This window comes from Paenibacillus sp. MER 180 (assembly GCF_023713665.1).
Lineage (GTDB): Bacteria > Bacillota > Bacilli > Paenibacillales > Paenibacillaceae > Paenibacillus_B > Paenibacillus_B suaedae.
Window position 1 is genome coordinate 230,687 of sequence record NZ_JAMAVT010000005.1, and the last position, 115,343, is coordinate 346,029.

Genomic DNA, 115,343 nt, shown 5'->3' on the forward strand with positions numbered 1-115,343 from the left:
AATATACGATCATCATATCCCTGTAGTCATTCAGCATCTAGTCTCTAGATCAGAGTTCTATACAGCCTATACACCCTATCAACCTGAAATCAGTCAGGGTGAATTGCAAGCAATCTTTGAATTTCAATCCTATATATGCGAGTTGACTGGTATGGCTGTTGCCAATGCCAGCATGTATGATGGCGCTACTGCACTTGCAGAAGCTGGAGCACTGGCGGTTGGCGCAACGAAGCGCAAGCAGCTTGTCATCTCGAGCACTGTCCATCCAGAAGCGAGACAGATTGTTCGCACAATGGCTCGAGGACTTAATGTTGAAGTAGTCGAGATTGGATATCAAGACGGCGTGACTGACCTTGCTCAGCTGGAGCGTGCTGTCACGGACGAGACTGCTGCCGTACTGATTCAGTCCCCGAACTTCTTCGGATGCATTGAAGATGTGCGCGCCATTGAACCGATTGCACATGCAAATAAAGGCCTGCTCATCATGAGTACGAATCCACTGAGTCTTGCTATGTTGGAGAGCCCTGGCAAACTAGGTGTCGACGTATGTGTTGGAGATGCCCAGCCGCTTGGCATTGCAGCATCTTACGGCGGTCCTACATGCGGTTTCTTTGCCGTTGCAGAGCCCTATATGCGCCGCATCCCAGGCAGAATTGTCGGCTTGACCAAGGATCTGGATGGCAAGCGTGGATTTGTTCTTACACTCCAAGCGAGAGAACAGCATATTCGTCGCGAGAAGGCGACATCCAACATCTGCTCGAACCAAGCACTTCTTGCTCTTGCTGCTTCCGTCTATATGTCCGTCATGGGCAAGATGGGAATGCAAGAGGTATCGAAGCTCAATATACAGAAGTCTCATTATGCAGCTGCTTACATCAACAACAAGCCCAATCTTGGATTAGCGTTCCAAGCGCCTTATTTCAATGAATTCGTACTTCGTCTCCCGCAAGATACTGACATGGATCGATTGCAGTCTCTGCTCCTGGACAACGGATTCATTGGCGGCTTGGATCTTGGCCGCTTCTATCCTGAACTGGAAGGACATATGCTCATTGCGGTCACGGAGAAAAAATCCAAATCAGACATCGAACAATTTATTGACCTGCTGGAGGTGAGCTGCGTATGAAACCGGAACAAGCACTAATATTTGAATTGAGTCATCCTGGGCGTATTGCCTATTCCTTACCTGAATGTGATGTTCCAGAAATCGAGATTCAAGAGCTTATCCCAACTTCGATGCTGCGCAGTCAAGAGGCCGAGCTGCCTGAAGTGTATGAGGTTGATGTGATTCGACATTATACCGCCTTATCACGCCGCAACTTCGGCGTAGATAATGGTTTCTACCCACTCGGCTCTTGTACGATGAAATATAATCCGAAAATTAACGAGGATGCAGCAAGGCTGACAGGTCTCGCAGCAATCCATCCTTATCAACCTACAAGCACGGTGCAAGGGGCTCTAGAGCTGCTGTACACGCTGCAAGAGGATCTCGCTACCTTAACTGGTATGGATAAGGTCACGCTTCAGCCTGCGGCAGGCGCGCATGGAGAATGGACGGGGTTGATGATGATCCGTGCTTACCATGAGAGCCGCGGCGAGCAGCGGACGAAAGTAATCGTTCCTGATTCCTCTCATGGTACGAACCCCGCTAGTGCAACTGTAGCTGGCTTAGATACGATTACAATACCGTCTAACGAACAAGGATTCGTTGATCTGGAAGCACTCAGAGCCGCTGTTGGATCTGATACGGCAGCATTGATGCTCACGAACCCGAGCACGCTCGGATTGTTCGAAGAGCATATTGTCGAGATCGCGAGCATTGTTCATGAAGCTGGCGGATTGCTCTATTATGATGGCGCTAACTCCAATGCCATTATGGGCATTACGCGTCCTGGGGATATGGGCTTTGATGTTGTCCATTTGAATTTGCACAAGACGATGAGCACGCCTCATGGCGGCGGCGGCCCTGGTGCTGGCCCTGTTGGCGTGAAGAGCAAGCTGATTCCATTCCTCCCTTCCCCTACGGTGATGAAGCTTGAGGATGGTTCATATGAATTCGATCAAGGCTCTCCGCTGTCCATGGGACGAGTCAAGGCCTATAACGGTAACTTCGGTATCCTCTTGCGCGCCTATGTATATATTCGCACTTACGGTCCAGAAGGGCTGCGCCGTGTATCTGAATGCGCGGTACTGAATGCCAACTACATGATGCACCGTCTGGCGCCTTATTACGATATTCCATATCCAGGCGTGTGCAAGCATGAGTTTGTGATGTCAGGCAAAGGGTTGAAGCAGTACGGTGTGCGGACGCTGGATGTTGCCAAACGCCTTCTTGACTTCGGCTTCCATCCGCCAACCATCTACTTCCCGCTCAATGTCGAGGAATGTATGATGATCGAGCCTACGGAAACAGAGAGCAAGCAGACGCTGGATCGCTTCATCGATGTAATGATCCAGATCGCACAGGAAGCGAAGGAACAACCTGAACTGCTGCTGAATGCACCGCATTATACGGATGTGAAGCGACTAGATGAAACCCAAGCCGCGCGGAAGCCTGTATTGAACTGTGCTTGTAATTAATTAGTAATAAGCAGCAACATGCAAAATGCCCCGAGCGCCTACCGACAATTCGGTTACGGCACTCGGGGCATTTCATTATTGGACGAAATGTAACTTACCTTCAGTCCTTCAGTATTACAACTTTAGATTGCTTTAATTATTTCTTCGCTCGGCTAACATAGAATTTAATCTTGTCACCCTTCTTCGCAGCTCCACCAGCAGGAACCTCTTGCTTAAATACTTTCCCTGCTTCCTGTTCATCCGAGTTCTCGAGAACATACTCATATTTCAAGCCGCTTGCAAGAACCTGCTTCTCCGCTTCTTCCTTCGACAAGCCCACTAAGTTAGGAACAGCAATCTCACCAGAATTCGGCGGTTCCGTCGTTGTATTCGTGTTCGGATCCGGCTGCTGGCCATCAGGCTGCTGACCGTCTGGTGGCGTTGTCGTGTCTGACGTTGTCCCTGTCTGACCATCATGAGCGCCGTTATTCGTCGTTCCAGAATCTGTTGTATGATCGTCAGGTTTCTTCTCTGGCGTCGTAGGCGGAGTTACACTCGTATTGTTCGAGTTGGAATCCCTATTACGGTCACGGTCACGCTCAGTCGACTTCCGATCCGAATCATCCGATTTCTTCTCCGTCTCGCGTTCTTGAGAGGAATTATCATTGGATGAATTATTATTGTTATCCGTCGCTGGCGGCTCTGTTACGTTTGTAGAAGAGCCGGAGTCCTGTTGGCTTGCATCTGAATCCGTTCCCGGCTCTGTTGCTGGATTCTCAGTTGCAACCTGATCGGTAGACTCTGGAGCATCAGTAGATATCGCTGCATCATTTGCCTTCGACAAGGAGTTTGCCAACATGACTGCTCCGCCCAATACGCAAATAAATACAGCAGCACATGCAAGAATGAGTATCATTTTCTTGCGGCCCACATTCTCCGCGTTATCCGCTTCATAAGGTGCGGCTTCTTCTTCCTCCGCCTCTTCCTCAGCAGTGATGAGCAGCTCTGGATCCACTTTCGGAACGGGCGGCGTATAAATGCCCCCAATTGTCTTCACAGGGATGTTCGGCGAATCCATAATCTCGCGGAGCGTCAGCATGAAGGAAAACTGCGAGATTTCTCCTAAATAGACACTCTGTACGAGAGACAACAGCGCTTCCTTCTGACCTGGAGACAGTTCCTTCAATGCACCGGCCAAGCGCGACTCATACATTTCATAGTATTGAGGCACATTCAAATGCAGTGTGCTCAGCTGATACAGCAAGTAGCACAGTCCCAATGTACCGCAGCGCTCGGTCGGTGCCTCTGACCAATAGTTCATCACAAGAACTTGATGATCCTCCGTAATCCACAAGTTGTCGACAGATACGGAGAAGTTCGTAATATTCGATTCCAGCGCATCTTGAATCGCCTTACCAACTTCATATAACAAGGACAGCGTCTTGTTGGCACTCAGCGCGTGATGCTGTATGTACTTCGCCAGCGGCATTCCGTTATAGGAGGTGAACACCACGAAGAAATCACTGCCGGACGTCCCTGCATTCAGCATATGGAAGAATCGATTATTTGAAAAATGCGAGATTTGACCAAACGCTTTCTTGCATTGCTCAGCCTTATCCAGTCCCTTATTCTCTACCAAATATATAAATACATCTCTCTTAAGTGACAAATCTATGGCTTCATATAAAACTCCATCTGCCAAATGCAAAATTACCTTGCATAATTGATAACGTTCCCCAATGTAAGCACTCATATGTCTTGCTCCTCCGCGATTCATGCTTGGAAGCCCAACGCTGAACGTCGAGCTCTCCTAAGACATTATGAAGCAAATTATGATTTTTTGCAAAACTTGCATTAACGAAACATTGTGCAGCTATTTGCCAATTCCTTAAACTATCGCCTACATAGCTTAATCTGGCTCATTTTCGCAAATTTTTCAGATTATTTTCTTCCATCATTTTCATTAACGATTCATCAACATTTCGTCATCAATTTATCGTGATTTATTCGTTGTCTAGTCGTTGCTGAATCATTGATTTGACATCGTTTCATCATCGTTCGTCATTGTTCGTCATTGTTTAATCATCATTGTATCACCATCGGTCGCTCTCAATTTTACATTTGCAACGTCTTCACTACATCTCTCCATTGCTTGATCAACTGCTCCATCTTGTCATGTGCCCCTTGAACTTCCCCCATTCGTGCTGCTTGCCCTGCCCATAATGACATATATTGAGGATTATTGGTTCGAGCAGCCGACTGTCTAACGCCTCTCGTAAGTTCATTCATAATTGGATAAGCAGGTATGGAATCGTGATAAGTCTCTAGCCTGCGAATGAGATCATTCCGTATTCCTCTTGCAGGCTTGCCTGAGATTGTCCTCGTAATGACCGTACTGCATTCGTCAGATGCGCGAATGGCCGCTTGATAAGCGGGATGTGCCCCACTCTCCTTGCACAGCAGGAAAGCACTCCCTAACTGTGCTGCTTGTGCTCCAAGGGCCATGACCGCCGCTATCCCGCGTCCATCCATTATACCGCCGGCAGCAATGACGGGAACCGATACCTGATCAGCAATAAGAGGAACTAACGCCAATGTGCCGATTAGAGCTGAATAGGGGTCTCCTGCAAATGTTCCGCGATGCCCGCCTGCCTCACTGCCTTGAGCCACGATCATATCGATACCTGCAGCTTCAAGCTGTTTCGCCTCGGCAACATGTGTTGCTGTTCCTATTAAGAGGATGCCAGCTTCTCTCAATTGACGAATATAGTTCTCATCGAGAATTCCGAATGTAAAGCTGAGAATCGGAACGTTCTCTTCAAGAATGACTTGAATCTGGTTATGAAAAGTTAGCCGATAAGCTGACTCATCAAAGCAGTATGTCACTTTGCTTCTATCTTTGCTTCTACCCTCGCTGATTTCTTGACCTTGCTGATTCAGATGTCTATCGATATTCTGCAAATCTTCCATCACTGCATCCGATATATGCTGATCAATCCCGGCTGGTTCTGGTATGAATAGATTTACTGCAAAGGGCTTGCTCGTAAGCTGTTTGATTGCCCGAATTGCTTTTCGCATCTGTTCAGGCTGCATGTATCCCGCTCCCAGCGTCCCGAGCCCTCCAGCGCTCGATACAGCCGCTACAAGTTCAGGTGTGGTTGCTCCCCCTGCCATCCCTGCTTGAATAATTGGGTATTGGATGCCTAATCGATGGATTATCGTATTAGTCTTATTCAATCTATCACTCACGATTCAATCTTCCCTTCTGCACCAAGGATTTGAACATCGATCATGCTATTTTCGTACATGTACGAGATCGCCTCGTTCCACACTCCTACCCTTCGACGAAAGAGATGGAATTTCCTGTATAATGACCACTTTCACTTGTTCTGACTCCGTGCATAATTGATGCATTGACATAATGTGTTTCCCATCAGTGTCATCGTGCGTACAATGTCTATGAATCATAGCAGGGTTTAGAATTGCTGGTCGGATAAGCGTAAACCGTGTACCATCATCACTGTCGAGAAGCGCACTCACGATATTCAGAACGCGATAATGATCAATCCAACTAGAATGATAATTTCACGGAAAAGATGGCAACGTTTCCACCCTTCGCGCATATGATAAATATAAATATTTTTGCATCGGGGAAAGTTTTTGTTGCCCAACAAACATAGTTGACCTATACTAATGAAGTAGCACGAATGGAACAATTCCGCTTTTTTTTGGGGCAAATCTTGCATTGGGCAAACTTTTTAGGACATGGTGAAATCAGGAGAGTGAATGTAATGCATTCAAATGTCGTAACGCTATACAGCGCTGGCACAGGCCAGCATGTACGGTTGAATCGAATCGAGGTTCAAGGAGTACTACGGAGAAGATTACTTGATCTCGGCTTTGTTCCAGGCAATGTGATCGAAGTGCTGCAGCGCAGTCCGCTCGGCGATCCGATCGCATTCCGAGTCAATAATACAACGATAGCGCTTCGCAAGGAAGAAAGCACACTCATGTATGGTGAATTAGTTGGGAGTGATGATCAATGACAAAACAATATACGGTTGCCTTAGCCGGCAATCCAAATACCGGTAAAAGTACCTTGTTCAATTCCCTTACAGGAATGCGGCAGCATACGGGAAACTGGGCGGGAAAAACCGTCCTAACAGCAGAAGGCCACTTCAATCATGAAGGTACTTCCTATAAAATGGTCGACTTGCCGGGTACGTATTCGCTCTATTCCAATTCAGCCGACGAGGAAGCCGCTCGGGATTATATTATTTTTGAGAAACCCGATGTGACACTCGTCGTACTGGACGCGACATCACTGGAGCGTAATTTGAACTTGGCACTGCAAGTGATGGAAATGACCAACCGCGTTGTTGTCTGCATTAACTTGATGGACGAGGCGAAGCGGCTCGGTGTTAAGATCGACATTAATGCGATCGAGAAGAAGCTTGGCGTTCCTGCAGTTGCGATCTCTGCACGACACCGTACTGGGATTGATCAAATGATGGAGAAAATTAGGGGCGTAGCTTCCGGCAAGATTGTACCTGCCCCGCTGCTCGTGCAATATAACGAGGATATAGAAGAGAAAATCGCAGCACTAGAACCGATCATTCGGGAGAAGCTTGGCACATCATTTCCAACAAGATGGATTGCACTTCGTCTGCTTGACGGTGATGAGAGCTTGATCAATTCGATGAGATCCAGATGGAACTCGCCGGTCGCAGATACCGTGAAGGGAGTTGTTTCGTATGGCCACACCGCTTGCCACTAATTCAGAATCATTGGACTCCTTATTGTCCAGAGCACGCACTCTTGCAAGCGGAGAAGCAATTCGGGACGGAATTGTAACGGATATTTATCGTACGACGCGTGATATATGCAGTACAGCCGTTGTCTATGAAGACAAGAAGAAATTAAAAAGCACATACCGGTTAGACAAGATTCTAACCTCTCCGATCTGGGGCTTTCCGATCATGCTCGCCATCTTGGGTGTTGTATTTTGGTTGACGATTGCTGGAGCAAATGTTCCGTCGGAAATGATATTTTCCTTCTTCGAAGTGATTGAAGGGTACTTAAACACTGCATTTGAAGCGATGAATGCTCCTGCATGGCTGCATGGCATTCTTGTACTCGGCTTATATCGAGGAACATCATGGGTAATTAGTGTCATGCTGCCGCCTATGGCTATTTTCTTCCCTATTTTCGCGTTACTTGAGAATTTCGGGTATTTGCCACGGGTAGCTTTCAACATGGATCGTCTATTCAAAAAATCAGGCGGCCACGGAAAGCAAGCCTTGACGATGTCGATGGGTTTCGGATGCAATGCAGCAGCGATCTTGTCCACACGGATTATCGAATCTCCACGAGAACGTATGCTTGCAATATTAACGAATAATTTCGTACCATGCAACGGCAGATGGCCGACCCTGATTCTGTTGTCATCTCTGTTCATGGCAGCAGGTGTAGCAAGCGGAATGCAGACGATCGTAACCGCAGCTATCGTGATGGGCATGGTTATGATTGGGATTGTTGTCACCTTGACCGTGTCTTGGGTCATGTCCAAAACAGCACTGCGCGGTGTGCCCACACATTATACACTAGAACTTCCACCGTACCGCAGACCGCAAGTCTGGAAGACGATTTTATTGTCATCGCGTGACAAATCCCTTAACGTATTGACTCGTGCTGTCGTTATTGCGGCACCAGCCGGCGTTCTGACTTGGATTCTTGGCAACGTATTTGTAGGCGGCGACAGCGTCTTGAATCATATGGCTTCATTCTTCGATCCATTCGCCCAAGCCATTGGCCTAGATGGATTCATCGTTATGGCATTCCTGCTCGGCTTGCCTGCGAACGAAGTTGTCCTTCCCATCTTGCTTATGGGCTACTTGTCCTCTGGGGCAATGGTTGATGCAGATGGAATGGAGAACATCAAGGATATCTTCCTGCAGCATGGATGGACATGGTTGACTGCATTAAACATGATGCTGTTCTCCTTGCTCCACTACCCTTGCGGAACGACATTATTCAACATTTATAAAGAAACGAAAAGTACAAAATGGACAGTATTGTCTGCCGTTATTCCGCTCGGAATCGCTATAGCTGTCACCTTCGCCACGGCTCAGCTCGCTAGAGCCTTCGGTTGGGTATAAAGTTATCTCTCCCCCCTAAACGATTATGTTCAGGGGGTTTCTTATTCATTCCCTCCTTAATTGCTAACTATACCGTATTGCTAGAAACCATGATTTCGTTCGTTTCTACCATTCGTCTACATATACATTTCTTTCCTATCATGTTAAAATGATCATCTCATTCTTTTTATGATTATTCATTAGCGAATACAAATACCTAAACATCTTTAATGGGGGGATTCATTTCATGGACAAGCAGCAGCTGCGCTCAATTATGGATCATCAATATGAGCTACCAACAGAAATCGAACAATATGAAGCCGTACAACAAGTAGTCAGCCTACTTGGCTCTACAGATCCTGAATTGAGGGATGATCTTGCATACGGGATATTGTATGAATGGCTTATTACACAAAAAATCCTGACCGCTGGACAACTAACAGAGCTTCTTCATCAGACGTTATCAGACCAAATGCTTTTCAAAGGAATTGGGACTGCTGAGAACGATTCGGTCTTCCAACGTACATTCTCCGCCCTCTTACTCGCACTGCTTCTGAAGCGTGATGAACAACAGCCTTATATAAGCAAGCCTTTATATGAACACATTGCGAAGCGAGTTGTTGATTATTGCATGCAGGAGAACGATTATCGCGATTATGTAGAAGTTAAGGGATGGGCTCATGCTCCAGCTCACATCGCAGATGTCATGGCTGCTTGTGTACGCAGTCCACACATTGGCCCAGAGGAATGCAAGAAGCTTCTCAGTGCCATTGAGCACATGCTTCTTCATGCGAATCATATCTTGCGAACAGAGGAAGATGAACGCATGGCGACAGCCGTCGTGTCAATGCTTGAGCTTAATAAGTTGTCGTTCACGTCCTATTGCGCGTGGCTTATGCAGGTTGAGCTGCCCAATGAAGACAAAGTGATTCATCGCTGTAGACGCATAAATGTTAAAAATTTTGCTCGATCTGTATGGATGCGTGCAGCAATGAGAGAATTCATCGATCCAACAACAGAATGGCACAATTGGTATAACATTGAAAAGAAACTGAATCCGGTCTTTAACAGAGACATATAAGATCAGCTTCATTTCTGTTAATTTCCTCGTTATTCTCTTGTAGAGCGCCTGATTAAATACAAAAAAAAGAACCTGCACTTACCTGCAGGTTCTTGATGTGATATCTACATACTTAACTCGTTAGCCTGTGAATGATTGTACCCACACGCCATTGTAGTATGCAACACCGATGGAAGTGAAGCTGGAGTTCAGGATGTTCTTACGGTGTCCATCGCTGTTCATCCATGCGTTCATTACTTCTTGCGGATTACGTTGGCCTTTGGCAATGTTCTCGCCAGCAGTATTGAAATTGACACCTTGTGCTCTCATCAGATCGAATGGGGAGCCAAGTGTTGGAGATTGATGGTCAAAGTAGTTGTTATCATTCATATCTTTCGCCTTGATCATCGCAACTTTGTTCAATTGTGCATCGGATTTCAATGGCTGCAAACCAGCATTCGCACGTTCTTGGTTCACCAAATCGATAACTTGGCTAGCGAAGTCACTGTTCGCATTGTTGTTGTCTTGTGGCGCAGTTGGTTTATTTTCACCAGGTGTTACTGGTTTTTCAGCTTCTGGTTTGTTTACTTCTGGTTTGTTTACTTCTGGTTTGTTTACTTCTGGTTTGTTAACCTCAGGCTTTTCAACTTCAGGTTTCTCGATTTCTGGCTTCTCTACCTCAGGTTTCTCAACTTCAGGTTTGTTTGCTTCTGGCTTTTCAACCTCAGGTTTATTTACTACCGGCTTGTCCACCTCTGGTTTTTGAACTGGAGGCGGAACGATTGGCTTGTTCCCAATTTCTTTTTGAATGGCTTCCATCCATTTGGACAAGATTTGCTTCAATTCCGAGTTATCTTGGAAGATACTATTGAGATCCATATTCATACCCAGGTTTGAACAATTCGAGTTCATCATCGGATTCGGCTGTTGCACTGGGCTAACGGGTGCTGCCATAGCAGAGTTTACCGCCATAACCGGTGCCAATGCAATCGCACTTGTAATTACAACTTTCTTAAATGTCTTCTTCATCCTGTACATCTCTCCCTTTGCAGCCTGCGAGGTTAGCTGTCGGGTTCGGGTTAAAGTGGACTCCCCTGTCGCTACACGACTTCACCCCAATGAATCGGTTCCCCCGCGCTCTGATGAGCTTCGGCTTGTTTTGTGGTACGTTTCCGATCCTAACACGGATAATACAGGAGATCATTTCAAATATATTGTAATTAATTATAATATCTTCCAAACAAAAAGAACCGGAGTATGCTAGACTGCACTCCGGTTCTACTTTTCTAGTATTCCATTTGGTCGGAAATTGATCTATTCCTAATCCGCTCGCTTCTTACTTGATCACTTGGGACAACGCTGTGAAAATCACACCAAGCGCATAGGCACCAGCATCAGGATAGCCAAGACTCCGTTCGCCAACCGTCCCCGCTCTTCCCATACGAGCTACAATTGTCTCTGTATACTTTGCACCTTGAACAGCAGCCTCTGCCGCTTTCACAGAAGCAGTCTTCACGTCATCGCCCTCAGCCGCACTTTGCACCCACGCATCTGCAAATGGTGCCAGTGCATCGACAAGTGTCTTATCCCCAACTACAGCTCCTCTTCCGAAGGAGCGCTCGCCCGTGTCTTGAATGCCTTTAACAACGGCTTGCATCATTTGTGCAAATTCAGAAACGGACAATTCTACGCGTTCGCCCGCGAACTTGCTGGCTGCACGGAATGCTGAACCCCAGATTGGGCCGGAAGCGCCGCCGCAATGCTCCATAATAACTAATGAGCAAGCATGGAGGAAGTTGCCCAAGTTGTCTGAATGATGTGCAATGATGTCATGCCATTCTCTTTTCAATTGCTTAAAGCCCTTCGCCACACTCATACCGAAGTCGCCATCACCTGCATGTGAATCCAAATCGCAGAATGGAACCTCATTTTCAATGATGATTTCACTCATCTTGTCTGTTAGATAGATCAGGTTATTAACCGTGAACACATTATGTTCGACCTTCGAGAAGGACTCGTCCGTCTCTACTGTGAAAGATACCTCTTGGCTCGCAGTTCCTGCTTCGGACATCTCCTCAGGATGGATTGGTTCAAATGAACCACTCACCTGCAACGCCGGTGTATTGCAGCTTGCTTCGAGGTAATGCTTAAGCTGTTCATCCAAGCGGATAACCGACACCGACGCGCCAGCCATATCGATACTTGTCATGTAGTTGCCTACGAATACTTTGACAAGAGTAATTTGTTGTGCATGAATCTCCCGAACTACGGCGTTCGCCAGCAAGTACAATTCTTGCAGCGGGGATCCGCCAAATCCGTTAATCAGCACGGCTAGCTCCTGCTCCGAGCCTGCTGTAATCTTCATGTCACGGAACAAATCCGCAACCATTTTCTTCGCCAGTTCGTTAGCAGAAGCGATCTTCTCTCGGCGAATACCAGGCTCCCCATGAATTCCTACGCCATATTCGATCTCATCGTCATTCAACTGGAACGTTGGTGTTCCTTTCGCTGGAACTGTGCATGAGGTAAGCGCGAATCCAATACTTCTTGTGTTGTCGATCGCGTGCTGGGCAATCGCCTTCACTTCTGCAAGCTCCAAGCCCTCTTCAGCGGCCGCACCTGCAATCTTATGAACGAGCACTGTCCCTGCAACACCTCTGCGGCCAACCGTGTATAGACTGTCCTCTACAGCTATATCGTCGTCCACTTTGACATAATCGACCTGAATTCCGTCTTCTGTGGCTAGATGCGACGCATTTTTGAAGTTCATAATGTCGCCACTGTAGTTCTTAATTATGAGCAGCGTTCCCTTCTTGCTTGCAGAGGCCTTTAATGCTTGATAAATTTGAATTTGTGATGGGGATGCAAATACATCACCGCATACAGCTACATCGAGCATGCCTTGTCCAACAAATCCAGCGTGAGCTGGTTCATGACCGCTTCCTCCGCCACTGATCAACGTAACCTTGTTCTCATTCACGATTTTTTTCTTGACAATCTTGTATTTGCTGATGAACTCCAGTTCCGGATGTGCAAGCACCATACCGTTGCACATTTCCCGAACCAAAGTTTCCGGTTGATTCAGTATTTTTTTCATTCCTTACACGTCCTTCTGGTCTTTGAATTGTTGACCCATCATATCAGCCACTCGAATCGCCGATACGACCATCTCTTCTGTGACTGGGAACGGCATGGAGTGGATAGATTCTTCAGGGATGCACGCCTTCTGTGCAACTGCCTGTAATTCTTCGTTCGTAACACTTGTTACACCGAGATCAGCCAAGCATACCGGAAGACCAATGCTTACACAGAATTCCAATACCTCGTTCATTTCTGCTGCGCTTGCATTCTCAAGGACAAGCTGCACCAATGTTGTAAAGGCTACCTTCTCGCCATGCATATAAGAGTGAGTGCCTTCAAGTGAAGTTAATCCATTGTGGATGGCATGAGCTGCGGCCAATCCGCCGCTCTCGAACCCTAATCCAGACAACAGAATATTCGTTTCCACAATGTTCTCCAGTGCAGGCGTTACCAAGTTCGCATCACAAGCCATCTTCGCCTTCGCACCGTCTTCAAGCAAGGTTTCGTAGCACAACTTCGCAAGTGCGAGTGCAGCTTTCGTACCTCTGGCAGGTGCTACTCCTCCCATTGCACCACAAGGCAGTCCTGCATTTACATTCGAATAAGAGCTTGCTGTTGCACGTGCTTCGAAGTAAGTGGAGAGCGCATCTCCCATGCCTGCTACGAGGAAGCGCGTTGGCGCATTCGCAATGACAGTCGTATCAATCATGACCACACTAGGACTTTGCTTGAAATAAGCATAATCGTCAAATTCCCCTTCAGGCGTGTACATCACCGCGGAATGGCTAGTTGGCGCATCAGTTGCTGCAATAGTTGGAACGATAATGAGCGCTTCCCCTTCTGCCACACATTTGGCCGTATCAATCGCTTTGCCACCGCCAAGTCCAATTGTACATGAGCAATTATGCTCAATAGCAAGCTGTTGTAATCGTTTTACTTCTTGACGAGAGCATTCTCCAGTGAAACCGCTCTCAACTAACGTAACTTTGTATTTATTCATTGTATGTTCAAGCTTATGCTTTACACGCTGCACATCATCTGGATGAGCGATCAGAAGAGCAGAATCTCCGAATGTTCGAATGAAATAACCCAAGTTATAAAGTTCATCTTCACCTTGTACATATTTGGCTGGGCTGATAAACGCTTTTCTCATGATTAAATGCCTCCTCTGTGCTATTTATATGTTTATTATAGAACCGTCAATGAACTAGATCATTGAACTATTATTACGAAATAAAGCGCTATCTTATCGGATTTTCTTATCATTTGTGCGCCGAATGGTATTATCTTGTCATTCAACCCGAAAAATATGCTATAATTTAGCCATGCAAACAAAAGGAGAATGAGTCATCGTGAGTTCCCGTTTTAGCTTAGAGAGCATCATCGATATGGAAAAATGGCAGCAGCTGCAAGACTCGCTATCCTTAGTGACGAAGATGGCCGTGATTACGACTGACTATAAGGGCATCCCAGTAACAGCGCATAGTCATTGCCAAAGCTTCTGCCAGGCCATACGGCAAGATGAATCGTTGTCGCAATACTGCCAGAAGTGCGATGCACGCGGCGGTCTGGAGGCTGTTCGGCTGAATAAGCCGTATATCTATTTGTGCCACTTCAATATTGTCGATATTGCTATTCCGATTATCGTGAATAATCAATACATGGGAGCAGTGATGGCCGGACAAGTCAAGCTGCGTGACAATCCGATGGAGCTCGAACAAATTGTTACCCGCCCAGCTAATGCGGATGCGAATCGGAAGTTCAAGAATCTAGAGCCGGAATACAGCTCCTTGCCGGAACTGTCTTATGATGAGGTTGTCACCATTTCTGAAATGCTCTATCATCTATGTAATTATATTGTAGAGGAAGCCATTTCCAAAAATACAACCATTGAAATGTATCGGCAGGCGCTTCATAGTGAGAAGACTGCCTCCGAGTTTTTAGCAGACCATAGCTATCGCAGCATTCAAACATTCAAGGCAGAACTGGATAACACGCTGATCGACAATCAAATTAGCAAGATGAAAAATCAGCAAATGCTTGCCTCCAACTCGATGCTTCAACCTGCATTCGATTATATTTATACACACAAGAGCGAGAACGTAAAGCTGACGGATATGGCTGCACTCTGCCATGTCAGTCCCAGCTACTTCAGTCGTATTTTTACGAAAGAAACAGGAGAAAACTTCTCGGTGTTCATTCCGCATCTCAAAATCGAGTGGGCCAAACAAATCTTGGAGACTACCGATCTGTCTATTTCGGAAATTAGCAATGAGCTTGGCTTCAGTGAACCGAGCTACTTCATTAAGTCATTTAAGAAATTTGAGCAACTTACACCTGCTCGCTATCGCCAAATCTATAAACGATAAACCATAACAAAAAGCCGTCACTCCACGTTCTCCTTCGAACTTGGGGACGGCTTTTCAACTCTTCCTATCTTCCAATTACTCATCGAATCCACTGCTGCAAATCATCCATCGTTACATATGAGATGGATGGTGATCGTTCATTCTTTTCATATCCTTCTGTACAGGCTGCTGCTTTATAACCATGTTCCAGCTCGAACGTATAGAAGCGTACCGATTCCTTATCCGGCTTCAATTCGAATGTCCCTGCCCCATTGTCAACGATGGAGAAGGAATCCAGCGGAATAGATAAGCCCTTCCCGGCTGCCTTGATATAGCTTTCCTTCAATGTCCATAATGTATAGAAGTAGTCTATCTTCTCCCCGTCATCTTTTTGCATAAGAGCATCCGTTTCTTCCATCGAGAAAAAACGACGCGCAATCGACAAGTCGATTGGCTTTATTTGCTCCACATCAATGCCAAGTACTCCTTGCCCCCATATCATCATCACCCAGCAGCCTGAATGAGAAATGTTGAAGGAAAAGTCGCTGTCTCCTGCGACACGTGGCTTGCCGTACTCATTGTGTTCAAAATGTATGTCTGCATTTGTATATCCGTAATCCTTACACAACACTGCTCTGACCAAAGCTTCTCCAAACAGAGAGCGATACGCATCTGCAACAAACTTAAATTTGCTAATTCGATCTCTTCGCTGCGGTGCAACCTTGCTCATGAAATCATCATACTCCGCAGACGAAATGTGTTCCGGTAAGTGAAATGCTGCGATTTTCGTTATGTTCATCACCTTTTGTCCGACTTATTGAACGACATTTAGAAGCCCATTTTCAGTAACTAAAGCCAGATGCTCTTCCCGTGCTTTTATGTCATCCTTGTCTCTATTATATTTGCCTAGCTGGTATTCGCCAATAAGATTACCGTCGAGCATGAGTCGAGCATGAGTCGAGCATGAATAGCATGCTCCAAGCAAAAGATGCTCATCAGTCAACGTGCTGTAAATACCCTCATGTTGGAAGACGAATGAGCATCCTTGATATCTGGAAACGATGAATAGACCGTTATGCTTGAATGAATTGTGGAGACATTTGCAATTCATAGTTGTTCTTTTCTTTCTGCTTGTTATAGATGAAGTGCATAATGATCGCAGCGATTAAGAAGAAGCTGACTTGCAAAATCTGTACTTGCGCGTTGAAGTAATAGAACTGAAGTCGGCTTCCCGTTGCTGTCAGCCAGAACGTGAAGAGATAGAATAGCAGAGTGCCTCTTGTTGCATTGAACACGTAGCTTTGGAACCATATGAAGAACATGAGCTGAATAACGTAGAGAAAATAGGAGGTGCTAGTTTCATAGGAAGAGATCACGTAGCCTGGCAGCACCCATAGTCCGAAAATGAGTCCAGTGAGCAGCGAACTAGTAACATTGTTTTTGAATTTGCCCTGAAGAAAAGGAAGCAAAAAGCCAATCCAGCCAAAGATTCCACCGATAAGCCCTGTCTCCTCAATCAGATTCCACAGTCCAATTAGGAACATGTCTGAAATGCTGTATGTCATTTGCGGAAGAGGAATGCCGAAGAGCTTTGAGCCATAGTGCATTGTCGCTACGAACAAAATGACAACTACTAACAATACAGGGAACCAGAACAAGTCTTGTTTTCTAGGAATAAGTTTGGAGAACACGCCCTTCACTGCCTTTGAACCGCCCATTGCATAATACGCAATCAATCCAGCGAACGATGGTGAGTAAAGCGCAATGATGGTCAGCGGATGCATAAGCGTGAGAGGTCCTGTAATCGGAACCAGAATGTCCCCGAACAGCATATAGGCAAGCCCAATCCCCCAACAAGCGCCAAACGAGATGGCCAAATACAAATACAGATATTTGTTATGATTGCTCATCTTTTCAACCTCCCTATCATATTGGTTTGGTGCTGGATCTTACTTACACATTCACTTTCTTATGGATCAAAGCCAGTAGGTTATTGACCGTGCTGAAATTTTTCAAATCCATATCCTCATTTTCGACTTCGATTCCGAACTTCTGCTCGACAAAATTCACAAGCTTCATCGCAAACAGCGAGTTGACGAAACCCAATTTGAAGAAATTGTCGTCATCCGAGAATTCAATGTTGTCTTCGCTAATGGACAAATTTTGATGAATGAAGTTTCTGATTTCATTTTGATAGTTCATAGTATCCTCCTTCAACATTTGGCAATTGGACTTCAATATAAGGTGGGAAGTCTTGAATATTGGCTAAATCATGTTCCAACACATAGTTGCCCTGCCCATCCGATGATTTCTCACGAAATCCTGCAAAGCGATAACTGACATACATCATCCTGTTGCGTCCTGTTTCGCGAAAATCAGCCAGCAGCGGGGTGTTCTGTTTGCGAGCCTCTTGTAAAATGTAACTGAGCAGCACCGTCCCTACGCCTCGCGATACGACTCGACAGGACATGAGCAGCATCTCTAGCTTCCAATGAGTTTCTTGGGTATGGATTAAGGCTAGCCCAATCTTACCGTAGTCTCCATACTTGTCTTCTAATTGACAGACTAGCAGCCGATGGTGCGGAGATTGCCGCAACTCATCCAATTCTTCGTAGCTGAACGTTCTTCCCGTAGCATTCAATTGATTCGTTCGAACCGTCAGCTCCTCAGCTCGCTTCAAATCCTCTTCCTGCGCAGGATAGATCGTAAACTTCATAGACAACGTTGCGAGAAACGCCTCTGAGGGCCCTTGATATTCACTTTCTGCCAGCTTCCGCTGATAATCAGCCTGATACAATTTGCGTCTTCGTGCAGAATCAACCGTTATGAATCGAGGGTTCAGTGATGGATGAGATAACAGGGTGAGATATTGATCCGCATTGATGCAGTGAACACTCTCATGGACGTTCTGTACTTCTTCCAATTCGAAGGGCTGATCGTCAACAAACAGGATCGTGTCCATACCGATATTGATATTTTTCTGAATTTCTGCGAGTGAATATGATTTGGCGTTCCAATGAATTTCAGGATACAGGAAGTAATCATCCAATCCGAACTCTTTCAGCTTGGACATGGCCAAGTCATAGTCGTTCTTGCTGGCAATCGATTGAAGAATTCCGCGGCTATCAAGTGTCTCGATAATCTCCCGAATGCCCTCCTTAAGTTGGACGCTGGATGACTCTACCAGCACCCCATCCCATAGTGTATTGTCCAAATCCCACACGACGCATTTATACTCTTTTTTTTCGCTCATACGTATCCTCCATCGGAATAGTCATAGAACCCTCTTCCACTTTTGCGTCCCCACAGGCCTGCATCAACCATCTTCTTCAACAATGGGCAGCATCTATACTTGGGATCTTGATAGCTGTCATACAGAACCTCAAGCGAATGAACAACCGTATCCAAGCCTATTAAATCAGCCGTTTCCAGCGGCCCCATCTTATGATGGAAGCCTTGCTTCATAATTTGATCCACTTGCTTCGCCGTCGCTATTCCATCCTGTACGAGATAGGCCGCTTCATTCATGAACAGATGGGATAAGCGATTCGAGACGAATCCAGGCAAGTCGTCAATAATTCGTTGATAGATTGTGTTGAGTTCAAAGGACAAATATTCGTTGCGAATCATGCCGGCAGCTCGATACTCTTGTTTGATTACATGCTTCGCCCGGTACAGTGCATCAGATGAAATATCCTTTAAGAGTATCCCATCCCTCCTCTATCATGCTATGCAGACACTTCATGTGCTCACTAATACCGCGCTTACAATCTGCTAGCCGGAGCTAGACTGATACAAGAAGAGCAAATGATTAGTAGATTTCTTCGTATGTTTCCTTCGTTTCCGCTAAAGCCTTGCCTACCTTGGCTCGGAACCATTCCACATCCTCTGCTGTCAGGGATATGTTCGGATACAGTCTCGACATCGTCGAAACGAGTATGCCATTCTTCGAAAGATTATGGTTCAAAATAATGTCCAGCGACATAATCTCAAAATCATAATCCGAAGGACTGGTCAGTACCGAAGCGCAGCAATGATAGGCTGAACATGCTGGCGGACCTTGAATGACGAGTGGAAGCCCTATAGCATCCGCTTCCTGCTGGATAATCTGCTGCATCTCACACATCTTTTCATTCATTTCCGTCATTGCCAGTCCTTGATTGCGACTCAATATTTCCAGTGTTGTTTTGACAGCTGCCGTTCCAAGCGGGTACCCGTTGAAAGTTCCAGCATGAATTACTTTTTTGTCGACCAGAAGCTGCATAATCTCCTTCTTGCCAACTAGTGCAGATACAGGTACGCCGCCTCCCGCAATTGCCTTGCCAAGTGTTGTCAGATCAGGACGTACATCGAATTGCTCTTGAGCGCCGCCTAATCCCATACGAAGTCCGGTTATTATCTCATCGAAAATAAGTACAACCTCATATTCATCACATAACGCCCGCATTTTCTTCAGATAACCCGGTGCGGGCATGACGCTTCCCCCATTCACGCATACCGGCTCCGTGATGACAGCAGCAATTTCATGGCCTTTCTTCCGCAGCAGTTCTTCTAGTGCCGCTTCATCATTCCATGGCAGCAAGTAGGATTGGCTCTCAAGCGAATCCACTGCGCGGCCTGCTGTTCCTTTGAGGTCTCCTCTGAAATCGGATGGGATTGGCTCCCCGCTGCGCGGCGCTCTCCCACCCATAATGTTGTCTGCATTGCCATGATAATGGCCTTCAAATCGGACGAAGCGGTTTTTACCTGTCCATGCCCTAGCTACCCGTAATGCATTCTGTACGATTTCCGTACCTGACAAGCCAAAACGGATCATCTCAGCCGAAGGGATATACTTCGCAATCAACTCAAGCGCTTCTGCATCCATATCACAGTGGCTAACCGAGAGAACCCGATCGATTGTCTCCTTCAGGCTCTCATTGTATTCTAAATTCCCATGGCCAACGATCAGCGCACCGAATCTAGCATATAGATCAAGATACTCGTTGCCGTTCATATCCCATACCCGACTGCCTTCGGCTTTGACGAAGTGAATTGGGGTTTCCTCCCACGGAAGATGGAAATTATAATGCACGCCTCCGGGCAGAAGCTCTTTCACTCTCCGGTTGTAAAGCTCCATTGTGTTCTGTCGCGTAATCAATTGCGCTATCCCTCCTTTATTGACTCTTCTATCCAACGAAGCTACCAACACCCATCATCCAGTAGATTCCTTCTTGGCATCTTGTATCAGATAGGATCGCTGCAATACGATATCAATATCCGGTCAAGCGTGAATAAGTAGTTGAGACAGTTGTTCCCGATCCGCCTGATCATCAAATGATAAAGATTGAGGAAGCCTCGTATTTTCCCGAATCAAATTACGGGTGATTTGATTCGGGCCAATATCCACAAATAAGTCAGCTCCTGCTTCATGTATCGCTTCGAGCACTTGATTCCAATACACCGGTGTAACCAACTGATGGGCAAGAATCGCTGCTAAGTTGTCTGCGGGCTCGATAATTTTACCTGTCACTGTCGACCATACATCGAATTTGGTAGGGCTGAATGTCACGTGCTGCAAGCAAGCTTCGAACTCAGGCTTCAAATAGTCCATTAATGCACTATGGTAAGGCGCATCTGCCTTCATAGGCATCATGCGGAATGGAATAAATTCTCCCCCCGCCTCGACCACATCATCCTCTACCTTCAGAAGTGCCGTCTGATGCCCCGCAATGATGAACTGACTGGGAGAATTGTAACCGGAAATTGTGACATAATCATGTGAACGAACGCTCTCGATGATATCTGTAAGCGTGTCTACATCTATATCTACAACGATTCCCGCTCTCCCCTTCTTCTCTTGCAGCGCGCGATGCATCAGTCTTCCCCTTTCTCTTGCCAAACGGACACCATCCGAGAAGGGCAATGCTCCTGCCGCAATGAGCGCCGAAAGCTCGCCAAGACTATGCCCTACAGCTCCGAATGGTACAAGTCCGATCTGTTTCTCCCACACTCTATACAGTGCATAACTTGCGGTCACGACTGTGGGCTGAGCAACTTCGGAAAGTGACAGTTCTTCCAAGCTTCCATTCAACAGAAGGTCTTGTAAATCCAAGTTCAATACATCACTCGCCTCTTCAAATACCTCCTGCACGATCGGGAACTCCTCCATCAATGAGCGGCACATTCCGCTGTATTGACTGCCTTGTCCAGGAAATGCTGCGGCAAGCTTCATATCGAGTAACCTCGCTTGAAATAATGCCGTAGACCGTAATACGAAATCATTTCTTGCTGCATCTGGGAGGATCCCTCGATAATCTCCAACACCTTCGCTTCCCGGTACAACCTCTCTACCGGATATTGATTACTGAAGCCATTGGCCCCATGTACTTGCAGAGCATCGCTTGCGACCTCCACCGCTACCTTGGATGCAAAATACTTTGCAATTGTCGTTTCAATCGTAGCCTCGTCTTCCTTCGAAAGCCGCATTTCTCCTGCTCGCAAACATAATGCTCTTGCAGCGTGTACCTTCGTTACCGCATCTGCGATCATCCCGCGAATTAGTTGGAAGCTGCTCAGCTTCTGATCGAACTGCGAGCGGGTTCGGGAATAGGACACCATTGCATCCACGCCTTCTTGCGCAATGCCAACACCAGCCCACGCGATACTGTATCGGCCGTTATCCAGTGCCGTCGAGACCACATATTCGAAGCCGAAGTTAAGCTTCCCTATTACATGTGATTTCGGCACCTTAACATCTCGCAGATGAATCTCAGCCAGATGGGTTGAACGTGATGCCATTAGTCCTTCAATTGCTTTTGTTTCAACACCCTCATAAGCTCTCTCCACGAGAAAAACGGAACACTTCCCCTGATTCGCTGCAACAATAAAGAATACATCCGCGATATCTCCAAACGTAATCCACTTTTTCACACCATTAATCACGTAATAATCGTCTTCCTCATGCCATGATGTCTTGATATTCTTGGCATCTGACCCAACGTCCGGTTCGGTTAATCCGAAGCATGCAATCTGTTCTCCTCGTGCCAGCCGTGGCAGCCAGGTTTCTTTCTGCTCCTTCGTCCCGAAGCGAAGCAATGTCTCTGACACTAGTGAGGTATGAACGGTTATCAAGCTGCGCGCTGCTACAGAAGCCTTACCGAACGCTTCTGTAAATAAGCCATAATGGATCGGATCGAGGCCAAGCCCGCCATAGGAGACAGGTAAAGATGCCGCCAGATAGCCTTTCTGCGCCATTTTGCCAATCAGCTCACGCGGCATTGTACCCTCATCTTCCATTTTTCGCACAAGTGGACGCACTTCTTTATCAACAAATGTACGAGCCTCTTCCACAATCGCTGCCTGTGAATTCGCCTGTGTTGGTTCCATTTCTTGAATGTTCTTCATAGCGACACCTTTTCTTCTACGCATTCACTCAAATGCCCAGCGAATTCCGAAATTGTCTTGAATTCAAACAATGCCACCGGATTAATATTGATTTCCAGTTTTCTGCGGAGTCTGTTCACAATTTTGAGAGCTTGAACGGAGGACACGCCGATCTTCATGAAGTTCATATCCTCATCAATCTCTTCTGGTTCCTCATTAAGAATCGTTGCAATTTCTGCTTTCATAAAGCCCACGATTTCTTCCTTGTTCATCTTCACTTCTCCTCTCTACTATTCTCGAATCCAATGGGAAGTCTGCTCGAACGGATATGCTGGCAAAGGAACGAGCATGCCAGATCCGTCGGGATGCAGTGACGACCAGTCTATATCAGCACCTGATACGTACAGCTGCCCAACAGTATGAAGCACTGTATCTTCAAGCGAATCAGAGGCGCTCGACTCGATCAGAATGTGCTCAGCTTTGCTGTTCTGCTTATGCGACAGCACCTTGTCTGCTTCTTCCTTAGTCATGCACACGCCGAGTAGGACATCCGCTCTCGATTGCAGCAGAGCCTCATCCTCGTGAGCTGGGATCTTGTCCCCACCTTCTACACGAGTGTTCTTCAATTCGGTCATGAATGCGTCTAAGGCTGTTTTGATATCCATTCTCTCTTGCAGCAGGTCAGCAAGAATTTGGCCAGAACCAAGTCCTCTTACTTCGGTTATTGAAACTCCGCTTTGCAGAATTCGCTGTACAAGCGAGTACCAATAAAAGAAAACCGATAACTGTACGCGCTCCTTCATTTCCAGCTGCTCTGAAACTCCATATTGGCTTGCACCGCATTCGAGTACATCCAGATGGTCGATCGTGAATTGTTCAAAGGCAGCATCTTGAGTAAGGAGATTATCCGCTAGCGGTTGGCTCGCAATATCACCGATAACTAACGCTACTTTTGCGGCGCGGTTTTTCAAGAATCGACCTCTATTTGCCGTCGGTAATACCTCTGCCTTCAATGAATCAGAATTGGAAAGAATGCAGGCAGCTCGATAGCTGTAATGCTTGCGATAACGATTCCGTGTAAAGCATAAATGATTGATATCTATGGAAGGGTTGAGTTCCAGCAATTCCTGTGTCTGACGAATAACCCGCTCCAGCGCATGCTCAGATTTAGCTGACAGGGTGAGCACATGTTTACGTGGACGAACTGCGGATCTTGTGGTTGCTGCGGATGCTGCAGTCACCTCAGATGCTTCGGACGTTTCGGATGTCTTGGATGTCACGAATGCCTTGGTAGCTTCGCTCGTAGTGGAGGATGCCTCTGCCCCATTCCATTCTTCGAGCACCACATGCACATTCGTTCCCCCTAATCCGAACGAGCTTATCCCTGCCTTACGGGTGTTATTCTCATCAACTGACCATTCTTCAACATCCTGTACAATGAAGAACGGTGATTTCTCCATTTCAAGAGCTGGATTGCGTGTGCCCATATGCAAACTTGGAACCAGCTTCTTGTGATAGAGGGACAGCAGCACTTTCACAAGTCCGGCACCACCTGCAGCAGGCAGTAAATGTCCGATATTGGTCTTGACAGAGCCCAATCCGATCTTGCCATCAGTGCGTCTCTTTCCTTCAGTAAAGAGCTTGGTCAGCGCGTTCACTTCAATCGGATCGCCGATTCTCGTGCCTGAACCGTGTGCTTCCACATAGCCAACTTCACCCGGTGACAGATTCGCATCAATATACGCCTCAGACAGAACTTGATATTGCCCGCCCGGATTTGGCGCCATGATGCCAAGCGAATATCCATCGTTATTGACGGCGCTCCCGCGGATAATGCCATATATCTGCTTGTTGTTCTGAACTGCTTGGGTAAGAGGCTCCAAGTACACAACTACTACCCCTTCACCTAACACGGAACCATCAGCTTCAATATCGAACGTCTTCGTACAACGAGTTGAGGAGACGATTCCCGCCTTTCGCGACAATTGATGAACGATTGGCGTAGCCAGTAGATTAGCCGCACCAACGATCGCTCCTGATATGCTGTTCTGTCTAATCGCTGCAACTGCTTGATGTAGCGCCACCAGGAAGGATGAACATGCCGTATCGATTACAAGCGCCGGCCCTGTAAAGTTGAGCTTATGTGCAATCAGAGCCGATACCATATTGTGCATATTCCCTACCATCGTATTTGGATGGATACGATCAACGCCATGCTTGTCCATATAATTCATAACAAGCTGGTAGTACGTATTGATGTTAATGCCGGTATATACACCGATGTTGCGTTTCTCATCCAGCCCCGGCAGCGCACCGGCATCTTCAAGTGCCTCATAGGCAATCTCCAGCATCAGCCGCTGCTGCGGATCCATAAATGCAGCTTCCTCATCGGAAATCTCGAAAAAGTCATTGTCAAAACAGTCGATATTCGCAATTTCACCAAGCCAGTCATCCCACTCTGGTTTTCCCGCCAATTGCATGCGCTTCTCACTTACCTTGGCAATGCTGTCTTTCTTCGTGCATAGATTATCCCAGTATTGCTGAGGCGTACTTGCGCCCGGCACACGCAGCGCAATTCCAGTAATGGCAACAGCATTATGCAAGTCTAATTTGTTATCAGCATCCCATGCCGATGCAGGAATCTCACGTGCTTGAGGCATCGATTGCAAATAATCTGCCATTTGCTTAATGGTCTTACAGATGACAAATAGCTCAAATCCAATTTCTCTGCCAAAATGCTTCTCAATGCGGTCTAAGAACTGAAAACGTTGAATCGAGCTTCCGCCCAATGCCAGGAAAGAATCATCTGTAGATATACGTGTTTCCGAGATGTCCAGTACTTCTGCCCAGCTCCGGCGAAGAAAGGATTCAAGTTCATTTTGAGGAGAGTGAATAACCCGCTCCTGAATACGACGCTGTTCTACTCCCGCATGAATTTCTTGAAGCGTCTCGTCATACTCCCCATCTTCATAGTTCTTGCGCAGCTCGAAGCGTTGGAGTTTGCCGCTCGTTGTCTTCGGAATCGTACGAACCGGAATGACGTGAGTAACCTCAATGCCGAGAGATTCTCGCATATGAGTGATGATTTGGTGGCGAAGATCGAGCAGCTTCTCTACGCCCGATTTGTGCTTCACAAAGGCAAGCAGTTCTTCCTGCTGCGTAGCGCCGTTAAACAAACCAACGAACACGATGTTGCCGCGCGGAATCGCACCTTGCTCATACAACACTTCCTCCAAATCATGAGCGAAGTAATTTTGGCCGCGGATAAAAATAATGTCCTTCATTCTCCCGCTTACCACAAGCGAGCCTTCCGCTATGAAGCCTAAATCACCGGTATGCAGCCATCCGTCAACGAACAAACTCTCGGTTAAGTCGTCACGATTGTAATAACCGGAGGTGACAGAACCACCTTGAATCTGAATTTCACCTACAACATACTCGTCCACTGTATTCCCGTGCTCATCCGCAATTCGGATACTGATCTCAGGAACCGGAGTGCCCTCATGAACGAACGGAAGGCGATCTCGTTCATCGGTTTCGTGAACAGGAACAGCAAGCTGTGCATGTATCAATTTAGATCGGGATATGTATTCTACCTTCGGAACTTCATCCATCCGCCAAGTGCTGACGCCAACTGTTGCTTCTGCCATGCCGTAAGCAGGCAGCATCATTTCAGGCTTGTACCCACATGGTTCAAATTTCTTAGCAAAGCTGTTTACCACATGGATTGATATGGGCTCAGCTCCATTCAGTGCAAACCGTAAAGAAGACAAATCAAGTGATGCAAGCTTCTCGTCCGCGACCTTCTGTACCATCCAATCAAATCCGAAGTTCGTTGAACCGAACCAGGTAGCCTGATGCTCAGACATTTTGCGCAAGAACAGGTAGGGTGATCGGACAAACGTATACGGTGAGAAAATGACAATATTGCTTCCGCTCACAATAGGAGTAATATGCTGAACGAACAGACCCATATCATGCGTATGTGGCAGCCACGTAAATACGGTATCGGACTCTTTCGTCTCGAACCGTTCTGCCATGGCAAGCGCATTAATCAAAATGTTGCGGCTGCTCAGCTTCACTCCCTTCGGAATGCCTGTACTGCCCGAAGAAAATTGGAGAAACGCTAGCTCATCCGGCTGTGCATCATATGGCTCCCCTACGCCTTCGGTTTCCAGTTCCTGCGTGGAGATAAAGCGGATTCCCTCATAGTGGGAACTCTGTTGAAGCGATTCATAATACTTGCGATTATGCTCCTCCATAATAATGATTGGCTTTTGGAGCACTTCCCAAATTCTCGTCAGCTTAAGCAATCCTGCAGACAGCGGCTTCCACGAAGTAGGCTGACTGACCGGGGCTGCAACAATACCGCCCAATATACATGCCCAGAATGTACAGTAGAAATCTTTAGACTGATCAATTTCCAAAATGATTACTTCGCCTGGCCGTATCCCTTTTCGGTACAGCATGCTCAAGTATTGCCGGGCATTCTTCACGAGTTCCGGATAACGGAGAAATTCCTCATTTCCAGAAGCGTCTACGAAGGTGAGGCCCTTCTGCGGATATTGATTTGCGACATACTGAATCATTTCGGCTAAAGTGTGATACTCTGCTGGAAGTGTAAGAGATTTGCCATGTTGAATCGCCTTCTTAGACATGTTGAACCTCCTTATATGGATGGCGAAAGAAGTAGTGGCTTGCTGAACCGGATGTATGATGTACAGCATTCAGCAAGCCGTCACCAAGAAGAGTTGCCGTTGATTGAATTCAGAAGCCAAGTTAGTGCACGAGGGTGTATTGACCATGGAGATATGAACGAATAAATGCTTGGATAATGTCTGCGTTGAGACCTAGCGGGCTTTCCAAATGAATACGCAGTTGTTCTTTATCGTAGTTGACGGAAATGGATAGCTGAGCTGGAGCACTGGCTTCCAGTTCACCAGATGAGTTCCGGAAAGCATCAATCTCCTCTTGTGATGCATAGCCTTGGAAATTATAGAGTACAAGAGCTTGTGGCTGCCCGCCTCTGCGATAAGATGCATCCAGCAGACTCGCAAGTTCGACATATTTCCCTGCTAGCTGCTTATGGTACAGCAGTGACAAGAAGTTAATCGAATGTCGTCTGCAATGCTGCATCACATCTTGTAAACTAGCTGCCGGTTGTCCTTCGCGCAATAACACAGGGATAATATCTAGAAATTCTCCTACGCTGTTGTAGAAATCCTGATTCTGATAACTTCTTCCGTAATGGATCATCGCGAGCGGAATGTCGGTTATTCCTGTATAGGAACGCAGTAAGGCACCAACCAAGTCAAACGAATACCGCCATGGGTCTGCTATGTTCGTCAATGCAATCGGGATGGACAGCTCAAGCTCCGCAACATCTCGGTTCGGAACGTGGAGCAGACTGTCTATGATGGAGCTGTTCTGCTCTTTCCATACTCGCAGCTCATGGTATTCGATGATTTCCTGTTCCGTGATACCTACTGGCCCCTTGGACAGCAGTGTTACATAATCTGCATACGGCTGAATAGGCTCGTCGTCCCTGCCTGCTATCCCCTGTTCAAATTGACGACGCACAACTTCTGCACTCATCCCATCAAAGGCAATATGGTCGAATCCCCATAGAATCTGATGGGTATCATCTGATACGCGCAGACAGCACAATCTCCAAGGCAAATGGCCCGCTATATAGGGTTCTGACAAAATAACGCCAGTCAAGCCGTCCACAAGACGTTGTTTTGTCGTCTCGTGATACGTCCGCAGATCGATATACGGAATGTGCTGAGCGATGAATGCAGAGAGAGCGGTACTATCATACTCACTCCAAGCAGGCTTATCCTCCCCTTCCATTACGCTATGAAGCAGCTGATTGCGCTGAATAATTGTGACTAGCAAGTTGCGAAGGAACTTCTCGTCCACATCGTGAATAGAAGTAACAAATCCGCTGACTTGAGCCCCGAATGCTCCGTGTGCGAGTTGGACAGGCGACAATGGGAAACGGCCAACTCGATCCGCTGAAGCCATCATTGTGGAAATGAGAGAGCATGAGGCACGTACATGCTGCACAAGCAACAGGATCTGCTGCTCAGAAAGCTCGGCCGCTGCTCCCTCTCTCCATGGGTCGTCGTGCTTTTGGAGAAATGAGGACGAACGAGAGCTGCTCAATCCAGGAAGCGCAGCCAACTGCTCGACTGTCGGATACATGAAGATCTCATTCACCTTCAATTGAAGCCCAGCTTGCAGCAGAGCCTGAACAAGTGCGATAGCCTTAATGGAATGCCCCCCATGCTCGAAGAAATCGTCTGTAATGCCGAGTCTCTCCTGATCCAGCACTTCTTGCATGCATCGCAGAATCGTCCGTTCGACCTCGGTTCTCGGAGCCGCATATGTCGACTGACCCTGCTCATTCTCACTAATGTTCTTCAGGGCCTGACGATCGATCTTTCCATTTATATTGAGAGGCATTCGTTCAAGCTTGATCAGACGAGCAGGAATCATATAGGCTGGAAGCTGTTCGCGCAGCAGTGCTTTCATCTGCTCTTGATTCCATCCCTGTCCATCCGCACGGTCTGCCTGCTCAACGGTGTAGTATGCAACCATGTACATGCTGCCGGTTCGATCTGTTCTCGCTAATACAACTGCCTCCTTCACGCCGCTGATGAGCTGAATATGATTTTCGACCTCTCCAAGCTCAATTCGGAAGCCTCTGATTTTGACTTGGAAATCAAGTCGACCAATGAAGCCAATCTCCCCTGTAGGAAGCCTCCATACCAAGTCCCCAGTTCGGTACAGCTTGCCCGTTTTGTCGAATGGATCGTTCACGAATCGCTGTGCGGTCAGTTCATCCCGGTTTAAGTATCCTTTGCTTACGCCCGCTCCGCCGATATACAGCTCGCCAGGTACATATGGAGGCACTAATTGCCCTTGCTGATCCAAGATGTACAGCTTGGTCTGGGAGAGCGGATATCCGATTGGAATGCTGTGCACGTGCTCGTCCGTATGTCCGATTGGATAGTAGGCAGCAAATACCGTCGTCTCCGTTGGCCCGTACCCATTGATCAATGTATCCGGCCCTAGGTACTCTACCGCTTTGCGTGCATGCGGTATCGAAATGGCTTCCCCGCCAATCAGCAATTTCCGGACATGCTTCAGTGCGGTTACATCCCAATCCACCAGCATATTGAACAGTGCTGACGTGATGAAGAAGGCCGTGATTCGCTCCTGCTCAATGAACTTGGCCAACTGCGCAATTTCGATTGCCGAGTCCTTCGAGATGATGACTAAACAAGCACCATTCAGAATCGCTCCAAAAATATCGAATACCGAACCGTCAAATGCGTAATTGGACAATTGAAGCATCCTGTCACTGTGCAGTATCGTCACGTAATTCGCATTCTTCACAACACGGGCTACATTACGGTGACTAACAAGTACTCCTTTCGGTGTCCCAGTCGATCCTGACGTATACATGATATATGCTGTATCGTCTGCATCTACGATATTAGAACCGATATAGGTTGTCCATGATGCTGACTCGTGAGATGCATCGTCATCTTCTGCTGCCCGACCTTCCTCACGATCCAGCAACAGTCGAGGGAGTGACTCGTCAAGGATGGATTGCAGCGCTGAATCTGTGAGGATGAGAGAAGCACCGCTATCCTCCAGCATGAAGGCGATCCGAGACTGCGGATAATCTGGGTCGATCGGCACATAGGCGCAGCCCAGCTTCAAAATAGCTAGAATGCTCACAATCTGCATCGGCCCGCGATCGAGCAATATTGCTATATGATCTCCCTGTCGAACATGCTCGTCTGCGAGGCGTGTGGCGAGCCTATTCGCTCGGCTATTCAACTCTGCATATGTCAGTTCTTCATCATTCCACACAATTGCAGGGCGCTGCCCATGCAGCTTCACCTGTTCTTCAAACAACTGTGCAAGCGTTGGATGGTCTGCTTTCAGCGTAACTGCTGGATTCAACTCACACAGTAGCCACTCTCTCTCCTGTGGTGTTACAAGCGTAAGCTCGCTCAGCTTGCGAGTTGTATCTTCAGTCAATTGCGTAAGCATGTGCAGCAATCGCGTTACATAAAATTCGATTCGATGTCTGGTGAACAAACTCGTATTGTATTCCAAGGAAGCCACATAGCGGTTGTTCCGTTTCTCGATTGTCCAAGTGAGGTCGAACTTCGAATCCTTGTTCATCATTGGCCTAGGAGTTAGTGATAATCCTTCTAGCTCCAACTCCTCCGTGCCCATCGTAATGTAATTGATGACGACATCAAACAGCGGATTTCTTGCTATGTTCTTCTCGATATGAAGCTCCTCAAGCAGCATCTCGAACTGGCAATCTTGGTTTTCATAGACCTTCAGCATCTTCTCTTTCATGTATTGCAGGTATTCGCCCACGCTCAGGCTTGCATCAATTTGTGAACGAATTGCCAACGTATTGACGAACATTCCAACGATCGAATCAAGATCGGCATGACGTCTACCCGCTATTCCCGTCCCCACAACAAGATCCTGTTGACCCGTAATCTTCCATAGCGTCAGCTTCAAGACAGCCATGAGAATCATATAAGGGGTCAATCCTCGCTCAGATGCCAACTGTTCCAGCCGCCCACTAAGTGCTTCACCAAATTCGAATTCCACTTCATCGCCCGAGAAGGTAAGCACAGGCGGTCTTACGTAATCTGTCATCATATTGAGCGTCGGAATCTCGCCTGCAAATTCTTCTTTCCAATATTGAAGCTGTGTACCAAATGCTTCGCTCTTGAAGAATTCATTTTGCCAAGCAGCAAAATCCTTATATTGCAGGGACAATGGCGTTAGTGTCTTGCCGGCATACAGTGCTTGCATCTCTTCTAGTAAAATCGCTATCGAATACTGATCCGATATAATATGGTGCATATCGATGAGCAGAATGTGCTTCTCTTCGTGTATGCTCGTCCATCTCACGCGGAGCAGCGGCGCTTGTGCCAAATCAAATGGCCGGATGAAAGACTTGATTTCACCTTCCACGCCTTCCTCAGTTGTGGTGTTGAATTCAACGACGGAAGGTACTCCGTCCTCAATGATTTGGACTACTTCTCCATTTACGATCTGGAACCGAGTGCGCAGCGATTCATGTCTTTGCACAATTTCATCAATGATTGACTTGCATCTTGCCCTGTCAAGCTGCCCTTCCACCACATATACGGAGGCCAAATTGTAAGGAACCGCATCGCCAACCATCTCATGTACGGCATACATGCGCTTCTGCGCAGATGAGACTTCATAATAAGGCTTGTTCGCAACAGGCTGAATCGCCATGAATTCCTGCTCGTCAGCGCGGTTTGTCCATATCCAATCCACCATCTGGTCAAATACGGCATTATCGAATATTTCCGTCAATGACATATCCAGTTTAAATGCTTGTTGTATGTTGGCGGACAAGGAAATGGCCTTCAACGAATGACCGCCGATGACGAAGAAATCATCCTCAGCCTTTACCTCGCCGCAGCCGAGAAGCTCCTGCCATAATTCTGCTAGTTGCTCACTGATGGTATCCCGACTCCTAATACTGGATGACTGTCCAATCTCGATCTGCTGAGCTTGCGACTGGGCTTGGACACACGAACCTTCTTCCTTACGCTTCAGCTCAAATGCATTAAGAATCACATCATGCTCATGATATGTCGCATCGAACACATAGGTCGGCAGCGGGATACGCTGTCTTCCGCTCTCCGGATGCAGCATCGACCAATCGATCTCGAAGCCTTCACACCACAGCTGGGCAAGCAAGCGTTGGAATTCTATCCAGCTAGATGCTCCATTCCCACCAGCTTGCAGCCTATGAACCGGCGGCGAATCCTGCGCCTCCGTTCGATGTGAATGTTGGGATGCGGCAGACGCGTAATCCGAACATTCGCAACCGATCGCAACGACACTTACACTGATTTCTTCAATAGTGCTGCTATTGTGGCTGATATCAATGAGCGGAATTCGGGATGTATGGAGTGGATAATGCAACAGTTTCTTTCTTACCGCCTCTGACCCGGCACCATTCACTACAGCCTCCAGCGCCCCTTCTTCCAAACCTTGCAGCCATTTCCCGCTTGTTTGCACCCATTCAACCGCGTGCTCCAATGCCAATACACCAGCAACCGTTAAGGCACATACTTCACCGATACCTTGACCGAATAGTCCATCTGGCAGGACACCAACATCGATCAAACTCATTGCTATCCCGTAACTGACCGTAAACCACTCCAATGCAGGGTCATCTTTCAGTTGATGGAAGGCATCCCTCTTATCGAGTTTCGTGCATGCAATCACATGTTCCACATGGCGGTTGAATGTTGCCGCTAGCGGATGTAGATTTCGCTCCTTAGATGTATGCCAATCGCGACCTAATTCGCGATAAGCCCCCGCTTCCGCAGCAATATAAAAGTGAGCGGTCGGTCTGCCGTCCTGAATACGCAATCCGGATTGTTGAAGGAATTGCTGCAGTTCTTTCGTCTTATATGACAAAGCTCCATTTATGAGGAGCGCCTTGCGGTATTCAAACGGCTTGCGTCCCGTTTGCAGTGTCCAAGCGGCATCCGATAAATTGACTGCTGGATGGCTGTGCAAGTACTCCAACACAGCCTCACTCGTATGGGTCAATGCCGATTGACTCCTAGCCGAGAACAAGAACAAATTGACAGGTTCCGATGTCTGGAATCGGCTTATTTCAGGCGGCTGCTCCAGCACGACGTGCACATTCGTTCCACCGATGCCGAAGGAGCTTACACCGGCCCGCAAGATTTGACTCCGATCCGCCCGATATTCAGCCTGTGTATTCACATAAAATGGACTGTTCGCGAAATCAATTGCAGGATTCGGCTTCGTAAAATGAAGTAAAGGCGGAATCGTTCGATGGTACAGGGACAGAACGGTCTTGATGAAGCCTGCCACCCCTGCCGCAGAATCGAGATGCCCGATATTCGCTTTTACAGAACCGATGGCGCAATAGCCTGTCTTCTTCGTATCCCATGCTTGCTTCAGGGCTTCGATCTCGATAGGGTCTCCTAATTTCGTTCCTGTCCCGTGTGCCTCAACATAGTGGATATCCTCAGCCGATACGCCAGCCTGTCTAAGGGCAGATTGAATGACCTGGGCTTGACCGCTCACACTAGGAGCTGTGTACCCGATTTTCTCAAGACCATCATTATTCATTGCCGATCCCTTAATGACACCGTAGATATGATCGCCATCTCTAAGGGCTGCGGCTAGCGGCTTGAGGAGTACAACACCGCATCCATTGCCAGATACGGTTCCCGATGAATCCTCCGCGAATGGCTTGCAGTGCCCGTCTTGAGAGAAGATCATGCCTTCATGCCATAAGTAGCCTTCCTTCCGCGGATAGGAAATGGACACTCCACCGGCAATCGCCATATGCGACTCTCCACGCTGCAGCGACTGTACCGCTTGATGAATCGCAACTAATGAAGTTGAGCAGGCTGTTTGAACATTGAAGCTAGGCCCTTTCAAATTGAGCTTGTACGACACACGGGTCGTCAGAAAATCTTTTTCATTCAAGGTAATTGCTTCGAATGCACGAAGCAGATCTTGTTGATGACCTAAGAATTGAATCATCCAAGGAAGATTGGAGCCACTTCCGGCAAACAGGCCAATTAATCCCTTGTATGCGGAAGGATTGTATCCCCCATTCTCCAGCACTTCCCATACGCATTCATGAAGCAGCCGAATTTGCGGATCCATCATGTTGGCTTCCTGATAGGGATAATCGAAAAATGCGGAGTCAAAATACTCGATGCCATCAAGATAACCTTTTGCTTTCACATATTTCGGATGAGACAGCAAGTCAGCATCCACACCAGCTTGCAGCAGTTCTTCGTCTGAGAACTCCACAACTGACTCTACGCCAGATACGATATTATCCCAAAATGCATCAATCGTAGGCGCTCCTGGGAATCGTCCCGCCATCCCTATCACTGCGATATCTGCTATCTCATGACTTTTAGCAGCAACTGGAGCAAGTGGCATTGCATGACCAATGTCCTGCAATTCTGAAGGAATGCCGATACTCTTGACTAGTGATTCAACCGTTGGATATTGGAACATCTGCATTAACGGAATGGAGCGCCCGATCAGGGAATTGATCCGATTATTGATCAGGATTAGTCCCAATGAGTTCCCGCCAACGTCGAAGAAATTATCCCGCACGCTAATGCGCTCGGTTCCGAGCACATCCTTCCAAATATCCAATATCGCCTTCTCCAATCCTGTTGAAGGCAATTTCGTTTGTCCCGTCATTTCCGATGACTCTTGTGGGAGCGGCAGTGCTTTTTTGTCAATCTTTCCATTTGGAAGCGTCGGCATCTCTTCTAGCTGACGAATAAAGCCAGGAATCATATAATGAGGCAGCTTCTCTCGCAACCACGGCTTGAGCCATATATGCGCTTCTCCTTCAACATCCGCTTCTTTTTTAACCGTGCAATATAATCCAAGCTGTTTGTTCCCGCGCTTATCGTCGTAAGCAGCAGCTACAGCCTGTCTAATATGTTCATGCTTCTGAACAACCTTCTCAATCTCATCAAGCTCCACCCGATATCCGCGTACTTTGATCTGCGAATCCAGGCGTCCCATCAGTTCGATTTCGCCATTGGCAAGCAATCGTCCACGATCCCCTGTGCGATAGAGGCGGCAGCCCGGAAGCTGTTCCGTTTCGAAAAACTTTCGCTTCGTTTCCTCCGGATTGTTCAAATATCCGCGTGCAAGTCCATGTCCCGCCAAGCATAATTCGCCGTATACCCCTACCGGCTGCAGCAACCCAGAATCGCTGATGATATACGCTTGTGTGTTCGCAATCGGCTGTCCAATCGTAACCGACTTGGAAGCCGTCAACTCCTTCGCTACCGACCAGATGGTTGTTTCTGTCGGGCCGTACATATTGAATAATCTTGCTTCGGAACGAGTTTGCAAGTCTTTCAACAAGGCGTCAGGATAATTCTCCCCTCCGCTCAAAATACAGGCAAGCTGCTTCAGCGCAGGTGCAAAATCCGAATTCTCAACAAATGCCTTAATTCGCGAAACCGTGCTTAACAGATGCGTAACCTTGTGCTGAACAATTTTCTCATTCGCCAGCATCGGATCCAACTGTTCACTCTCATTAGCAATATATACGGAGTGGCCCGTGCACAGTGGAACAATCGACTCGAATGCAAAAATATCAAAGGACAACGTCGTTACACAAATGACACGATCCTCTTCGTGCTGGAACACACCTCTCTGTTGAATATCTTGAATGAAATTGAGGATAGAGCCTTGATTGATCATGACTCCTTTCGGCTTGCCCGTTGAACCTGAAGTAAAGATGACACAAGCTAAGTTGTTTTGATGAGTTCGTGGTACAGGATTGCTGCAGTCTTCTGTATTGTGATTTCTGATAGAGTATATGATCTCTCTGCAATCTACCATTTCCCCTGCAAACTCAATGCCCGCTTGATACTCTTGTGGACATAATAGAATATTCACATTGCTCTCTGTGAGCATGTACTTGATTCGTTCCTTCGGGAATGCTGGATCGATCGGAACATATGCTCCGCCTGCCTTCAGCACCGCCAGCAGTGACACGATTAAGTACTCATCCCGTCTTGGCATCACGCCAACCAGCGTATCAGCTGTAACGCCCTGCTCAATCAAGTGGTGCGCGATCGCATTGGCTTGTTCATTCACTTCGCGGTACGTAAGCTGTCGTCCATCGGATACGATAAGCGCCGGTTTGTCTGGTTGTGTTCGTGCATGCTGTTCGAACAGCTCTACAATTACTAGGTTCTCGTCATATGGCAGCGCTGTATGATTCACATCAGTCACAATCCATAACTTTTCTTCTGGCGTCAAGAAATCGATCTGACCCAGACTGGTATTGATATCCGTTGTGATGCACTGCAAAATGGCCTGAAAGTGTCCGATCATTCGCTGCACAGTTTCCTTGCGGAACAGTCCCATCGCATATTCAAGAAATCCTTCTACTGTCTTCTCCTTTTTGTTTTCCTGACAGGTTAATACCAGATCATAAGCGGACGTTGTTGTCGGGAAAGCATATGGTGCAAACGAGATGCCGTCGATTTCAAGATCATGGAATTCCATATTTTGAAAGTCGAAGCAGACATCAAATAGTGGATTGCGGTTGAATTCTCGTTGCAAGTGCAGACGGTCAACGAGTTCGTCAAATTGGCAGTCTTGGTTCGAAAATGCCTTCAGTGCGTTCTCCTTCACTTCATGCAGAAACTCCGTAAACGACTTCTGGTTCAACGGACGGTTCCGCATCGCAAGCATATTTACAAACATGCCGACGGTATCTTTCGTCTCTTCCTGCGTTCTTCCCGCTACAGGCGTACCGACGATAATATCCTCTTGACCAGAATAACGGGCTAGCAGGACATACCATGCACTCAACATCATCATATACAGCGTCGTTCCCGTTTCCTGAGCCAGTTGAATGAGCTTCGCCGCGCAATCTTCTTCAATGTGGAAATAAATCCGGTCGCCATGGAAGTCCTTGACAGACGGTCGTTCATAATCTGTCGGCAATTCCAGCGCAGGCAGTTCACCGCCAAGCTGCTGGAGCCAGTATGCCCGCTGATCAACGATTTCTTCTCCAGCAGACTGCTGCTCCGCTTGCCAGACTGCATAATCTTTGTACTGAAGAACCGGCTGCGTCAGCTCCCCGAAATACAACGCGTTGAAGTCTCTCGTAATAATCTCCATGGATGTGCCGTCCGCAATGCTGTGGTGCATGTCGAACAACAACAGCTGCTCGTCCGAGCCTGTGCGTATGAGTTCAACTCGAAACAATGGCGCGCTTCCTAAAGAGAATGGCTTAATAAACGCACGAATCAATGGCATGATATCCTCGTCATTAACGCGGTCTATTTCCCGGTACGTAAATGGAATATCTACCGAATCATGAATAATTTGAACGGCCTGATCGCCGATAATGTCAAAGGAAGTTCGCAAAGATTCGTGGCGCAACATGAGCTTTTCCAGTGTCTGTTCTACTCGGGTTCTGTCCAGCAGCCCTCTAATCTTCGTAGCGGATGGAAGATTATAAGCTACACTGCTTGGATCAAGCAGATGCAGTGCATACATCCGATTTTGAGCAGATGACAATGGATAGTAATCTCTTTGTGCCGCAGGTGTGATTTGCACTTGCTGATAAGAGTATGCTGAATTCTCATGCAAATGAGCGACCAATGCGCTCGGCGATGAATAGGTGAATAAATCAGCAATCTCCACCTTGATACCTGCATGCTGCTGAATCGCATGAGCCAAGCTAACCGCCTTCAAGGAGTCGCCGCCAAGCGAGAAGAAGTCTTGATCGCTTGCAATCGTGTCGAAACCAAATACAGATTTATACGCATCCAATACCGCCTGCTCTAGTTCACTCTGGTTAGTAAGTGCCGCTGCCGCTGCGGGACGGTCCAAATGATTCTGTGAATGCTGAGAATAGGGCGTTTGATGCACAGCAGTATTTGATCGTGGCAATGATGCTTGTGGAGCGCTAAGCGCGATATCAATTGGGAAATGTCCTTTGTCAAACATATACGTTGGCAGCGACACGCGCTTGCGAACAGTATTGCCTCGCATGGCTTTCCAATCGAGATCGACACCCGCTCCCCATAGGAGTCCTAGCTTATGATGAATATATTCCACATCATCCAGCGCCTCTTGCGGATGGCGTATTAAGTTCACGAAATGTTGACCGGCAGCCTTGGATTCATGTTGTCTCGCAAAAGTACTTAAGGTACGACCCGCCCCGACTTCGATGAATACATCGTGCTCCGACTTTAAGATTTGTGTCAGGCATTTGGCGAAGTTCACTGGTCGCAAAATATGCGCTGCCCAGTAGGACGGTCGATTCATTTCGCTCGGCGACACCCATTCTCCGCTCACATTCGAGACGATCGGAATACGAGGCTCGTTGAACCGATAGGCGGAGAGCCGCTTCTCAAATTCACGTGCAGCCTCCTCCATCATCGGCGTATGGAAGGCATGGGAGGTTTTTACCCGAACTGCCTTCCAGCCAAGCTTCTCGCACTTCGCTTCGAATAGTGCAATCGCTTCTTCCCGTCCGCCAACGACGCAGCTATTTGTCGTATTTTCCAGCGCAATCCACACATTCGGAATCAGTTCCGGCTCTACCATGCTTGCTGCCGCCATAACGGCAAGCATTACTCCTGGCTCCTGCTGCTGCATCAGACGTCCGCGCAAGCGAACAATTTCCACCGCATCTTTCAGTTCGAATACACCTGCGACCGTTGCCGCGGCAAGTTCTCCTATGCTGTGTCCAATCATTCCTGCCGGCTTCACGCCAAGCTCCAGCATCGTAAGCGCCAATGAGTAGCTTGTGGCAAACAGTGCAAATTGACTGTTCTCCGTCTGATTGATTCGTGAGCTATCGCCAACGCCGTATATCATATCCTCGAACATCAGCCGTTCGTCTTCAGTCTGGCATGACAGCACATGATCCATATGCCGCTTGAATATGCGGGACACTGCACTTTGTTTTGCGGAACGGTACAAGGAGCGACCCATTCCTTGGTACTGGCTCCCTTGTCCTGGAAACAGGAAGTATACCTGCCGCTTGCCTGGCTGCACCTCATGAACAGCAGCGTCTTGCAACTGCTTCAGTAGAAGCTGTGGAGCTTCGGCATAATGGTTACTCACGACGATTGCTTTACGGTAGGCAAATGGCTTCCTTCCTACCTGTAATGTCCATGCCGCATCAGTAACGTTAATGCTTGGGTTGTCTATCAAGTGCTGTACGACATTGTACGAGGTGTTGACAAGCGCCTCCTTGCTCTTGGCGGAGAACACAAGCAAATTCACCTGCTCCGGATCGCTGCTGTCCATCATGCTCGGAGCTTCCTCCAATACCATATGGGCGTTCGTACCGCCAACCCCGAACGAGTTGATACCTGCTCGGCGCTTGCTGCCTGTACCGATGGTCATCCACTCCATTCCTTGTGCCTGCACGGTAAATGGCGTACTCGCAAAATCAATTTTGGGATTCGGTTCCCTATAGTTAACCGTTGGCGGGATATATTTGTGCTTCAAGCTAAGTGCGACCTTCGCCAAGCCGACCACTCCAGCAGCTGTATCGGTATGCCCTACGTTGCCTTTCACCGAGCCTAACGTACAAAATTGCTTCTTTTCAGATGCGAACGCCTTCGTTAAAGATTCCACCTCAATCGGATCGCCGAGCGCAGTGCCTGTTCCATGAGCCTCAACATAGGTTATCGTTTCTGGATCAATGCCTGCAACACGATACGCCTCCTGGATAACCTCAGCTTGTCCTTCCACACTTGGCGCCACAAAACCAATCTTCTGTCTTCCATCATTATTAATCGCGGAACCTTTAATGACAGCATAGATATGATCGCCGTCCTCAATGGCATCGTCCAATCTCTTCAGCACCACTAATCCCATACCGTTCGAGAACATGGTTCCCTTCGCCTTAGCGTCGAATGGCCGGCAGTGTCCATCCGGAGAAAACATCATGCCTTCCTCGTAATAATAGCCCCCCTCATTCGGCAGTTCGATCGTGATCCCACCAGCCACAGCAATATCGCATTCGCCAAGAATTAATGACTGACACGATAAGTGAGGGGTAACCAGCGTTGTCGAGCAGCCTGTAAGTGCTGAATAAACTGGCCCTTTAATATCCAGCTTATAAGCGATCCGAGTCGCCAAGAAGTGATTCGTGCTCAGTGTAAAAGCTTGATACTTGTCACTAAATCCACTTTCGCCGAACAGAACCTTCTGATACCATTCAAAATCATCAGACCCGCCGAGAAACAACCCAATCTTCGAGGTGTCAGATCCGGGATAATATCCGGCATCCTCTAATGCTTCCCATGTCCCTTGATAGAGAAGACGAAGCTGTGGCGACATCATCTGCACTTCACCTGGTGTATATTCGAAGAAGTTTGGATCGAACTCCTCAATGCCATCAATGCGTCCTTTTGCCTTCACATAATTGGGTGATTTCAGCATGTTGGGCTGAATCCCTAATTCGAGCAATTCTTCATCCTTATAGAAATGGATGCTCTCTACGCCGCCTTTTAGGTTATTCCAGAAATCATGAATATTGGAAGCACCGGGCGCGTGAATGGACATGCCGATGATCGCGATATCCGATCGAACGACTTTTCTGTCCCGTTGGAAGAATGATTTCCGATCGGTAATCGTCTCTCCCTCAGCTTGGTTGAAATGGTCGGCCAGCAGTCGTACAGTAGGATATTGGAACAATAACGTTATTGGAAAATCCTGCGTCAGTGCTTTTTTCAACTTGTTGTGCATTTGGATTAAGGCTATTGAATGACCGCCGATTTCAAAAAAACTATCATCCACACCGACATGGGTAATTCCAAGTACCTCTTGCCACACAGAGGCAATAAGAACCTCTAAATCGGTATTCGGTGCTGTGTCGCTTGATGAAGCTGCATCTAAATAGTCTTTGTCCGCGATCAGCACATTCCGATTCACCTTCCCACTCGTATTGAGTGGAAGCTCTCTTTTATGTACAAAGAAGGAAGGGATCATGTACGCCGGCAATTCCTTGGATAAGTGCTCCTTCATTTGAGCCACAGGAATGTCTTCATCAGAGAGATAATAGGCGCACAACGCAGCCGACTTGCCAGTCTCCTTCTTCACAACAACGATAGCCTGCGTAATTCCTTCCATCTGCGACAGCACATTCTCGATTTCTCCCGTCTCGAGCCGGACGCCGCGCACCTTTTCCTGAAAGTCAATTCGTCCTAAAAATTCAATCGTTCCGCTTGGAAGCCAGCGGGCCAAATCCCCTGTACGATACATATTGCGGAAGTAATCCGGGTCGATCCCTTCTTGATAGAACGGATTCGCGACAAACTTCTCCTTCGTCAGCTCATCCCGATTCAAATATCCCCTTGCCAACCCAACACCGCTAAGACATAATTCACCTGCTATCCCAATCGGCTGTAATTGATCTTGCTTGCCTACGATGTACCAGCGCGTCTCATTGAGCGGCTCACCAATTGGAATCGAGCGTGTTGTATCGTCGCCCCTAATCGAATAATGGGAAGCCCATATCGTGCATTCCGTTGGACCATATACATTTTCAAGCTTTATATCCGTATGCAGCGAATTGAATTTATGCAAAATATCCGGCGTTACGGCTTCCCCTCCAATACATATCCACTTCAAGGAGGCTAGCTTTGACAGATTGTCCGCATTATCCAACAGTTCCAAGAAGGCACGGAACATGGTAGGTACGAAATTGATATGAGTAACCTTATGCTTGTGTATCTCTTCCAAGATGATTTGCGGGTTTTTCTCTCCGTCTGGCTCCAATACGAGCAAGCTGCCTTCTCCCATAAACCACCCGAACAATTCCGTTCCGGATACATCGAACGTATGCGGTGTTTTGAGTAGGTACAGATCATGCTCTTCCACCGGAAAACGTCTTTCCAGATCGAGCAATGTATTCACGACACTATGATTCTCGACCATGACGCCCTTCGGCTTGCCGGTCGAACCCGAAGTGTACATAATGTAGGCCAAACTGTATGGATCCAGCTGTACTTCGGGCATCGAGTCATCCCCGCTGAAAATGTTCGGATCACTCAGGTCGATGAGACCTACTTCCCATTCTTCTTCGAATGGAAGATCTGACGTAGTGATGAGATAGGACACATTCGCATCTTCAAAAATAAATTGTTTTCTAGCTGACGGATACGTTGGATCTAGAGGCACGTATGCACATCCCGCCTTAAGAACCGCTAATAAACTAATGACTAAGTTAGCTGATCGTTCCAGCTGAATGCCGATACAGGATGGAGTTCCTTGCGTTTTCTGAAGGATATTGCGAGCCAATTGATTAGCTTTTGCATCAACACTAGCATATGTCTCAACTTGGTCTTGATCGATCAATGCCTTTCGTCCTGGATGCTTAGCGACCTTGGAGTGAAATAGTTCAATGATTGTACGAGGTTCGTATGTAAAATAGGAAGTTTGATTAAATTGTTGCAGGATGCGGCTTCGTTCTTGATTCAACAGCAACTCCGCTTCTCCGATCTTGATGTCTGTCTGTCCGCTTACCAGTTCCAGCAGTTTCATGAAGCGAAGACCTAATAAATCAATCGTTTCATCTGCAAAAAGTTCTGGTTTGTATTGAAGTTTAATCAAATCTTTGTGAGGGGTATGTTGCAGGATAACCATTAGGCTGCCGGGAAATGTTACGCGATCGTGATCGAGGATTTCTGCCTTAAGTTCGTACTGATCGCTGTCTTCCACGATATCATATACGAAGCTAACATCGAAGATAGATGGAGTTCCCGGCAATGGGAGCAATTGATTATCTCGCATAATCAAATTGTTCGGATAACCGATATGCTTGTAGACTTCGATAAGCTCCTTCGACACTTGCTGCAGTACTTCCGAGAAGCTCTGTTCATCCTTCAGCAGCAGGCGCATTGGCAGCATATACACAAAGCAGCCTATCGATTCCTCGAAATCCATATCAGGACGATATGAAAATGGAGAGGAGAACACAACATCCTCTTGCTGCGTATAACGATTCAACAGTACACCGAATGCGGCCAAGACAAACATAAAGGTCGTAACTTCCTGTTCCCTCGCCTGTTTATGAATCTGTTGCAATAGATTAGATGAGATCTCGATTCGTTTTTCCTTGCCGATGCCATGAACTTGATGTCGAATAAAGTCATTCGGCAAGGCAAGAGGCTCTGCACCTATCATCTTATTCGCCCAATATTCTCTTTCTTTGTCGTACCCTCCCTGAGCAAGTTTTGTATTTTCTTGGCTCATGAAGTCGGTAAATCCCGTATTCGGCTTTATTTCAATTGGCTCTTTTCGTGCGAGTTTATGATCGTATTCCAAGAGCTTTTGCTTCAACACTTCGAGTGATAATCCGTCGGAGATGATATGGTGAATGCTGATGAGAAAAATATGCTTCTTGTCAGATAGCTTAATCAAGCTTGCGTGAAATAGCGGAGCTGCTGTGAGGTCAAATACTCGGCTTAATAACTCTTGCTCAACCTGAAGCTTTACCCGTTCTTCCTGAAGTTCAGTTTCTGCAGAGAAATCTAACTTTGTTAGTTGAACATTGATTCGATCGTGGACAACGAGAAGAGGCATTTCATTACTGACATCAAGACTGCATCGCAAGGCTTCCTGCTCCTCAATGACTAGACTCAGAGCTTGCTCGAACCGAACTACGTCCACTCCCTCGAGCATGATGGAAGCTGTGATGTTGTAAGAGAGCGGGTCGTCAATTTGGCAATCGAAGAATATTCCCTTCTGGACTTCTGTTAATTCTAGTCTGCGCGTTACCATAAGCTAGACCTCCTTAGTTGAAGACCCAGATTCCGCCGGCCATGATCGACAGAACCGTAATGAACGTTTGGTACACGACATCCATGATCAGATTTCCAATACTGTCTGCATCTGCTTTCTTGTTCTTAATCATGACATATGTATGAGACCACAAACCGCTTAACCCGTATATATACATTGTGACAAGTACGCCTACCCAGAAGTTTCCATGAAACCAAATTGCCATAATTCCCATCACCCCAAGACCAACTTGGGAAAACCCGTACTTGACTTGAAACGGCCCGCCTGGCCAGCCCAATTGAGATGCGGTTCTGTCAGCAATCGCAATGTTGTAAATAAATCCAATGACGCCCACTAAGCCAAATGTCACAACAAACTGATGCAGCAACAGCACATTCGCAATTTCGCTCGTATCAGCTGAAAAACCGTTGATCCAAAGCTGTACTACCGCTGAGACAATTCCCAATCCCCATAACAATAGAAACCACATCGTTACAAGCTCCTCTCAATTAATAGATTTGTTACCAAAGATAATAAAGTTGAAAGGTTAATTCTGTCAATAATATTATTTTTATACTAAACAAAATCTGTAATCTATTGACCCAAATGGTTTTAATCCAATATTCCTGAAATTTTGTTTCTTTTCTGTCTATTGACTTCTTTCCAATTCTGATCATTTTGACGAACCAGATTTGTTTCACTATTCAGTCTATTTATGCTGACCACCTCTCCCAAAACCTTGATATATTGCGATTTTTCCGTGTATTTTCCTGCTAAGAATAATAAAAAGCACTCCTTCTTGCCTATCGAAGCACGATAAATCACAGCCGTGTTTGGATAAAGAAAGAGCGCTTATATTTGGTTGTCATTATATTGTATTAATGTTATTCATCTCTTTTTTATTTCTCGTCCACTGCATTGCTTTCCAATTCTTTAATCACTTTGGTTCGACCTGTAACAAACGATAAGAATGCGATGAGAATTCCAAACACAATAAACATAAAGCCAATGCCACGACCCGGCCCAATGCCAATAATGCTGCCAACTGATGTAGCGAGCAAACCGCCCTCCACCAATAGCGGATTGAATACATGCTCGGCCAATACACCAGAAAGAACATAGGCAATCGGATATCCGAGCTGCGTAGCCACCGATATGAGGGACCATACCCGCCCTTGCACGGTATTGTCAATATTTTGCCGAATCAATACTTCCAAGCTCGTCTGCACAAATGCTAGAGCAAAGAAAAAGAGAAATCCTGATACGACAATCACATATACATTCGTCGAAACGCCGATAAGCGAATAGAAGAGCCCAACAAAGACAAGACATACCGTCATTGTAGCGACATGCTTCTTAATTCCTCCAAAAATACTAATCAGTAAACTGCTGACTAACAAGCCCGACGCACACACGGATAGAGAGATTCCGTACGTCTTCGGATCTGTAAAGTTCAACATCATAGGGGCAAGCAATGTCTGCAAAAATCCAATATAGAAGCACAATACAGAAGTAAGTGTAATGAGTACGACAATCCCTTTATTGGCGTTGATTGTCCGCATTCCTTCTTTCAACTCATGCCAAAAACTTAGCTTGACCTGCTCTTCAACATGATGATTCTGGAGCTTAGCTTGCTCAGCAACTACCCGATTGCTTCTAACCCATACAACCAATAGCGCCGCGATGATAAATGACAAAATATCAATGACTAATATGTATTTGATGTCCATAATCGTAATCAAGATACCAGCTAGAACTGGGGAGACTAGAAACTGAGAAGTGGAGGCAAGCTGCATCAAGCCGCTTGCTTGGGTGTATTTTTCTTCACTGACGAAGTCGGTAACAGAAGCTTTGTAGGCGGGATTATGCAAGGCACCGAATATCGAACTAATGGATGCCCCTACGTATATGTGCCATACCTCCAAGCTGCCCATCAGAACGAAGGCCAATATGAATATGAGACCAAAGGCAGAGCCTGCATCACCCAAGATCATCATCAATCTGCGATCGAAGCGATCGGCGAGGACACCCCCGACCGGCTTAAGCAACAGAGATGGCATAAACGAGCAAAATATGACCATGGCATAGCTGGTCGGGCTTTGTGTTTGCTGCAATACTAGGATACCGAGCGTAAAGGCAGTCAGACCGCTGCCAATATTCGATATGAGCTGGCCGAACCAGACTAGAAGGAACTTGGAAAATAGTTTCTGTTGAAGCGTATCCATGTTCTACCCCTTTTCCTTAAATGGTTGCTATGAAATTGTACAAGCAATATAAAATTACGAACCAAAACCCCCTCCTTCTATTGTCTACTTCCGATCGAGTAACAGCATTAACTAATACTAACATTTTTATCCTTATACAAGCCTGTTGTCAAGACGTAAATTGCTGTGCTATGTAAAGGTGATCCACAGTTCCCTCATCGACAAATGGTGCCGACAAATAAGGTGAAATAACGACAAAATCACTCTTTCATCACCCAATAAAAAAGAACCGTTTGCGGCAGCCCAGATTATGGACGCAAAACGGTTCCTTCATTATTTATATCTGTATACGATTTTCCTTAGTTCCTTGTTTATAAATCTGTATGTTTCCGCTTTAACAGATGGACATACCATTTCAACTCTGCATGATGATTGAACACACTGACCTTGTCCATCACCTCAAAATCCTTGCATTGCTCCATTTCCACTATTTTATTCTCGATCATCGTATAGGCGAGATCTTCTTTGTTTTTATGTGAATACAGAGATGAGACAATGACACCATGTGGGGTTAGATAATTCGAGTAGTCTAGCAGCTTTTGTGGCGTATTGGGCACATAATGCAGCGATTCATTAAATACGATCACATCATATTTCTTTGCAGGCACATAATGATTAATGTCACCACAGTGGAACTGATTCAATGAGGATTTGGCCGATGCGACTTTAATGGCTTCTTGTGACAGATCAATCCCTGTATACCCTTGTTTCTCGCTGTCGAGAAGCATATCGAATAAGATGCCTGTCCCGCAGCCCATATCCAGAATCCCTTCTGTTCCAATAAATTTCCGAATGTACCCATACACCACCGAATATCGAGCATATTCCGTAATATCCGACAAATAATCCCATGCGTTCGACTTGTATTCCTCGTCCCATTGCTGCTGATTGCTTTCTAAGAAATCCGGAATTGTTACTTTTTCCATGTTGTTTCCTCCCACGCGTCAGATAGTTGATAGTTAACTTTTGCTTCGCATCATAAGTGTTGTTCGATAAGAAAAGCAAACAAATGGAGAGTATGTCTTGTTGAGTTTGATAGTCGTAGATATGCAGGGAAGTATTAATGAAGTTAAACAAATATAGTAGTCTTTCTTCATACTAGTATGCAATCCAGATCATGTCAATCTTATAGCGCTTTTACATTCATAAGAAAGCGGCCTGGAGATGCAAATACAGCTCCGAGTCACCACTAGATGTAAAAAACTCCTTACATGTTTACGTTTAACATATACACTATCGATGTAAAATACTTTTGACATGAGGAGGTTTACAAGGATGAAGAACTTTTTTCGTCCGATGGATGAAATGGAATTCAGCATCAGTTTGCGGGCAATCAAGATTGCCTGGATCTATTCCGTATTGGTTTTATTTATTCGTAGATGGCTCACGGCTTGTGTATATATCCAGCATCTTGAAGCAATCTCTCGCCGTGGGCCAAAAGAATACATGCCGATCCAAACATGCTCTGAATTGCTGTCTTCAAATTATGGGCTGCTCGGCGGAACAATCCCTTCCAAGCCTTTCAGGAAAATATCCACGTACAACTCAATCATTTGGCTGTCTTCCACTTGTTCCTGCTGTCTTCCTCCGAATAGATCCAGCGCCATCTCTGCCCATCCCACCGCACCTAGAAAAAAACGGGAGGCATAGTGTAGAATAGCGGATCCATCATTTTCGGCAATGCGGAAGTGTCTCCTTAGTTCCGCTTCCAATATACCAGTCTGACGCAGCAATTGACGATAGAATGGAGCAGCAATCTGCGGGTTTTTGATCCCTTCAATGAAAATGATTTTTGTAAAAGGAGGATTGCTCCTAAACATGTCAACGAGCTGCCTTCCGGCGTAAACTAACATTTCTCTAAGCGACAGGTTAGCTGCAGGAGGACTTATGACTGTTTTGGCAAATTCTCGTTCAACTAATGAAAGAAATAAATCCTCCTTGCTTTTAAAATGAAAGTATAAAGCTCCCGGCGTAATTCCTGCTTGTTCCGCAATGCCGCCTACCTTCGTTCCTTCAAATCCCAATTGCGCAAACTTCAATAAAGCAGCATCTAATAGATCATCTCTTGATATCGTAATTCCGGCTCTACGCGCCATCTGCTTGCTCCTTTCTAAAAGCTGTCCAATACTCCCTCTGCTGCCTGGTATCCAGAATACAAAGCATGTTCTGTCGTCGGGCCCGCCCAATAATCGCCGCAGACAAACAACTTTGGATTCTCTGGCCGCATGGCCTTCAGCGCTTTGTCACGTGATCGAGCCCAACCTGGATATTGAATCGGCATCGCATGCCTCCATCGATGGAGATGCGTGAACATAAGACGAATATCCTGTATCGGATAAAATTGTCCTACCATTCTCTTCACCTCATTTTCGATTTCTTGATCCGCCTTCGACCAATTCGCTTGACTATAGGAATGAGTCGGCATCGCAACCGCAATACCTTGACCAGATGGAGCCCTGTCTGGCCCCTTCAAGTGATCCCACCCGATCGCAGCTAGATCCGAGTTCAGCACAGACGGCACAGCAAATCCATAAGCTTGCTGTTCTGGCGCTTTCTCGTATCCGATAATCGTCGTTACATTTGTCGTATACCGCGTATTTACTAGAAAATCCGTGCGTTCCTTTCCCAGTTCCAGCTCTGGATTCGCGATCATTCGCAATGCAGCAGGTGCAGGGACGGAGATGATGGCTCTATCGAAATATTCGCAAGTGTGAGCCTCTTTCCCTTCTATTGAAACTCGGATGCTTGAAATATCGGTAGATTCAACTGCGGTGACTGACGCACCAAGTTGAACCGAAATAAGCCGGCTCAACGCTTCGGGAACTCTCCCCATTCCCCCATTTGGCGTATATATCGACCAAGTGCTGCGCGCATCGCGCAAGGATAATAGGGGGGCATGCCAAGATGTGTCTTGTTCGTTCCAGAAAAACAAAGTGGAAGTTGGGACACTAAGCACCCAGTCGACAAGAGCATCCGTTGCCTCGCTTCTCCACCACGACAGATCACGGCCATCATCCAGCAAGCATAGGCGAGATGAATCGTGAAAGTCTATTTCATTCCGATATTTATATGCGTTGTACAACACCTTCACGGCAGCTATCTTCGCACGGGCATTCAACTTCGGATGACGAAAAAAACTAAAGGGATTCGCCGATTGAAATCGATAAATCTGCTGATTGCCAATCGCCATCGCTTGAATCGGATTGACATAAGTCACATCTTCACTCATACCAAGCTCTTTCATCAATTCCTTCATATACCGGTAAGAGTCAACCATAAATTGAGCACCGTTATCCCAAACATATCCGCCCTTGCGACTTGTGTGCATTCTTCCGCCAACTGAGTTGGATTGTTCGAATACCGTTACACAGTGCCCTTTTTTTTGCAAATGATATGCTGCACCTAATCCGCTGATCCCTGCACCGATAACTGCGATTTTGCCCATTCATATCCCTCGCTTCAATTAATTAAATGTTCATTTAATTAATTGAAGTATAACAATAAATTCCATAGAAGTTCAATTCATTTTTTTCTTTTTCATGCCCAAATGCAATAAAAACTCGCCCCGAATTGTCAGCCTCAACAATAAAGGACGAGAAATTATGATTGCTTATTTCCGTTGTTCCTTACTTTAATCGCTTGCCCCCCACATAAACTTGCTCAATATTCACGCAATCCTCAAGCACCTTAATATTGTGAAGTGGATTATGGGAGACAATCAACAGATCCGCCTGCTTGCCTGCCTCAATCGTACCAATGGAATCCTGCATCGCGCATGCCTCCGCGGCCGTTCTGGTCGCGGCGATGATGGCTTCCATTGGGCTCAGTCCAATCTCACTCACAAGCAGGCTCAATTCCATAGCATGCTGTCCATGTTCAATCGGAGTTACGCCCATCAGATCTGTGCCCATTGCAATCTTGACCCCGGCCCGATATGCCTTTTGCATATTTTGATTATGCGCATTATTCAACAATATGGCCTTTTGCAGCGTTGCTTCAGACAAGCCCATGCGCGATCCGTGAGTAACGATTAAATGCGTAATCGTCATCGTTGGAACCAATATGGCGTTCGCTTTCAACATGAGCTCGATTCCTTCGTCATCAATAAGCACCCCATGCTCAATTGTTTTGACACCTGCTATGAGGGCATTCTTAATACCTACCGTGCTCTGGGCATGTGCTGCGACGTATGAACCTGCCGCTTCTGCCTCATACACGATCGCTTTCAGCTCGTCAATCGTAAATTGCGGCGAACGGGGGTCATCCTTTTCAGACAATACCCCTCCTGATGCACAAACCTTGATAAAGTCCGCCCCCTGGCGGAACATCGTCCGCGCTGCCTTGCTGCATTCTGCTATGCCGTCACATATATGTCCATATTTGTTAAATTGGGCAGGCAGCATATGCAAATCGCCATGCCCTCCGGTTTGGCTCAGCATTTGATAGGAGGTCTTAATTCGCGGCCCGTTGAATTCACCCTCTTTGATAAGGTTGCGCACATGCACCGCAATATGGCTTCCGACATCCCTAACACTCGTAACGCCAGCGTTGATCATTTTCTTCGTATCATTCAGCGCCCGCCCCATCAGGATTTCTGATGGGATAATCGAGGCCGCAACCATATTAGGTGTTCTTGCACCAACTAAATGCAGATGAGCATCAATCAGCCCCGGCATAATAATCTTACCGTCAAGCTCCTCCACACGTGCCTCGGCTGCTACCGTAATTTCTGAGGCTTTTCCTGCTTGAACGATAACATCCTGTTGAATCAATACGCCTGCGTCCTCTATATATCCGCCTTTTCCATCAATCAAGGTTCCGCCTTTGAAGAAAATCGTTGACATCTGTACATCTCCTCCCTACGAAAAATTTTCCGACATAGTGTTGGATAAAATGAATCTTAAGGATTATTATAAGAATGAAACGATAATCTACCACCATCAATATGATAGATTTTGTCGGAAAACGTACGGATTCAGATTACTTGTCTGATACATTTCAATATTTTCTACAGAGGAGACGAATATGTCCAATTCACAGAAAACAGAAGATCGAAGAATAAAACGAACACGACGCATCATAAAGGAAGCATTCATCACACTAATCGCCGAGAAGGGCTTGGAAGCTTTAACCATACAGGACATTATTGCGAGGGCCGACATGAATCGCTCTACTTTTTATTATCATTTCCAGGATAAGCAAGACCTTCTGCAGCAAAGCATTCAAGAAATGATGAAGCAAGCGATGGAGGATGTCGAATTGCATGCAGCAACCGCAGACCAGTTCAAAGGTAAACAGGAACATTCCACTTATGATCCAACGCCAAAGTTCATTAGGTTGTTCCAGCATATTGATCGAAACCGCGATTTTTATAAAGTCATGCTAGAGCACGTTCCGGGGTTTATGTGGACTACGATCGAGATGATTAAGGAGAATATGAGTAAAGATCTTACCCTGCTCCAATCTGATCCCTCTAAATTGAAGGTTCATGACGCATTTCTCATCAATTACTCTGCAGGGGCTTATATGATGGTCATCAAAGCATGGCTGGATCAGGAGTTGCCGTTCTCCGTAGATTATATGGCCAAGCAGCTCACGCAAATTATGCGTAACGGAATGTATGCCGTTGCAGGCATACAAGTATGACACGAAAAAAACGTGTCATACTTCCTTTACAATTGATACAGCAAATGCTCATTCAGCAATCTTCATACGGTTATCAAGCTGTTCCAGCACCATTGGCCATGCTTGCTCATGCTGATTCTTGGATGCCTCATCTGGAAATCCAGCATGCGTTAGGCGGAGCTTCGTTCCGACAGCAGAGGGAAGCAGTGTTACGGTAACGACAGTCTCAGCTCCCTTTGTCCCCCCACTCCCCGTCACCCATGTCAATTCAACTAACCGATCATGTTCGAGACGGAGAAATCTCCCGTAATGCGGATACCGCTGCGCCTCGTACTTCGTGTCAGGGCGGTATACCGTTTCAAAATAAAAAACCGTATTCACCTCACCCATCATCATTACGGTTCCCGGTTCCGCGAACCAGCGATCGAACCATCGTGTCCATGCTTTGTATAGAACGGCTGGAGGAGTCTCCATCTCTCGTTCCACTGTGAGCTGATAAGGTCTTAATGAAAGATCAGGGATTGCAATCGGTTCTGTCATTGTGGAATCCATCCTTTATTATTCCCGTGTTAGATACCCGCTTCATATATCTTTCCCATTCCATCCCTCGGAGAACCCTTCCAGTACTTCATCTTAGCGCGATCCGATCCAACCCTATACTAGTCAACATTCGATTGTTCGCACTCAGCCGCGACTCAAATCCTCCGGGATCATCCACATTCTTTCTCTTTCTCTTTCTCTCTTGCAAACAATCTCCTGCATTACCATGCCTGCTCTATAACTCTATGGACAGTAAAAAATATAGATAAAATTTAATATTATTGAATTTCACTTCCATGTATAATGAATCGTGAAACGACAATAATGCTAGTATGCAAAAAAACCGTTAGACTTCAGAACCAACAACTGCTAAGGAGTGAAGCCAACCATGTCCATCCATCCATATCTCAACTTCAACGGCAACTGCCGTGAGGTAGTCGAGTACTACGCCGAAGTGTTCGGGCTAGACAAGCCTCATATTATGACATTTGGGGACACACCGCCAGATCCATCCCATCCTCTTCCCGAGGAGGCCAAACATTTGGTCATGCACGCAAGACTGAACATTCAAGGAACGATCGTGATGTTTTCTGATGTATTTCCGGGCATGCCATACCAAGCAGGCACTAATATCACTCTTTCTATTGTTGACACAGATGTCGATAAATTGACATCCATCTTCAACAAGCTCAAGGAAGGTGGACAAGTTGGCATGGAGCTCCAAGAAACGTTTTGGAGCAAAGCCTACGGTAACTTGACGGATAAATTCGGTATTCAATGGCAAATCAATCACGATAATGGCGACTTTTCAAGCTAAATACAACCAACAAACACTACATGATAAAAGGATGTACGCCACTTCGATTACGAAGGATAGCTGCATCCTTCTTCCTTGTTTATGAACCATAATGACCTTATCCCGTTCCAAAGTACAACCTGAAAGTTAATGCGGTTTAATTAATTTTTATAATGGCATGCGCAATCTAATTAAAATATTTCGTTCACACATTGGTCACACTTTCAAGTATGATAGAAACAAACAACAACAATAACATTTCAACAGCATTTTCTTCTATATTTCGACCACGAATACCTGTTCATGAAATCCACCCGTTTGCTGGACAATATCCACGATTCCTTCATTTTGTGACTAAGTATGTTGCTTTGTATATGAACTCTTCCGAGTTTATATAATAGAGTTGCTAGAAGCTGTATCCATAGCGTCATCTAGGAGCTCCACTCTTTTATTTTGACAACTTCATATGGAAAGGAGGCCGACTTTAAGTTTAAAGGGTTTAACATTTCATTTGAATTGTTTCATGACATCCCATTATTCTTAGGAGGTTGATAGTGTGAATCAACTGCGTCTTTCCAACCCAATAACAACGAAGTTGCTTGTCGGTTTTGGTGCAATGCTCGTAACGGTTATCTGTATGGTGCTCTTTGCTGATAAAGCGTTTGGACATGGTTATATCGAAGGCCCTGCCAGCAGAGCTGCATTGTGTAAATCCGGTCAGAATACAAACTGCGGAGCGATTCAGTACGAACCACAAAGCTTGGAAGCACCGAAGGGGTTTCCTAATGCTGGACCTGCTGACGGCAAAATTGCAAGCGCTAACGGAGCCTTCCCTGAACTGGATGAGCAATCCGCAACTCGCTGGACTAAAGTCAACATCAATGCTGGACAAAACACGTTCAATTGGAAACTAACTGCAGCTCATGCAACATCAAGCTGGAAATACTATATTACAAAAGAAAATTGGAATCCTAATGCAAAGCTGACACGCGACTCCTTCGATCTAACACCATTCTGCTCCGTTAATTATGGTGGCGTACGTCCTCCATCGACGTATTCGGATACTTGTAATGTACCAGCTCGCACTGGCTATCATGTTATCCTTGCAGTGTGGGAAATTGCAGATACTCCAAACGCATTCTACAATGTACTCGACGTGAACTTTAGCGGAACGAACCCTGGCGACAACCAAGCTCCTACTGCACCTGCTAACCTGGCAGTGACTGCAACAACAGCAACAAGCGTGTCCTTGAAATGGGATGCTTCTAGTGATAACGTTGGTGTAACCGGTTACAACGTGTACAATGGCAACTCCCTTGTTGGCAACGTATCGGGATCCACACTTACGTATACTGTAAGCGGTCTCACATCCAATACTGCATATACATTTAGTGTGAAAGCGGTAGATGCTGCTGGCAATCAATCAGCTGCTAGCAATGTAGTAAGCGTTACCACACCTACAGTACCTGTTGATAATGACGCTCCAACTGCACCAACTGGCTTGCATGTAATGGGTACACCGACGTCTACTTCGGTATCCCTGATGTGGAGCCCTTCCACTGATAATGTTGGCGTTGCTGGCTACCGCGTTTATCGTGGAACGACATTAGTTGCAACTGTATCCGGCACAACAACAGACTATGTGGTTACTGGCCTCAGCCCGAAGACAGCGTACACATTCACTGTCCGTGCATTTGACGCTGCTGGGAATGTCTCTGCAGACAGCAATGCAGTATCCGCTACAACTGCTGATGCACCTGCAGTAGCTGCTTGGGTAGCAAATAAATCCTATGCAGTGGGCGACAAAGTTACTTACAATGGCACGGTATACGAGTGCCTCCAGCCGCACACGTCATTAGCTGGCTGGGAGCCTACTAACGTTCCAGCATTATGGGCTGTTAAATAAGTTACAAGATATAAGATATTCCCCCCCTTCCAAATAACAAGAAGAGTCGTCCATGTAATTCCCCGGACGACTCTTCTTTATTGATTGCGATTTAGATAATATCCTTCATCTCATCAAGCGGTATAAATCATGATCTCATCTGCTCTTAGAATGACACGTCCGTCCACTGAAGCCTCGCCTTTGCCAATTGTGAATCCCTTTTTGCTCCGCAGTACTTCATAGCTGAGCTCTAGCTTGTCCCCTGCATATGCTCTCCCCATTGATTCCACACCTTTCAATGAAGATAAGAAGCCAAGACCACCCTGCTGACTCTGGACAGCTGTAAAAGCTCCCAGCTGGGCAAGTGCTTCAATAATAAGCGAATCCGGCATGAAAGTTGACGCACCCGACATAAACCATTCATTGTGAGAAATGAGTTTATATCCAATCGCGGACGTACCCGGTTCAATCTGAGTGACGCGATCAATCATGAGAAACGGGTAACGATGCGGCAATATATCCATCACTTCTTGAATGTTCAACGTATCAGCTCCTAGATATCATTCATCTATGTTTTCACCAATTATTTCATATGAGGATGTTGCTGTAAAGAAGCTACTCCCACGTAATGCCAGCCGCTTAGCTTCTCATTCATTTTACTTCTTTTTGAAATAGGTCTTGAATCTTCTTGTTACATTGTAAAACATCCGTTTGCTTTCCGGCCATATAAGACCAAGCAAATAACCGATAATCCCTCCGACAATGGCCGGAACCAACCAGCCAATTCCCTGATTGTACAGCGGGAGCATCTTCAACCACGACAGAATCGTGTCGAACTGAATTTCAGCTTGCTTCAATCCGTCGAATATACTGATGATGAACGTACCGACCAGTGCACCGACATATACCGATTGACGACCGCCGAACAAGCGATGTGACAGTGATAAAATGATCAATACAATGGATACGGGATAAATGATAAGCAAAATTGGGATTGAAATCGAAATGATCTTATTCAAGCCTAGATTCGCCACCAATAACCCCAGCACGCAAATGATAAATGCAATTTGGTTGTAAGTAAATCGGCCAAGTAGTGTTGAGAAATACTGACTGCATGCGGACACCAATCCGATGCAGGTCGTAAGACAAGCAAGCGTGACAATGGCAGCCAGCAATATTAATCCAGCTTCCCCGAACAACTGCTGTACGATTTGCGTTAGCAGCTGTCCTCCATTTGCCGCATAACCGAGTCCAGTCACACTTGTAACTCCCAAAAACCCGAGTGCTGCATAAACCAAGGACAGTCCGACACCTGCGATGATTGCTGCTTGTATAGCCGCTCTTGTAATCATTCTCTTGTCTTGGACTCCTTGATCACGAATGGCATTAATAACAATAATGCCGAAGGCCAATGCTGCTATCGTATCCATTGTTAGGTAGCCTTCCATAAACCCTTTGAATCCTGGTGAAACCGCATATTCCTTGATAGCAGGCTGTGCTTCGCCGAGCGGTCCCATCATGGCAGCAATGAATAATATCGTAATCGAAATCAGCAGCAATGGTGTTAGGATATTGCCAACCCGCACTACGAGCTTGGACGGATTTAGACATAACCAATAAACAACACAGAAAAAGACGAGTGTGTACACGAACAGAACCCAACTGCTTGATTGCAGTGATTCAGGTACAAAAGAGCGTACCCCCATTTCAAATGCAACGTTAGCAACCCGCGGTATTCCCATGGATGGCCCAATGGACAAGTAGACAATAACCGCAAACAAGATCCCAAACTTAGGATGTACTCTACTTGCTAAGTGCTGCATATCTCGTCCGGATATTGCAATCGCAATTACCGTTAACAATGGCAGCCCAACACCAGTCAGGATAAACCCTGATATGGCATATATGAAGCTGTCTCCCGCCTGTTGTCCTAAGATTGGCGGGAATATTAGATTCCCCGCTCCGAAAAATAGCGAAAATAGCATAAGTCCCACGAAAAACACGTGGCTTCTCGGCAATGACTTCATCATTCTGTTCCCCCTAGACATCTAATACATTTCTACAGCAGCATCCCCATACAACAAAAAAACCGTCCCTCGAAAGGGACGGATTCTATCCGCGTTACCACCCATATTCATGCAGCATGATGATAGACATTCGCAATTGCCAATGCATCTATCTCTCCTGCTCCATGCAGCTCTCTTCGCAGCCACACTCGCTGCGATATCCGAATAACGGTGGATATTCCGGCGCAGCTTACTTACTCTCGTTCGGCCACGCTTCTCAGAGATGATGTTCAGTTATGCGCCGAACGTTGGCTTGCAGCACTTCACCAACTCTCTGTAGATCGGCATTCATAGCTTACTCGTTCTCTTCGTTGAAGTTTTCATTCTTCAAGTTGTTTTCTATTGTCACATGAGCCTGATCTCGATGTCAATGTACAATATATCACAGTAACGAATGATCATGTACACATTTACAATTAATTCTAACTCTTTTTATTCGATAAACAGAGCAAAATCCGCCCAATTGTTGCGGACGGATTTGCTCGAATTCTTACTTGTAATTAGACATCACTTCGTATTGCCGTGCACCTATAATTGGTTCATAGACTTCAAATATCGATAGATGAGCATTGCTGCTTGCGCACGAGTCGGAGTCTGATCGCTTCCAAAGCGTCCGTTTCCGATCCCTTGAATCCAGCCCTGCTCTACTGTAAAAGCAATAGCAGCTTGATTCGCCTGATCTAGATGATCCGTATCTGTAAAATGGGACTTCGCGATGGTTGGCATTACTTTCGCAGTCTTCTGAGCAAGCAAAGCTACCATTTCAGCACGTGTAAACGGCTCTTTATCTGCCTTAGCTGCCGACTTACCAGCACCGTCCATAACCTCATTCACGAATCTTTCATTCTTCTTCATGGAAGCTTCTGTGCCTGCATGATGTGGCAACCGATCGAGCATCATGAGGAAATGTGACCGAGAGATAATTGCATTCGGCGTGTAGAGTCCCTTACCCGTTCCATTTACAATTTGCTGTGCTGCCAGTACTTCAATTGCATCTTTGCCCCAGTGATTTGCCAAATCCGCAAAGCTTGGAGCGTTCTCATACAACGCATACGTTCCCGTCTGTTCAACAGTCAAAGCAAGTCCTTCCGCATTATGAGTTGCCATTCCTGCAACACTCCATGTCCCCTGTGCGTTTATCCGATACATAGCTGTCTTGCGCAAATCCCTCACTTTCGAAACGTCCCCTCGAAGCAAGAGGATAACTGGGTGAGTCAATTTGTCGCTCTCGTTATAAATGGCAACAAGGCTGGATACGAGATTTCCCTGGTCGCCACTAGCACCTTCCCCAGTTCCTTCCTGACGCTCCGAACCCTTCTTGACGGATACAAGCAGCTTAAACTGATCTTCCGCAGCATAATCCGCCAAGGAGGCCGTTGGTATCTTCAATTCATATGCTGCTGAACGAATATGCAGTTCCTTCCCAGAAGCCAGAAGCTGCTTCATCATCGCTGCATGGAAAGTGATCGATACTTGAGTATAATCCTCGAAACGTACATTAGTAAGATCCATCTCAACTGCTGTACTAGCTTTACGCGTAAGCTGCTCTCTCAGCCATTGTTCCAAGAGGGATACCTTAGCAGATTTAGAACCTGTCGCAGAAGCTGGCTGCTCTACCAGATACCCAATCGTTCGGTTATTAGCAATAACCGGTATCCGCTTATCCTTCTCAGGAATTGTTACGGGCGAACTGGATGATCCCCCGCCTGAAGAAATAGGAGGCTCATATGGATTAACATTTTTCTTACGCACCGTAACGGTTGCTTCTGCTTGTTTATCTTTATATCCAACTGTAATTGTTGCCGTGCCTTCGTTCCAACCCGTTACCCGTCCCTTATCATCTACCTTAGCAACTTGCTCATCTGAGGAATGGAACTGCAACGGCTCTGTAATTGGCGATAATTTAACTTCTCCATCTTCATATACGATCGCTGCAACAGACAGTGGTGCTGAATCTCCCACATGTATTGCAAGCTTATCAGGGTACACTGTAATGCCTTGGAGTTCAGGCTCCCTTCCATCGTCCCCGCGATGCACGGTTATCGTTGCTTGATCACTCCACTGTTGGTAGGTCACCTGAACGACCGACACCCCTTCACTCACGCCTGTAACACGACCAGCTTGATCTACCTCTGCAATTCGACTGTCTGACGAAGTAAATATCAATCCTTCTGTTATTGGCATCGGTAGGAGGTTGCCATTCTCGTATACGGCCGCTGTTACAGTCAGCGTCGACTGTTCCCCCGCCTTCAGGGACACATCTCGCGGATGTACAGCGATCGATGTAATATCCCCATTTTGTGCAGGTACCTGATAGTTGATCGTAATCGTGGCCGATTTGCTTGTCGCTTGTCCATTCGTTTCTGCGACTGCATAAAATTTATTCGCTCCACGCTCCAATTCAGCTGATATCGCAAATTGTCCTTGCTGCACCGTTCCAGTTCCGACACGAACGTCTTGACGATATAAGTGAATCGTCGTTCCATCGGTTGGATATATTCCTTTCACAACAATATGAGCATCTGTAACTGTACTGCCTGACACTGGTTCTGTAATTACCGGTTCTTCCATAATCTTTGTAACCTTGGCTCGAATCATGTAATTGCCATCGCTGTTCCCTATCTTCTTCCACGAACCGCGATCCAGCTTCCATGAACGCCCTGAAAAATTGCCAAGCTTCGTCATCGACAATCCTGGTACATTCGGCATGACACCATCCTGAATGTAGGCTACATAGAAATCACCGTTGACAATAATCGGATTCGGTATCGTTACATCTGTCCACGAACCATCCAGCACTGCCTTGCCTTCATACGGACCGGCCACCATCTTACCTGGAAGGCCATCAGGGCCGCTGGCATCATAGATGGCATACTTGAATTTCTCCCCGCCAGGATTCGGCCAGCCTTGATCCCAGAAGAAGAATCTTGCACCTGTTACTTGTGCGGGGCCGTCCGTTGTCATACGAACTGCAAACCCATTTCCAGATACAAAGAATGCCTTGGCATTATCAGCAACGCCATCATCGTAATAGATTTCATCAGTTGATCCTTGGAAGCTATGAAGCGTATATGAAACGTGAGTTGTATCGTTACCTGTGATCTTAATGTTGTCTTGAACCGATAAGTAATTCAATGCGGATACCGATAGTTGATAGTCGCCTTCGTAGGCTTCGAGTTCAAATTGTCCCTCTTCATTTGTTTCAACTGGTTCAACACGAACATCATTTAATAATCTGATTGTCGCATGCTTCACCGGCAACCCTGTTGCACGATCCGTGATCTTACCGGTAACCTTGCCTTTCGCCAATGGCTGTAAATGAACATTCATCACCGTATCTTTATTTTGCTCGATGACAATCGGTCGCTGCTCCGTCTTATAACCATAAGCCTCCACTTGCAGTGTATATGCACCAGGCGGATGCTTCAGTGTATAGCCTCCGGTTCCTGCATCAGAGCGTGTTGCCCGCTGCGATTGCACGACGCTGATGTCCGCCATTATCGGCATCCGGCCCGTATTTGACTGCTGCATCACGGTCTGCATTTGCTCATCCAGCTTCGCGGCATGATCACGCTTCGCTGATTTCAACATTTCTAAGGTAAAGAGTGCATTCCTTGCTCCCTGCGTATCATCATTTGCTTTCCCTGCTTGTCCGGCAGCCGTATGAGTGGAAGATGTCTTCGGTCTTGTCATCACCGGAGGAGTTTCCCGAACTTCCACATCATCAATGTACCAGCCGAGTTGGAACGACGGCCGCTTGCTCTCGAATCGGAAGCGCAATTTGATCTTCTCTCCCATGTATGTATCAAGTCCAAGCTCTTCCAAATACCAGAACCTGCGTGGATGATTCGTATCATAACCCTGCTTCGGATACTCAGCGAGCGGCTTCCATGTAGCTCCCTGATCCTTGCTTATCTCGACTGTTGCCTTATCTCCATCATCAATATCGTACCATTGTTGGAAATACAACGTCGCATGCTTCACCTGAGTCAAATCGATTTCAGGCGATACAAGGCTCTCATTCACATCGCCGCCATAAGGGCCATTCAAGTTCGTTCCCCATACCTTCTGGCCAGAGACTGCTTTCTGCGGCCCACGAGTCGGATGCGGAACCCCATGCTCCCATTCGTTTCCTTTCCCCTCAACAGTCCAGCCTTTATTAACGCCTTCGAAATCATCACTGAAGATTTCACTGCCACCCGTAAATGTCCAAGATACAATATCCGAGTCTGAACTCATCGTATGACTAACGGTTCGCGCCTTTACCTTGTAATAATACGTCCCCTTCTGAGGGGTAGGCAGATCGGCAAAGTTATAGCCAGTGCTTGTGCCAATCTCATCCCAAGTCCCACTAAGATCCTTCGTACGATAAATGACATATTCCTTCAATGTCCCCGAAGGCGCCTTGTCAAAATCAAGAATGACTTTGCCTGGTGCGTTGCTCCTAGTCTTTATTTTAGGAGGAAGCGGAATTGTCGAATCAGGGGCTTGGATTTTAATATCATCGATGTACCAGCCCTCGTCACTGCCAAAGTCTCCTCGTAAATTGAATACTACGTAGATTTGATCGCCTGCATAGGGAGACAAGTCAATATATTCGGTTGTCCACGTGGTGTTGCGCATCGTAAAAGTTTTTACCCGTTCGAACGTGAAGTTTGATTTCTTACTGCCGATAAACACTTCTGCCCGATCGAAGGAAGCACTCCACCAATCGCCGAGCTTATACCAATGAGCAAAGGATAAAACAGCGTGTTTCGTATCCGTCAAGTCAATCACTGGCATTTCAACATAACTGTTTGTTCCATTCGGATAATTGCCATCCAGAACGGTTGCCATTACTTTAGTGCCGGAGAATGCTTTTTTCGGGCCGCTTGTTGGAACGCCCCATTGCCATACTCCTGAGGCATCTCCAAATCCAAATCCTTCAATCGAGGTTTCGAAATCTTGCGTATAGCCAACCTTGACGCCCTTCGATACCGTTATGGGATAGATGTCTGTCTTGGACGAGCTGCCTGCGAAATTTACTGCTTCTATATAATATTCAATACCATTCAACGACAGCTCTTGAACAGGGATAGCTCCCTCATATAAACCATTCATATGACTTCCGGAAGTTCGAAGCAGCGCGTGCTTACTCCAGCCGGTAGTGCCCTTCTCACGGACATATAGGTTCACATCCGTCACACTGACATCGTCCTTCACACGTGCAAATATGTCCTTGTCCAATATATTGAACGTCAATGCAATAGGCTCATGTTCAATCGTCGGAGTTCCCACATTCAACCCATCGATCGTCACCTGACCAACAGCCTTGCCCAGCCCTTTGTTCTGGGTTGACACGGCATTGAGGGCATTAATAAGGCCTGAACCATAGCCATTATTCGGCGATTGCGGGAATTCATCGTCGGTTAATGCGTCCGTAGTGGTCGTTACTATTTCCGCTATATCCTTTACCTTTAAGCTGCGATTTGCCTGCTTAATCAGTGCAGCCACGCCTGCTGTATGCGGACTTGCCATCGAGGTTCCGTTCATGAGCGCATATTGTCCGCCTGGTACTGCTGAACGAATATGTACACCTGGAGCAGATACTTCCGGCTTCATTTGTCCATATGGCGTCGGCCCTTGCAGCGAGAAATCTGCCAGCTTGTTGTTCATGTCAACCGCACCTGTGGCGAATGATTCAGGGTAATTGCCCGGTGCTGCAATAGAGCCTGGTCCACCATTGTTCTCCGGAGGCTGCGTATTCCCTGCTGAGAATGCCGGGAAGATATCGGCTGCGATCCATGCCTTCACGATAGCTTGGAAGAACTCATTCTTGCCAGCAGGTACGTTCCCCCATGAATTATTCACGACATCGGGCGCAAGTTCGGGATGCTTCACTCCGTGCTTGTCCGTAGGTGCAAGAATCCACTCCCCCGCCTTAATGAGATCCGCATCTGTCGTTTGTCCATTCGAATCGAACACACGAGCCGCTATCCACTTCGCATTGGGGGCTACCCCAATCTTGTTGCTGCCATCCTTCTCAGAGCCTACCATTGTGCCCATAACGTGCGTACCATGACCGCTTCCATCCGTAGGCAGCTTCTTCCTCTCGATTGTAGCGTCGAACCAGCTTAGCTCTGGGTTCACAATGTCACCATTTTGATTCAGACCTCTCCATTTATGCTGCAGTGCCGGATGGGTTCCATCTACACCGGAGTCCATGTTGGCAACCACAACGCCTGTTCCATCGAAGCCAAGCTCCCACGCCTGAGCTGCGTTAATATTGCGCAAGTTCCACGGAACTTCTTGATTGCCAGCAGCAGATTGTGCTCCCGTTAGCTTCGACTTCGACACGATTTCAGATTGAAGCGTATATGTATGGTTAGGCAGAATCTTCTCGATTTCATCACGGGCTGCGAGCTTCTCCATGGCCGCCTTCGTACTGGTTACCGCAATCGCATTCACAATGTAATACGGATGGAATTCACGCACATCCCCAGCGGACTCCATTTGACGGAGCTGCTGAATAATGCCTGATTGCGACTGGTCTGCTGTGCTCATTAGCGAGTTCACAATGAAGTTGCGCACCGTGCGTGTCTGCTTCGCTGATGATTCTCCCTTCTGCTGAGACCATTGCAGCGCATGCTGTGAGATGGCTTTCATATCCGGCTGTTCCTTTAACTTGATGATGTACGTCTCAACCCCGTCAGACTGAAAAGCTTGCAACAGCTTGGGATCGATAACTTGGTGACCACCGTCCGATGGCTTCGAATCCATAACTTTCTCATCGTACGCCATCGCTGCATTAGACAGTACAGTAGACGCGGATGAATCAACTGATGTACCAACTGCGGCATACGTAAACGCCGGCGATGTAAGGACTAGAATACATACGAGTAATGATGCAATCCAACTTTTCAACCATGATTTCACCTGCAAAATCAGTTCCTCCTCGTTATCTCTCAATCTAGCATGTCGGTTCAACTTCCTCTTTTTTGGGACATCTTGTAATCTATCATATTTGTTTCCCTCTTACAATAGTTTTGTATTAATGCAAAATTTGTTGCAAATTGTTGCATCTCCAGAAAAATGTGGTCATTTCGTCATGTCTATATACCAAAAAAGACCCAGCATCGCGGCGTTCGCCTCGATACTGAGTCATCGAATTGTCGAGCAAATTGTAGAATGTTCGTTATCGGACTTTTTTGCCGATGTATAACAAATGGGTTCCTGTTCCTAGCAGCGAAGGATCGGCAGCAGTATCATATAGCAACTGATAGAGTCCCTCGAGCTCTTGTTCGCCACGGCTCGACCAATATTGCCACTGCTCCGGTGTCAAATTTCCTCCTAGCCCAGAGGAGCTGATCAACTGGATTCCTTCAAATCCATGTTCACGCATGAATGGCATAATCTCTTCCACCTTGTAAAAATATGCGCCCGTAAATCTGCCTTTATCTGCATGATTGAATATTCCGGTATGTAAAAAATCTTGTAAAGCCTCTACATTGTCGAGCGGCTTCCAATTCTGTGGAAATTTAAGAGAGAGAAGGGTGTGTACAAGGCGTGGTCTGAATGCAACAAAGACGATACCACCCGGTTTCGTTACACGGTATAATTCTTCTGCGGCGGCTGCCCGCTCCTCTTCCTCCTGCAAATGATACAATGGACCTAACATGAGAGCTGCATCATACTGTTCATTCGGTAGCATATGTAAATTCCTAGCGTCTGCGGCATAGAATCCGCGAAATTGTGCAGTAAGATTAAGCTCAGCAGCCTTATTCTCTGCAAAATCAACAGAGGCAGGTGTTAGATCAGTTAAGGTGACCTGATAACCAGAGCGAGCCAATTCCATCGCGTACCGCCCAGGTCCGGCACCATTATCCAGAACCTCCCCTTTTGATGGAAGATACCGTTTCATGTAATGCCAATTGATGCGAAATTCTAAGCTCTCCCGCTCTAATCTTCCCCACTCATCAAATCTTGTGTAATAATCAACGATTTCTTGCTGCATCTTAAGCCTCCTTTTATCTCAAACCATGATGTATGATTAAGCCCCTAATTGGGAGTCCCATACTCCTTGCAGCTTGCGCAAATAAACAATCTGTCCGGCGTGATAGGCAATATGAGCATTCATATTGATGAGCGTCGATTCCCAAGGTTCATCGGAACCAGGACGTACAGGCTCTTCCATCTTGCTCTCGCTGGACGAAGTCAATTCCTGCTTCCACTGATCAAGAACAGAAGCGATACGTTGCAGCAGCTCTGACCAATCCTCCTCGGTTCTATCAGACTTACCCAATCTAAAGGTTTCTTCATTTTCCATTGTCAGATCAGGGACTAGTTTTTGCTGAAAGCGAAGCAAGTAGCGTTCTTGCCAAAAGAGCAAATGTTCGGCAATCTCCCATATTGAGTGAACCTGATCATTCGGCTTCCATAGCGCCTGTGTTGCGGACAAGCCTTCCAACGATGTGAATAACGGAGCGAACCAGCCTTTTTCTAAGGTGCAGACGAGAAATTGATCGAGCAATATTTCTTTCTTGTTCATTTTCTTTCTCCTCCAAACACTATATTTATACTTGGGGCGTCGATTGCATTCGCTTACGAGCGCGCGATCTCCATTTGTATAACAACCAGGTCCATGCGGCAGATTCTGTGCTCTTATGCGCGGCTACATGATCTAAGAATATAAAGTCTGACGGCTCGACATGAATGCGAGCGAGCGGCTTTACTGAAGTGCAACTGGTCCATTCATCGAACGCGGCAGCTTTCTGTTCGGGGCCGTTGAACGTATCCTTGGACAGCAAATAAATCGTCCCACTCCTCCAAGGGTGGTTGGTGTCTTCAAACGTTTCTCTAGTTAAAGAGAAAAAATAAAATCTCTTATTCCGTAAGCTAATTACACATCCATTGCGAAAATTGATCTTCAGCTTCGCTCGGTCGAGCACGGCATAGAACGTGGCCCAAATTCCATCACTAGTTGCAAAAACCGCCTCGGTCATGATCCCGTTGTACAACGTTTGCTGCTTCGTAAGCAGCTCATCGATTTCTGGATGATTCGACCCGTGTAGCAGCACGTTCTCCGCAGCAGCGATGTAACGTACAAACCGTTCTTTTGAATAAGAAGGAGCAATCCGTATGATGCCATCCCCATCAAGCGCTTCTTGATATGCCCGCTTGTATTCCCTCATTTCTTCTTCTGAACAGCTTAGAGGCGCTGTTGTTCTAAGAAGTATGCGCAGCCCCAGTTCCGCAAGAATTGTAAGCAAGGACACGATATCGATCCTCCTAAAAATCGCGATAATAACCTGCAACTCCATCTTTAATACCATATTTAACCACACCAATTACTAATGTGCAATCTTTATAATTCTCATTAAGATACAATGAGTGCTGCGTTCCCTCTTCAACAAGAATGTCGGATCATGCAGAGGGCATGCATGACATGATTTCGATACAAATACACAAAAAACGCCAGGCATTCCCGGCGTTTTCTGCGAAGGCTACATAATACGGGTTCACATTCCTACTCGATCGGTTGTCCTCTTCCTCATACAAGCAAGACAATCTTCTCTTCTATCGCTTGCTTCTCCTCTTCATTCCATACTACGGATATCTCAAATGTCCCTTCCTTGAAAAACAAAGAAAACTTACGTCTGAACCAGGACTGCATTGGCAATTCCAACGCTTCCTCAATTGGCACCCATTCCAGTTCCCCCTCAGGAGGATTCTTCAGCAATTCTCCCTCATAGGAGGTAGCCAAATAATTGAATACCATATACCGATAATTCGTAGAAGGAACGACATATTCGTCCAAGCCCTTATAGATCAGTTCACTCACTCGCAGACCTGTCTCCTCATAGACTTCTCGAATTGCGCCCTCTGTCAGACTTTCTGGGAATTCGACCTTGCCTCCCGGAGCCAAATACCCCGGAAAGCCCTTACTGTCAGGACGATTCATCAAGAGTACTTGATCTCCATCCTGTACCATACACATCGTATACATACCATATGTAATTTCATTCGATGCAGTCATTTCTATCCCCCAACTTTCATGTAGAACAGATTATAGAGTTCCGATTGTTAGTATCGTTGTTTATTGGCGGGATGACCTTGTAGTTCATTCACCTGACGTTCCAACTTCTCGATTCTGACATGCAATTGAGAGGTGCGCTGCTTTGAGCGAACAATTAGAAGCACCACTCCGATCATCACTGCGACTAGAACAAGCAGGAACAGAATTCCTCCAACTATGTTCTCCCATACAAATGACAAATCTATATCCTCCAATTCACCATTTTTATTACACAGATTCAGCTTGAGAGCTCACTGCGACGCTTGCGAGTACTGCATTCAATTCCTTCTCCGCCATCGAGCTTAATCGTCCATCACTGCCTGTGAATTCCATATGCGAGGTAACATTGTTCGGTACGACCACACAGTAAGCTCCCGCTGCTTTGGCTGCGATCATGCCGTGCATCGAATCTTCGAACGCAACCGCTTCCGTGCCGCTAACTTCAAGTTCACGCAGCGTCTTCTCATATAAATCCGGAGCAGGCTTGATGCGTTCCACATCATCCGACGTGTTCACAACTTCAAAGTAGGAGCGAATATTGAACTTATTCAAATAGGATTCAACCCACACACGGTTCGAGCTAGATGCAAGTCCGATACGTAATCCAGTACGCTTCGCTTCGGTTAGATACATCTCAACTCCAGGTCTCAAGCCCTTCCCTTCCATGATAATCGCGAACTGCGCATCCGCATCCCGCTTGAATTCGTCTCGATCTATTGGACGATTAGCATGTTCTACTATATAATCCAAAGGATCAAAATGCTCGAAGGAAGCACCGACACACTGTCCCCATACTTCTATTTTCAAGTCTACTCCGTACGCAGCACTTACTTGTTTATACGACTCATACCATGCTGTTTCTGTATCGACAATCAAGCCATCAAAATCAAAAATAACTGCTTTAATCATTCGTTTCCGCTCCTTCTACCATGCAGATGCCACAGCAACATGCACAGAATTGTTGTCGTTATTGTTGGTTGTCAAACACACGTTCTTCCTTCGACATGCGAGACTGATTTTTCATTCTCTTCTGTTCTTCCTTACGCAGCGCATCGTTCACTTCTACCTCAATCTCGGTCAGTACCTCTTCCAGCTTCTTCGGCTTGGCTAACAGATTAAAACCTAGTGCACGCACCGTATTGATAGGCCCAGATGGGAGCGCCCACCAGCCAAATACGAAGGTATACAGACTGAATGCCATATTCAGAAGCGGTGTCAGATGATAACCCTTCACATAATAGCCTGTTTTCGTTCGATAGCTGAATATCCCGAAGGATAGACAGACCTCATATTGCACGAATTCGGATTCGTGATCAATTAGACATTGTTCATAGTTGGTTCCTTCTTGTCGAAGCTGCTCACGATTCAAGTACAACCAAATCACGAATTCATTACTCCGCTTCTGATCCTTGCGGAATACGATATACAGCAGAAGCATTACCGAGAGAACAATAGATTGAAATACGATATTGCGATAATCATGCCGAATGATGCTAGACACTAAAAAAATGGCAAAAAGCCCTGCTACAAGTAACAATACAAAGTGCATGATTGAATCTCCTGTTGACTAGTTAATCCATGATTTCTGATACCGAAAGTTCGTACCCAAGCTATTGGCTAATTGCTAATAAAATCAGAGATAGCACAATAAATGGGGTGGACATGATTAGAAACAAGGTTCCCCATCGTTCACGTTTCTGCCGCTCGTCCTTACTGCTCGTATGATGGATATATCGTGCCTGATTCGGATCGGCAAACACGCCAAATAATAAGGCGCCTATTCCAACCAGGATTGCAGCTGAGAGGCCTAGCCATTTGCCAGCTGTGGTTAGGCTAGCTACACTTATTAAAATAAGTGTTAGGAGCAGACAACTCCCACACGCGATGCCTAGCCACTTCATCTTCATGCTATCCCTCCTTCCCAATCCAGTTATCGCTCAATAACTTTCACAGCTATATTATACACGACCGCACACGATTACGAACCCTGTAATTCCCAATCCTCTTCCACTGTTACTCCATCTGCTCCGAATGCAAAGACCATAAGTACTATTTCGCTTGTGGCCTTCATTACTACTTCAATTGAAGGCTTACAAGGCAGTATCGTCAACCTTGTTCAACCAGTTCTCAATGTCCCCGATCACTGAAGCAATACAGCCATCTTCGAATGGTGAGATCAGTCCCGCTACTTGTACCAAACCTGTGAAGGATTGACTTCCACCTGCACGGCACAACTTCAAGTAATCTGCCCAAGCGGATGTAAAATCTTCATTCATACGCTTCCAGAATTGGAATGCGCACAATTGCGCCAAGGTGTAATCGATATAGTAGAATGGCGATTGATAGATATGTCCTTGCTTCTGCCAGAATCCGCCACGCTCCAAGTAATCATTGCCTTCATAGTCTCTGTGCGGCAAGTACTTCTTCTCGATGTCGCGCCAAGCAGCCTTGCGCTCTGCAGGTGTTGCTTCAGGATTGCTGTATACGAAATGCTGGAACTCATCCCCAGATACACCGTGTGGAATGAACTGCAATCCGCCCGCCAAATGAGCGAACTTATACTTCTCTGTATCTTCTTGGAAGAACAGCTCCATCCAAGGCCATGTGAAGAATTCCATGCTCATCGAATGAATTTCTCCCGCTTCATAAGTTGGCCAGTTATATTCCGGAACCTCGAAATGACGACTCTCGTACACTTGGAACGCATGGCCCGCTTCGTGCGTCAATACGTCGATATCGTCGGATGTACCATTGAAGTTGGAGAAGATAAACGGCACGCCAAACTCACTTAAGAATGTGCAATAACCGCCGCTTTGCTTACCCTTCTTGCTAACAAGATCCATCAGCTCGTTCTCACACATTAAAGTGAAGAACTCGTTCATCTCCGGAGACATTTCTTGATACATCTTCGCTCCGTTCTCAACGATCCATTCTGGATCGCCCTTCGGTGCTGCATTGCCTGTCTTGAATTTGAAGGATTCGTCATAGTAGTACATTTGATCAACGCCGATCCGCTTGCGTTGACGCTCTATCAGCTTTATTGCAGCTGGCACGATATGTTCCAGCACCTGTGCTCTGAAATTCGCGACCATGTTCGCATCATAATCCGTACGGCACATCCGGTCATAGCCAAGCTGAACAAAATTCTCGTAGCCCAGCTTCTTTGCAATTTTCGTACGTACTTTCACCAGATCATCATAAATGCGATCAAACTTCGCTTCGTTTTCCGCCATGAATCCGAACCTCGCCTCAGATGCACGCTTACGCATGTCACGATCTGTAGACAGCTCGAATGGTGTCAATTGTGCCAGTGTACGCTCTTCCCCTTCGAATGGGATTTTGGCTGAAGCGATCAATTGAGAATGTTCGGTTGACAGCTTGTTTTCCAGCTGCAAGTCTTCAATAATTTCAGGGCTAAACGTCTTGAGCATTTTCTCAGCCAACTGGAACAGCTGAATGCCCCATTTCAGTTCAAGTTCTGATCTGAACTTCGAATTCACAAGCGCCCGATAGTAGTCTGTTATGTATTCTTGGATTACTGGAACTACCTCGTCCATGTATTCCTGCTCGGCTTTGTAGAATTCATCATTCGTATCGATCGAATGGCGAATAGATACCAATTGCACCTGTGTATCGAATTCATTGCGAAGCTTGTTAATGTCAGACATGATGTCATCCTGCTGCTCGAAGCTTTCTGCAGCTTCAAAGGAACTGATCAGTCGTTTCATTTGCTGTTCAATTTGTTTCGCATCCGGTCGGACATATGCGTATTCACTAAACTTCATCTTCTTATGCATCCTCTCTATTAGATAATCCATAGATTATTTTGGTGGGGAATATTGTAGAAAATAGAAGCCGGCTGCACCCACATGAAGTTCCGAAACACTTTAGCTTTATTCTACCCGCCCTTTCATAGCCGTACATGGAAGAAGTAAAAATACTATCTACGAACCCCTCTCCCCTAATATTACCAGTACATCAATTTGCAATAAAGGGAGGACAGCTAAAATTCGACCTTATGCAAAGACCACAAGCACGACTCGTGCTTGTGGTCTAATTGTTCTTATCAGTTACGATTTAATGCTGATTGCTTACAATGCTGCATCATCGACACCATTCAACCAGTTCTCAATGTCCCCGATCACCGAAGCAATACATCCATCTTCGAATGGTGAGATCAGTCCCGCTACTTGTACCAAACCTGTGAAGGATTGACTTCCACCTGCACGGCACAGCTTCAGATAGTCTACCCAAGCGGACTTCCAATCTTCATTCATGCGCTTCCAGAATTGGAATGCACACAATTGTGCCAATGTGTAATCGATATAGTAGAATGGCGACTGATAGATATGTCCTTGCTTCTGCCAGAATCCGCCCCGCTCCAAGTAATCATTGCCTTCATAGTCTCTGTGCGGCAAGTACTTCTTCTCGATGTCGCGCCAAGCAGCCTTGCGCTCCGCAGGTGTTGCTTCCGGATTGCTGTATACAAAGTGCTGGAATTCATCCACCGTTACTCCGTATGGGATGAACAACAGCGCGCCAGCCAAATGAGCAAACTTATACTTCTCCGTGTCTTCCTGGAAGAACAGTTCCATCCATGGCCATGTGAAGAACTCCATGCTCATCGAATGAATTTCGGCAGCTTCATACGTTGGCCAGTTGTATTCTGGCACTTCGAAGTGACGGCTTTCGTACACTTGGAACGCATGGCCCGCCTCATGTGTCAAAACATCGATATCGCCGGATGTACCATTGAAGTTAGAGAAAATAAACGGTGCACCATATTCGCTCAAGAATGTACAGTACCCGCCGCTTTGCTTGCCTCTCTTACTGACAAGATCCATCAGCTCGTTCTCACGCATAAACGTAAAGAACACATTCATCTCTGGCGACAATTCTTCATACATCTTGGCTCCGTTCTGTACAATCCAATCTGGATCGCCCTTCGGCGTCGCATTCCCTGTCTTGAAGTTAAACGACTCATCATAGTAGTACATATGATCAACGCCGATCCGGTTGCCTTGACGCTCCTTCAGCTTCGTAGCTGCTGGCACGATATGTTCCAACACCTGGGCTCTGAAGTTCGCTACCATTTCCGCATTGTAATCGGTACGGCACATACGGTCGTATCCAAGCTGAACATAATTCTCGTAGCCCAGTTTCTTCGCAATCTTCGTACGCACCTTAACCAGATCATCATAAATGCGGTCGAACTTCGCCTCGTTCTCGGACATAAAGCCGAACTTCGCTTCAGAAGCACGCTTGCGCATATCGCGATCTGTGGACAACTCGAACGGTGTCAGCTGTGCCAGCGTGCGCTCTTCCCCTTCGAATAGAACTTTCGCAGAAGCAATCAATTGGGAATATTCTGTCGACAGCTTGTTCTCCAGCTGCAAGTCTTCAATGATCTCAGGGCTGAATGTCTTGAGCATTTTCTCAGCCAACTGGAACAGTTGAACGCCCCACTTCGCCTCGAGTTCCGCTCTATACTTCGAATTCACTAGCGCCCGGTAATAGTCAGTTATGTATTCTTGGATAACGGGACCTACTTCATCCATGTACTCTTGTTCTGCTTTGTAGAATTCATCATTTGTATCGATCGAATGGCGAATGGATACCAGTTGCGCTTGCGTATCAAATTCACTGCGAAGCTTGTTGATGTCTGACATGATGCGATCTTGCTGTTCGAAGCTTTCCGCAGCTTCAAAGGAACTGATCAATTGTTTAACTTGCTGCTCAATTAACTTCGCATCAGGTCGGACATATGTGTAATCACTAAATTTCATCTCATATGCACCCTCTCTATTAGATACTCCATAGATTATTATAACGGAAATGTTGTAAAAAATAACTATTTAAAAGTAAGGGAGTGTGCATATGCGCCTAATAATTTTTGATAATTACGTTACAAGCTCAACAAATTCTTCTACGTTATGCTGAATATAATGATGGATGTGTTCAAGCGTCGCTGGTGCTTGCTTCTTGTACGCTTCATAAAGGTGAGATACCTTGCCGTAGAGTTCCTCATTTTGTTCCAAATCAGCAACGATCGCTTCGCGCCAAGATCGGTCTGGCTTGCGATTGTATGACTCCACTAACGCTTCTACTTGGTCATACAAGCGCAGCATGCCTTCATCCTCAAATTGCCGCATGCCCTTCTTCAAGGCCTGCCATGCCCGTAGATCACCTACAAAATAAGAGGCAAACCAATAAAACTCATCGATAGATTCCGTATGCTTATGAAACACAAAAAACATAAACAGCGCCTTTTGACCCTCGGTCAACTTAGCATACACCTGTGACTTCTCAATAGGGTCCTTGCCCTTGATTCGCTCAATAATAGGCTCAATCATCTTCCAGCCCAGCGAGTCATGTGCAATCGAACGATATACGTCCGTTTGCATTTTAATAATCATGACAATCAACCTCCTAGTTGTACTTGCTCATTAATGGCTCCCCATCCCGATCACTCAATATGAACAATCCCCCATCCTGGATTGCAAAATCCATCTGACCTGCCGGCACTTCGATCACTTCAATCAGCTCTCCCTGTGCATCACGCAGCTGCATGGTCATGGAATACGTAAATGACATTGACTTCACCGTCTTAGGTTCAGCCTCAGTCTCAGATTGTTCTTCTAGCTGAAATGAAGTCACTTCGATATTGCATTGCTGTTTCTTGGCTGTACCTAACGCAATGGCCAGAGTTCGGTTTCGATACAGTTTGTTATATGTCTCTCGGGTCAGGAAAGGCTTAATCCTCTCGTATCTCCCGAGGAGCTGATCCACATGTCCTGTAATTTGCGTATAATCGGGTACATCGTATTGTGCTTGCTTAAATGCTTCGGCCAACTTCGTGTACTGTTGCCATTCTGTTGACGAGCAGCCGATTGTGGACAACATGACACAAAAACACAATACAGTCATCCATATGATCCTCATCCTGAAATTCATACCTCCAACTCACAAAACGAGGAATAACTACTACCTGCACGACTATGTTATGAACCAATCCATCGAAGACACCCGATAAACTAGGAAGAACAAGAATAGCTGGAGCACTGTCCATGCACATATAAAAATGGAAAAATCACATGTTGTGGGCAAAATATCATTTCTTGCGTAAAGAAAGAACGAGTTGTTTGTTGTGGAAGTCTGAGGTGTGCTTCTTCACCTTTGCTTGCCTGTAGAGCGCATCATAGGGCAACAAAGACAAGTTATTCTTCTATTGAGAACCATGTTCCGCTACTTCCTGCTTGTTACGGAGGGAATGAATGAGAAGTGCAATGAAGTAACTGAACACAATCGTGAAAATAATCCCTAATAAATACGTGAATAGATTGAAGAAAGCAGAATTCATATACGGAGTGAGCAAATAATCCAATAAGGAATTGTCCGAAACATCATCAGGTACGCCCTCTCTCATAAACACAAAGCGCTGTACCAGTCCTAATCCAATCGATATTCCAATGAGGAAAATGAGAAAACCGCTGTTGGACTTCTTATTACTCAACCGATTCATATAAACGAATCCTGATGCAGTACCAATGAGGGACAGCAACAAGAGGTAGAACGGAAGAAATAGGAGGATTGCAATCAATCCTCTGTTGCCATTGCCTGATGTTCTGCCCGTTGAATGATAATGAATGGTCATCATATCAATGAGTTCAAGTTCGAGGAGCGTGACGACGAATAGGCATACAAAAACACCAAGCATAATCTTCTTCTGCTTGGAGCCGGAGATGACCGCATTCCAAAAGTTTGACATCCGTACACCACCAGAGATTTATAATATATGCCATATTGTACCATTTATTTGTTATGCAGATCAACACCTCAATTATGCCTAATCGGTGAACTTTATTAGCCACCTTCCCAACAATTGAAGACTTATTCCCAATATAAAAAAGAGAAGGAACAATGCACTCCTTCTCCCTGTATTATCTTTAATTTTCACCTTTTTAGCTCGACCTCAGATCCGATTATAAAAGTTGTAAAAGTTCCCGAGCCCTGCCCTTGCTCACTTGTCACACTGATTCAAAAAGTCTCGAATCGTCTCATACAATCCTTGTTCTTCCGTCATTCTAATTCCATGCCCAGAGTGAGCGAAGGGCCGCACCGTCAGATCCGCGCACATCAACTTGTAACGATTCAGATCTTCTTCCGTAATCATTGAATCATCCAGCATACCATGCATAACTAGAACAGGCTGTGGAAGCATGATTTCAAGAGCAGCATATTCAGAATCACGATGAATTCCGATAATCGCTTCCTGCCGAATGTGCGGTAAGCGTTCATGCGGAATGATGTATTCATGTAAGTATTCTTCGGCCCACGCTTCGCTCATGGCCCGATGCTCAGGCGGATAATCATCAAGCAGCAGACTGCGTATATGCGGCTTTTCTGCTCTCGCATACCCCAACGCATAGGATACTCCTCTTGAGTGGCTGTACATGTGATATTGAATCAATCCAGCGGTCTGTACAACCTTCTCGATATCGGCCACATGCTCCTCCAAGCCATATCCAGTGAGCGGTGTGTCACTATGTCCTCGTCCACGGAACGACAATGCCACACATCTTCGCGGAAGCAAGAATTCCATAAGTGCTTCAAATTCCTCCGCGGTCTCGGACAATCCCGGGCAAATAAGCAATGGGGTAATAGACAGATCTGCTTCATCCAACGTATCCAGAACATGTATGCCTACGCCATCGCTGCTGTTCGTCCGATACGATTTCATCGACATCCCCCTTTAATTGCGAAGTCGTTGCAAGATCTCTTCCTTCTCTTGCGTCATTGCTTAGTTCAATAGCTTAATAAAGCCATATGCCGCATCCTTCGTAAATCCAAGCTTCTCATAAAATTGATGCGCATCCGTTCTCCACGCACTTGATAAAAGAACGACACTATGACAGTCGCTTTCTACGGCAATTTTCTCAATCGCATCTACGAGGAGTTGTCCAATGCCTTTTCGATGATAGCTTTTGCTGACGATCATATTTTCCAGCACCATGAACGAGCGACATTGACCTGTTAAGTCATAGCAGCGAATCCCCATTACGGAGCCGACAAGCTTGCCGGAATCATCTACTGCACCTATGAATGTATAGTCCGGGTTCGATTGCAGCGCAGTAAATCGTTCTCTTAGCCTTTCAATGTTCGTCTCACTGTCATCGAGCTCCGTATATAACTCCGCCAACTCATCAAGTTGAGTTCGTGCAACTGTCTGTATATGTATCATGATTGATCCCCCTTTTCGCGATAGACAGATATATCCATTCTATAATCACTCTGACAAATCCTTCAACATATAAATTAACCGGGATACAAAAAGAGAAAGCGCCCTCTAAATGGGATGATCTCCACCAGAGGGCGCTTGCACATGCTCACATACATGACGCGTGTAACAACTGCTCGCAGCTGTTTCCACTTATAAGGTTGTCAGAATGACTGGGCCATCCTTCGTAATCGCAATCGTATGCTCATATTGCGCCGACAAACCGCCGTCAGCTGTACGTGCAGTCCAACCGTCGCTGTCAAGCTTCACATGGTAGCGGCCCGTATTCAGCATCGGTTCGATCGTAATGACCATGCCTTCCTTCAAGCGAATGCCGCGATTTGGAGAACCATAGTGCGGTACTTGCGGCTCCTCATGCATATCCTTGCCTATACCATGGCCGATGAAGTCTCTTACTACCGAGAATCCATTCGCTTCTGCATAGGATTGAATCGCATGTCCGACATCTCCGAGTCGATTGCCTGGAACCGCCTGCTCGATGCCGAGATACATGCATTTCTCCGTAACGGTGAGCAATTTGTCTGCCTGCTCCGATACTTCACCGACACGGTAGCTCCACGCTGAATCAGACAGAGCGCCATTCAAATTTACGACCATATCAATGGTTACGATGTCGCCATCCTTCAATGGCTCTTTGTTCGGGAACCCGTGACAGATCACATCATTCACAGATGCGCATGTCGCAAACGGAAAGCCGTGATATCCCTTCTGTTCAGGCGTTGCACCATGCTTATGCAAATAGCGCTCCACGAACTGATCGATCTCATGTGTGGTCACGCCAGGCTTAATCATACCTGCGAGCTCTTGATGCACCTGCGCAAGCAGTCTCCCCGATTCGCGCATTGCATCGATTTCTTGCTGACTTTTCAAAATAATCATATTTCTACACCTCAATAGCTGCGTAATGACGTAATATATCTTATTGTACACCAAAACACATTGCTACCCGGTCATTTATCACAAAAAAATTCATTTTGGCATCAATTGGTGTCTTTTCGCGGTCCACTCCACTGTAACATGCTGTAAAATCGCATTTCTTAGCCTTATACAACTTGGGAGGGTTGGTAGATAATCCTCCCCATATGAGCTTCCTACTCTTCTGGCTGCAAACTCTTAATGGCCGTAAAAAATACATCCATTAATTCCATTTCGAAGTTGTGCTGCACATAATCCGTAATTTCATGAAGTTCCTGTTCGGATTTGAATTCAAGCACAGGACGTCCTTCGCATTTCAAGACGGTACAGCTATACTTCTCTTTGACCTGCTCGATGATATAATCTTGACTGACTGGTGCAACTGATTTTCCACTCATGCTGTGACTTGCCCCCCCTATTAATCTTTGCCAAATGTTACATATGTATCATTTCTAGCAATCAGCAGCATGATTGTCTATGAAGTTAATCACAATCGATTCGAAGTAATTGTTCATAGGGATCGCCATCAAGCTGAAGAAGCAGTGCGAAGGCAGGCTCGGTCTTCACACCCCGCTGTTTCAATCTGATCATTTTCTTGCGGAACGATTCGCCATATTTGCGAAGCAGACAATCTTCAATTGCCATATGCCGAAATCCATTCTGTGCTACCGTTGCGATAGGCTGACCGAAGATTTCAACAGGCCATATCCCACAGCGAAAATTTACCTTTATTCGCTCTATCCCATCAGCCGTTCGACGTACGAGATCAAATTCATCGTAATGGCCAAAATGCTCGCGTACAAGCCGCTCAAATGCAGTGAAATCATGTACCTCGCAAGCAATGTCCAAATCACTTCCAGGAATATGGATGGAGATGGGCAGCGTACCGATAAGTACTGGTGTGTACGGCTCTAGAATCTCCATAATCCGATGCTCTTGAAGCAAATGATACACGTCGACTTGATCTGCACTGCCATAGAGCAAATAGTCAGTGGTAAGCCATTTTTTCAAGAATGCCCCTCCTTCCTTCCATTACGAGACTTCGGGCTATAACAAAAACTTACCCGCTGCCTAATGGCCCGCAGGTAAGTTCACATTATGAATTCTTTATTTTTTACGTAGCACGCACCAAGCCTCTTAGCGCACCGTTACATTGGACAAATCAGCCTTATAGCTCTTCAGCAGCGCATAAGTCAGCTTATCCATCGTCGCCCCGTCGAAAATCGTCTTCTTCACATCTGTCTTAAAGGACACATTGTTGAATACCGCATTGCGGAATGTTGTCTTTCGCAATCCAGCGTAATCAAACACAACCCCATTGAATGTTAAGTTGTCAAAGCTGACGCCAGAGAAATCTGAGGACTTGAACGTGGTATTCTCGAAAATACAATCTGTGAAAATCGCTTTTCTCGCGCTTGACTTCACTATTTGCGCACCTGACAAATTTGCCCCTGTAAAGTTGACCTGATCCAAGCTGCTGCACTTGAAAGAACTGTTCGTTAAATCCGAATAGCTGAAATCCGATCCTTTCAAATTGCTGTAATTGAACTGTCCATCATGCACAGAAGTCGATTTGAAATCAGAGTTTTCCAAATTGCTTTTCGAAAAGTCCATCCCCACCTTCTGCTGCAGCTGTACCGTTTGCGAATTAATGCTCTCAATGAGTTCAGAAATCTCACCAATCGATTCAATCGTTAGAAGATAGGCTGCCTCGTCATCATAGCCCTCCTTCTTCAAATCGCTCAGCTTCTCCTGTAAATCATACAGCAGTTCTTCCTTCAGTTCCTGGATCTGCTTCAAATCTTCATATGGGGAAAAGACGCTGTCCAAGTATCGTCTTAGTCGCTCATTCATCGCATATTCCACCTTTCTTATATCAAAATATCTAATATTTTCTTCGCATATTCCCAATTCTGCTTATTGTCTGCATACGTGACGCGCCCTTTGTCCGTAATGCGGTAATACTTCCGTCTACCGCCATGCGTCTCGTCGCCCCAATAGGAAGTAATGTTTCCTTCTGATTCCAGCCGCTTCAGACTGGAATACATTGTGGCTTCCTTCAGCTCGTATTGCCCGTCTGATCCACCGTGCACCAGCTTGCATATTTCATAACCGTATTTATCTCCGCTCATCAGCAGCTTCAAAATAATTGTATCCGTATGGCCGCGCAGCAAATCGGAAGACAGCTTCGCATTCATGCAAGGATCACCTCCTCAATAACAATATAGATCAAAGTACTATGACAGTCAAGGTACTATTATGATCATTGCAAATTATCCTCACACAACCACCTGCTGGAAGTGCTCAAGTACCCTAATCGAACAAAACAAAAAGCCTGATTCGAAACGCAATCATGCGTGAATCAGGCTTCAAAATCCAATTCATTTTATCATACAAATATACAAGTATGGTCAGCACATAAAATTAGATGCTATTCTCTGAATTGCGCCTTGTGCAGTCGGCTATACACGCCGCCTACGGCAAGCAGTTCGTCATGACCACCCTGTTCTACAATTCCCTTATCGGTTACAACTACGATACGATCGGCATTCTTAATCGTTGCCAAGCGATGAGCGATTACTAGTGTTGTCCGTCCCTCCGACAATTCCGCTAGAGACTGCTGGATAGCTGCTTCCGTCTCCGTATCAAGTGCAGATGTTGCTTCGTCCAAGATAAGGATTGGCGGATTCTTCAAGAACATACGCGCAATGGCGAGGCGCTGCTTCTGACCTCCCGACAGCTTCACCCCACGCTCGCCAATTACTGTGTTCATGCCGTCCGGCTGATCACGAATGAAGTCATCCAACCGCGCGCGCCGTGCTGCTTCCCAAATATCCTTATCGGAGGCTCCAAGACGCCCATATGAGATATTCTCACGAATGGTTCCAGCGAACAAGAAGACGTCCTGCTGCACGATGCCAATCTGCTTGCGCAGCGATTGCAGCTTCAAATCGCGAATATCGACGCCATCTACCGTAATACTGCCTTCAAGCACGTCGTAGAATCTCGGCAGTAAACTGCAGAGCGTCGTCTTGCCAGAGCCCGACGGCCCTACGAAGGCAACCGTCTCGCCGGCGTTGATGGCAACGTTAATGCCGCGCAGAACAGGACGATCCTGTTCGTAACCGAACGTAACATCTTGGAACCGAATATTGCCGCGCAGCATGCCCACATCCACTGCATCCGGCTTATCCTTCACGTCAGGCTCGGTGTCGATAATCTCTACATAGCGCTTGAATCCAGCGATTCCTTTCGGATAACTCTCGATCACGGTATTAATCTTCTGGATCGGGCCGAGGAATACGTTCGTCAGCAAAATAAACGCCAAAAACTCTCCGTAAGATAATTCCTTCTGAATGACAAACCATGTACCGCACAGCAGTACAAATACGGTTACAATACGCATCAAAATATAACTGATTGACGTATTCCACGCCATGATGCGATAAGATAACAGCTTCGTCTTGCGGAAGCGGCCGTTGTTCTCTGCGAACAACTCCTTCTCATGTGTCTCGTTAGCAAAGGCTTGAACAACGCGGATGCCGCCAATGCCGTCTTCTACGCGAGCATTGAAATCAGCAAGGTCTGTCATCATTCTCCGAAATGTCCCCATCATCTTCTTATTGAAATAGATCGTGATGGAACATAGTAACGGAACAACGACGAACGTCAACACGGCCAGCTTCCAGTTCAACCCTAGCATAAGACCAAATGCGCCGAGCAGTGTCATCACCGCAATGAATAAATCTTCCGGCCCATGGTGGGCTACCTCTCCGATTTCAAGGAGGTCATTTGACATGCGGGACATCAGCTGCCCTGTCTTATTGTTATCGAAAAAACGAAATGACAGCTTCTGCAGGTGCTCGAACATTTTCTTGCGCATATCTGTCTCAATGTTAATGCCGAGCATATGCCCCCAGTACGTGACGACAAAATGCAGCACCATATTAATCAAATAGATCACGAGCAGGCCAATGCAAGCCCATACGATCCACGTCCAGTTCCCCGTTGGCAGCAGCTTGTCCACAACCTGGTTCACTGCCAGCGGGAACCCGAGCTCAAGTAATGCGACGAATACCGCACAGGTAAAGTCTAAGAAGAACAGCCCCATGTAAGGACGGTAATAGGAGAAAAACCTTCGCAGCAATCGATTCCCTCATTTCTCTATGTCAGTATAATCATAATCAACAATCTATGTCATTATATAGCATTGATAATGATTATCATAGAGAAAAATAAAAAAGACTCGAGTACACTCCTCCGTGACCCCGAATCTTCAGAAATACATCGATATTATAATTGCGTTACCAATCAAATTACACTGCTAGGCTCATTATCGAACAAATGGTTGCACTCATTCATCAAATAAGTCATATACGCCAAGGCATCCCGCTTCCTCTCCCACTTCGAAGCATAGAGAGACTCCCCGATGCCTCGTCTTTCGTTGATCGATTCTTGCAGAATCTTATGCCACCGCGCAGGAACTATGCTCAATGCATATTCCCCCGCTCCAGCCTTACTCACAATCGCTCTTTCACGGAACGTATACCACTGTCTGGTTACACCAAGTACCCCCACGCAATTTGAGCACGATTGAGCAGCAGGAAGGAATGAATAGACAAGAACGGTGTTGACCTTTGTATCCAATTCGCCCAATAGGTGTTCAAATTCTCATGCATGTCAGACAAGAACAAGTTCATATCTAAGGGAATATCCAATTCAGCCACAGGCGGCCCAACAATTGCTAGGCCGTGATGCTTCATTTCATACCAGGTCACAGGATTGAGCTCGAAATAACCTGCTCGGTTCATCTTCCCATCACAATAATAGGGAAACGACGCAATTTCATGAGGCAACTTGCTTATATCCTCCCAAGTCAAGTAGATCCCGTTCATATTAGGCTTTGGAGCAAACCGCCTTACTTTCGCATGAATAATAGCCATTTGTCTGATCTCATCTGCATTCAGTCGTTCACGAGTGATCGCAATGAAGTCAATATCGCTTAATGATAACGAATAATCCCCTAACGCAATTGAGCCATAGACATACAAACCCTCTAGCCAATCCTGCTTATATTCGTCAATTAACTTGATATATCGATTCAGAATAGTTTCAATCTCAGGTTGTATATTCACCAATGCTGTACGCTCCCTTGTATGTTACAAACTGCTCGGATACACAAACATCGCGATGATAACCAATACGATAAGCAAACTAGCAATAAATACACCAGCGGACACCACGTAGATGTTCCGTCTCCTTGTCGTAGTGCTCTCCTCGGCGAAATATGCCATAATATAACCCCAACATCAATTCAAGCACCATCTTCATAAAGCTCTTCAGCGTTCGCATGGGTAAAAAAACACTCCCTATCTAATCAGATAATGATCATTACCTCTTCTGACTAGTCTTGATGCAGCGCTTATTTCCTTTATGACATTCTCAATATAGGCGACATCCTTCTCTTTTAGCGAGCAACCGAAATAATCTCTCTAAATAGTATTAGTTGAATATGGATTCATTCATTCCAAAAAAGTCATATGCGGCATCGTGTCCTTGTAATAATCCAAGCGATCCGCCAATTGACCGGAGTGGAATTCAAATCGGTGTCCGTCTGGGTCTGTGAAATAGATCGACCGCTTATCCCGCTCATCGCGCTCTCTTCCAGGCAGTATTCGGGCACCGTATTGGACAAGCTTCGTCTTTATCTCATCAATATCATGTTCGCTTACGGTAAAAGCAATGTGGGTATAGGTAGGGTGAATCTCATCGCGTGGTACGTCTTGCTCTTCATTTAACGCAATCCATAATCCATGTAAATCGAAGTATGCCAGCTTGCGCCCCTTCACGACTAATTTCGCCTCAAGAATATGCTCATAAAATGCAATCGAGCGCTCCAAATCAGAAACAGAGAAGCATAGATGGTTCAATCCCTGCACCTTCATGTCTATTTCTCGCCACCTTTGTTAGTATTCATCGTTCATCCCGGAAATGTGTGATCATGCAAAAATGCACAGGAGGCGAATCTAGCGATTCGCCTACCCTGTTAGGAGTTGCTGACAGTTATGTACGATTGCTATCTAATCGATCAGTTTGTGCTGGAATATACATGCGCTGAACCTCTATTGGCCCAGGCATAAAACCAAGATTGTAGTATACCGATTCCGCTGTATTCCCCTGCATCACATACAGTCTTAGAACAGGATAGTGCCCTTTCAAATTAGATAATGCCGTTTGAAGCATTCTTGTAGCAATCCCCTGCCCCGAATAGGAAGGATGCACGGCAATATTATAAATAGCTGGGTAACTTCCTTGCATGGACACGAGACATGCGCCTACCACTTCATTCGTATGACTATCGACAACGATCGTCGAGGCGTTCCTTACCAAGTCATTCGTGTAAGACACATATTCGCGGATATCCTCTTGATAGAATTGCATATCCGTCTGCTGTCTGCGAATGGCATCTATCGAACCTGCACCGGCAAAACTTCGATATAAGAGCCTCGCAATGTCATTCTCGTTCCGCAGTTGATTGATGCCATCCTGCTGGATCATTTCTGTAGTCTCCACAACAAAGCAATCTTCCCACGTGATTACAAAAGCTTCGGTTGGCCGCTGCATCCAGCGGCATCTGAATGCTGATGGCCAGAAGCCAGCCCTACCTAGCAGCTCAACCTGATCTGGCAGTACCTCGAATATAATAATATCCTTGCTTAGATCAGACCAGTTGATTAGCGCTTCCTTCAATAATAGCACGATGCGCCGTTCATCTCTGAATGGCGGGATGAAGAAGAGTGTAAACATGACATTGGGCGCTATCACTACCCCACCAATGAGAGCTTCGCCTTCATAAATCCAGAAGGGATCACGCCATCCTTCATACTCATATCCTTGATCCTTGAAAAAACCGTTATATTCTGCATTATAATAAACAGAGCTGTATATGCCCCATTCGATCTTATCAGCCTTCAGCAGGTATACCCGTTCCGATAACGCATAGCGCTGCTGCTCAGGCTCCCATGGTGGGATCATTGCCATATGCATCACCTTTCAGCTGTTTTAGGTCAGTTCCCATCATGCTGTATCTGCTCATATTCGTCCTTCAACACGCTCATCACGATAACATCCGTGTACTTTCCGTCCTTGAACATCTTCTGGCGGAGTCTCCCTTCCTCCTTGAAGCCACAGCTGATATAACAACGGTGCGCCCGCTCATTTAATGCATACACCTCCAGCTCCAGCCGGTTCAAATTCAAGGAGTGGAATACAAACTTCTGCATCAGCCGAATCGCTTCTCTGCCATAACCGGCACCAAGCATATCTTTGCGACCGATCACGATGCCAAGTAAGGCGGAGCGATTTTTCCAGTCAATTTGATGCAAATCGATTTGACCGATATAATCCAACGATTGCCGATCAGCGATGACGAAGCCTTTCGATTTAGACGAACTGTCAATCATCATTTCTAGGAAGGCTTCCGTATCTTGTTCCGCATGCGGATACAAAAAAATATCACTCAGTGTATTCGTTATCTCCTCATCATTTGCCCATTTCCGAATCCATTCCAAATCTTCTCTGCGATATTCGCGTAATGTGATGCGGTTTCCATGTAAATATGGCATCATCAGCACCGTCCTCTCTTGAAATTATTAGCTATTTCCTACCATTTTTTTGCTATCATAACAATCAAGACCTAATCCATCAAGGTAATTTTCATTACAAGCTATTCTTTACTTCGTACCACCTGTATACAGACTGCCATATCCACTCTTTGAAAACATCACACTAGGGTGCAACACTTCGATGGCTGCGTACTGCATTAGCATTATGCAAGACTTTTCCTTAGAATCACGATGCAACAGGAAGCAGAGGTACACGTAGAGGAATAATTAGGGTATGATGAAATAAATAACAACTTGGGGGTGCTACTCATTCAAACGGAAAAAGAAAATCCAGAAGCAAGTCTGCTATCTTCTAATAAGCTTATGAACATGCACGCTGAAGCCCTCTTTACGCATGATGACAAGATGCGGCTTCGATCGATTAACGAGCCGTGGCCTGGTGAGCGTCCAGCTCCCCGCTTTTTCTTAGGACGAACCATGGATGGCAAGACGATATGGAGATTACGCCATGATGTTCCAAGCTCGGTAGTCGAACAACTGGAGTCATTAATTAAGGTTGAACCCGCAATTCGTGATATTCATGCAATACCGAAGCACTATGAATCCTATATGAGCCTCCTGCATGCTGAACAATTCACAATGGGGCCTTGTTACTATGTACCTGATACCAGCTTGGCGGATGCGAGTTCGGAGAAGCCAGTAACGATCACGAAAGAAAATATAACAAAATGGGATTACAGCGGTTTCGAGTGGCTGGTCTCAGAAATCGAGTATGCACAGCCTTGCGTCGCAATCGTTCACCATGAGCAGATTGTATCGCTATGCCGGAGTGTTCGTATTTCTTGTCATGCCCATGAGGCTGGGCTAGAAACGCTTCACGACTTTCGTGGTAGAGGGTACGCAGCTCACGTAGTTGCAAGCTGGGCTCAAGCGGTTCGCAGGATCGGAGCCATCCCGTTATACAGCACGTTCTGTGACAACTTCTCTTCACAGCGTGTCGCCGCAAAAGCTAATTTGCCAATATACGGAGTCAACTTCACCATCAGATAGCACCTATCTATAGCAGGTAAAAAAAAGCACCGAGGTTCGGTGCTTTTGGCTTTTCTTACACACTTCACAAATTCCCTATCTCACGCCTGCTTCTTCATGTTGCTTGTACGTTGACGTTGACGAAGCGGGATATTGACGCCCAACACGCCGATTATGATGAGCCCAGCTCCAACGATATGATAGTATTGCAAGCTTTCGTTCAAGATCATGACACCTGCTCCCATCGTCACAACCGTCCCTAATTGCGTAAATACGCTTACCTTCACTGCCTCTAGCTTCGATAATGCATAGTTCGTCAAGTATGCGGTCATCAGAGAAGACAACACGCCCAAGTAGAGAATGGAGACTACGAACATCGGATCGAACAGCGGCTGCATCACTTTCCATGTCGTTCCTTGGGCAATATGCTGGAAAATCGCCATCGCATTAAAGAGCACGAATCCGAAGCAGGTCATAATAAAGGTTACATCCATCACTCCATATTTGCGTGTTCTCTTGCGTGCCGCAACGTTGTATCCCGCTAAGGAGAGAACAGACAGGAAGACGAGCAAGATACCTGATAAACTTGTATTTCCAACGTTAACGCCTTTCATCGCAAAGATATAAATTAGTCCTGAAACCGATAAAAGCAGAGCAATTTTCTGCTGCCATGTGGAATGTTCCTTGAGCCAATACGATGCGAATATCATCGTGAATATCGGTACAGCCGCCTGAATAATCCCAGCCTCCGAAGCAGATACGGTGACGAGCCCGAAGGTTTGAAAGGCAAAAAACAATCCGGGATAAAGAACCGCCAGCGGGACAATCGTCGCAACATCCTTCCATCGCAGGTTCAGCTTTACTCTTCCGAACAGAATCAAGATCATGATAGCCGCAAAGGATGCCGTAAATCGATAGGCAAGCATGTCTAGCGAGTTTACGCTTTGCAGCGCTATTTTTACAAAAACAAAGGAAAATCCAATAATCAGTGTATTTAGGATGGCGGCGATATACGCTTTTTTTACAGCTGAATGATTCATGACCGATTCCTCTCTTCCTTGCTTGCAAGCAATTGGTTACTGAAGGCCCTACAACCATGTTAATTGCTGCAGTGCTATGCTACAATCAAGAAAATTAGCATCTGTACCGGTACAGATTCGAGGTGAATGGAGAACGATGTATAAATTCGAGCAGGTCATTCAGAATTTGGAGCGCAATCTGGAGAAGCACACCTTGAACGACGGGGATAAACTTCCTTCCATTCGCGAGCTTGCCATTCAATATGGAGTCAATAAGAGCACGATCATTCGGGCACTGCATGATTTGGAAGAAAGACATCTCATCTATTCGGTAGCGAAGAGCGGCTATTACGTTGTTCGGACACGAAATCAAGCAGATTACAAGAAGCAGGAGATCATCGATTTTGTCTCCGCCGCGCCTGACCCTGGCGTATTCCCATACTTGGATTTCCAGCACTGCATCAATAAAGCGATCGACACCTACAAAAATGATCTATTCATCTATGGGACCTCTCAAGGGCTGCCATCTCTACTTGCACTCATGCAGCGGCATCTCGCCAATTATCAGGTGTTTACACAGCTGTCCAACATCTTCATTGTATCAGGGGTGCAGCAAGCCCTCTCCATACTTTGTACCATGCCTTTTCCGAACCAGAATAGGATGATTCTTATTGAACAGCCTTGTTATCATCTGCTGGTCGAACATCTGCAAACGCATCAACTTCCTGTAATGGGCATTCGCCGAACGGAGCAAGGCATCGATATGGACGAACTAGAACGAATATTCCGTACGGAGGACATTAAGTTTTTTTATACGATACCAAGATTCCATAATCCGCTTGGATCTTCCTACCGTACCGAAGAAAGGAAGCGAATCGCTGCCCTCGCACGCAAATACGACGTCTATATCGTCGAGGATGATTATTTGGCCGATTTGGAACACAATCCGAAGTCCGATCCACTATATGCGTACGATCAATCTGGGCATGTCATTTACTTGAAGAGCTACTCGAAGATTATTTTTCCAGGGCTCCGCATTGGGGTGGCTGTGATTCCAGATGTACTAATCCAGACGTTCAATCGGTATAAACGAACACAGGATATTGACAGTTCCATGCTATCGCAGGGAGCGCTCGAAATCTACTTAAAGAGCGGCATGTTCGAGCATCATCGCGAGAAAATACGCACCTCGTATGCCAGAAGGTCGCAGCTCATGCAGGCAGTATTGCGTGATATCTCCCTTCAGCAGCATGAACATTTCGCAATCCCAAGCGCTTCATCCCATCTAACGGTGCATACCCATCTGGAACTGCATGACAGACTGCCTGTGCAGCGGCTTATTTCGGATGCACAAAAGAAATCGATTCATCTCGAATCGATCGACAAGCATTACTTAGCTTCGTTCCCGGCAAGCAATTTGTTGAAAATCAATGTGACGAATGTGCCTGAGGATCGCATCGAGCATGGGCTGCGTCAGCTCATAGAGATAGTGAGCACTATTCAGTTCAACAAAGGATAGCCTGAACCAAGAGCCCCTACGAAGCGAAAAGGAGCGGCTCTCCTTAAGGTCAATTACTGACCACTCAAGAGACCGCTCCTCTTTCTCATGCAAATGCAAATTATGTATTCGCCAGATTCAATTGCCACGATACACCGAACTTGTCCTGTACCCAAGCAAATTTGGCGCTCCAAGACGAGGCTTCAAGCGGCATCAGCACCTGTCCTTCCTCAGACAGCTCCCGAAATACTCGATCGATTTCTTCTTCCGAATCGCATGTCACGAATAAGGATATAGCCGGCGTGAACTCATGGCGATGCTGCTTGTCCAAGTTATCAATGCACATGAACACCTGTCCTTTCAACGAGAACACGGCGTGCAGCACCTTATCCTTATCGCCTTCGTCCAGATTAGGCATTGCATCTCCATGTCGTACAAGGCTTATCACCTCAGAAGGTTGAAATACGGAAGTATAGTGCTTGATTGCCTCTTCCGCATTGCCGAAGAACATCAGAAACGGATTGATATTCGATGCGTTCACGCAAGTTCATCTCCTTTAGCATTTATCCCCTTCTACTAATATTCTCGACTGCTGTCATACACATACCAAGCATCATAAACGGCATCTTTTAAAAAAACTCGACTGAATGGAACAAGTTCGTAAGACCGATTCTTAAGATAAAAAATATAGCCAATGACACCCTAAATGCAGTGCCTTTTGGCTTTATAATCTCGTAACGCCCCAGCGTTTAGCAGTTAGGTATTAACGATCACATTTCAATTATTGTTTATGTGGAATGGATCATAACAGCATATTTCTCCAAATACCCCCCTCGCTGTATCTCGTCCCATTCCAATGCTGGATCAATCTGAATTGCGATCATGTCCAGCAGCTCCCCTTTTTCAAATATGCAGTGATAATCGTAGCAGTACATATCGCTTCTCATGCCCTGAAGAACTTGGGGCATATTAGAGGCGACTCCTTGATTATGAACATCCATAATCCAATCTACTCGTTTCCAATCCAAGATGCCCTCGTCTGTCTTAATCGGCGTATTGTATGTATAGCTCTCTTCTAACCTTGCTGCGTACAAATACATACCGCCAAACCTCGTCCCGTCCACCATCCAACTGACGATACCCTTGAATGTCAAATCCGTGGGCGTTATTCCCGTTTCTTCTTTCAATTCACGTTCCATCGATTCACGAGGAGACTCCTCTGCTTTCAGCTTGCCGCCGATGCCATTCCAGCACCCCATCCAGCTCGGTTTCTCCCGATTAAGCAGCAGAACCTCGTTCCCGCGTTGAATATAACAGATATTGTAGATTAGCATATGATGTCTCTCCTGATGTTTCATAATGACTTCAGTTATCGTATCAAATATAAAGCTAATTAGCGACAGTGGCATGCGATAAAGGATAGCAGTACGCCCGTTAGTAAATAACCCTCTTCCTCTGAGACATCCCGTCAAAGAGGTTGATGATCGAGTTCTCCCTACTTGAAATGACTGATGTCTCAGTGCCACATCCTGCACTTTATTCAGCTGCTAATGGCTTGGCATGATGAAATCGAATAATCGAAAAAGCATCAATCGTAGATGCGAGCACTGCGTCGCAAATAGGGTGCAGGTTCGGAGTAAATCGCAATTCTACACCGGCTTGTACGATGTGCTGAATGAGATCGGTCATCGGCTCAATCAGAATGGGCTTCACCGTTTGTTGCGAAATATAGTACCCAGCATTCGCATCTAGTAACTGAAAAGTGGAATCTTCAAACGTATATTTATAGATCGTTGTATTGCTTATCTGCTCGAGCCAGTCATTCTCAACCACTATTATTTTGTTTGCCACTGTGTGACCAAAGAATCTCGCTTCATCTTCCGTACTCATCATGTCCGATTTTGCATAAATGACCCTTGGACAATCTCGGGGCAAATAATAGTGAACCGCATTCTCCTCATTTATTGCCCATACTGCCGGCGGAATATGCGATTGTTTTGCTGGACGCGGTATAAATGTGGAAATGGTTGAATCTTCACTAAAATGGTATAGCATCGCTGATCTCCTTCATATGATCTAGTTGTCCTCGTATGAATATAAATCTACAAATATATTTTGAGATCCAACAGATCTCGAATCATCGCATCCGCCTCTGCAGGTATCTCATAATACTTATCTTCCTTCCAGATTGCAGTCATTCCAATTGCACGGCTTGCCCTCACGTCATTGTCCGGATGATCGCCGACGTAAATCGCTTCTTCTGCTCGAACAGACAGTTTATACAATGCACGATGGAAGATAGCTGGATCTGGCTTGCGTAGCCCTTCCCACTCGGAAATCAAGATACAGTCAAAATAGGCTTCAATGCCAAGACCCTGCACATTCGCATACTGAAATTGACCATATCCATTCGATAGCAACCCAAGCTTCAAGCCTTGCTGCTTGATGAGATCCAGTACCTCCAGCAAATTCGGAAAGCCTATGCAGTGTCGGTGGAAATTCGTGATGTAATCCTCAAGTAATTCCTCCCACGACATGTCCAACCCACATTCCTGAATCATCTGCCGGTAAACTGCATCCTTCCATACATAACCCCGGCAATCCAACTCGACAAATCGATTCACGAAGGCCTGCTTATCGATCTTCTGCAAGCCTCTGAATCTCACATATTGATCCTCAAGAAAAGATAGCAATGAGCTCTCTCGATCCAATAACGTACCATCCAAATCGAAGATAACAGCCTTCACACCGACACCTCCTGACTCGTACATCAGCACATTATTAACAACAACTATCACTCACTTATGAGAATGTGGTATGATCTTTCACTTCAAGCTCAATTATTTCAACATGCTCCTCACCATAACTATCTGACCAACGCAATTTGACATAACTGCCAGCGAAGTCATCCTTCGTCATGCTCCGCTCGAACTCAGTAGGCTCGCTTTGAGTGGAGCCCAAGTGATCCAATTCCGATAATAGTTGCACACTGCCGTTCGTAGCTAGCATTCCACTCGTAAGAACTCCCTCTTCGCGTTCCCCATGCTTCTCGTAATATTCAATATAGAACGATGAGGAATCCTTAATTTCCTTGGTGTCACCCAAGTAAGTCAATGATGCAGATCCTCTTCGTATCGAATTCGATGTTCGCATCACCTGATAATGACGAAGCTTCCAGTGCTCTGACTGCCCTCTTAACTCGAACACATCCAACGCAGGCTGCACAACTGTCTCATTTTCTTTCTCTTTCTCTTTCTCTGTCATAAGGCATCCTATCGTGATCAAGTTTGTAATAAGCAAGATAAGCGCTATCCCCCATGCTACTTTAGAATGACGCATCATGCTCAACCTCCTTGCTTCCGATTGTCATCTTCAATTACCACTTCTGAATATATCCCGCCTTGCGCAAATACTTCTCATTGAATGGATTCAACTCTGGAATCGGTTCATCAAGAGCGAAATACTTCACTTCCAAACCCTCATGATCATTCACGACAGGTGTTCCCGTTACATCCAAAGCTTCATACACAGCAATTACATTATAGACTTCATCACCGTGCGGGTATTGGAAGTACATATCCGATCCAGACAACAGTGTAACAAATTTCATTCCTCCTGCACGAAGTCCCGTTTCCTCATAAAGCTCGCGATGCGCCGCTTCCTCCATCGATTCCCCTAATTCCATTGCGCCGCCTATCGTTCCCCAATCCAGAGTATCCGCCCGCTTTTGAAGCAATAAGTGGCCTGCTTCATTAAATACGAGTACACAGGCACCTACTAAAAGCAATGGCTTCGTACCTACAACTTTCCGCAATTCCGATATATATTCCATTTCTTTCATATCTCCTTTATGAACGCTGTGTTGTTAGGCAGAATGCTGAATATGAATATTAACCCCAAAATTAGGCATAATCATTATCCTAAAAACAGGAACCGATGTACATACAAAAAAAGCCATGCTTCCTTCGTTAAGATAAGCTGGCTGTTCTGGTCTACTTTGCATTTATGTAGTAGATGAGATGATCTGTCCACGCGTCATTTTCATATATAAATCCTTTTCGAATACACTCAAACTTCATTCCAACCCCTTCTGCACATTTGATTGAAGGAGTATTATCAAGGTTAATATGCGCCTCAATGCGATGATAATTAAGTTTTTCAAACGCAAAAGTAATTGCTGCAGCTACAGCCTCTTTTCCATACCCCCTTCTCCAGTATTGATTATGAATCATATAACCTAATCTGGCCCATTGAAAATCATCCCGCAATAGCGTAGAAAAGTCGATGGCCCCTACATGGGCGTTGTCTTCTTTTCGAAAGATGCCGAAAAAATATAGTTTATCTTCGACAGCCAATCTTCGATGATTGTCTATCTCGAGTTGAAACCATTCTTCGGTGTATCTGCTCATCTCAACGGTGCCTTCATCATATTTGTGCTGTGAAGGCAGCCTATTTTCATATCCAGCTAGCCATGCGAAGTAGTCTTTTCCCTCAAGCGGTCTAATCACAAGCCGTTCAGACTGTATACGGTAAGAGCACTTGTTCAACCAAACACCTCATCTTCAACTGAGATTTATTATGATCCCATAATCCAAAGCCATACTCTTGATAGCGCGCGTTCTGCCGATCCAACCATGCTTGTACATCAGCATCCTCAAACTTGCGATCATAGGCATACATGACCTCTTCATCCTGCAGAATCTCGCATAAATCTGGATAATCTGCCTGGTTCATCTGCCGCAATTGCAGCCGTTCTGTTTCTATTATCATCTCTGCCTCCCCTTAATGCTTCATTAGGATACAATAACGAACCTACGCCCTTATTGCGATTTCGATCAGTTCCTGTTCAATACGACGAGCATCATCAAGATGGAACATATGAGCGGATTTATCCATCCAGATCAACCGTTTGCCAGCAGGGGCCTCCAACTTCGCGCAAAACGTTTCTACAAACTGCCCATGCACATGAACATCATGTCTGCCGTGTATAAATGTAACTGGTATATCAAGCCTTGTTAATTTGTGTTCCAGTTGAACTTCGGCAAAATCCTCGACCATGCGCTGCGTATAGGTCGTTCGGAATCCATTGATCGTGTTTATCACATCTCGCAACGTATAATCTGGTGAGCGGAGCAACATGCTTATAGCGGCCTTCATTCCTGGGGATTTCGTATCCTCATCCTCATACACCATGGAGTTGAATCTGCCCATCCATTTGCGAAGCGTACCCCACTGCTCCACACTATCCACATATGGGGGTTCACCACATCGAAGCAGTTCGTCTCGCGCTTTTTTCATACCTCTTGCATCCGCCTGCTGCAGTGTCCACTCCAAACAGAGCTTGTCGTTTTCAGCCCAATTTATTATCTGTGAAATACCGATATACGCATGAATTTTCTCCGGAATTTCGGCTGCCAGCCGCAGCCCAATGATCGATCCCCAAGAATAGCCAACAATCGTGACCTTTTCACAACGATAGGTGTTCCTTACATAATGAATGAGTTCCTGTGCATCGTCTACAAATTGCTGCACATGAAATGATGCCCGAGGCGTACCGCTGGAGTAGGTTTTGCCTGAACCACGCTGATCCCACATAACGAGTGTATAATGTTCCATAAGTTGTTTGGTCGTAGTAGCGATAACGTAATCCCTTCCACGACAAGATACACCTGGCAACGGCAGACCAGGACCGCCATGGAGCATAAGCAGGATAGGAAGACCTTCTCTTATCGATTGAACCAATATGTATTGTTCGATTCCACCGATCTGAACCTTCTCAATCTTATTGATGCCAGTATGAGGAATGTTGAACTCTCGTTTAGCTAACCATTTCATAGAGCTCCCCCTTGCAATCAGTGCGTTCCACGCCAACGGTACCAATAGCGATATGCCTCTTTGTACTGAAGCTTCTGATAGAGATGCAAGGCAGGCGCATTGTTCTGTACGATGAGAATATAGTTGCGAGATGCCCCTAAGCCCAGTCGCGGTTTTATGAGAATCCAGGACTGGGCCAACTTTCAATATGTACCTTACAAATAGACTTTTCGCTTGAATACAGCAATGATATCTCTGGATTGACCATTGGTGGTGCTCGTGTCGAAGCAGGACACTAACTCCCATCCTTCGTAGCCGGCTTCATTCAGCATTTGCTCGAAGCCATCTTCATCGACCTTGCCGCCCAGAAATCCTCCTGTCTTATATTTGATCGTACGATATTCCCACTTCGTATCCAACTTATCATCTCCCAAGATAGCCAAAATAACTGTTCTCGTAAATTATATCACGATACTTCAGACAGATGATGACGCTCCTGCTGAAACGCCATGTCTCTCCCGAAATTCTCGCGCTAGTATACTCATCAAAATAGAGTCGTGGTATTCATGATTGTAGTAAAGTGCTTCTCTCTGAATCCCCTCTTGTACAAACCCAATCTTCTCGTAGGCTCGGACTGCCCTTGCATTGTATGAAAATACAACTAATTCAATTCGATTGAGGTTCAGCATACCGAAGCCGTAATCCAACATAAGAATCATTGCTTCCGAACCGTACCCTTGCCCGCAGTCCTCTTCAGCGAATATCGCGATACGAATATGACCGCTCCGATTCGATGGATCCATATCCATAATCGCAATTTCTCCAATCGGCCGATCATCCTCCTGCAGCGCGATAACGAACTGTGCCCGTTCACGGTCAGATGCAATTGTATCCAAATAGTTTCGCAGTACTTCTCTGGAGAACAACTTTTTCGTACCCGTCAATCGGTTAGACTCCTGTTGGAGTAATGCCTCATAGTACCAATCTATGTCGTCACCAGTAAATGGACGTAAGCATATTCTTTTTCCTGCTATCCCTTTGCGTGAATTGCTCATTTTACGTCACCCTCTTCAGTATATTTGGAAAAGAAAAATAGTTATGTAGCCGTGTTCTTTGCTTTTCGAACTTCCAGTTCGGTTTCGATCCTTTGCCGCAGCGCCTTTTCATTCAGCCCTTGCTGCACAAATTGAAACCGCGTGCCTATTCTCCGTTGTACACGGTCTATGACTTGCCCAGAATGATAGGCTGTATGTTCAACGAGATGATAGAGGTCATACATAGAATGATTCTTGGAATGAGATTGATCGATCGCTGCACCTAAAGCCTCAAAGGATTCGGTCACCCGGGCAATCAACTCCAGCTTGCTCATAGGCTCATTCGGAAAATGCGTTTCGATGCCCTGATCGAAGCGGGTATCAGGGTTCGAGAGCCGCTTCGTATTGCGGTCGACGTGCGCGATGATATGCAGCACAATGCTGCCAATACAATTTTCACCCTCTGACTCCTGATCCCACAGCATTTCAGGTGAAATGCATTGAAGACATGACAACAGCTTTACTTGATAGTGGGAAACCAGTCGATGTTTGGATATCAACAGAAACTCATCCGACCGTATATCATCCACCATATCTCCGCCCTCATTTCCAGCTTCAATAGCGCCACTCAGACAATCATCCTGTAGATAAATAATACTAGGCCTACGGCCATGATGATAAACCCGCTTATCTTGGTAAGCATGATGTAGTCATCACTGGGCCCAGTTTCTCCATCTACGGTCCACCCATGCTTCATCTCCCATCCGAACTTAGGAAAGAAGAAGCTGACAGCTCCTGCAATAATAATAACAACAGCGAGGAAAACAGTCATAAGCAGCACGTCCTCCGCTTCACTTATTTGCCTTCATTTCGACCTTACTCTTGGAAAGAAGCCTGATAGTGACTTGTATCTCCATGCTGAACAATTACAGCTTGTGGTTCACCAGCAGTAATCTCTACCTGACTGAGACTAGTTGGCTGAATGTGTGGCGGCTCCCAGAGTTGATCTGGAAGTCTGTGCTCAAAGTAAGCCATCAGCGTCTTCACGACAACCGTATGTGTCACGATCAGAATCGACTTGCCTTTGTTGTTCGCAATCATGGACTGTACATACGGCAGCACTCGATGACGAAGCTCTTCGAATGTCTCTCCGTTCACGCCCTTATATTCGGTCGGCTCATACCAAAATGCCTCGAACTGATCTGGATAGGCTCGCTGCAATTCATCTGCAAGCTGTCCTTCCCAGTCTCCCATATGAATTTCCTTCAACGCATCCGTACTAATAATCGGGATATCACGCTCCCCGCGAATGAGCCGTGCCGTCATATCCGTTCTGCCGCTGCTGCTGGCATAGATGCAATCAATCGCTGTATCCTTCATCGCTTCACCCAACCATTGTGCCTGCCTAACCCCAAGCGCCGTCAACGGGGAGTCCATATGCCCCTGCATGCGCCGCTCCACATTCCATTCGGTTTGGCCGTGGCGGACAATATATAATGTCGTCTTCTTGCTCATCGCTATCACTCCTATTCGCGAGCCGTTACTCGTTCGAAATCATTTCTGCAAATACAACACAACCCGATCTGAGATACGGATGATCCTGGATCGGGCTTATCACGAGTAAATGCTGTTCCATTATTATACATACGAATTTCGATATTAGAAGTTACAAAATCGAGTATTATCCGATAACCACGCTATGCCCTACGATATGCATTCCAATCGAATTGCTGCAAGTCTTCTACTTGGAACGTTTCTCTAAGCAGTACGCCCAGCGAATAATGGCCTAATTCCTCTCGATAACGCTGTTCCGCATTGGTGAAGGCTTGGGTCATTATTGTCTCACCGATCGCAACAGCACGCTGATCCGAAAAGATCTGATGAACCAAATCCGTCGTTTTCAAAAATGGCTTGGTGCCCTCTATCGCCTCAAACACATCGAGCAGCCGAATGTCATCCGCATCCTTCGCGAGTTGAAAGCCACCGTTCTTTCCCGAGGTCGATGTAATCAGTTTTTGCACGACCAGCATTCTCATAATCTTTTTCAAAAAAGACGGCGACACATCCAGTCGATCGCTGATCGTATCGCTCGTGACTGCATCTCCATGATGCTGAGTAGCCAGCATCACCAAAATGCAAATCGCCTGCTCTACCCCACTTTTTATTTGCATCCTTATCTCCTTCTACTTGCTGTTTCCGAAATATAATTGCACCAGCCATGTGCGTCTCTACTTCCATTATAGATATTTTCCAATCCGACACAAATAAAAAAGAGCATGGATACCTGCTGAGTACCCATGCTTCGCATTCCTCTATCCGAAATTATCAATGTTAGAATATAAGTTCATCCAATTCGATCGGAGCCCGCGTCAGCAATTCATAACCATCCTTCGTTATGAGAACCGTATCGGAATGCCGGAAGCCCCCAACGCCTTCCACATAGATCCCTGGTTCAATCGAAATCACCATATTTTCTGTAAGCACCTCATCGCTGCCTTCCGCCACAAATGGCGCTTCATGATTGCTTAACCCAATCCCATGCCCCGTTCGATGCAGCAAATTGCCGATAAGTCCATATTGCGCCAAGTAATTCCGCGCCGCCAAATCAACTTCCTTCGCGTTAACGCCCGGCTTCAATACGCTCAGCGCCGCTTTGCGGGCATTCATCATATATTGGAACAATTCGGTTTCTTCTTTCGTCGGATTCCCTAAGAAGAAGGTGCGCTCGCATTCCGAGGCATACCCATTAATTCGGTAATAGGTCATCGCCACATTCGGGCCATCCCCAACCTTTTTGTATATATCCGGCACCCCATGCGGCATGGCACTCTCAGGAGCTGGCCAGACGACGGCTAACAGGTTCGTGTTCAAGGGATCCAACTGCTTGGTCTTAATCAGCTCTACCTGCGGAATTTGAGTCAGGGCGGACATTTCGAGTACCATCGTTTCTCTCGACGCCTTCTTGAAAATGTCGAGCATCGTACGATCCGCTATATTTGCACAAAAGCGAATGCGCTCCATTTCGTAATCGCTCTTGATCTGCCGGTCGGCTGCGACGAAGTGACATAGCTCTACATGACTCCCTTGAATGCGGACATAATGCTCAGCCAGAATGTTCGCCTCTACACCGATGTGCTGGAATTTATGTAATACACTGCTTAGCCGTTCAAACCAATTCTCACCGGCAGGTGATGGATAATCCCAATAAGACACAGTATCTGTGTCCAATATCCCTTTTTGGACATGTGCCTCTTCTAATTTAGGCACGACCAAGGTTGGCTTGCTATCAAGTGAAATGACGATAAAAAATGGACGTTCTTCGGGACTATACGTAATATTCGTGTAGTACCAAATATCCTCCTGTGACGATACGACATATGCATCATAGCCCTTCGCTTCCATCTTTGCTTTCAATTTGGCAATACGCGTTTCCAACTCCTGCTTCAACATCCTGATACCACCCTTCCGCATGATGTAATAAAAATTTCGATTTATTCATCTACTTTTTTTATCTATTATGGATTATAATTGTCCACAAATAGTTTTGCAACTGCTCTTTTCATTCAGTAGCAGTCTATAAAGAAAGGTGGCTCCCCATTCATGAATATCGGCACGTTGGCGCGTGATAAGGATTACCTCTTGGAGACAGTGCTCTTTGCAGGAAAGTTGCTTCTGGAGAACGGAGCGGAAACAAGTCGGGTTGAGGATACGATGGAGCGGATGATTCGCCACGCCATCGGAGATTCCCGTCCAACTAGCGATTACACCTACGTAACCGTCAATGGCATTTTCGTGAAGCTGAATTCGGGCGGTTCTCAATTTCAGAGAATCGATAAGCGGCAGTATGACTTGAATAAAATATGCGGCATCAATCAGATATCTCGGGACTTTGCTGCTGGCCGCATTAGTCTTCAAGACATGCGGCATCGTCTATTCGCAATTGAAAGGGATGTGTGCAAGCTGAAGCTGTGGCACAAGTTCATATGCACAGCCTGCTTGAGTGGGAGCATCATGCTCCTATTTGGAGGATCATTCGTGGATGTGCCAGCAGCCATATTCGCAGGCCTCGTTTCCTATTTCATACATACCTGGCTGACACGAGCATTGCATGCGCCCTTCCTGCCTGAATATGGGGCGGCCTTGCTTGGCGGTATGGCAGGCTATATAGCTTTTACTTATAGAGGGGTGCATCTTGATCTCATCATGATGGGGGCGGTTGCTCCGCTCGTACCGGGCATCGCTATCACGAACGCGATTCGCGATATGATGGCCAGACATTATATTTCCGGCATGATCGTGGCAATCGAAGCGTTGTTTACCGCTAGCGCGCTCGGCGCCGGCATTGCAAGTGCATCTTATCTATTTCTTCGGTAAATCAGACAAAGAAAGAAGGGGCTTGACGATGAGAGATATCGCCATTATATGATATGTAGCTTCTTTGCTGCTGTATCGTTCGGGCTTCTATGCAATGTGCCGAAGCGTTCGGTTATTGCGGGAGGACTGATAGGCACGATCGGCTGGATCACTTATATCCAGCTCATTTCCCGAGGATTCGTTGTTTTTCTATCTAGCTTCACGTCTGCGTTTTTACTGGCTTTCGCTGCGCGGGCTGCAGCCAGCAAGTTCCGCTTGCCAGTTACGGTATATATCGTACCTGGAATAGTGCCGATCGTGCCCGGCATTACATTCTATGAGGCGCTTCGCAGACTAATTGCCGGCAGCGACTCCTTCTCAGGCTCCGGAATTGTGCAAGTTGCATTCGGAGCAGCGGGTATTGCTTGCGGTATCGCAATTGCAGATGTTCTATATCGTTCTATAGCTAGATTCATCTTGCGTCATTACCAACATCGATAGGTACAAAGAGGTGCTGTGTGCGTTCAGCGTCGATTTCTCTCCATCCACTGAACAGCATAATCAACAAGCTCTCGGACAGGCATAAGCAATGCATCTGCATTTGCTATTTTCCCGCTGCGCACATAACCAGTATCACGGGCAAAGTCAGCCCCCAGCTTCTCAAAGTCATCGGTATCGAAGTCTATATCTTGATAGGCTACCCATGATTTCACACCGTCTACGATCATCGGAGATTTCAACACCATCATCTGCTTGCTCACATATTCAGCACGATACTCAGCCAAATGGATAGACGTATTATTGCCATGCCCAACGCCCAGCAGCAAGACCCAACCGTTTAGCTCGTACAGTTTCGCTATCGGAGACTGTTCACCCAGACTGTAGTCGAGACTGTGATTCGCAATGATCCGATCCTTGTTCGCTCCCCACGTAGCAAAGGAAACCTGAGGATGATAGCTTCGCACAACCCCGCTCTGCTTACGGAAAAGCTCTGGAATGACCCCCATTTCCATGCACGGTGTAAATGCAATATCAAATGCTGGCATTTGCTCCCGAATCGGTTCCCACCACGATTCCGGAACAGGAGGGCATTGCCATGTCGATGGATCTGATAAATCCACGGTATGCGTTGGCATGACCAGAGTTCCCTGCTCACTTAGCTGCTCTTCGAGCGCCAGTATGACAGCTGATGCGCCGCCCGCGACCCAGCTGCCTAATGATTTCATAGAGGAGTGCAGAATAAGGTTCATCCCCGGCAGCACGCCCAAAGCCTCAAAATCTTTCGTTAATGTGTCAATCGTAAATAGTTCCCCGCTCATGACTTCCATCTCGAATTCCACCTTATTTGAGTTACTTTCTATTTGCTCGTCCATGTTGTTCGTACGTAACCCATCTTCATTCCTTCCCGCTCCATATTACGATGGCTTGGTGATAGAAATGCGCACTGGCTAACGGCCAACCGGCAGCCAAGCTTTGCTGCTTCTGCGATTCTATGTTTCAACAGCCGGCTCTGCAATCCGAGCCTGCGATATTCCGGTAAGGTCGCCGCAAATGTCAAGGAGGCAATACTGTTGTGCATATGCATGACCCCTGCAGCGGCAGGCTGCTGATCAACATAAGCGACATAGAACTTCCAGCCCGGACGATGATATAAAATTCGATTATTCATCGCGACATGCGGGATTCCGCTGTCCGGTAATCCAGTTCCCTTGCAATGAATCGTGGCATACATTTCGAAATCGTCTTCTTGCAGCTCAGCTACGCGAATGCGCTGATCATCCACCCACTTTTCTTCAAACGCCTTCGGCTCTATCCCGTAATACATGGATGTATGATGACCAGAGGGATACATGCCGCGCTCCGACAACCGCTTCAGAAATGGAGCGTCCACCATCCCGGGCACAATTTCGAATTGCGGCTTCCCTCCACGATCCGTGAAGAACTTCATCATATCTTCGATTCGGTCTATATCCGCTCCTCTGCATCCTTTTATCGTGTTGAAAGTCGGCCAAGGCATTCCAGCACTAAAGTAGCACGCAGCTTCCCCAATTCGCTCCAGTTTTACAGCCTCGGGATTGCCCGGTTTCTGCTGAATCGCAAGCATGCGATCCCACATATAATTGATTTCGGATTGTTCAATTTCATTGATTAGCTCTTCGGATGCGATGCCGCTTTCCATTTCCAATCCACCTCTAACTCTAGTAGGTATCGTAATACTATTCACACAGTTTCGAGACTGCAGAGCAGGATCAATATTCCAGCTATTTTGCTCATAATAGATGCAATAGATACAATGTGTATCACTCACGATGAATAAATATACAGCACCCTGTCCTCTAACTAAGGGATATCCCCATTATTTTTCTAACTGAGGAGCAACCCGATGCTTCGTCGCCTGTTCATAACCATAGGCCAGTCTAAGCAAAGTCGGTTCCGCATAAGCCCTTCCGACAAAGGTAACTCCTTGCGGCCCTTTCGTCGTATAGCCCCCAGGTGCTATAATCCCAGACTCGGCATATCCCGCCGGGATGGTGATGGATGGATACCCGGCTCGAGCAGCCAGATCAGCGCCATGCTCATTGCCTAGGAAGAACAGTGCATCCAGTTGATGCTCACTCAAGACTTCGTCGATGCCTTTGCGAGCCATCTCCTGATTGCGATTGAGGCTAGCATGGTATTCTGGCTCCGTTAGCGTACCACTTGTCTCTTCCGCCAATAGGAGCACATTTTGACCGTATTTCAAGGCAATGTCTGCGTGCGCTTCATTGTACGCAATAACCTCTGCAAGAGAATGGACAGGCATCGTAATGTCCAATCGAGCTAGATAGTCATTCAGCGCTTTCTTGAATTCATATCGAAGTACATTGGAATCCCAGTTTACATGCTCACAAGACAGCTCCACCGGATCAATGATGGTTGCACCCTTGCTTCTCAGCACCTCGATGGCAGACTCCATAATCGCTAGCCTCGCTTCATCCAAGTCCTGATAATAAAATCTTGGAATCCCTATTCGCGCCTGCCCGATGAAGCTCTCATCTAAAAATGGTGTATAGTCGCGATATGATCGAGACTTACTCGTCTGCGTACATGCATCTGTCTCGTCGACCCCCGTTATCGCACCCAGCACTATGGCTGCATCTCTTACGGTTCGCCCCATCGGTCCAGCCGTATCCTGACTCACTGTAATCGGGATAATTCCGCTTCGGCTGACGAGACCTAATGTCGGCTTTATGCCAACAATACTATTTTGACTGGATGGAGAAATAATCGAACCTGACGTCTCCGTTCCAATTGCAGCAGCTGTTAAATTTGCCGCTACCGCAACAGCCGAACCCGAACTCGACCCGCCAACAAATAATTCGCCTGGCCCGTATGGATTAAGCGTTAGCCCACCTCGAGAACTATAGCCCGCCCACATTGTGCTTGACATAAAATTTGCCCATTCGGTCATATTTGCCTTCCCTAGAATGATCGCGCCCGCCTCACGCAGACGTGCTGCTACGTAAGAATCTTCTGGTGCGATCCATTCCGCCAGTGCGATCGAACCTGCACTTGTGTGCAGCTTGTCCTGTGTATCGATATTATCCTTCAATACAATGGGGATGCCATGAAGCATCCCACGACATCCCCGTTCTTGCCGTTCTTTATCCAGTTCACATGCAATTGCAATCGCATCCGGATTTACTTCTAAAATGGAACGAAGCTCCGAATCAACCTTACGGATACGTTCCAAATAGACGTTAACCAGCTCTTCCGCGGTCAGTTCTCCCCCATTCATTGCCGCCTGCATACTTGATATATCTGCTTCGATAATCCATGTAGATAATGATTCCATGTTCGATTCAACAACCTTCTCTGTCGTGTAATTTTCTATATCTATCATTCTTGTTCTAACGATCTACTGTGTGAATAAATGATTCATTCATCTATGCAGAGCCTGCACCAATAAACTGAATGACTCCGATTCCGAATGTAACAAGGAAAATAACGATAACTGCAATGATTACATACTTGAACCCTCGAATAAACCTCTGATTTCTCTCAAGCTGCTTCTCTACCTCCGTTAGGCGCTGTTCAAGGTCTTGCAGATTTACTTCCTTTGACATGTCTTCGTTCCTCCTACTGAAGATAATCTATTGGAATAAACCGGATTGGCAGCTGGAAAAGATCATGGATGCTCGTTCATCGATTTAACTTATTTCTCATTTCGCTTCGCTTGATGAAGCAGGCTTGGAGTGGCTTAGCAGCCATTGATATAGCTCTGGATTTTGATAGGTTTCCGTCCATGCATCATGATTGGCATTCGGATATATGGTTAGCTTGGCATTGCCGCCTGCTGCGTTCGCCGCATCCACCATCTCGCTCGATTTTTCAGCAGGTATGATAGCATCTTTCTCACCATGGAATGCCCAGATTGGTGTATGCGTGAGCTGTACTGCCTGTTTTGGGTTTCCCCCGCCACAGATCGGCGCTATCGCTGCGAATTTATTGGGGTAATTTGCGGCCAAGTTCCATGTTCCAACTCCCCCCATACTCAGACCAGTTACATAGATCTTGCTTTCATCAATACGATAGGTTTCGCATACGTCATCCAGCAAAGCGATAATTGCATCGCGTTCTATTTCCCATAATGATTCTTCCGGGCATTGTGGAGAGACGATAACAAAAGGGAGTTTTTCTCCCTTCTCAGCCAACTTCGGCGGTCCATGCCGCTTCACTAATTCGATGTCGTGTCCTCTCTCGCCAGCCCCATGCAGGAAGAGCAATAATGGCCATTTCGCCTCAGGATCCTTTCCATACTTGTCAGGCAAATATAATAGATAATTTATCTGTACTTGCTTCGTAATCTCACGCTGCATTCGATGTGATAATTGCGTCATTCATCATCAGCCTCCTGGTTTACATAATAGAAAGTACGTTCCCTACTACAGCTTATATTGATATCCCTTGTAGCTCATTTCTCTCTGGAACCCTATTCGCTCTGCAATTGCACTCGACGGCTTATTCGACGCTGTACAGTCCCAGCACATCGATTGTCCTTGGGAAAACAAATGCTCCGCATACGCACGAACTGCAATCTTCGCAAGCTTGCGTCCACGATATTGCTCTATCGTGTCAATTCCTAGCGCATGAATATGACGGTATCGGAATCCGGTCATGCACAAGCTTGCGACGGTCTCATTGTGCATCACACAAAAACCACCACCTTCTTGTAGAAACCGCTCCGTCGATTCCCAAAAGTCTAGTACTCTGGATTCAAGAAAAGAATGATTCCGAATACTTTTATTTTGCAGCAGTTCCTCTGTAACTTGGACAACCGTATAATCACGGTCAGGCAATTGGATTGCTTCTTGCTTGTAATCGGGCAACATTAGCGAATATACATAAGATGTCCATGAGGACAACTCTCGATCGGCAAATATGTGCTCAATCGCTTGATTCCAACTTGGATGAGTGCCGATGCATTCTGCCCACTCCAATCCTAATCCCAGCGCTTCTTCACGTAACACTTCATCCATATAGACTCTTATGTCCCTATTGAAGGATGCATTAGTAGCGTCACCAACAAATAAAAAACCATCTAAATTGCCCTGCCACACCATTGCGGACCTTGGCGAGTCTGGATGATCGACAAATATTCTGCCGGGGTTGTTGCCTGCAACGATTGCATTCGGCTCCAGCATCGTAGTGCAATTTACTAAATCCGTACATGTATAAAATTGCTCGCGCTCAAGTTCAATTATCATATGTATGTATCCCACTCTTTTCGTTTTTATTGATAGGGATGTTAACGAATTCTCTTCTCTAAGCAGTAAAACGGGACATCCGAATGTGGAAAAATAACCGTTCCTCTTATTTCATAGTGTAAATGTTGATAGAATGATAAAGCCCTTTCATTTTTGGAATAGCAATCTAATCGAATGCTAGATAGAGAATGGTTGCCTGCATACCACTCTGCAAAGCCCATTAATTTCGTTGCTATCCCTTGCCCCTGCCATTCTGGATCAACCCCAAGGCGATAAACAACAAGACACTCCGCATCCTGACCAGACTGCCATTGAATCGTCTCATACTCGGTAGGCTGACTGCTGTGCAAGGTAATGGCTCCACAAATCAAATCATCCTTAAAATAGGCATACATTGACCCACTGGCTATACTTTGTTCTACCACTTCCACGTTGGGATAATGTTCATCCCATTGATCGATTCCTTGAGCAATCATATGTGCTGTACACTGTGAGAAGAGCTTCATGATGTGTGGTAACTCCAACTTTTCAGCTAAACGAATGGTCACTTCATTTCCTTCTTCCTATTGGTTTTATACGATATTTTACAAAGGAATAACCTTTTCTTCCCTACGCAACAATTCCTGTTTTTTGATTTTTCCTTTCTATTACACTCCCGCTCATTCTGCACAAATTCTTCCTTCGTTAAGCCAAATAGAATCACATCTATTTACCGTCCATCGATATACCTTCAATATACCGCTTAAAGTGGAAGATTGCTTGTGAAAGAACAATATAAATAAAACTTTACCCTACCTTAATCCAGATTCACATTTTCCCTACGCGCCATATTGATGATGCCTTGTATGAAATCAGCCTTCCCCGCTGTGTATTGAACGCGATCATGCGGAAATTGTGCAGCTAAAGCATGCTTAAGCTGCATATACTGCTCCCTTGCATCCCGGTGCATCTGTAAATAATTGCGGAATCGAATATTGTCCTTCCAATTCCCCCCATTATACAGATAGACATGCAGATGCTCTGTGCCCGCTCTCCACTGTCCCCTGCGAAAAAACAATCGTTCAGGGAAATCTGGCTTATGCACATATTCATAACCAATCTCCAGCAATCGTTCGATGTGCTTCGCCTTCATATCTTCTAATTCCCGTACACCAAGCATCATATCAATGACTGGCTTGGCACTGAGCCCCGGCACCGACGTGCTTCCGATATGCTCAACCGCCAAACCTATGTCCGCGACGGCTTCCATAATCTTGTCTCGTTCTTCTTCATACCTTCTTATCCATTCAGGGTTATATGAATCAATAATGACCTGTTCCATATTCGCACCTCATCCTGTCAAAACTTCAAAAGCATTTTTTCGAACCAGCTTCCTGAAAGATCACACTCTACAGGGCAGATATTAGTGACAACCGCGTCAGATCAGTATCCTGTTAATGATTGCCCCTTCATAATTATAAATCCATATCCCACTTCATTCCAAATTGATCTACTAATATTGTCAAATATAATTTGATTCGTATGTAACAGTGTATTCATTATGTTGCTAATCTGTGGAAAAAATAGAGTATTAGACTGGAAAGTTTACCGTGAATATTGGCCCCACTTCCCCAAGTCCTGTCGAGATTTCAGTTGGATACCTTAGTGCAGGAACTTATGTCCTTAAAGGGGAATTTCAAGGTTCTTACGGTAGTCTTGGGATGGTTAGTTTGAATCAAGTCTATTAAAATAAAAGGGCCAAGCGTATGATTTCGTTCGTTTGGTCTTTTTATCTATCGCCCGCCCAAAACTAGTCGTAACAACGTACTATAAACATCTCATTGATGTACTCATAGATGAGACAGCGCCCCTTTTCCGGCATTCAACCGAAAGAAGGGGCGCCTTGTTTATAAAGGGCTGCTCAGATGGCAGAACCCTAGTTCACGGACTCTAGCGATTTCAATACGACCAGTGCAATATCGCTGATATCAATGATTCCATCTCCGTTCAAGTCCATCATTCGGTTGCTGTCGTCAAGCTTCTTGCCCAATTGCTTGGCAATGAGCGCGATATCCTGAGCGTCTACTCTATGGTCTTTGTTGAAATCTTCTACATCGTAAGCGAATCGGATGCCAAGCTTCTCATCTTCCGAGAGCATATAAGACAGTTTGGTCACATCTCCATTTTTGTCGGTAAAGAACGACTGTTTGGTAAGCACCACTTCCGCCGGATCGCCAAATTGCTTCGCCTTTATGGTTATATGCGCAATATCCACGTTGCCGCCTAGTGCTCGATCTCCTAACTGAGTAGCAATGATGTTGGCTTTGCCCTTCGCGCCGTCTTGGTTCCAACCCAGATAAGCGGTAGATGTGGAACCGAACCCGTCTGCCATCCGAACATCCACCACTTCGAACAGGGCGGGGTCAAATGCCAATGCTGCCTGCACCGCATACAGGTCGGTAACGTCCTTGGCCTGCAAGATCACATCAAACGTATCTCCGACGGACACTTCGCCCACAGCTTTCAATTGCAGCCCGCCCGGAGACTGTCCTTCAAAGGTCACTTGGTCATAATATCCGACCATCATGTTCCACGCTGAAGAATATAGGGATATTCGTGCGAATACCGCTTGTTCTGGAGCAGTGCCGGTCGCTGAAATGTCGATCCATTCTTTTTGTGGCATGCCTTTAATTATCGTGCCTGCTACCGTACTGATCCGGGCACCGGATTTATCATAGAAATATAAAACGATGCCGGAGTCATCCGTTCTCAAGCCTTCAATCAGTCCCTGCTCGATATAGAGTTTCGCCGAAGCCGTATATTCGCCGCCGCGGACGACTGGAATCGGATCGCTAAGATAGCTGCCGATTCCTTTATTGCTTTGTGACTTGTCAATAATCTTCAAGCTTTGCCCTTGTTCTCCACAAAAGCTCTGTTCCTTCGAAAGGCTATACTCAACTTCCGTTCCTGCTTCCGCGCTGCTCCAGCCTGGGATGGTTCCATCCGCATTTAGCGGTTCCCCGAAACAGCCGTTTCTCACAACCGTCTTTACGCTGTCAGATTCGGAAATCGGGATCATCATTAATTTCGTTTTATCCGTGTAATAGATTTGTTCATGTCCGTCCGCGTCCTTAGCAAGTGTCATGAAGCTCATCTCAAAGTTGCTTGGAGTTAACGAGCGATACTCCATCGTGGCCGGATCCACAACCGTCATCCGGTTCGCCAGGCTGATATACAGAAGACCATCCTCACCCAAGCGGGAATAATACGGACGCCACATTCCGTAATCCTTCACATCGGGATATATGTTTTTTTGCTTGACGACCGAAAGATCGTCCGGATTCAATGCAAAAAGTATGCCGTCAACGCCGCCCCACAGCAAACCGTCCGGACCAATAGTAAGGCCGCTGATCATCCGATGATTGCCAAGCCCAGTCAACGATGTAAGCTGTGTATGCATCGTCATTTCCTTTTTCGCGATATCCCAAACAAACACTTCCGGGTTATTCGCAGGCATCGTTGTGTTTAATCCTCCAGATTTGGTGGTTGAACCATAAATTTTACCGTTCTTATAGGCAAGACCTACAATGCTGTGATCCTGGATGATATTGCGATACACCTGCTTTTCCCCGCTTGCCAAATCGTAAATCGTTAATGCTCCGCCCAATTGCCCATAGTCCGGAATCGTACCGATCAGCAACTTTCCGTCCGCATACTCCATCTTATAGGGTCTATCTTGACCTGATCCAACCTGGAACAGCTGCTTGGGCTCGCTCATTTTGCCATTGGAAATATCCGTCTCATAAATGTACCCGCCAGGATATATCCCGTAATATACCTTATTTCCGGCAGATACGATCCCTTCCGCTTGTCCGATCAAGAAGTTGGATGATTCACGGGTTACCGGATCAAACGCACCTCCGACCCCGCCGGGATAAGCGGTCATATACAGGCGTCCATCCGTTCCCCGCTCCATATTATGAATCGGAATCGGTCCGCCTTTGGCGGCAACGCCAGGCAAATCTTTGCGCAGTCCTTTCTTCACGTCCAGCGCCGATAATTTGCCGTTGGCCTGGATCGTCACGATCGTGCGGTCAGGGGTTAGCTCAGGATCCCCCATATCGATCCATGCCGCCCCACGTAAGGAAGTAGCAAAGCTAATTCCCGTATTTCTCGTCGCAAGCGTCGACAAATCAACCTCCAAGATGCCTCCGTGGGCTGGCACATAAGCCTTGCCGTCCGCGACAGGGATCTGGTTATAGCTCATCACTCCCTTACCGTTTACTGGATCAACACCTATATATTTATCTTCCCACTTCTGTTCCTGCAGATTGTAGTAGACCATCATCAAACCTGCTTCTCCACTTGCTTTGACAAACAGATATTTATCCACTACGGCCATATCATAGGCAAATTCCAGTTTTTCATGTTCTACACCAAGAATGCCCGGTACTGCGTCGGAGATGACTTCCGAAGCTCCCGTCTTCACGTTCACTTTCACGACTTCGAATGGAAGCGCCATGCCGGCATAAATGTAACCATCAACGTAAGCCATGGAGCGTATATAGTTGTGGTTAGCAAGTAAACTCCCGTAATCCTTTAATTCTTTGGTCTTCGGATTATATCGGAACAGCTTGCCATGATCATAGGTGCCGATATAGACATTTCCTTCTGGATCGGTCGTCATGGACCATACTGATTTCTCGCCCCCGATGACCTTCAGCTTCTGAACGGACTTGGTAGCCGGCGAGTAGCTCCACAGCTCTCCCGTACCTGATGCGGTATTGGTGCCAATATAAACGGTACCGTCGGGAGCAATGACATGTCTCCACGATTGGGCGACTCCTTCAAGCTCAAAAGTACGGATTAGCGCGTTATTTTTGACATCTATCACGTTAAATACGGCAGGAGTGGTTGATGCTGTTGTGTACAGCACATCCCTTCCATTTTCTTTTCCCATCACGCCGTCGTTGATCGATACGGTACGGATCGGATAACCGAGATTTATGGGCGTTCCAAACTTTAATTTCGACAATTTACTCTCCTTCTCCGAGGCTGCCTGCGCCCCCATCGGCAATAGCGTACTCAGCCCCAGTGCCAAGATAAGCGCCATAGTAATTGAACGGTTTCTCATACCGCGTGGTATCATAGAGCATGTCCTCCTTCATCCAAATTCAGCAGCTTCGACAGGATCGCGTTGGTCAGCGCCTCGACATCCGCATGATCAATTCTGCCGTCATTGTTGATATCATATTTCCAGTTGTCCCCCGCCGCCATTTGACCCACCATTTTGGCTACAGCCATCACATCAAACAGATCAATCTTCCCGTCGCCGTTCACATCCAGAGATGCTCTGCGGATCTGGGTGCTAGCCCGTTCATCGGATGTACCGATATAAATCTTGTTGTTCTGGATACCTTCTGAATCCTGTATGCCGGAGCCCGAAAGCAGCGTAACATCAACACGATCTGGTTCACCCAAAACTTTAAAGTTGACATTTATGATCTGTTTATCATTGCTGACGCTAGAACCCGCTGTTTTGGATACCTCGAATTTCAGAACCCCCGCTTCATGACTCCAATCCAGCTTTGCTTCCCCACCTGTATGAAAATCACTTGCGACGGCTGCATACACAACCTCCAGCACTGTCGGATCATAACGCAAGCTGCCAAATGCCTTCTGCACGTCCTGACCTCGGCTCAGGATAATCTTGGCTTCAAGCTGCTGGCTGCCTGAAATGCCTGTTGGCATTTGCAGATGCAAGGTGCCTGGCGCTTTCTCTTCTTGCGGTGAGGTTAAAGTGAAGTCATCATAAAAAGCACCTGACTCCGCAGTAAAGTAGTTAGAAATAGAAGCTGCTAATCTCGCATTTACAGCATTGGAAGGAGCAGTACCCGTTACCGTAACCCGCATCCACGACCCGACGGTTCTTAAATGAACGATGTTCTCGCCATCCTTATCCGTATTGACCTGTTTCCCGGCTGCATCATAGAAACGAAGCACAAGGCTCGCTCCGGCCGCATTTCCTGCATTCGGGGCAATATACATCATGGCCGACCCGTTATACGTATAGCCCGGCGTTACATGGCGCGGATCGCTCTGCACATAAATCGGCAGTGTATTCGATTTATCTACCAGCTTCAGGCTGGAAGTGCCGTAATACCGCATATCCTGCGTTATTTCATAGGAAGTTCCCTCATTCGGAGCAAAAAACATGCTCCAGCCCGGGATGGTTCCATCCGCATTCAACGTCTCTTCAAACCCGTTATTGAAGAGTGGTTTCACTTCATGAATTTCTTGAGAAGCCAGTTCGCCCGCCCCTACAGGCTCAAGCAGCGGACCCTTTTCTTCTCCTTCCGGGATCAAGGAGTCATCCACCGGATCTTCCTGCGGTTGTTCAACCATACCGTCCGCCGGATCACCATCTTTGCCATCGGACGGCACATCAACTGAACCATCGCCAGGCTCACCGTTATCCATACCAGATCCATCAGTCAGCCCACCATCAGCGGGTTCGCCAATCGGCTGATCGACTGGATCACCGCCCTGTCCGGCAAATATCGCATCTTTACTTACCCCAGAAGCCTCGGCGGTTCCGGGAACAAGCATTAACGGCTGCAAGGTGATTAGAAAAGCCAACGCGGCAATTCTCCCCATTTTCCAAGCATTTTTCAATCCGGAGTTCAACATAACCGACTCCCCTCCATTATTTCGCATGCTGATGCATTTTCCAAATCAACACGGCCGTATCGGCACGATTTGAAGACTGCTTCGGCATAAATAGGTTCTGCCCCGTACCTGAAACGATCTTCATTTCTTTTGCCTTATTTACCGACGATTGGGCCCAAGAACTAATTGCATTTTGATCAGCAAACGCATTGCCTGAAGCCTGCGCATTGCCGCCCTGAACCTGACCGAGGATTTGTAATGCATTCATCATCATGACGACCATCTGCTCACGGGTCACCGGTTCATTCGGCTTGAATGTGCCATCGTCATAACCTTTGGTTATTTGAAGCTGATGCATTATTTTCACGTCTTCGTAATACCAATCGCCTTTCCTAACATCCGAATATGCAGCTTCTTCTTTACGATCCGTTATAAGCCGATCCAAGGAGAGCGCTTTCACGATCATGGAAGAAAACTCAGCGCGGGTCACTGCTTTGCTAGGCGAAAATAACGTCTCCGATATCCCTTGCACGATATGCTTCGCAGTCAGAGCCTCAATTGCATATCGAGCTTCCGGATAAATGCCGGAAATATCTTCATACGACTTGGTATATTCAATCACTCGGTATGTCCCGGCCTGCTTTACAACCAGCCCGAATTTACTAGCCTGCTCTTGATGGAGGGCTTCCCTGATATAATCCCAAGCAGCCGTAGCCGTGTTATAACGATAAACGCCCAGTTTATTGACATCACGTCCGCCCAGCGTATATTCCAACAATGCATTAAGCTCGATTTTATTGATTTCCGCAGTATTCATCTTCCATTGAGACAGAGATAATTTCATGTCCTCCAAAAGTGTTTTTCGCTTGATTAGATCCTCTGGAGTAATCACATAGGTATCCAAGCCCTCTTTATTCATAGAAATGGAAGATAGTTTTTCCAGGATAGATAACGCAGCTTTCTGCGTTACCTCCTTGTCCGCCGAAGCCGGTTCCGATTTCAACCCGTTCAGTAAGGTTTGCAGCATTTCCGCAGCATGTACCGGATCCTTTTCCTTCAATATGGCATCCATATTCCAAACCGGCTCCTTGCTTGAACCCGTCTGTCCGCTCGTGGTGCCCGATCCTGAACCTGACCCCGATCCCGGAGACGGATCTCGGTCATCCTTCTTCGAAATTGTAAATGTTATTGCTTCACCTACACTAGATGTAAGCACTTTCAAATCTTTGTATCCTTGCTCATTAACAACTCTTTCGCTGCTTACGGCTTTCACATGCTGAATCTCGACAGCGGCCTGTTTTCCCTGCAGCGCCTTAAACGTAATTTCTGCTAGGCGAACAGATGCCTGCGGAATTCCTTGCAGCTGTTTTCTCATCACGGGGATATAAAGCTTCCCTTCATTGGCATCATCCTTGTAAGCGCCAAACGTATCATACCCGTCACCGGCCTTTACCTCCAGCACCTGCAAAGCCTTGAGGTCGTACGATAGCGAAACCTCGACACCAAATAGATCATTGAAATTTTCACCGCTCACTTGCAACTTGAACGTGTCACCAACATGTACGCTACTTGAAGGGTTACTAAGAGCAATCCGTGCCCCCTCTGCCGCCTTAGCGTCCATGCTACCAAAGTTGAAAGACGTCAATATGAGCAGCATCAAGCAAAGCCCAAACATCATTTTTTTCATCCTGATCTCTCCTTTCGGATCAAACTTTTGGGTTAGATACGGATTTAGCTAAAAGGGATCACCTCCTTCGGTCATGTCCTTTATTTTGTATAAAGTGAACCCATGATTGTTCAGATGAATTTTTCAACATGAAGTGCCATGGGTAAATGAAAACCCGCTTCATCATCTTACAGTCGATAGTAGCGGGTTTTCTTCGTTGTATATGGAAATGCAATTCTAACTGAATCTCCTTTTGTAGTTGTGCATGTTTCATAATATTGCTTGAGTGAAATTGAAGTTTTGACGCTTTCATTTTCAAGGAACTTTTCTCCTATTTCGCTACCTACCAATTGGAATTCTTACCCACCCCTCGATCTGATATAAATTTCTCCATCAGCCTACGTTTTCCTCTTTTATTCGCGTTATATCTTCAAAGGTAAGACAAATGCCCTTTTTCTGAATCGGATTCAACATATTTTTGCTGGAATGACGCATAGTCTTAACAGAGAAAGGACATTTTTAATGACTTTTCAGAAAATATTGGATGTTTCTTTATGGTTTTCAAAGGTGTATATGGTATTTGTCATTGACAATTCGTAAGTATTACAAGGAGGAACTACATGCACTCACCAATCAAAAAATATCTTTCCGAACTTATCGGTACATTTGTACTCGTTCTGTTCGGTTGCGGAAGCGCAGCAACTGCAGGAGCACAGCTCGGAAATCTCGGCATCGCCTTTGCCTTCGGCTTGTCGATCATTGCGCTGGCCTATGTAATCGGGCCAATCAGCGGATGTCACGTCAACCCAGCTGTCTCACTTGCTATGCTGTTCAATAAAAAAATGTCTGTTACAGACTTCATCGGGTATGTTGTCGCTCAAACAATCGGGGCTGTGGCAGGCGCTGGATTGCTGTATGCAATCATTGATTCCACGGGCACTGCGGTAACGAACCTTGGCCAGAACGGATTCGGGGCTGGTTACGGCATCGGCATTACTCCAATCATGGCATTCGTTGTCGAAATCGTATTTACGTTCGTGTTCATTTACGCCATTCTTGGTGTAACTTCGGATGAAAGCAAGGGAAGTGTAGCCGGAATCGTGATCGGTCTTACACTTGCGTTCGTTCACATTCTTGGTATTGGATTGACAGGAACATCCGTTAACCCTGCCCGCAGCTTCGGGCCTGCTGTACTGCTCGGCGGCGAAGCATGGTCCCAACTGTGGGTGTTCGTAACAGCGCCATTCGTTGGCGCTATTCTAGCGGTCATTGCACTCCGCGTATTGGGAAGCCGCAAAGTCTAAGATAGACAAAAACACATAACGAAGGGGCTTGCCGCATAAGCGCAGCAAGCCCCTTTGCATATGCAAAATGATGCACATGTGCTGTATATTCAAATTCAAACATCTTCATGCGAAAATGAGACCTGCAAACCACAACGAACGATGTGAGAGCCTCACTCCCCCGCTATGCTAATGTTCTATTGCTGCTTCAACTTCACATTCTTGAATGCTTCGGCTTGCTGTCTGA

General features: G+C 46.3%; 96 protein-coding genes, 2 pseudogenes, 1 riboswitch and 1 other annotated feature (2 of these 100 running past the window's edge). Of the genes and pseudogenes, 15 read left to right on the forward strand and 83 right to left on the reverse strand.

The features are described 5' to 3' along the window. Positions 1-1,126, forward strand: partial view of an aminomethyl-transferring glycine dehydrogenase subunit GcvPA gene (gene gcvPA / locus M3661_RS10425; RefSeq protein WP_065291198.1) — the 3' portion only. Its footprint begins 230 nt before the window's first position; the window shows 1,126 of its 1,356 coding nt (coding positions 231-1,356); its start codon lies beyond the left edge, outside the window; it ends in the stop codon at positions 1,124-1,126. Continuing rightward, positions 1,123-2,580 carry an aminomethyl-transferring glycine dehydrogenase subunit GcvPB gene (gene gcvPB, locus M3661_RS10430; protein ID WP_251484455.1) on the forward strand — a complete coding sequence of 486 codons (1,458 nt, stop codon included), beginning with the start codon at positions 1,123-1,125 and terminating at the stop codon, positions 2,578-2,580. The genes gcvPA and gcvPB overlap by 4 nt, the downstream gene beginning before the upstream one ends. A gap of 136 nt (positions 2,581-2,716) precedes the next feature. Here gcvPB and M3661_RS10435 read toward each other — a convergent pair whose 3' ends face one another. Together M3661_RS10435 and M3661_RS10440 are read right to left on the reverse strand one after the other, a co-directional pair. Next, positions 2,717-4,312 carry a PASTA domain-containing protein gene (locus tag M3661_RS10435; protein ID WP_251484458.1) on the reverse strand — a complete coding sequence of 532 codons (1,596 nt, stop codon included), beginning with the start codon at positions 4,310-4,312 and terminating at the stop codon, positions 2,717-2,719. A gap of 362 nt (positions 4,313-4,674) precedes the next feature. After that, the gene (locus M3661_RS10440; RefSeq protein WP_251484461.1) at positions 4,675-5,808 is read right to left on the reverse strand and encodes an NAD(P)H-dependent flavin oxidoreductase; all 1,134 of its coding nucleotides are present in this window, start codon (positions 5,806-5,808) and stop codon (positions 4,675-4,677) included. Positions 5,809-6,350: 542 nt separating this feature from the next. Between M3661_RS10440 and M3661_RS10445 the strand changes: the two genes are divergently transcribed. The 4 genes from M3661_RS10445 (at position 6,351) to M3661_RS10460 (ending at position 9,777) form a co-directional block, all read left to right on the forward strand. Beyond that, the gene (locus tag M3661_RS10445) at positions 6,351-6,605 is read left to right on the forward strand and encodes a FeoA family protein (RefSeq protein WP_065291201.1); all 255 of its coding nucleotides are present in this window, start codon (positions 6,351-6,353) and stop codon (positions 6,603-6,605) included. Continuing rightward, positions 6,602-7,336, forward strand: a complete 735-nt coding sequence (locus M3661_RS10450; protein ID WP_251484464.1) for a FeoB small GTPase domain-containing protein — start codon at positions 6,602-6,604, stop codon at positions 7,334-7,336. The genes M3661_RS10445 and M3661_RS10450 overlap by 4 nt, the downstream gene beginning before the upstream one ends. After that, positions 7,314-8,717 carry a nucleoside recognition domain-containing protein gene (locus M3661_RS10455; RefSeq protein WP_065291203.1) on the forward strand — a complete coding sequence of 468 codons (1,404 nt, stop codon included), beginning with the start codon at positions 7,314-7,316 and terminating at the stop codon, positions 8,715-8,717. Before M3661_RS10450 ends, M3661_RS10455 begins: the two co-directional genes overlap by 23 nt. Positions 8,718-8,943: 226 nt before the next feature. Continuing rightward, a complete protein-coding gene (locus tag M3661_RS10460) occupies positions 8,944-9,777 on the forward strand; it encodes a DUF2785 domain-containing protein (RefSeq protein WP_251484467.1) in 834 nt (277 codons plus the stop codon). 120 nt (positions 9,778-9,897) lie between these two features. Here M3661_RS10460 and M3661_RS10465 read toward each other — a convergent pair whose 3' ends face one another. The 3 genes from M3661_RS10465 to M3661_RS10475 form a co-directional block, all read right to left on the reverse strand. Further along, on the reverse strand, positions 9,898-10,785 hold the full coding sequence (locus tag M3661_RS10465) for a CAP domain-containing protein (protein ID WP_251484470.1): 888 nt from the start codon (positions 10,783-10,785) through the stop codon (positions 9,898-9,900). Positions 10,786-10,791: 6 nt separating this feature from the next. After that, a riboswitch (cyclic di-AMP (ydaO/yuaA leader) is annotated at positions 10,792-10,921 on the reverse strand. A 171-nt stretch (positions 10,922-11,092) separates the two neighbouring features. Further along, entirely contained in the window at positions 11,093-12,853 is a 1,761-nt protein-coding gene (gene dhaK / locus M3661_RS10470; protein ID WP_065291206.1) for a dihydroxyacetone kinase subunit DhaK, read from the reverse strand. 3 nt (positions 12,854-12,856) lie between these two features. Further along, positions 12,857-13,990: a glycerol dehydrogenase gene (locus M3661_RS10475; protein ID WP_065291207.1), complete on the reverse strand. Its 1,134-nt coding sequence runs from the start codon at positions 13,988-13,990 to the stop codon at positions 12,857-12,859. A 199-nt stretch (positions 13,991-14,189) separates the two neighbouring features. On the opposite strand from M3661_RS10475, the gene M3661_RS10480 reads away from it, so the two are divergent. Further along, positions 14,190-15,206 (forward strand): PocR ligand-binding domain-containing protein, encoded by a 1,017-nt coding sequence (locus M3661_RS10480; RefSeq protein ID WP_251484473.1) that lies wholly within the window; start codon positions 14,190-14,192, stop codon positions 15,204-15,206. 79 nt (positions 15,207-15,285) lie between these two features. On the opposite strand, the gene M3661_RS10485 is transcribed toward M3661_RS10480, so the two are convergent. The 18 genes and pseudogenes from M3661_RS10485 to M3661_RS10565 all read right to left on the reverse strand — a co-directional run bounded on the left by M3661_RS10485 (position 15,286) and on the right by M3661_RS10565 (position 51,045). Beyond that, positions 15,286-15,984, reverse strand: coding sequence for a 4'-phosphopantetheinyl transferase family protein (locus M3661_RS10485; protein ID WP_251484476.1), 699 nt, complete (start codon positions 15,982-15,984; stop codon positions 15,286-15,288). Between the two features lie 274 nt (positions 15,985-16,258). Next, entirely contained in the window at positions 16,259-17,095 is an 837-nt protein-coding gene (locus M3661_RS10490) for a hypothetical protein (protein WP_217492499.1), read from the reverse strand. A gap of 43 nt (positions 17,096-17,138) precedes the next feature. Beyond that, a complete protein-coding gene (locus M3661_RS10495; protein ID WP_065291208.1) occupies positions 17,139-17,387 on the reverse strand; it encodes an acyl carrier protein in 249 nt (82 codons plus the stop codon). Then, positions 17,371-18,438: an HAD-IIIC family phosphatase gene (locus M3661_RS10500; protein WP_251484479.1), complete on the reverse strand. Its 1,068-nt coding sequence runs from the start codon at positions 18,436-18,438 to the stop codon at positions 17,371-17,373. Before M3661_RS10500 ends, M3661_RS10495 begins: the two co-directional genes overlap by 17 nt. Beyond that, positions 18,435-18,755, reverse strand: a pseudogene (locus M3661_RS10505) (3-hydroxyacyl-CoA dehydrogenase family protein); the annotation flags it as partial. The gene M3661_RS10500 and the pseudogene M3661_RS10505, both read right to left, overlap by 4 nt. Positions 18,756-18,996: 241 nt before the next feature. Continuing rightward, entirely contained in the window at positions 18,997-20,325 is a 1,329-nt protein-coding gene (locus M3661_RS10510; protein WP_251484482.1) for an aspartate aminotransferase family protein, read from the reverse strand. A 123-nt stretch (positions 20,326-20,448) separates the two neighbouring features. Further along, a complete protein-coding gene (locus tag M3661_RS10515) occupies positions 20,449-21,399 on the reverse strand; it encodes an ACP S-malonyltransferase (protein ID WP_251484485.1) in 951 nt (316 codons plus the stop codon). Continuing rightward, complete coding sequence (locus M3661_RS10520; protein ID WP_251484488.1) at positions 21,396-22,571, reverse strand: acyl-CoA dehydrogenase family protein; 1,176 nt, start codon at positions 22,569-22,571, stop codon at positions 21,396-21,398. The genes M3661_RS10515 and M3661_RS10520 overlap by 4 nt, the downstream gene beginning before the upstream one ends. Next, the gene (locus tag M3661_RS10525; protein WP_028531520.1) at positions 22,568-22,822 is read right to left on the reverse strand and encodes an acyl carrier protein; all 255 of its coding nucleotides are present in this window, start codon (positions 22,820-22,822) and stop codon (positions 22,568-22,570) included. The genes M3661_RS10520 and M3661_RS10525 overlap by 4 nt, the downstream gene beginning before the upstream one ends. Before the next feature lie 18 nt (positions 22,823-22,840). Continuing rightward, on the reverse strand, positions 22,841-27,208 hold the full coding sequence (locus tag M3661_RS10530; protein WP_251484491.1) for a beta-ketoacyl synthase N-terminal-like domain-containing protein: 4,368 nt from the start codon (positions 27,206-27,208) through the stop codon (positions 22,841-22,843). 121 nt (positions 27,209-27,329) lie between these two features. Next, a complete protein-coding gene (locus M3661_RS10535) occupies positions 27,330-43,937 on the reverse strand; it encodes a non-ribosomal peptide synthetase/type I polyketide synthase (RefSeq protein WP_251484494.1) in 16,608 nt (5,535 codons plus the stop codon). 13 nt (positions 43,938-43,950) lie between these two features. Continuing rightward, complete coding sequence (locus M3661_RS10540) at positions 43,951-44,427, reverse strand: DUF6790 family protein (RefSeq protein ID WP_065291214.1); 477 nt, start codon at positions 44,425-44,427, stop codon at positions 43,951-43,953. 409 nt (positions 44,428-44,836) lie between these two features. Further along, positions 44,837-46,162: an MFS transporter gene (locus M3661_RS10545; protein ID WP_251484497.1), complete on the reverse strand. Its 1,326-nt coding sequence runs from the start codon at positions 46,160-46,162 to the stop codon at positions 44,837-44,839. Positions 46,163-46,512: 350 nt separating this feature from the next. Beyond that, positions 46,513-47,127, reverse strand: coding sequence for a class I SAM-dependent methyltransferase (locus tag M3661_RS10550; RefSeq protein WP_251484500.1), 615 nt, complete (start codon positions 47,125-47,127; stop codon positions 46,513-46,515). A gap of 439 nt (positions 47,128-47,566) precedes the next feature. After that, positions 47,567-47,665 (reverse strand): annotated as a pseudogene (locus M3661_RS30730) (DUF7002 family protein); the annotation flags it as partial. A gap of 20 nt (positions 47,666-47,685) precedes the next feature. Continuing rightward, the gene (locus M3661_RS10555) at positions 47,686-48,297 is read right to left on the reverse strand and encodes a TetR/AcrR family transcriptional regulator (RefSeq protein WP_065293722.1); all 612 of its coding nucleotides are present in this window, start codon (positions 48,295-48,297) and stop codon (positions 47,686-47,688) included. Positions 48,298-48,311: 14 nt separating this feature from the next. Then, positions 48,312-49,646 (reverse strand): protoporphyrinogen/coproporphyrinogen oxidase, encoded by a 1,335-nt coding sequence (locus tag M3661_RS10560; protein ID WP_251484502.1) that lies wholly within the window; start codon positions 49,644-49,646, stop codon positions 48,312-48,314. Between the two features lie 181 nt (positions 49,647-49,827). Next, positions 49,828-51,045: a metal-dependent hydrolase family protein gene (locus tag M3661_RS10565; protein WP_251484506.1), complete on the reverse strand. Its 1,218-nt coding sequence runs from the start codon at positions 51,043-51,045 to the stop codon at positions 49,828-49,830. 181 nt (positions 51,046-51,226) lie between these two features. Between M3661_RS10565 and M3661_RS10570 the strand changes: the two genes are divergently transcribed. Next, positions 51,227-51,847 carry a TetR/AcrR family transcriptional regulator gene (locus tag M3661_RS10570; protein ID WP_065293719.1) on the forward strand — a complete coding sequence of 207 codons (621 nt, stop codon included), beginning with the start codon at positions 51,227-51,229 and terminating at the stop codon, positions 51,845-51,847. Between the two features lie 48 nt (positions 51,848-51,895). Here M3661_RS10570 and M3661_RS10575 read toward each other — a convergent pair whose 3' ends face one another. Then, complete coding sequence (locus tag M3661_RS10575) at positions 51,896-52,366, reverse strand: SRPBCC family protein (RefSeq protein ID WP_251484509.1); 471 nt, start codon at positions 52,364-52,366, stop codon at positions 51,896-51,898. 388 nt (positions 52,367-52,754) lie between these two features. Between M3661_RS10575 and M3661_RS10580 the strand changes: the two genes are divergently transcribed. After that, positions 52,755-53,183, forward strand: a complete 429-nt coding sequence (locus M3661_RS10580; protein ID WP_065293717.1) for a VOC family protein — start codon at positions 52,755-52,757, stop codon at positions 53,181-53,183. A gap of 535 nt (positions 53,184-53,718) precedes the next feature. Beyond that, a complete protein-coding gene (locus tag M3661_RS10585) occupies positions 53,719-55,068 on the forward strand; it encodes a lytic polysaccharide monooxygenase (protein WP_251484510.1) in 1,350 nt (449 codons plus the stop codon). A 113-nt stretch (positions 55,069-55,181) separates the two neighbouring features. Here M3661_RS10585 and M3661_RS10590 read toward each other — a convergent pair whose 3' ends face one another. The 30 genes from M3661_RS10590 to M3661_RS10730 all read right to left on the reverse strand — a co-directional run bounded on the left by M3661_RS10590 (position 55,182) and on the right by M3661_RS10730 (position 85,005). Beyond that, complete coding sequence (locus tag M3661_RS10590; protein ID WP_251484511.1) at positions 55,182-55,589, reverse strand: 3-hydroxyacyl-ACP dehydratase FabZ family protein; 408 nt, start codon at positions 55,587-55,589, stop codon at positions 55,182-55,184. A 114-nt stretch (positions 55,590-55,703) separates the two neighbouring features. Beyond that, positions 55,704-57,074: a branched-chain amino acid transport system II carrier protein gene (brnQ, locus tag M3661_RS10595; protein ID WP_065293714.1), complete on the reverse strand. Its 1,371-nt coding sequence runs from the start codon at positions 57,072-57,074 to the stop codon at positions 55,704-55,706. Between the two features lie 71 nt (positions 57,075-57,145). Continuing rightward, positions 57,146-57,434: a binding site (T-box leader), on the reverse strand. A gap of 207 nt (positions 57,435-57,641) precedes the next feature. Further along, positions 57,642-64,028 carry a S8 family serine peptidase gene (locus M3661_RS10600; RefSeq protein ID WP_251484924.1) on the reverse strand — a complete coding sequence of 2,129 codons (6,387 nt, stop codon included), beginning with the start codon at positions 64,026-64,028 and terminating at the stop codon, positions 57,642-57,644. Between the two features lie 259 nt (positions 64,029-64,287). After that, positions 64,288-65,106 (reverse strand): class I SAM-dependent methyltransferase, encoded by an 819-nt coding sequence (locus M3661_RS10605; protein ID WP_251484512.1) that lies wholly within the window; start codon positions 65,104-65,106, stop codon positions 64,288-64,290. A gap of 36 nt (positions 65,107-65,142) precedes the next feature. After that, positions 65,143-65,640 carry a DinB family protein gene (locus M3661_RS10610; protein WP_251484513.1) on the reverse strand — a complete coding sequence of 166 codons (498 nt, stop codon included), beginning with the start codon at positions 65,638-65,640 and terminating at the stop codon, positions 65,143-65,145. Positions 65,641-65,665: 25 nt separating this feature from the next. After that, positions 65,666-66,367, reverse strand: a complete 702-nt coding sequence (locus M3661_RS10615) for a hypothetical protein (RefSeq protein WP_251484515.1) — start codon at positions 66,365-66,367, stop codon at positions 65,666-65,668. 275 nt (positions 66,368-66,642) lie between these two features. Next, complete coding sequence (locus tag M3661_RS10620) at positions 66,643-67,128, reverse strand: 8-oxo-dGTP diphosphatase (RefSeq protein WP_065293709.1); 486 nt, start codon at positions 67,126-67,128, stop codon at positions 66,643-66,645. Between the two features lie 47 nt (positions 67,129-67,175). Beyond that, a complete protein-coding gene (locus M3661_RS10625; protein WP_021260417.1) occupies positions 67,176-67,367 on the reverse strand; it encodes a hypothetical protein in 192 nt (63 codons plus the stop codon). Positions 67,368-67,395: 28 nt separating this feature from the next. Next, the gene (locus tag M3661_RS10630) at positions 67,396-68,076 is read right to left on the reverse strand and encodes an HAD family hydrolase (protein ID WP_065293708.1); all 681 of its coding nucleotides are present in this window, start codon (positions 68,074-68,076) and stop codon (positions 67,396-67,398) included. A gap of 58 nt (positions 68,077-68,134) precedes the next feature. Then, positions 68,135-68,716, reverse strand: coding sequence for a hypothetical protein (locus M3661_RS10635; protein WP_251484517.1), 582 nt, complete (start codon positions 68,714-68,716; stop codon positions 68,135-68,137). Positions 68,717-68,777: 61 nt separating this feature from the next. Continuing rightward, entirely contained in the window at positions 68,778-69,074 is a 297-nt protein-coding gene (locus tag M3661_RS10640; protein ID WP_065293707.1) for a DUF5316 family protein, read from the reverse strand. Between the two features lie 183 nt (positions 69,075-69,257). Continuing rightward, positions 69,258-70,952 carry a M3 family oligoendopeptidase gene (locus M3661_RS10645; protein ID WP_251484520.1) on the reverse strand — a complete coding sequence of 565 codons (1,695 nt, stop codon included), beginning with the start codon at positions 70,950-70,952 and terminating at the stop codon, positions 69,258-69,260. Positions 70,953-71,258: 306 nt separating this feature from the next. Continuing rightward, positions 71,259-72,953 (reverse strand): M3 family oligoendopeptidase, encoded by a 1,695-nt coding sequence (locus M3661_RS10650; RefSeq protein WP_251484523.1) that lies wholly within the window; start codon positions 72,951-72,953, stop codon positions 71,259-71,261. A gap of 114 nt (positions 72,954-73,067) precedes the next feature. Next, the gene (locus M3661_RS10655; RefSeq protein WP_251484526.1) at positions 73,068-73,583 is read right to left on the reverse strand and encodes a hypothetical protein; all 516 of its coding nucleotides are present in this window, start codon (positions 73,581-73,583) and stop codon (positions 73,068-73,070) included. Positions 73,584-73,596: 13 nt separating this feature from the next. Continuing rightward, a complete protein-coding gene (locus M3661_RS10660) occupies positions 73,597-74,094 on the reverse strand; it encodes a hypothetical protein (protein WP_251484530.1) in 498 nt (165 codons plus the stop codon). Positions 74,095-74,392: 298 nt separating this feature from the next. Next, positions 74,393-74,935, reverse strand: a complete 543-nt coding sequence (locus M3661_RS10665) for a hypothetical protein (protein WP_251484541.1) — start codon at positions 74,933-74,935, stop codon at positions 74,393-74,395. Between the two features lie 252 nt (positions 74,936-75,187). After that, positions 75,188-75,907, reverse strand: a complete 720-nt coding sequence (locus M3661_RS10670; protein ID WP_251484543.1) for an alpha/beta fold hydrolase — start codon at positions 75,905-75,907, stop codon at positions 75,188-75,190. A gap of 60 nt (positions 75,908-75,967) precedes the next feature. Next, positions 75,968-76,408 carry a GNAT family N-acetyltransferase gene (locus tag M3661_RS10675; protein WP_251484546.1) on the reverse strand — a complete coding sequence of 147 codons (441 nt, stop codon included), beginning with the start codon at positions 76,406-76,408 and terminating at the stop codon, positions 75,968-75,970. A 189-nt stretch (positions 76,409-76,597) separates the two neighbouring features. Further along, positions 76,598-77,344, reverse strand: a complete 747-nt coding sequence (gene map / locus M3661_RS10680) for a type I methionyl aminopeptidase (RefSeq protein ID WP_251484549.1) — start codon at positions 77,342-77,344, stop codon at positions 76,598-76,600. A 212-nt stretch (positions 77,345-77,556) separates the two neighbouring features. Then, positions 77,557-77,778, reverse strand: a complete 222-nt coding sequence (locus M3661_RS10685) for a hypothetical protein (protein WP_251484552.1) — start codon at positions 77,776-77,778, stop codon at positions 77,557-77,559. 85 nt (positions 77,779-77,863) lie between these two features. Next, entirely contained in the window at positions 77,864-78,391 is a 528-nt protein-coding gene (locus tag M3661_RS10690) for a DUF4269 domain-containing protein (protein ID WP_251484554.1), read from the reverse strand. A 126-nt stretch (positions 78,392-78,517) separates the two neighbouring features. Then, positions 78,518-79,234, reverse strand: coding sequence for a pentapeptide repeat-containing protein (locus M3661_RS10695; RefSeq protein ID WP_021255091.1), 717 nt, complete (start codon positions 79,232-79,234; stop codon positions 78,518-78,520). A gap of 17 nt (positions 79,235-79,251) precedes the next feature. After that, positions 79,252-79,578, reverse strand: coding sequence for a PadR family transcriptional regulator (locus M3661_RS10700; RefSeq protein WP_065290528.1), 327 nt, complete (start codon positions 79,576-79,578; stop codon positions 79,252-79,254). A 233-nt stretch (positions 79,579-79,811) separates the two neighbouring features. Beyond that, entirely contained in the window at positions 79,812-81,527 is a 1,716-nt protein-coding gene (locus tag M3661_RS10705) for an ABC transporter ATP-binding protein (protein ID WP_251484556.1), read from the reverse strand. A gap of 164 nt (positions 81,528-81,691) precedes the next feature. Continuing rightward, the gene (locus tag M3661_RS30235) at positions 81,692-81,958 is read right to left on the reverse strand and encodes an aminoglycoside adenylyltransferase domain-containing protein (RefSeq protein ID WP_311279554.1); all 267 of its coding nucleotides are present in this window, start codon (positions 81,956-81,958) and stop codon (positions 81,692-81,694) included. Next, the gene (locus tag M3661_RS10715) at positions 81,940-82,515 is read right to left on the reverse strand and encodes a nucleotidyltransferase domain-containing protein (protein WP_251484927.1); all 576 of its coding nucleotides are present in this window, start codon (positions 82,513-82,515) and stop codon (positions 81,940-81,942) included. The genes M3661_RS30235 and M3661_RS10715 overlap by 19 nt, the downstream gene beginning before the upstream one ends. A 24-nt stretch (positions 82,516-82,539) precedes the next feature. Next, positions 82,540-82,674, reverse strand: coding sequence for a hypothetical protein (locus M3661_RS30240; RefSeq protein ID WP_285852956.1), 135 nt, complete (start codon positions 82,672-82,674; stop codon positions 82,540-82,542). A 228-nt stretch (positions 82,675-82,902) separates the two neighbouring features. Beyond that, positions 82,903-83,325, reverse strand: coding sequence for a metallothiol transferase FosB (gene fosB, locus M3661_RS10720; protein WP_065290531.1), 423 nt, complete (start codon positions 83,323-83,325; stop codon positions 82,903-82,905). Positions 83,326-83,443: 118 nt separating this feature from the next. Beyond that, positions 83,444-84,421: a GNAT family N-acetyltransferase gene (locus M3661_RS10725; RefSeq protein ID WP_251484557.1), complete on the reverse strand. Its 978-nt coding sequence runs from the start codon at positions 84,419-84,421 to the stop codon at positions 83,444-83,446. Between the two features lie 26 nt (positions 84,422-84,447). After that, a complete protein-coding gene (locus M3661_RS10730) occupies positions 84,448-85,005 on the reverse strand; it encodes a GNAT family N-acetyltransferase (RefSeq protein WP_251484929.1) in 558 nt (185 codons plus the stop codon). A gap of 300 nt (positions 85,006-85,305) precedes the next feature. Between M3661_RS10730 and aac(2')-IIb the strand changes: the two genes are divergently transcribed. Beyond that, positions 85,306-86,055, forward strand: coding sequence for a kasugamycin N-acetyltransferase AAC(2')-IIb (gene aac(2')-IIb, locus M3661_RS10735; RefSeq protein ID WP_311279556.1), 750 nt, complete (start codon positions 85,306-85,308; stop codon positions 86,053-86,055). A gap of 80 nt (positions 86,056-86,135) precedes the next feature. Here aac(2')-IIb and M3661_RS10740 read toward each other — a convergent pair whose 3' ends face one another. After that, the gene (locus tag M3661_RS10740) at positions 86,136-87,074 is read right to left on the reverse strand and encodes a DMT family transporter (protein WP_065290532.1); all 939 of its coding nucleotides are present in this window, start codon (positions 87,072-87,074) and stop codon (positions 86,136-86,138) included. Positions 87,075-87,210: 136 nt separating this feature from the next. On the opposite strand from M3661_RS10740, the gene M3661_RS10745 reads away from it, so the two are divergent. Beyond that, positions 87,211-88,572, forward strand: coding sequence for an aminotransferase-like domain-containing protein (locus M3661_RS10745; protein ID WP_251484561.1), 1,362 nt, complete (start codon positions 87,211-87,213; stop codon positions 88,570-88,572). Positions 88,573-88,672: 100 nt separating this feature from the next. On the opposite strand, the gene M3661_RS10750 is transcribed toward M3661_RS10745, so the two are convergent. The 16 genes from M3661_RS10750 to M3661_RS10820 all read right to left on the reverse strand — a co-directional run bounded on the left by M3661_RS10750 (position 88,673) and on the right by M3661_RS10820 (position 98,849). Then, positions 88,673-89,092, reverse strand: a complete 420-nt coding sequence (locus tag M3661_RS10750) for a VOC family protein (protein ID WP_083189060.1) — start codon at positions 89,090-89,092, stop codon at positions 88,673-88,675. A gap of 247 nt (positions 89,093-89,339) precedes the next feature. Next, positions 89,340-89,885 (reverse strand): NUDIX hydrolase, encoded by a 546-nt coding sequence (locus M3661_RS10755; protein ID WP_251484564.1) that lies wholly within the window; start codon positions 89,883-89,885, stop codon positions 89,340-89,342. A gap of 202 nt (positions 89,886-90,087) precedes the next feature. Then, entirely contained in the window at positions 90,088-90,606 is a 519-nt protein-coding gene (locus M3661_RS10760; protein WP_251484566.1) for a DUF6886 family protein, read from the reverse strand. A gap of 47 nt (positions 90,607-90,653) precedes the next feature. Beyond that, positions 90,654-91,298 (reverse strand): HAD family hydrolase, encoded by a 645-nt coding sequence (locus M3661_RS10765; RefSeq protein ID WP_311279555.1) that lies wholly within the window; start codon positions 91,296-91,298, stop codon positions 90,654-90,656. A gap of 55 nt (positions 91,299-91,353) precedes the next feature. Beyond that, positions 91,354-91,893, reverse strand: a complete 540-nt coding sequence (locus M3661_RS10770; protein WP_065290537.1) for a hypothetical protein — start codon at positions 91,891-91,893, stop codon at positions 91,354-91,356. A gap of 34 nt (positions 91,894-91,927) precedes the next feature. Beyond that, positions 91,928-92,383 (reverse strand): NUDIX hydrolase, encoded by a 456-nt coding sequence (locus tag M3661_RS10775; RefSeq protein ID WP_251484572.1) that lies wholly within the window; start codon positions 92,381-92,383, stop codon positions 91,928-91,930. 160 nt (positions 92,384-92,543) lie between these two features. Continuing rightward, entirely contained in the window at positions 92,544-93,098 is a 555-nt protein-coding gene (locus M3661_RS10780) for a GNAT family N-acetyltransferase (protein ID WP_251484575.1), read from the reverse strand. After that, positions 93,067-93,321 carry a GNAT family N-acetyltransferase gene (locus M3661_RS10785; protein ID WP_251484578.1) on the reverse strand — a complete coding sequence of 85 codons (255 nt, stop codon included), beginning with the start codon at positions 93,319-93,321 and terminating at the stop codon, positions 93,067-93,069. Before M3661_RS10785 ends, M3661_RS10780 begins: the two co-directional genes overlap by 32 nt. Positions 93,322-93,363: 42 nt before the next feature. Further along, a complete protein-coding gene (locus M3661_RS10790; protein WP_251484581.1) occupies positions 93,364-94,386 on the reverse strand; it encodes an alpha/beta fold hydrolase in 1,023 nt (340 codons plus the stop codon). Positions 94,387-94,580: 194 nt separating this feature from the next. Continuing rightward, positions 94,581-94,784: a DUF4177 domain-containing protein gene (locus M3661_RS10795; RefSeq protein ID WP_163976139.1), complete on the reverse strand. Its 204-nt coding sequence runs from the start codon at positions 94,782-94,784 to the stop codon at positions 94,581-94,583. A 57-nt stretch (positions 94,785-94,841) separates the two neighbouring features. Then, a complete protein-coding gene (locus M3661_RS10800; protein WP_251484584.1) occupies positions 94,842-95,420 on the reverse strand; it encodes a GNAT family N-acetyltransferase in 579 nt (192 codons plus the stop codon). A gap of 41 nt (positions 95,421-95,461) precedes the next feature. Then, the gene (locus M3661_RS10805) at positions 95,462-95,992 is read right to left on the reverse strand and encodes a DinB family protein (protein WP_251484587.1); all 531 of its coding nucleotides are present in this window, start codon (positions 95,990-95,992) and stop codon (positions 95,462-95,464) included. Between the two features lie 35 nt (positions 95,993-96,027). Then, positions 96,028-96,231 (reverse strand): DUF6199 family natural product biosynthesis protein, encoded by a 204-nt coding sequence (locus tag M3661_RS30735; RefSeq protein ID WP_397376510.1) that lies wholly within the window; start codon positions 96,229-96,231, stop codon positions 96,028-96,030. A 44-nt stretch (positions 96,232-96,275) separates the two neighbouring features. Beyond that, positions 96,276-96,914: a histidine phosphatase family protein gene (locus M3661_RS10810; RefSeq protein ID WP_251484590.1), complete on the reverse strand. Its 639-nt coding sequence runs from the start codon at positions 96,912-96,914 to the stop codon at positions 96,276-96,278. A 182-nt stretch (positions 96,915-97,096) separates the two neighbouring features. Next, a complete protein-coding gene (locus tag M3661_RS10815; protein ID WP_251484593.1) occupies positions 97,097-97,570 on the reverse strand; it encodes an Rrf2 family transcriptional regulator in 474 nt (157 codons plus the stop codon). 160 nt (positions 97,571-97,730) lie between these two features. Next, positions 97,731-98,849: a M24 family metallopeptidase gene (locus tag M3661_RS10820; protein WP_251484596.1), complete on the reverse strand. Its 1,119-nt coding sequence runs from the start codon at positions 98,847-98,849 to the stop codon at positions 97,731-97,733. A gap of 150 nt (positions 98,850-98,999) precedes the next feature. Here M3661_RS10820 and M3661_RS10825 point away from each other — a divergent pair, with 150 nt between their 5' ends. Together M3661_RS10825 and M3661_RS10830 are read left to right on the forward strand one after the other, a co-directional pair. Continuing rightward, positions 99,000-99,773, forward strand: a complete 774-nt coding sequence (locus M3661_RS10825) for a threonine/serine exporter family protein (protein ID WP_251484598.1) — start codon at positions 99,000-99,002, stop codon at positions 99,771-99,773. 48 nt (positions 99,774-99,821) lie between these two features. Further along, complete coding sequence (locus tag M3661_RS10830) at positions 99,822-100,253, forward strand: threonine/serine exporter family protein (RefSeq protein ID WP_251484600.1); 432 nt, start codon at positions 99,822-99,824, stop codon at positions 100,251-100,253. Positions 100,254-100,276: 23 nt separating this feature from the next. Here the strand turns inward: M3661_RS10830 and M3661_RS10835 are convergent, their stop codons facing one another. The 11 genes from M3661_RS10835 to M3661_RS10885 form a co-directional block, all read right to left on the reverse strand. Next, on the reverse strand, positions 100,277-101,080 hold the full coding sequence (locus M3661_RS10835; protein WP_251484603.1) for an AAC(3) family N-acetyltransferase: 804 nt from the start codon (positions 101,078-101,080) through the stop codon (positions 100,277-100,279). A 29-nt stretch (positions 101,081-101,109) separates the two neighbouring features. Further along, positions 101,110-101,931 carry a GNAT family N-acetyltransferase gene (locus tag M3661_RS10840; RefSeq protein WP_251484606.1) on the reverse strand — a complete coding sequence of 274 codons (822 nt, stop codon included), beginning with the start codon at positions 101,929-101,931 and terminating at the stop codon, positions 101,110-101,112. Between the two features lie 177 nt (positions 101,932-102,108). After that, positions 102,109-103,587 carry an amidase family protein gene (locus M3661_RS10845; RefSeq protein WP_251484613.1) on the reverse strand — a complete coding sequence of 493 codons (1,479 nt, stop codon included), beginning with the start codon at positions 103,585-103,587 and terminating at the stop codon, positions 102,109-102,111. Positions 103,588-103,678: 91 nt separating this feature from the next. After that, the gene (locus tag M3661_RS10850; RefSeq protein ID WP_065290549.1) at positions 103,679-103,858 is read right to left on the reverse strand and encodes a hypothetical protein; all 180 of its coding nucleotides are present in this window, start codon (positions 103,856-103,858) and stop codon (positions 103,679-103,681) included. A gap of 96 nt (positions 103,859-103,954) precedes the next feature. Further along, a complete protein-coding gene (locus tag M3661_RS10855) occupies positions 103,955-104,632 on the reverse strand; it encodes a carboxylesterase family protein (RefSeq protein WP_065290550.1) in 678 nt (225 codons plus the stop codon). Positions 104,633-104,677: 45 nt separating this feature from the next. Beyond that, positions 104,678-105,499, reverse strand: a complete 822-nt coding sequence (locus M3661_RS10860; RefSeq protein WP_251484615.1) for a GNAT family N-acetyltransferase — start codon at positions 105,497-105,499, stop codon at positions 104,678-104,680. A 41-nt stretch (positions 105,500-105,540) separates the two neighbouring features. Continuing rightward, positions 105,541-106,047, reverse strand: a complete 507-nt coding sequence (locus M3661_RS10865) for a GNAT family N-acetyltransferase (RefSeq protein WP_251484617.1) — start codon at positions 106,045-106,047, stop codon at positions 105,541-105,543. Positions 106,048-106,295: 248 nt separating this feature from the next. Further along, positions 106,296-106,820 (reverse strand): GrpB family protein, encoded by a 525-nt coding sequence (locus M3661_RS10870; protein WP_251484620.1) that lies wholly within the window; start codon positions 106,818-106,820, stop codon positions 106,296-106,298. Between the two features lie 594 nt (positions 106,821-107,414). Next, on the reverse strand, positions 107,415-110,627 hold the full coding sequence (locus M3661_RS10875) for a cohesin domain-containing protein (RefSeq protein ID WP_251484621.1): 3,213 nt from the start codon (positions 110,625-110,627) through the stop codon (positions 107,415-107,417). Next, entirely contained in the window at positions 110,624-112,168 is a 1,545-nt protein-coding gene (locus M3661_RS10880) for a dockerin type I domain-containing protein (protein WP_251484624.1), read from the reverse strand. Before M3661_RS10880 ends, M3661_RS10875 begins: the two co-directional genes overlap by 4 nt. Before the next feature lie 16 nt (positions 112,169-112,184). Continuing rightward, positions 112,185-113,834: an S-layer homology domain-containing protein gene (locus M3661_RS10885; protein ID WP_251484626.1), complete on the reverse strand. Its 1,650-nt coding sequence runs from the start codon at positions 113,832-113,834 to the stop codon at positions 112,185-112,187. A 599-nt stretch (positions 113,835-114,433) separates the two neighbouring features. On the opposite strand from M3661_RS10885, the gene M3661_RS10890 reads away from it, so the two are divergent. After that, positions 114,434-115,117 (forward strand): MIP/aquaporin family protein, encoded by a 684-nt coding sequence (locus tag M3661_RS10890; RefSeq protein WP_251484638.1) that lies wholly within the window; start codon positions 114,434-114,436, stop codon positions 115,115-115,117. Positions 115,118-115,293: 176 nt separating this feature from the next. Here the strand turns inward: M3661_RS10890 and M3661_RS10895 are convergent, their stop codons facing one another. After that, on the reverse strand, positions 115,294-115,343 hold the 3' end of the coding sequence (locus M3661_RS10895) for a phosphoenolpyruvate hydrolase family protein (protein WP_021255131.1). The gene runs 787 nt beyond the window's last position; 50 of the gene's 837 nt are visible here — the last part of the coding sequence; its start codon lies beyond the right edge, outside the window; it ends in the stop codon at positions 115,294-115,296.

Excerpts from the sequence above, each read along its gene's own strand:
- gcvPB (WP_251484455.1), top strand. The coding sequence starts at position 1,123 with ATGAAACCGGAACAAGCACTAATATTTGAATTGAGTCATCCTGGGCGT.
- M3661_RS10435 (WP_251484458.1), bottom strand. The coding sequence starts at position 4,312 with ATGAGTGCTTACATTGGGGAACGTTATCAATTATGCAAGGTAATTTTG.
- M3661_RS10445 (WP_065291201.1), top strand. The coding sequence starts at position 6,351 with ATGCATTCAAATGTCGTAACGCTATACAGCGCTGGCACAGGCCAGCAT.
- M3661_RS10450 (WP_251484464.1), top strand. The coding sequence starts at position 6,602 with ATGACAAAACAATATACGGTTGCCTTAGCCGGCAATCCAAATACCGGT.
- M3661_RS10455 (WP_065291203.1), top strand. The coding sequence starts at position 7,314 with ATGGCCACACCGCTTGCCACTAATTCAGAATCATTGGACTCCTTATTG.
- M3661_RS10460 (WP_251484467.1), top strand. The coding sequence starts at position 8,944 with ATGGACAAGCAGCAGCTGCGCTCAATTATGGATCATCAATATGAGCTA.
- M3661_RS10465 (WP_251484470.1), bottom strand. The coding sequence starts at position 10,785 with ATGAAGAAGACATTTAAGAAAGTTGTAATTACAAGTGCGATTGCATTG.
- dhaK (WP_065291206.1), bottom strand. The coding sequence starts at position 12,853 with ATGAAAAAAATACTGAATCAACCGGAAACTTTGGTTCGGGAAATGTGC.
- M3661_RS10475 (WP_065291207.1), bottom strand. The coding sequence starts at position 13,990 with ATGAGAAAAGCGTTTATCAGCCCAGCCAAATATGTACAAGGTGAAGAT.
- M3661_RS10485 (WP_251484476.1), bottom strand. The coding sequence starts at position 15,984 with ATGAACATAACGAAAATCGCAGCATTTCACTTACCGGAACACATTTCG.
- M3661_RS10490 (WP_217492499.1), bottom strand. The coding sequence starts at position 17,095 with ATGAGCAATCATAACAAATATCTGTATTTGTATTTGGCCATCTCGTTT.
- M3661_RS10495 (WP_065291208.1), bottom strand. The coding sequence starts at position 17,387 with ATGAACTATCAAAATGAAATCAGAAACTTCATTCATCAAAATTTGTCC.
- M3661_RS10500 (WP_251484479.1), bottom strand. The coding sequence starts at position 18,438 with ATGAGCGAAAAAAAAGAGTATAAATGCGTCGTGTGGGATTTGGACAAT.
- M3661_RS10515 (WP_251484485.1), bottom strand. The coding sequence starts at position 21,399 with ATGAAGCTTGCCGCAGCATTTCCTGGACAAGGCAGTCAATACAGCGGA.
- M3661_RS10520 (WP_251484488.1), bottom strand. The coding sequence starts at position 22,571 with ATGAAGAACATTCAAGAAATGGAACCAACACAGGCGAATTCACAGGCA.
- M3661_RS10525 (WP_028531520.1), bottom strand. The coding sequence starts at position 22,822 with ATGAACAAGGAAGAAATCGTGGGCTTTATGAAAGCAGAAATTGCAACG.
- M3661_RS10530 (WP_251484491.1), bottom strand. The coding sequence starts at position 27,208 with ATGTCTAAGAAGGCGATTCAACATGGCAAATCTCTTACACTTCCAGCA.
- M3661_RS10535 (WP_251484494.1), bottom strand. The coding sequence starts at position 43,937 with ATGGTAACGCGCAGACTAGAATTAACAGAAGTCCAGAAGGGAATATTC.
- M3661_RS10540 (WP_065291214.1), bottom strand. The coding sequence starts at position 44,427 with ATGTGGTTTCTATTGTTATGGGGATTGGGAATTGTCTCAGCGGTAGTA.
- M3661_RS10545 (WP_251484497.1), bottom strand. The coding sequence starts at position 46,162 with ATGGATACGCTTCAACAGAAACTATTTTCCAAGTTCCTTCTAGTCTGG.
- M3661_RS10550 (WP_251484500.1), bottom strand. The coding sequence starts at position 47,127 with ATGGAAAAAGTAACAATTCCGGATTTCTTAGAAAGCAATCAGCAGCAA.
- M3661_RS10555 (WP_065293722.1), bottom strand. The coding sequence starts at position 48,297 with ATGGCGCGTAGAGCCGGAATTACGATATCAAGAGATGATCTATTAGAT.
- M3661_RS10560 (WP_251484502.1), bottom strand. The coding sequence starts at position 49,646 with ATGGGCAAAATCGCAGTTATCGGTGCAGGGATCAGCGGATTAGGTGCA.
- M3661_RS10565 (WP_251484506.1), bottom strand. The coding sequence starts at position 51,045 with ATGTCAACGATTTTCTTCAAAGGCGGAACCTTGATTGATGGAAAAGGC.
- M3661_RS10570 (WP_065293719.1), top strand. The coding sequence starts at position 51,227 with ATGTCCAATTCACAGAAAACAGAAGATCGAAGAATAAAACGAACACGA.
- M3661_RS10575 (WP_251484509.1), bottom strand. The coding sequence starts at position 52,366 with ATGACAGAACCGATTGCAATCCCTGATCTTTCATTAAGACCTTATCAG.
- M3661_RS10580 (WP_065293717.1), top strand. The coding sequence starts at position 52,755 with ATGTCCATCCATCCATATCTCAACTTCAACGGCAACTGCCGTGAGGTA.
- brnQ (WP_065293714.1), bottom strand. The coding sequence starts at position 57,074 with ATGAAGTCATTGCCGAGAAGCCACGTGTTTTTCGTGGGACTTATGCTA.
- M3661_RS10605 (WP_251484512.1), bottom strand. The coding sequence starts at position 65,106 with ATGCAGCAAGAAATCGTTGATTATTACACAAGATTTGATGAGTGGGGA.
- M3661_RS10610 (WP_251484513.1), bottom strand. The coding sequence starts at position 65,640 with ATGAACAAGAAAGAAATATTGCTCGATCAATTTCTCGTCTGCACCTTA.
- M3661_RS10620 (WP_065293709.1), bottom strand. The coding sequence starts at position 67,128 with ATGACTGCATCGAATGAAATTACATATGGTATGTATACGATGTGTATG.
- M3661_RS10630 (WP_065293708.1), bottom strand. The coding sequence starts at position 68,076 with ATGATTAAAGCAGTTATTTTTGATTTTGATGGCTTGATTGTCGATACA.
- M3661_RS10635 (WP_251484517.1), bottom strand. The coding sequence starts at position 68,716 with ATGCACTTTGTATTGTTACTTGTAGCAGGGCTTTTTGCCATTTTTTTA.
- M3661_RS10640 (WP_065293707.1), bottom strand. The coding sequence starts at position 69,074 with ATGAAGATGAAGTGGCTAGGCATCGCGTGTGGGAGTTGTCTGCTCCTA.
- M3661_RS10645 (WP_251484520.1), bottom strand. The coding sequence starts at position 70,952 with ATGAAGTTTAGTGAATACGCATATGTCCGACCGGATGCGAAACAAATT.
- M3661_RS10650 (WP_251484523.1), bottom strand. The coding sequence starts at position 72,953 with ATGAAATTTAGTGATTACACATATGTCCGACCTGATGCGAAGTTAATT.
- M3661_RS10655 (WP_251484526.1), bottom strand. The coding sequence starts at position 73,583 with ATGATTATTAAAATGCAAACGGACGTATATCGTTCGATTGCACATGAC.
- M3661_RS10660 (WP_251484530.1), bottom strand. The coding sequence starts at position 74,094 with ATGACTGTATTGTGTTTTTGTGTCATGTTGTCCACAATCGGCTGCTCG.
- M3661_RS10665 (WP_251484541.1), bottom strand. The coding sequence starts at position 74,935 with ATGTCAAACTTTTGGAATGCGGTCATCTCCGGCTCCAAGCAGAAGAAG.
- M3661_RS10670 (WP_251484543.1), bottom strand. The coding sequence starts at position 75,907 with ATGAAATCGTATCGGACGAACAGCAGCGATGGCGTAGGCATACATGTT.
- M3661_RS10675 (WP_251484546.1), bottom strand. The coding sequence starts at position 76,408 with ATGATACATATACAGACAGTTGCACGAACTCAACTTGATGAGTTGGCG.
- map (WP_251484549.1), bottom strand. The coding sequence starts at position 77,344 with ATGATTATTTTGAAAAGTCAGCAAGAAATCGATGCAATGCGCGAATCG.
- M3661_RS10685 (WP_251484552.1), bottom strand. The coding sequence starts at position 77,778 with ATGAGTGGAAAATCAGTTGCACCAGTCAGTCAAGATTATATCATCGAG.
- M3661_RS10695 (WP_021255091.1), bottom strand. The coding sequence starts at position 79,234 with ATGAATGAGCGACTAAGACGATACTTGGACAGCGTCTTTTCCCCATAT.
- M3661_RS10700 (WP_065290528.1), bottom strand. The coding sequence starts at position 79,578 with ATGAATGCGAAGCTGTCTTCCGATTTGCTGCGCGGCCATACGGATACA.
- M3661_RS30240 (WP_285852956.1), bottom strand. The coding sequence starts at position 82,674 with ATGGCATATTTCGCCGAGGAGAGCACTACGACAAGGAGACGGAACATC.
- fosB (WP_065290531.1), bottom strand. The coding sequence starts at position 83,325 with ATGAAGGTGCAGGGATTGAACCATCTATGCTTCTCTGTTTCTGATTTG.
- M3661_RS10725 (WP_251484557.1), bottom strand. The coding sequence starts at position 84,421 with ATGGCAATGATCCCACCATGGGAGCCTGAGCAGCAGCGCTATGCGTTA.
- M3661_RS10730 (WP_251484929.1), bottom strand. The coding sequence starts at position 85,005 with ATGCCATATTTACATGGAAACCGCATCACATTACGCGAATATCGCAGA.
- M3661_RS10740 (WP_065290532.1), bottom strand. The coding sequence starts at position 87,074 with ATGAATCATTCAGCTGTAAAAAAAGCGTATATCGCCGCCATCCTAAAT.
- M3661_RS10745 (WP_251484561.1), top strand. The coding sequence starts at position 87,211 with ATGTATAAATTCGAGCAGGTCATTCAGAATTTGGAGCGCAATCTGGAG.
- M3661_RS10755 (WP_251484564.1), bottom strand. The coding sequence starts at position 89,885 with ATGCTAATCTACAATATCTGTTATATTCAACGCGGGAACGAGGTTCTG.
- M3661_RS10760 (WP_251484566.1), bottom strand. The coding sequence starts at position 90,606 with ATGCTATACCATTTTAGTGAAGATTCAACCATTTCCACATTTATACCG.
- M3661_RS10770 (WP_065290537.1), bottom strand. The coding sequence starts at position 91,893 with ATGATGCGTCATTCTAAAGTAGCATGGGGGATAGCGCTTATCTTGCTT.
- M3661_RS10775 (WP_251484572.1), bottom strand. The coding sequence starts at position 92,383 with ATGGAATATATATCGGAATTGCGGAAAGTTGTAGGTACGAAGCCATTG.
- M3661_RS10785 (WP_251484578.1), bottom strand. The coding sequence starts at position 93,321 with ATGATAATAGAAACAGAACGGCTGCAATTGCGGCAGATGAACCAGGCA.
- M3661_RS10790 (WP_251484581.1), bottom strand. The coding sequence starts at position 94,386 with ATGAAATGGTTAGCTAAACGAGAGTTCAACATTCCTCATACTGGCATC.
- M3661_RS10800 (WP_251484584.1), bottom strand. The coding sequence starts at position 95,420 with ATGAGCAATTCACGCAAAGGGATAGCAGGAAAAAGAATATGCTTACGT.
- M3661_RS10805 (WP_251484587.1), bottom strand. The coding sequence starts at position 95,992 with ATGGTGGATGATATACGGTCGGATGAGTTTCTGTTGATATCCAAACAT.
- M3661_RS30735 (WP_397376510.1), bottom strand. The coding sequence starts at position 96,231 with ATGACTGTTTTCCTCGCTGTTGTTATTATTATTGCAGGAGCTGTCAGC.
- M3661_RS10810 (WP_251484590.1), bottom strand. The coding sequence starts at position 96,914 with ATGAGCAAGAAGACGACATTATATATTGTCCGCCACGGCCAAACCGAA.
- M3661_RS10815 (WP_251484593.1), bottom strand. The coding sequence starts at position 97,570 with ATGCAAATAAAAAGTGGGGTAGAGCAGGCGATTTGCATTTTGGTGATG.
- M3661_RS10820 (WP_251484596.1), bottom strand. The coding sequence starts at position 98,849 with ATGTTGAAGCAGGAGTTGGAAACGCGTATTGCCAAATTGAAAGCAAAG.
- M3661_RS10825 (WP_251484598.1), top strand. The coding sequence starts at position 99,000 with ATGAATATCGGCACGTTGGCGCGTGATAAGGATTACCTCTTGGAGACA.
- M3661_RS10830 (WP_251484600.1), top strand. The coding sequence starts at position 99,822 with ATGATATGTAGCTTCTTTGCTGCTGTATCGTTCGGGCTTCTATGCAAT.
- M3661_RS10835 (WP_251484603.1), bottom strand. The coding sequence starts at position 101,080 with ATGGAAGTCATGAGCGGGGAACTATTTACGATTGACACATTAACGAAA.
- M3661_RS10840 (WP_251484606.1), bottom strand. The coding sequence starts at position 101,931 with ATGGAAAGCGGCATCGCATCCGAAGAGCTAATCAATGAAATTGAACAA.
- M3661_RS10845 (WP_251484613.1), bottom strand. The coding sequence starts at position 103,587 with ATGGAATCATTATCTACATGGATTATCGAAGCAGATATATCAAGTATG.
- M3661_RS10850 (WP_065290549.1), bottom strand. The coding sequence starts at position 103,858 with ATGTCAAAGGAAGTAAATCTGCAAGACCTTGAACAGCGCCTAACGGAG.
- M3661_RS10855 (WP_065290550.1), bottom strand. The coding sequence starts at position 104,632 with ATGACGCAATTATCACATCGAATGCAGCGTGAGATTACGAAGCAAGTA.
- M3661_RS10860 (WP_251484615.1), bottom strand. The coding sequence starts at position 105,499 with ATGATAATTGAACTTGAGCGCGAGCAATTTTATACATGTACGGATTTA.
- M3661_RS10870 (WP_251484620.1), bottom strand. The coding sequence starts at position 106,820 with ATGGAACAGGTCATTATTGATTCATATAACCCTGAATGGATAAGAAGG.
- M3661_RS10875 (WP_251484621.1), bottom strand. The coding sequence starts at position 110,627 with ATGATACCACGCGGTATGAGAAACCGTTCAATTACTATGGCGCTTATC.
- M3661_RS10880 (WP_251484624.1), bottom strand. The coding sequence starts at position 112,168 with ATGTTGAACTCCGGATTGAAAAATGCTTGGAAAATGGGGAGAATTGCC.
- M3661_RS10885 (WP_251484626.1), bottom strand. The coding sequence starts at position 113,834 with ATGAAAAAAATGATGTTTGGGCTTTGCTTGATGCTGCTCATATTGACG.
- M3661_RS10890 (WP_251484638.1), top strand. The coding sequence starts at position 114,434 with ATGCACTCACCAATCAAAAAATATCTTTCCGAACTTATCGGTACATTT.